Source organism: Alistipes shahii WAL 8301, assembly GCF_025145845.1.
GTDB lineage: Bacteria > Bacteroidota > Bacteroidia > Bacteroidales > Rikenellaceae > Alistipes > Alistipes shahii.
This window is the reverse complement of sequence record NZ_CP102253.1, coordinates 3,568,471-3,683,813: the sequence shown is the minus strand read 5'-3', so window position 1 is coordinate 3,683,813 and position 115,343 is coordinate 3,568,471. Positions and strand designations below refer to the sequence as shown.

92 protein-coding genes, 1 tRNA gene, 4 pseudogenes and 3 riboswitches (2 of these 100 only partly in view) are annotated in these 115,343 nt (G+C 58.4%); of the genes and pseudogenes, 35 read left to right on the top strand and 62 right to left on the bottom strand.

The features are described 5' to 3' along the window. The 3 genes from NQ492_RS15620 to cobO form a co-directional block, all read left to right on the top strand. Window positions 1–514, top strand: partial view of a putative transporter gene (locus tag NQ492_RS15620; protein ID WP_044053995.1) — the end only. The gene continues 1,169 nt to the left of window position 1, outside the view; only the last 514 of its 1,683 coding nucleotides appear in the window; the start codon falls outside the window, past its left edge; it ends in the stop codon at window positions 512–514. Between the two features lie 97 nt (window positions 515–611). After that, the gene (locus NQ492_RS15615) at window positions 612–977 is read left to right on the top strand and encodes a hypothetical protein (RefSeq protein ID WP_014775869.1); all 366 of its coding nucleotides are present in this window, start codon (window positions 612–614) and stop codon (window positions 975–977) included. Between the two features lie 2 nt (window positions 978–979). Continuing rightward, window positions 980–1,519 (top strand): cob(I)yrinic acid a,c-diamide adenosyltransferase, encoded by a 540-nt coding sequence (cobO, locus tag NQ492_RS15610; RefSeq protein WP_014775870.1) that lies wholly within the window; start codon window positions 980–982, stop codon window positions 1,517–1,519. On the opposite strand, the gene NQ492_RS15605 is transcribed toward cobO, so the two are convergent. The 18 genes from NQ492_RS15605 to NQ492_RS15520 form a co-directional block, all read right to left on the bottom strand. Continuing rightward, window positions 1,520–2,665, bottom strand: coding sequence for an ABC transporter substrate-binding protein (locus NQ492_RS15605; RefSeq protein ID WP_015546171.1), 1,146 nt, complete (start codon window positions 2,663–2,665; stop codon window positions 1,520–1,522). It lies immediately after the preceding gene. A gap of 188 nt (window positions 2,666–2,853) precedes the next feature. Further along, window positions 2,854–4,407: a BACON domain-containing protein gene (locus NQ492_RS15600; RefSeq protein ID WP_009597433.1), complete on the bottom strand. Its 1,554-nt coding sequence runs from the start codon at window positions 4,405–4,407 to the stop codon at window positions 2,854–2,856. A 27-nt stretch (window positions 4,408–4,434) separates the two neighbouring features. Further along, a complete protein-coding gene (locus tag NQ492_RS15595; RefSeq protein WP_240047982.1) occupies window positions 4,435–5,649 on the bottom strand; it encodes a fibrobacter succinogenes major paralogous domain-containing protein in 1,215 nt (404 codons plus the stop codon). A gap of 47 nt (window positions 5,650–5,696) precedes the next feature. After that, a complete protein-coding gene (locus NQ492_RS15590; protein ID WP_015546169.1) occupies window positions 5,697–6,992 on the bottom strand; it encodes a fibrobacter succinogenes major paralogous domain-containing protein in 1,296 nt (431 codons plus the stop codon). A 17-nt stretch (window positions 6,993–7,009) separates the two neighbouring features. After that, window positions 7,010–8,251 (bottom strand): hypothetical protein, encoded by a 1,242-nt coding sequence (locus NQ492_RS15585; protein WP_015546168.1) that lies wholly within the window; start codon window positions 8,249–8,251, stop codon window positions 7,010–7,012. Then, complete coding sequence (locus tag NQ492_RS15580; protein WP_015546167.1) at window positions 8,248–9,405, bottom strand: DUF5074 domain-containing protein; 1,158 nt, start codon at window positions 9,403–9,405, stop codon at window positions 8,248–8,250. Before NQ492_RS15580 ends, NQ492_RS15585 begins: the two co-directional genes overlap by 4 nt. A gap of 12 nt (window positions 9,406–9,417) precedes the next feature. Beyond that, window positions 9,418–11,496 (bottom strand): TonB-dependent receptor, encoded by a 2,079-nt coding sequence (locus NQ492_RS15575; RefSeq protein WP_015546166.1) that lies wholly within the window; start codon window positions 11,494–11,496, stop codon window positions 9,418–9,420. Window positions 11,497–11,620: 124 nt separating this feature from the next. After that, window positions 11,621–11,834: riboswitch (cobalamin riboswitch) on the bottom strand. A 26-nt stretch (window positions 11,835–11,860) separates the two neighbouring features. After that, entirely contained in the window at window positions 11,861–12,481 is a 621-nt protein-coding gene (locus NQ492_RS15570) for a hypothetical protein (RefSeq protein ID WP_009597487.1), read from the bottom strand. Between the two features lie 18 nt (window positions 12,482–12,499). Further along, window positions 12,500–13,576 carry a relaxase/mobilization nuclease domain-containing protein gene (locus NQ492_RS15565; protein ID WP_044053993.1) on the bottom strand — a complete coding sequence of 359 codons (1,077 nt, stop codon included), beginning with the start codon at window positions 13,574–13,576 and terminating at the stop codon, window positions 12,500–12,502. Further along, window positions 13,566–13,934: a MobC family plasmid mobilization relaxosome protein gene (locus NQ492_RS15560; protein WP_015546164.1), complete on the bottom strand. Its 369-nt coding sequence runs from the start codon at window positions 13,932–13,934 to the stop codon at window positions 13,566–13,568. The genes NQ492_RS15565 and NQ492_RS15560 overlap by 11 nt, the downstream gene beginning before the upstream one ends. Window positions 13,935–14,034: 100 nt before the next feature. Beyond that, entirely contained in the window at window positions 14,035–15,057 is a 1,023-nt protein-coding gene (locus NQ492_RS15555; RefSeq protein ID WP_044053992.1) for a toprim domain-containing protein, read from the bottom strand. Window positions 15,058–15,283: 226 nt separating this feature from the next. Next, window positions 15,284–16,492 (bottom strand): virulence-associated E family protein, encoded by a 1,209-nt coding sequence (locus tag NQ492_RS15550; RefSeq protein ID WP_259873372.1) that lies wholly within the window; start codon window positions 16,490–16,492, stop codon window positions 15,284–15,286. Continuing rightward, window positions 16,482–16,793, bottom strand: coding sequence for a helix-turn-helix transcriptional regulator (locus NQ492_RS15545; protein ID WP_147620010.1), 312 nt, complete (start codon window positions 16,791–16,793; stop codon window positions 16,482–16,484). The genes NQ492_RS15550 and NQ492_RS15545 overlap by 11 nt, the downstream gene beginning before the upstream one ends. A gap of 155 nt (window positions 16,794–16,948) precedes the next feature. Beyond that, window positions 16,949–17,878, bottom strand: a complete 930-nt coding sequence (locus NQ492_RS15540; RefSeq protein ID WP_015546162.1) for a DUF6043 family protein — start codon at window positions 17,876–17,878, stop codon at window positions 16,949–16,951. 9 nt (window positions 17,879–17,887) lie between these two features. Beyond that, entirely contained in the window at window positions 17,888–19,348 is a 1,461-nt protein-coding gene (locus NQ492_RS15535; protein ID WP_015546161.1) for an ATP-binding protein, read from the bottom strand. A gap of 67 nt (window positions 19,349–19,415) precedes the next feature. Further along, window positions 19,416–20,765, bottom strand: a complete 1,350-nt coding sequence (locus tag NQ492_RS15530) for a site-specific integrase (RefSeq protein WP_044053991.1) — start codon at window positions 20,763–20,765, stop codon at window positions 19,416–19,418. 295 nt (window positions 20,766–21,060) lie between these two features. Next, window positions 21,061–21,864, bottom strand: coding sequence for a DUF5677 domain-containing protein (locus NQ492_RS15525; protein WP_157359446.1), 804 nt, complete (start codon window positions 21,862–21,864; stop codon window positions 21,061–21,063). 35 nt (window positions 21,865–21,899) lie between these two features. Beyond that, window positions 21,900–22,877 carry an IS982 family transposase gene (locus NQ492_RS15520; RefSeq protein WP_044053989.1) on the bottom strand — a complete coding sequence of 326 codons (978 nt, stop codon included), beginning with the start codon at window positions 22,875–22,877 and terminating at the stop codon, window positions 21,900–21,902. Between the two features lie 458 nt (window positions 22,878–23,335). On the opposite strand from NQ492_RS15520, the gene NQ492_RS15515 reads away from it, so the two are divergent. Beyond that, window positions 23,336–24,235 (top strand): hypothetical protein, encoded by a 900-nt coding sequence (locus NQ492_RS15515; RefSeq protein ID WP_015546156.1) that lies wholly within the window; start codon window positions 23,336–23,338, stop codon window positions 24,233–24,235. A gap of 72 nt (window positions 24,236–24,307) precedes the next feature. Here NQ492_RS15515 and NQ492_RS15510 read toward each other — a convergent pair whose 3' ends face one another. The 10 genes from NQ492_RS15510 to NQ492_RS15465 form a co-directional block, all read right to left on the bottom strand. Next, window positions 24,308–24,517 (bottom strand): hypothetical protein, encoded by a 210-nt coding sequence (locus tag NQ492_RS15510; RefSeq protein ID WP_015546155.1) that lies wholly within the window; start codon window positions 24,515–24,517, stop codon window positions 24,308–24,310. A gap of 93 nt (window positions 24,518–24,610) precedes the next feature. Then, window positions 24,611–25,126 carry a hypothetical protein gene (locus NQ492_RS15505; protein WP_015546154.1) on the bottom strand — a complete coding sequence of 172 codons (516 nt, stop codon included), beginning with the start codon at window positions 25,124–25,126 and terminating at the stop codon, window positions 24,611–24,613. A gap of 3 nt (window positions 25,127–25,129) precedes the next feature. Next, a complete protein-coding gene (locus tag NQ492_RS15500; protein WP_015546153.1) occupies window positions 25,130–26,221 on the bottom strand; it encodes a relaxase/mobilization nuclease domain-containing protein in 1,092 nt (363 codons plus the stop codon). Then, entirely contained in the window at window positions 26,211–26,357 is a 147-nt protein-coding gene (mobC, locus tag NQ492_RS15495) for a plasmid mobilization relaxosome protein MobC (protein ID WP_157359445.1), read from the bottom strand. Before mobC ends, NQ492_RS15500 begins: the two co-directional genes overlap by 11 nt. 36 nt (window positions 26,358–26,393) lie before the next feature. Beyond that, the gene (locus NQ492_RS15490; RefSeq protein WP_172633802.1) at window positions 26,394–26,567 is read right to left on the bottom strand and encodes a hypothetical protein; all 174 of its coding nucleotides are present in this window, start codon (window positions 26,565–26,567) and stop codon (window positions 26,394–26,396) included. Between the two features lie 287 nt (window positions 26,568–26,854). After that, window positions 26,855–27,064, bottom strand: coding sequence for a helix-turn-helix domain-containing protein (locus NQ492_RS15485; protein ID WP_083810164.1), 210 nt, complete (start codon window positions 27,062–27,064; stop codon window positions 26,855–26,857). A gap of 134 nt (window positions 27,065–27,198) precedes the next feature. After that, window positions 27,199–27,576 (bottom strand): hypothetical protein, encoded by a 378-nt coding sequence (locus NQ492_RS15480; protein ID WP_015546150.1) that lies wholly within the window; start codon window positions 27,574–27,576, stop codon window positions 27,199–27,201. 23 nt (window positions 27,577–27,599) lie between these two features. Next, window positions 27,600–28,772 (bottom strand): site-specific integrase, encoded by a 1,173-nt coding sequence (locus NQ492_RS15475; protein WP_015546149.1) that lies wholly within the window; start codon window positions 28,770–28,772, stop codon window positions 27,600–27,602. 306 nt (window positions 28,773–29,078) lie between these two features. Further along, window positions 29,079–30,617: a phosphoethanolamine--lipid A transferase EptA gene (gene eptA, locus NQ492_RS15470; RefSeq protein ID WP_015546148.1), complete on the bottom strand. Its 1,539-nt coding sequence runs from the start codon at window positions 30,615–30,617 to the stop codon at window positions 29,079–29,081. Further along, window positions 30,611–31,501: a hypothetical protein gene (locus NQ492_RS15465; RefSeq protein ID WP_157359444.1), complete on the bottom strand. Its 891-nt coding sequence runs from the start codon at window positions 31,499–31,501 to the stop codon at window positions 30,611–30,613. Before NQ492_RS15465 ends, eptA begins: the two co-directional genes overlap by 7 nt. A gap of 578 nt (window positions 31,502–32,079) precedes the next feature. Beyond that, a riboswitch (cobalamin riboswitch) is annotated at window positions 32,080–32,276 on the top strand. A gap of 137 nt (window positions 32,277–32,413) precedes the next feature. Here NQ492_RS15465 and NQ492_RS15460 point away from each other — a divergent pair. Next, window positions 32,414–34,096 (top strand): putative transporter, encoded by a 1,683-nt coding sequence (locus NQ492_RS15460; RefSeq protein ID WP_044053986.1) that lies wholly within the window; start codon window positions 32,414–32,416, stop codon window positions 34,094–34,096. A gap of 99 nt (window positions 34,097–34,195) precedes the next feature. Continuing rightward, window positions 34,196–34,561: a hypothetical protein gene (locus NQ492_RS15455; protein ID WP_015546147.1), complete on the top strand. Its 366-nt coding sequence runs from the start codon at window positions 34,196–34,198 to the stop codon at window positions 34,559–34,561. A 129-nt stretch (window positions 34,562–34,690) separates the two neighbouring features. On the opposite strand, the gene NQ492_RS15450 is transcribed toward NQ492_RS15455, so the two are convergent. From NQ492_RS15450 to NQ492_RS15400, 11 genes and pseudogenes are all read right to left on the bottom strand, one after another. Next, window positions 34,691–35,263: a DUF2284 domain-containing protein gene (locus tag NQ492_RS15450; RefSeq protein WP_022061711.1), complete on the bottom strand. Its 573-nt coding sequence runs from the start codon at window positions 35,261–35,263 to the stop codon at window positions 34,691–34,693. 141 nt (window positions 35,264–35,404) lie between these two features. Next, a complete protein-coding gene (nrdG, locus tag NQ492_RS15445) occupies window positions 35,405–35,875 on the bottom strand; it encodes an anaerobic ribonucleoside-triphosphate reductase activating protein (RefSeq protein ID WP_015546146.1) in 471 nt (156 codons plus the stop codon). Window position 35,876: 1 nt separating this feature from the next. After that, window positions 35,877–37,970 carry an anaerobic ribonucleoside-triphosphate reductase gene (gene nrdD, locus NQ492_RS15440; RefSeq protein WP_015546145.1) on the bottom strand — a complete coding sequence of 698 codons (2,094 nt, stop codon included), beginning with the start codon at window positions 37,968–37,970 and terminating at the stop codon, window positions 35,877–35,879. A 139-nt stretch (window positions 37,971–38,109) separates the two neighbouring features. Beyond that, a riboswitch (cobalamin riboswitch) is annotated at window positions 38,110–38,305 on the bottom strand. A 166-nt stretch (window positions 38,306–38,471) separates the two neighbouring features. Then, window positions 38,472–39,449: a DUF362 domain-containing protein gene (locus tag NQ492_RS15435; protein WP_050794803.1), complete on the bottom strand. Its 978-nt coding sequence runs from the start codon at window positions 39,447–39,449 to the stop codon at window positions 38,472–38,474. 5 nt (window positions 39,450–39,454) lie between these two features. Further along, a complete protein-coding gene (locus NQ492_RS15430; protein ID WP_044053983.1) occupies window positions 39,455–39,967 on the bottom strand; it encodes a hypothetical protein in 513 nt (170 codons plus the stop codon). Window positions 39,968–39,978: 11 nt separating this feature from the next. Next, entirely contained in the window at window positions 39,979–41,859 is a 1,881-nt protein-coding gene (locus NQ492_RS15425; RefSeq protein ID WP_015546143.1) for a TonB-dependent receptor, read from the bottom strand. Between the two features lie 88 nt (window positions 41,860–41,947). Then, window positions 41,948–42,391 carry a DUF1893 domain-containing protein gene (locus NQ492_RS15420; protein WP_015546142.1) on the bottom strand — a complete coding sequence of 148 codons (444 nt, stop codon included), beginning with the start codon at window positions 42,389–42,391 and terminating at the stop codon, window positions 41,948–41,950. An 18-nt stretch (window positions 42,392–42,409) separates the two neighbouring features. After that, window positions 42,410–43,539, bottom strand: a pseudogene (locus NQ492_RS15415) (aldo/keto reductase). 197 nt (window positions 43,540–43,736) lie between these two features. Continuing rightward, window positions 43,737–44,507: a S1/P1 nuclease gene (locus NQ492_RS15410; protein WP_015546140.1), complete on the bottom strand. Its 771-nt coding sequence runs from the start codon at window positions 44,505–44,507 to the stop codon at window positions 43,737–43,739. A 28-nt stretch (window positions 44,508–44,535) separates the two neighbouring features. Then, window positions 44,536–46,218, bottom strand: coding sequence for a transcription termination factor Rho (gene rho / locus NQ492_RS15405; RefSeq protein ID WP_044053982.1), 1,683 nt, complete (start codon window positions 46,216–46,218; stop codon window positions 44,536–44,538). Between the two features lie 304 nt (window positions 46,219–46,522). Continuing rightward, the gene (locus tag NQ492_RS15400; RefSeq protein ID WP_015546139.1) at window positions 46,523–47,428 is read right to left on the bottom strand and encodes a helix-turn-helix domain-containing protein; all 906 of its coding nucleotides are present in this window, start codon (window positions 47,426–47,428) and stop codon (window positions 46,523–46,525) included. 167 nt (window positions 47,429–47,595) lie between these two features. Here NQ492_RS15400 and NQ492_RS15395 point away from each other — a divergent pair, with 167 nt between their 5' ends. After that, on the top strand, window positions 47,596–48,150 hold the full coding sequence (locus NQ492_RS15395; RefSeq protein ID WP_015546138.1) for a flavodoxin: 555 nt from the start codon (window positions 47,596–47,598) through the stop codon (window positions 48,148–48,150). A gap of 79 nt (window positions 48,151–48,229) precedes the next feature. Here the strand turns inward: NQ492_RS15395 and NQ492_RS15390 are convergent, their stop codons facing one another. The 8 genes and pseudogenes from NQ492_RS15390 to NQ492_RS15355 form a co-directional block, all read right to left on the bottom strand. Next, on the bottom strand, window positions 48,230–48,973 hold the full coding sequence (locus NQ492_RS15390) for an MIP/aquaporin family protein (RefSeq protein WP_022061515.1): 744 nt from the start codon (window positions 48,971–48,973) through the stop codon (window positions 48,230–48,232). Window positions 48,974–48,986: 13 nt separating this feature from the next. Continuing rightward, window positions 48,987–50,480, bottom strand: coding sequence for a glycerol kinase GlpK (glpK, locus tag NQ492_RS15385; protein ID WP_044053981.1), 1,494 nt, complete (start codon window positions 50,478–50,480; stop codon window positions 48,987–48,989). 331 nt (window positions 50,481–50,811) lie between these two features. Beyond that, the gene (locus tag NQ492_RS15380; protein WP_044053980.1) at window positions 50,812–51,981 is read right to left on the bottom strand and encodes a glycoside hydrolase family 26 protein; all 1,170 of its coding nucleotides are present in this window, start codon (window positions 51,979–51,981) and stop codon (window positions 50,812–50,814) included. Between the two features lie 16 nt (window positions 51,982–51,997). Then, window positions 51,998–53,462, bottom strand: a pseudogene (locus NQ492_RS15375) (hypothetical protein). A 2-nt stretch (window positions 53,463–53,464) separates the two neighbouring features. Then, complete coding sequence (locus tag NQ492_RS15370; RefSeq protein ID WP_015546136.1) at window positions 53,465–54,946, bottom strand: hypothetical protein; 1,482 nt, start codon at window positions 54,944–54,946, stop codon at window positions 53,465–53,467. Between the two features lie 55 nt (window positions 54,947–55,001). Further along, window positions 55,002–56,609 carry a hypothetical protein gene (locus tag NQ492_RS15365; protein WP_015546135.1) on the bottom strand — a complete coding sequence of 536 codons (1,608 nt, stop codon included), beginning with the start codon at window positions 56,607–56,609 and terminating at the stop codon, window positions 55,002–55,004. A 22-nt stretch (window positions 56,610–56,631) separates the two neighbouring features. Further along, window positions 56,632–58,149 carry a RagB/SusD family nutrient uptake outer membrane protein gene (locus tag NQ492_RS15360; RefSeq protein ID WP_015546134.1) on the bottom strand — a complete coding sequence of 506 codons (1,518 nt, stop codon included), beginning with the start codon at window positions 58,147–58,149 and terminating at the stop codon, window positions 56,632–56,634. Window positions 58,150–58,161: 12 nt separating this feature from the next. Continuing rightward, a pseudogene (locus NQ492_RS15355) lies at window positions 58,162–58,845 on the bottom strand (SusC/RagA family TonB-linked outer membrane protein); the annotation flags it as partial. Between the two features lie 146 nt (window positions 58,846–58,991). On the opposite strand from NQ492_RS15355, the pseudogene NQ492_RS15350 reads away from it, so the two are divergent. Further along, a pseudogene (locus tag NQ492_RS15350) lies at window positions 58,992–59,930 on the top strand (IS256 family transposase, variant Zn-binding type); the annotation flags it as partial. Between the two features lie 234 nt (window positions 59,931–60,164). Here NQ492_RS15350 and NQ492_RS15345 read toward each other — a convergent pair. The 3 genes from NQ492_RS15345 to NQ492_RS15335 all read right to left on the bottom strand — a co-directional run bounded on the left by NQ492_RS15345 (window position 60,165) and on the right by NQ492_RS15335 (window position 65,386). Then, a complete protein-coding gene (locus NQ492_RS15345; RefSeq protein WP_259873306.1) occupies window positions 60,165–62,627 on the bottom strand; it encodes a SusC/RagA family TonB-linked outer membrane protein in 2,463 nt (820 codons plus the stop codon). A gap of 148 nt (window positions 62,628–62,775) precedes the next feature. Next, a complete protein-coding gene (locus NQ492_RS15340) occupies window positions 62,776–63,804 on the bottom strand; it encodes a glycoside hydrolase family 130 protein (protein WP_015546133.1) in 1,029 nt (342 codons plus the stop codon). Window position 63,805: 1 nt separating this feature from the next. Then, window positions 63,806–65,386: a sodium:solute symporter gene (locus tag NQ492_RS15335; RefSeq protein WP_044053978.1), complete on the bottom strand. Its 1,581-nt coding sequence runs from the start codon at window positions 65,384–65,386 to the stop codon at window positions 63,806–63,808. 157 nt (window positions 65,387–65,543) lie between these two features. Between NQ492_RS15335 and NQ492_RS15330 the strand changes: the two genes are divergently transcribed. The 3 genes from NQ492_RS15330 to NQ492_RS15320 are packed head-to-tail and all read left to right on the top strand — an operon-like array spanning window position 65,544 to window position 69,941. Continuing rightward, a complete protein-coding gene (locus tag NQ492_RS15330; protein WP_015546132.1) occupies window positions 65,544–66,407 on the top strand; it encodes an AraC family transcriptional regulator in 864 nt (287 codons plus the stop codon). 15 nt (window positions 66,408–66,422) lie between these two features. Further along, complete coding sequence (locus NQ492_RS15325; RefSeq protein ID WP_044053977.1) at window positions 66,423–68,990, top strand: beta-mannosidase; 2,568 nt, start codon at window positions 66,423–66,425, stop codon at window positions 68,988–68,990. 15 nt (window positions 68,991–69,005) lie between these two features. Next, on the top strand, window positions 69,006–69,941 hold the full coding sequence (locus tag NQ492_RS15320; RefSeq protein ID WP_015546130.1) for a DUF4886 domain-containing protein: 936 nt from the start codon (window positions 69,006–69,008) through the stop codon (window positions 69,939–69,941). Window positions 69,942–70,094: 153 nt separating this feature from the next. Here NQ492_RS15320 and NQ492_RS15315 read toward each other — a convergent pair. The 3 genes from NQ492_RS15315 to lepA all read right to left on the bottom strand — a co-directional run bounded on the left by NQ492_RS15315 (window position 70,095) and on the right by lepA (window position 73,936). Beyond that, window positions 70,095–70,167 (bottom strand) — tRNA-Gly (locus NQ492_RS15315). A 65-nt stretch (window positions 70,168–70,232) separates the two neighbouring features. Continuing rightward, complete coding sequence (locus tag NQ492_RS15310; protein ID WP_015546129.1) at window positions 70,233–72,140, bottom strand: AMP-dependent synthetase/ligase; 1,908 nt, start codon at window positions 72,138–72,140, stop codon at window positions 70,233–70,235. Between the two features lie 5 nt (window positions 72,141–72,145). Then, entirely contained in the window at window positions 72,146–73,936 is a 1,791-nt protein-coding gene (gene lepA, locus NQ492_RS15305) for a translation elongation factor 4 (protein ID WP_015546128.1), read from the bottom strand. 117 nt (window positions 73,937–74,053) lie between these two features. Between lepA and lysA the strand changes: the two genes are divergently transcribed. Both lysA and NQ492_RS15295 read left to right on the top strand, forming a co-directional pair. Continuing rightward, window positions 74,054–75,217: a diaminopimelate decarboxylase gene (lysA, locus tag NQ492_RS15300; protein ID WP_015546127.1), complete on the top strand. Its 1,164-nt coding sequence runs from the start codon at window positions 74,054–74,056 to the stop codon at window positions 75,215–75,217. 34 nt (window positions 75,218–75,251) lie between these two features. Next, on the top strand, window positions 75,252–76,157 hold the full coding sequence (locus tag NQ492_RS15295; RefSeq protein ID WP_015546126.1) for a DMT family transporter: 906 nt from the start codon (window positions 75,252–75,254) through the stop codon (window positions 76,155–76,157). A gap of 186 nt (window positions 76,158–76,343) precedes the next feature. Here NQ492_RS15295 and NQ492_RS15290 read toward each other — a convergent pair whose 3' ends face one another. Continuing rightward, complete coding sequence (locus tag NQ492_RS15290; RefSeq protein WP_015546125.1) at window positions 76,344–77,705, bottom strand: TrpB-like pyridoxal phosphate-dependent enzyme; 1,362 nt, start codon at window positions 77,703–77,705, stop codon at window positions 76,344–76,346. Window positions 77,706–78,042: 337 nt separating this feature from the next. Here NQ492_RS15290 and pheT point away from each other — a divergent pair, with 337 nt between their 5' ends. Together pheT and NQ492_RS15280 are read left to right on the top strand one after the other, a co-directional pair. Then, window positions 78,043–80,508 carry a phenylalanine--tRNA ligase subunit beta gene (gene pheT, locus NQ492_RS15285; RefSeq protein WP_015546124.1) on the top strand — a complete coding sequence of 822 codons (2,466 nt, stop codon included), beginning with the start codon at window positions 78,043–78,045 and terminating at the stop codon, window positions 80,506–80,508. Between the two features lie 68 nt (window positions 80,509–80,576). Next, window positions 80,577–81,206, top strand: a complete 630-nt coding sequence (locus NQ492_RS15280) for a lysoplasmalogenase family protein (RefSeq protein ID WP_044053976.1) — start codon at window positions 80,577–80,579, stop codon at window positions 81,204–81,206. Window positions 81,207–81,209: 3 nt separating this feature from the next. On the opposite strand, the gene NQ492_RS15275 is transcribed toward NQ492_RS15280, so the two are convergent. Continuing rightward, on the bottom strand, window positions 81,210–83,369 hold the full coding sequence (locus NQ492_RS15275; RefSeq protein WP_044053975.1) for a beta-N-acetylhexosaminidase: 2,160 nt from the start codon (window positions 83,367–83,369) through the stop codon (window positions 81,210–81,212). Between the two features lie 152 nt (window positions 83,370–83,521). On the opposite strand from NQ492_RS15275, the gene mazG reads away from it, so the two are divergent. The 8 genes from mazG to NQ492_RS15235 all read left to right on the top strand — a co-directional run bounded on the left by mazG (window position 83,522) and on the right by NQ492_RS15235 (window position 93,344). Further along, entirely contained in the window at window positions 83,522–84,295 is a 774-nt protein-coding gene (gene mazG / locus NQ492_RS15270) for a nucleoside triphosphate pyrophosphohydrolase (protein ID WP_259873273.1), read from the top strand. A 24-nt stretch (window positions 84,296–84,319) separates the two neighbouring features. Next, window positions 84,320–84,856: a gamma carbonic anhydrase family protein gene (locus tag NQ492_RS15265; RefSeq protein ID WP_022061984.1), complete on the top strand. Its 537-nt coding sequence runs from the start codon at window positions 84,320–84,322 to the stop codon at window positions 84,854–84,856. A gap of 161 nt (window positions 84,857–85,017) precedes the next feature. Next, entirely contained in the window at window positions 85,018–86,322 is a 1,305-nt protein-coding gene (locus NQ492_RS15260; protein WP_015546123.1) for a histidine kinase, read from the top strand. Then, entirely contained in the window at window positions 86,322–87,083 is a 762-nt protein-coding gene (locus tag NQ492_RS15255; RefSeq protein WP_044054682.1) for a LytR/AlgR family response regulator transcription factor, read from the top strand. Before NQ492_RS15260 ends, NQ492_RS15255 begins: the two co-directional genes overlap by 1 nt. Window positions 87,084–87,224: 141 nt before the next feature. Beyond that, complete coding sequence (locus NQ492_RS15250) at window positions 87,225–87,668, top strand: hypothetical protein (RefSeq protein ID WP_044053974.1); 444 nt, start codon at window positions 87,225–87,227, stop codon at window positions 87,666–87,668. Between the two features lie 488 nt (window positions 87,669–88,156). Further along, window positions 88,157–91,126: a TonB-dependent receptor gene (locus tag NQ492_RS15245; RefSeq protein WP_015546120.1), complete on the top strand. Its 2,970-nt coding sequence runs from the start codon at window positions 88,157–88,159 to the stop codon at window positions 91,124–91,126. A gap of 260 nt (window positions 91,127–91,386) precedes the next feature. Next, complete coding sequence (locus tag NQ492_RS15240) at window positions 91,387–92,688, top strand: C10 family peptidase (protein WP_015546119.1); 1,302 nt, start codon at window positions 91,387–91,389, stop codon at window positions 92,686–92,688. Next, on the top strand, window positions 92,685–93,344 hold the full coding sequence (locus NQ492_RS15235) for a hypothetical protein (protein WP_015546118.1): 660 nt from the start codon (window positions 92,685–92,687) through the stop codon (window positions 93,342–93,344). Before NQ492_RS15240 ends, NQ492_RS15235 begins: the two co-directional genes overlap by 4 nt. Before the next feature lie 70 nt (window positions 93,345–93,414). Here NQ492_RS15235 and NQ492_RS15230 read toward each other — a convergent pair whose 3' ends face one another. From NQ492_RS15230 to NQ492_RS15205, 6 genes are all read right to left on the bottom strand, one after another. After that, window positions 93,415–94,650: an ABC transporter permease gene (locus NQ492_RS15230; RefSeq protein ID WP_015546117.1), complete on the bottom strand. Its 1,236-nt coding sequence runs from the start codon at window positions 94,648–94,650 to the stop codon at window positions 93,415–93,417. A gap of 1 nt (window position 94,651) precedes the next feature. Beyond that, window positions 94,652–95,830, bottom strand: coding sequence for an ABC transporter permease (locus tag NQ492_RS15225; RefSeq protein WP_015546116.1), 1,179 nt, complete (start codon window positions 95,828–95,830; stop codon window positions 94,652–94,654). 3 nt (window positions 95,831–95,833) lie between these two features. Further along, complete coding sequence (locus NQ492_RS15220; protein WP_015546115.1) at window positions 95,834–96,823, bottom strand: HlyD family secretion protein; 990 nt, start codon at window positions 96,821–96,823, stop codon at window positions 95,834–95,836. A 79-nt stretch (window positions 96,824–96,902) separates the two neighbouring features. Then, a complete protein-coding gene (locus NQ492_RS15215; RefSeq protein ID WP_015546114.1) occupies window positions 96,903–98,378 on the bottom strand; it encodes a TolC family protein in 1,476 nt (491 codons plus the stop codon). Window positions 98,379–98,487: 109 nt separating this feature from the next. After that, window positions 98,488–99,567, bottom strand: coding sequence for a dihydrofolate reductase family protein (locus tag NQ492_RS15210; protein ID WP_015546113.1), 1,080 nt, complete (start codon window positions 99,565–99,567; stop codon window positions 98,488–98,490). Then, window positions 99,558–100,715 (bottom strand): metallophosphoesterase, encoded by a 1,158-nt coding sequence (locus NQ492_RS15205; RefSeq protein ID WP_015546112.1) that lies wholly within the window; start codon window positions 100,713–100,715, stop codon window positions 99,558–99,560. Before NQ492_RS15205 ends, NQ492_RS15210 begins: the two co-directional genes overlap by 10 nt. Before the next feature lie 144 nt (window positions 100,716–100,859). Between NQ492_RS15205 and NQ492_RS15200 the strand changes: the two genes are divergently transcribed. The 12 genes from NQ492_RS15200 to NQ492_RS15145 all read left to right on the top strand — a co-directional run bounded on the left by NQ492_RS15200 (window position 100,860) and on the right by NQ492_RS15145 (window position 115,170). Then, a complete protein-coding gene (locus NQ492_RS15200; RefSeq protein ID WP_044053971.1) occupies window positions 100,860–102,215 on the top strand; it encodes a DcaP family trimeric outer membrane transporter in 1,356 nt (451 codons plus the stop codon). A gap of 1,254 nt (window positions 102,216–103,469) precedes the next feature. Beyond that, complete coding sequence (locus NQ492_RS15195; protein WP_015546111.1) at window positions 103,470–104,657, top strand: mechanosensitive ion channel family protein; 1,188 nt, start codon at window positions 103,470–103,472, stop codon at window positions 104,655–104,657. Window positions 104,658–104,674: 17 nt separating this feature from the next. Then, a complete protein-coding gene (locus tag NQ492_RS15190; RefSeq protein WP_015546110.1) occupies window positions 104,675–104,977 on the top strand; it encodes a DUF4491 family protein in 303 nt (100 codons plus the stop codon). Window position 104,978: 1 nt separating this feature from the next. Further along, entirely contained in the window at window positions 104,979–106,061 is a 1,083-nt protein-coding gene (locus NQ492_RS15185) for a CapA family protein (protein WP_229104321.1), read from the top strand. A 112-nt stretch (window positions 106,062–106,173) separates the two neighbouring features. Further along, window positions 106,174–106,752, top strand: a complete 579-nt coding sequence (rbr, locus tag NQ492_RS15180; RefSeq protein ID WP_015546108.1) for a rubrerythrin — start codon at window positions 106,174–106,176, stop codon at window positions 106,750–106,752. 165 nt (window positions 106,753–106,917) lie between these two features. Further along, window positions 106,918–108,594, top strand: a complete 1,677-nt coding sequence (gene ettA / locus NQ492_RS15175; protein WP_015546107.1) for an energy-dependent translational throttle protein EttA — start codon at window positions 106,918–106,920, stop codon at window positions 108,592–108,594. A gap of 52 nt (window positions 108,595–108,646) precedes the next feature. Beyond that, a complete protein-coding gene (gene hisS, locus NQ492_RS15170; protein ID WP_015546106.1) occupies window positions 108,647–109,993 on the top strand; it encodes a histidine--tRNA ligase in 1,347 nt (448 codons plus the stop codon). A 97-nt stretch (window positions 109,994–110,090) separates the two neighbouring features. Beyond that, entirely contained in the window at window positions 110,091–111,662 is a 1,572-nt protein-coding gene (locus NQ492_RS15165; protein WP_015546105.1) for a S41 family peptidase, read from the top strand. A gap of 100 nt (window positions 111,663–111,762) precedes the next feature. Further along, window positions 111,763–112,059: a DUF3276 family protein gene (locus NQ492_RS15160; RefSeq protein ID WP_015546104.1), complete on the top strand. Its 297-nt coding sequence runs from the start codon at window positions 111,763–111,765 to the stop codon at window positions 112,057–112,059. Window positions 112,060–112,710: 651 nt separating this feature from the next. After that, window positions 112,711–113,652 carry a polyprenyl-phosphate transporter gene (locus NQ492_RS15155; protein ID WP_015546103.1) on the top strand — a complete coding sequence of 314 codons (942 nt, stop codon included), beginning with the start codon at window positions 112,711–112,713 and terminating at the stop codon, window positions 113,650–113,652. Between the two features lie 3 nt (window positions 113,653–113,655). Then, window positions 113,656–114,393, top strand: a complete 738-nt coding sequence (locus NQ492_RS15150; RefSeq protein ID WP_015546102.1) for a shikimate dehydrogenase family protein — start codon at window positions 113,656–113,658, stop codon at window positions 114,391–114,393. A 30-nt stretch (window positions 114,394–114,423) separates the two neighbouring features. Then, window positions 114,424–115,170: an energy transducer TonB gene (locus tag NQ492_RS15145; RefSeq protein WP_015546101.1), complete on the top strand. Its 747-nt coding sequence runs from the start codon at window positions 114,424–114,426 to the stop codon at window positions 115,168–115,170. Between the two features lie 42 nt (window positions 115,171–115,212). Here NQ492_RS15145 and NQ492_RS15140 read toward each other — a convergent pair whose 3' ends face one another. Beyond that, window positions 115,213–115,343, bottom strand: partial view of a putative signal transducing protein gene (locus NQ492_RS15140; RefSeq protein WP_015546100.1) — the 3' portion only. The gene runs 79 nt beyond the window's last position; the window shows 131 of its 210 coding nt (coding positions 80–210); the start codon falls outside the window, past its right edge; its stop codon occupies window positions 115,213–115,215.

Sequence of the window (115,343 nt, the reverse complement as noted above, 5' to 3'; positions counted from 1 at the left end):
CGCGCTGGGTGTCGTGCTGGGCAGTATTTCGTTCTGGATTCCCGGCGTTCCGCAGCCCGTGAAACTGGGCCTTGCCGGCGGTCCGCTGATCGTCGCCATCCTGATCGGCCGCTACGGTCCGCATTACCGGCTCATCACCTATACGACGATGTCGGCCAACCTGATGCTGCGCGAAGTGGGCATTTCGCTTTTCCTTGCGGGCGTGGGGCTGGGTGCCGGCGAGGATTTCGTGCCTACGCTCGTCGCGGGCGGATATGTCTGGATCGCTTACGGAGCTGTAATCACGATCGTTCCGCTGCTGCTGGCGGGGCTTTTCGGACGTTTTTACTACAAACTCAACTATTATACGCTGATCGGCGTGCTTTCGGGCGCGTCGACCAATCCGCCGGCACTGGCCTATTCGACCGAGCAGACCACGTCCGACGCACCTTCGGTGGGATATGCTACGGTCTATCCGCTGTCGATGTTCCTGCGGGTGCTGGCGGCCCAGCTTTTGATTTTGATTTTCGGATAACTCAAAAAGGCGCGGCCAAACAAAGACCCGTTACTGCCATAACAAGTCATTGCATAGAGATTAGTAGCCGGCCGCGCCTTTTTTTAATTGAATAGTTATGAATATCGTATTATACGGAGTTCCGGCGGAAACGGCCGGAAGGATTGCAGACCGATACGGTCTGAAAGTGATAAATTCGCCCGACAAATTCGACGCATCGGGAACGATGGTACTTGTTCCGTCGATAAACGCCCCGCGGTACCTGTTGGCATTTTACAACGCCATGCTGCGGCATGAGGACGATGTCGATGCGGTCATTATCTGCGGTGCCGATTCCTGCGAGGCCGTCAGCACGGTGCAGTACTGCACTCCGCTGGGGAAATTCTTCACCCTGAACGGCGATCTGGACGGAGAGGAACTGGTATCGGAACTTTGTCTGCTTCTCGATTCGCTGTTCGCCGAGGGGAATCAAATCAATTTTTAGGAATGGAGACTAAAGGCTATGTACACGTTTACACCGGTAACGGCAAAGGCAAGACCACGGCGGCATTCGGACTGGCCCTGCGGGCGTTGTGCGCCGGGAAGGGCGTCTATGTCGGGCAGTTCGTCAAATCGATGAAATACAATGAAACGAAGATCGAACGGCTGTTCAACGGCTCGGACCCGGCATTCGGCCGTATCCGTATCGAACAACTGGGGCGCGGATGTTTTATCGGAAAAGACCCCGAGTCGGCCGATGCGGAAGCGGCACGCAAAGGATGGGCCCGTTGTGCGGACCTGCTCCGAAGCGGGGAATACGATGTGGTGATCCTCGACGAACTGACCATCGCTCTGCATTTCGGACTGCTCTCGACCGCTGTCGTGCTGGATGTGCTGCGCAGCCGTCATCCGGCTGTCGAGGTGGTTATCACGGGGCGTTATGCACCGCAGGCACTGATCGATGCGGCCGACCTTGTTACTGAAATGTGCGATGTGAAGCACTACTACACGCAGGGCGTCCTTTCGCGCGACGGTATCGACCGTTGATTATTCGAGGCGTTGGTAGTAGTGTAATTCCCGGTCGTTTTCGTCCAGTGCCTCCGGGTGCATGATTGCGATCAGGTCGTGTAGCACGACATCGGGCCGGACGACGCCCGATTCCCAGTAATCGTTGCCTCCGGCGGCGTTCAGCCGTTTGTTGCAGTTGTAAACGGCACCGTTTCTTACGCATCGGGTGTTTGCGAATTTCGGGAACTGCGATTTCAACTCCCCGAGTGACGCGGCACTGCCCGCATTGAGCCACATATCGGCCTGTGCCGTGAGCATATACGCCTCTTCGAGGTCGATGGGGAGCGAACGGTTCGATGTGTTCTTCTTGTAAATATAATCCCCTCCGGCGTCGGCGATCAGCCGGGCGACGTAGCTTTCGGTCGACGCCATAAACCACGACCCGGCATAGGGCGTGTTAATCATCACTTTCGGATGTTTCGAAGTCGCCGCCGCGACTTTTGCCCGGAGCGCATCGTAACGTTCGGGAACCGGCTCGAAGACTGCTTCGCCTTTTTCGCGGCTGTCGGTGATCTCGGCGATAGCCACCAGCCATTCGGCCTTGCCGAGCGGCGACTCTTCGAGGTACTCGCCGATGTAACAGAACGGAATGCCCATTTCGAGCAGTTTCGACTCCATGCCGCTTGCGCCGCTCACGCCGAACAACAGCACCAGATCGGGCCGTTGTGCGAGCAGCAGTTCGTAGTCGATATTTCCGTCGAAGCCGATGTCCGCCACGGCTTCGGGGTGTGTCGTTACATATTTATTCGAAATATAGTTTCTTCCCGAAACTCCTACCACCCGGTCGACCTGTCCCAACGCATCGAGCATCGCCACATAAGTAGAGGAGAGGCAAACGATGCGCCTCGCTCCCGCTTTCACGACCTGTCCGGTGAAACCTGCCGGAATCTTTTCTCCGTTGCGGACGATGAAGAGCGTTGTTTCGGTGTTCTCGGCGCCTTGCCACGGATTGAATACTTTGAGAAGCGTACTTTGCCGGCCTTCAGCACCGACGATCTCGAAGCCCGAGGCATAGGACGGTTTGTAGAGGGTTTCCGTATAGGCGTCTATTCCTGTCGTGTTCGATGCGCAGGAGATAAGGAAGGTAGCCGCGCTAAGCAGGATGAAATAGACTGTTTTTTTCATAAGAATCCGTTAAAAAGTCTGTTTGCAGAAACCGGATGTATGGTTGTATGGCAGACAACGCATACTACTAACCTCTGTGATTCTCCAGTTTCTGCAAACAGACTATCAAAAAAATGGCGGCAGGATTAATTACAGGAAGGTTTGCAATGGTTCACCGCGATTAAAAGGCCCCGCCGCCGTGTCAAATATTATTGCGCAATTGTTTCGATCTCTTTTCCCGCCAAGTGCAGGTCGATAGCGCAGTTGAACAACACGCAGGCCGGACCATAGCCGTAGCCCAGATCCTGCAAGGTGGCGTTCTGGATCTTCACGAAATCGATGCCCGGCAAATTAACTTTGTTCCCTTCTTTGTCGCGAGCCCAGCCGATGTCGAACGACGATCCAGTCTCATCCGTGGGGTCGCTGTTGCAGACATAGCCGTAGTCGTACCAGCGGGAAGCTTGAGTTGGCCAGCCGTTCGTCAGATCTTCCGGGGCCTTGGCCAGAGGCGGCAGCATCGTGCAACCCGTATATGTCAGTGCGGTGCCCTCGGCCGATTCCATCAACCATGCGGGCCAGACCGAGAATGTCCCCCATGGAGCCTTGGCATAACAATAGGTTCCGGTTTCCGATTCGTTGATTGCATAGGAGACCCATTCTACCATTCCATCGGACGGGGTGACATTGTCGGGACGGGTATAAACCATTTTCAGGTTGCGTCGTTCGCCGGTCTTGCCGTATTCGCTGCCAGCCAGTTCGTACCATTCATCGTCGGCCTTGCCGTTGCCGTTCGCGTCAGACGAAACATAGACAACCCCTTGTGCAGGATAAGCGCCTTTGGTGGCATATGAACCGATGCGGAAGTCGCGCAGACCATTGACATTCATCACTGTATGGTCGAATCTGAATACGATGCTGCCGCCGAACGAACCGAGATTCACTCCCAGATCGTTTTTGTCAAACGGCTTGTCGACGAGTTTTGTGTTGACGCTTGCCAATACCGTGGACGGCGTGTCGATGGTCGAGAATGCCAATCCCTTGCCGTTGGTAATCGCAGGATTATACTCCAAGACTTCCGAGATATAATACGAATAGGCCGTAGCCTCGGTCGTTACGGTGACGGTGGCGCTCTTGGTCTCGGTGATGCCGCTGTCGTCGGAGATTGTCAGCGAAATCGTGTAGTCGCCCGTTTCCAGTTGGATGAACGAAAGCGTCTTGTCGGTTCCGGCTTCGGCAGCTTCCGCGTCGTTAGGGCCCTTCACCGTCCATTTGTAGACGGGGTTTTGGTCGAAGCCTGTGATCGTCGGTTCGATCACGAGCACCTTGCAGCGGTCGGTCGAATAAGTCGCGTCGAGCGACATCGAATTGGAGAATCCTGCCTGATTGATCGTGATTTCGAGCGTTTTGTCGCTTTCGTCCTGTTTGAGAACCACTTTGCCCGGTTCGCGGGCCTCGGTCGAACTGTTCTTGGCGACCGTGATGACCAGCGCAGTCTGTTCGAGTTCGGCCGGAGCCCATTCGGGAGATGAGACCACTTCGTAGGCTACTGCGCTCGTTCCGGCCTGAGCCGTTTTGGTTGAGGTGACCAGGATGGTGTAGGTCTTGCCGTCGGCCGGGGCGCTGATGGGGTTGTCTTCGGCCTTCACCGAGAATTCATAGGTCGTCTTCGACGTGTTGCCGTCGTCGTTCTCGTCTTTACATGCGGTAAAGAGTACGCCTGCGGCCGCAATGGCCAGCAAACTCCGGAAAGTAAATTTCTTCATCGTTTTATAAATTAAAGGTGTGTTGAGTTATTCGTCTTTAGCACAGCGGACGGAATATCCGTCGCTGCGATAGCCCCTGTCTCTTTTTATGCTGGGACGTTGGTCGTAGGGAATGATGTAAATGGAGAGCTGGTAGGTATCCTGAGTCCAGATACCTGTATTGAATCCCGAATTCTTCAGGCATCCGCCACCGACGCGGTAACGGAATCCGGCATAGGGAAAGACCCCTAGTGGCGAATAGTCGGTCGTGGCCTTGTCGAGTCCGTTCCATGCGAACAGTCCGTTCTTGTCCGCCGGGACACACCACCCTTCGGGACAGGGATCGAACGGCGTTTTGCCCCGAGCACCGTACCACAACGTGTCGCACGCTTCGACTTTCAGGGGCTCCTTGCTGGGGAACCAGTCGTCGGCTAACAGGAAATGCATCGGCGAAAATATTGATTTGGCAAAGTTCGTCCGGGTCAGGTCTTCGCTGGTTCTGATCGTGCGGATACCCGTGCCTCCCGATTGCGACCCCTCGGTCAGCAGCGTTCCTGCAGCGTCGTAGATGGGTTTGCTATCGAAACGGTTGTAGTCGGTCTGATTCGTTCCGCGGAGTATGCGGTCGCCGGGGAAGGGATCCTTGCGTCCCCATTGATACAGCAGTCCGCAGGCGGCCAGCGAGTCGGCCGGTGTATTCTCGATGAGCGCTTTGTTGATCACGGCGCCGAGATTACGGTCCATGAAGGTATAATCCGTTACCCCGTCGCCGTTGTTGTCCCATGTGTAGATCTTTCCGAAGGCCACCAGTTCCGCATTGGGATCGTAGCGTGTCACCCAGATATGCCAGCTCCAGCGTATTTCGCCACCGATGCGGAGGCCGATTAGGGCGTTGCCTACCTTGTCGGCCGTCGATACGACGATCGAACCGTCCTCGGCGGTCTGTCCCGGGATCAGTCCGACGTTGGTGATCAGTCCGGGGGCATCCTGCCAGAGCAGAACAGGTTCGGGTGTCATCCCTGTGAAATCGCTCTTGCCCAGCCATTCAGCATAGAGATCCCATATGGCATAGGCTTTCAGCACCGGGATGTCGACCGACTCGCCGGGCTTGACCATAAAGCAGTTGGGAGTGTACGATGCTTCGAGGTATTTTTCGTTAACATCGGGTTGGGGTTCCGGCTCGGGTTCCGGCTCCGGTTGGGGATCGGGATATTCGTTGGGATTGTCGTCGTTGTGGTAAGAGCATGACGAGCTACATATCACGCTAGCAAGAAGTAACAATGTGAAAAATAAAAACGTTTTTTTCATAGTCATGCATCTTTTACACAGCGTATTGATTGTCCGTCGCTGCGGCAACTGACGTCGGATTTGATGATCGGTCGTTTTTCCGAAGGTGAGATGTAGATGGAGAGTTCATAGGCATTGCCAATACCGGTCGGTGGAGTTCCCGACCAGATACTGGCTCCGAATCCTGAGTTTTTCAGACAGCCACCGCCTGCCCGATAGCGGAATCCGGCATAGGGGAATACTCCCAGTGCCGAGTAGTCGGTTGTGGCGTTTTCGAGCCCGTTCCAGATGAACTTGTCATTCTTGTTCGCTGGGACTCGCCACCCCTCGGGGCAGGGATCGAATGGCGTTTTGCCCCGTGTGCCGCACCACAGCGTGTCGCATTTTTTGATTTCTGCGGGTTTACTGCTGCAATACCAATCGCTGTACCCTTCGGCGCCGAGCAGAACGGTCATCGGTTCAAGAATGGATTTGGCGAGCCCCGTCCGCGTGAGATCCGTATCCGTCTTAACGGAGCGGATACCCGTACCTCCAGTGGCACTTCCTTCGGTAAGCAACGTTCCCGAAGTGTCGTAGATCGGTTTGCTTTCGAAATAGTTGTAATCGGTACTGTTGGAACGGCGAAAGTCGTGGTCTCCGGGGAAAGGATCCTTGCGCCCCCATTGGTACATCAGTCCGCAAGCGGCCAATGAGTCAGCGGCAGTATTTTCTATGATCGCCTTGTCGATCGTGGCTCCGAGGTTGCGATCCATAAAAGTATAATCTACAACTCCGTCGCCGTTATTGTCCCATGTGTAGATTTTGCCGTAAGCTACCAATTCCGCATCCGGATCGTAGCGTGTCACCCAAACATGCCAGCTCCAGCGGATTGCACCGCCGATGCGGATGCCGATTACTGCATTGCCCACCTTGTCGGCCGTCGATACGGCGATGGAACCCTCTTCGGCTTGTTGTCCAGGAATCAGTCCGACGTTCGTGATCAAACCCGGCAGATCCTGCCAAAGCAGAACCGGTTCGGGTGTCAGTCCCATGAGATCAGTTTCACCCAGCCATTCGGCGTAGAGGTTCCACATGGCAAAGGCTTTCAGTATCGGGATGTCGACCGACTGTCCCGGCTTGACCATAAAACAGTTAGAGGTATACGCAGCTTCGAGGTATTTTTGGTTAATGTCGGGTCCGGGCTCCGGTTCGGGTTCCGGCTCCGGTTGGGGATCGGGGTATTCGTTGGGGTTGTCGTCGTTGTGGTAGGAGCAGGCGACATTCCCGACGCTCAGCGTCAGCAGCAACGCAGGCAGCAACAGCAGTTTTTTCATTTTCATAGTGTGAAATCTCTATTTTATTGGTGTTGGTCGGGCCGCACGTAGATATGCATGTCGCGGGCCATGAAAATTTCAGTGGAGGTCTCGCCGATCCAGCCGCAGTACTGGTTTAGGGCGGTGTAGACGCGGATAAAGTCGACCCCCGGCAGGTGCACCGGTTCGCGGGTCTCGGGATCCACGGCCCATCCGATGTCGAAGCCGTTGTAATAGTTGCCGTTTTCGTCCTTGGCCTCGTTGGGATAGTTGTCTGCATAGGCGCCGTATTTGAACATGTATTGCAGGTAATAGGAGCCGTTGCCTGAGACATCCACGGCGTTCTTGGGCAGCAGCGTGCCTCGGAACGTCATTTCGTCGGCGTCGATCCACTTAGGATAGTAGTCCTGGTCGTGGAACTTGTTTTTGTAGACATAGTCGGTTTGTCCTCGATTATCCTCCCATTTGATGTAGGTCATATCGGTCAGGGCGCTGTCGTTTCCTTCGCCGGGCGTCGGGACATGGTCGGGGGCGGGACGATGATAGGTGATCTCATAACCGTAGGTAGCCGCCTCATCCGTGTACCACGGATTCTTGTCGATCTCGTACCACTTGTCGTCAGGCTTGCCGTTTTGGTTCTCGTCGAACATGAGCATGATGATACCCGGTTCCGAACTGCCTCCGTCGACGCCCGGATGAGCTGCGCTGTTGAACGAGTTGCCGTCGATGCGGATGTCGTATTCGCCCGGAACGTTTACGACCGTATGGTCGAATCCGAACGTGATGTAACCGCCGTATGCGCCGAGAGAAACACCGCTCTGCATCTTTCCGGCGATGGCCTCCTCGGCCTTCTGCCGCATGGTCTCCGCCGTGTCGCCCTCCCGATATTCGGGCATCGCGTTCACGAACTGTCCCGGAGCCGGGCAGTATTCGTAGACCGTAGATATGTAGGGACTGTACTCTACCTCCTCTTCGACCACGTAAAAGGTCATCCGGTGCACGATCGGATTGACGGGGTCGAAGATTTGGAACGTTACGTCATAGGTGCCCGGGTATTGCATCAGGAAGATGTAGTCCTTCTCTTCCGAGAGCAGCGAATCGGCTCCCGAGGCGGTCTTAACCGTCCAGCGGTAACTTTCGCCCGTGAAGGCGGGTTTGAGATCGACGGTCTGCATGCGGGCGACCTTGTAAAGGTCGTCCAGCCCGAGGCTCACATAGGGGATGCCGTCGTTTTCACAGCCGCCGAGCGCGAGGGCCGACAGCAGGATGGCGAATATCTTTTTCATTGCCGAGTCTGTTTGCGTTCGAGAAAAACCATGTGTGCGGGGATATCGCCCGTGCGGACACTCCATTTGTGGACGCCTTCGCGCGAATAACAGTGCAATACGCCGCTCGAAACGTAGTTCTTGGCGTCGGTGACATAGATGTCGCCGTTTCGGGGGTGGATGGCAATGCCGTAGGGAATCACGATATCGAGCTCTGTGCCGTCGGTGATGAATTTGCGCGATACGACACGCTTTTTCTTGACGTCGATGATGGCGTAGGTTACCGTGTTTTTCGAGGTCTGGTTGCTGTACTCGACACTGTAGACATAAAGGGAATCCCCGGAGATGATCATGTTCGAAGCCGGAATGTTCATCGCCTCGGCCACCTGGTAACGTCCGCCGTTGGGTTCCAGCCGGTAGAGGTTCGACGGAACGTCGTCGTAGTTGCCCCGCGAGGAGACCCACAGGTTGCCGTAGGCGTCGGCTTTGATGCGGCTGAGGTTGATCGCTACGTCGATCTTGTACATTTGGCGCATGGTTTCCAGTTCGATGACCGAGACCGTCGAGTCGTAGTTCGGGGCGCGGTAACCGCCCGAATTGGCGACGTAGGCGCGTCCGCCGATGATGGCCAGTTCATCGGGCTGGTAACCCACGGTCACCTGGCCGACGATCTTATAGGTGTCGAGATCCACCTTGAAGACCGCGCCCTTTTGGGCGTTGGGATCCATCGCCACGGGCCCGACATACGCGCTAACGTAGGCGTATTTGCCCTTGAACCGGATGTAGCGGCAGTTTGGAATGTCGATCTGCGTGATGCGCCGCGCCGTGTAGGCGTCCATCACCTCGACCTTGTGCGAACAATTGATGACGGCGAACAGCCGTCCGTCGTAAACCTGGATGTCGTTGCCCACGTCGCCCAATTCCTTGACGACGTTGGGGTTCTTCTCGGCGTAAATGCCCCGGGCGTAGACTGCCGTGCGGTAGTCGAGGTAGTCGAGGTCAGCTTTGTTGCTGCCCATGTTGCCCTCATTGAGCAGATACATGCCGATCGGATCGGCGTCGGGATCCTCGCCGAATGGCAGCACCTCGTATTCGGTGGGGTTCACCAGTTCAATCTTCCGGCAGCCGGCGGCGAGGCAGCATCCGGCCAAAACGAAGAAGAGATACCTTTTCATGGCTCGCGGGGGTTAGAGATCGACGCTGACGACGAACCGGAAGTTGGTCTTCGGCATCGGATAGTTGAGCACCACGTCGTAGTCCTGTCCGAAAAGGTTGTTAACCTCGGCCGAGGCTTTGAGGGTTCGGGTGCGTATCTTGAACGTTTTTTGTAGCGAGAGGTCGCTCGTATACCACGGCTGGGTGTGGTTGCGCGGGATGTTCTCCTGCTGGTTGTAGCGCTGGCCCGTGTAGATGAAGCTGTAATTGAGCCCCCACCCTTTGTAGAACAGTGCAAGGATGGCCGAGCCGCTGTGCCAAGGGATGTAGGGAATCTGGTCGCGATAGTAGGTGTCGGCCGGGTCGGTGATGTCGATGGCCTTCTGATAGGTGTACTGGAACTTGGTCGTCACCTCCAGCTTGCCGAGCGTGAACAGGGCGTTCAGCACGGCGTCCACGCCCTTGATCTCCACTTCGCCCAGATTGAGCATCGTCCAGCGGAACTGCTGTCCCTTGGGATAGGCGATGATTTTATCTGTGATTTTGTTGTAGTAGGCGTCGACCGAAACGTCGAGCATCCGCATGAAAGGCGATTTCTCAAAATTGCGCGTGTATTTCAGGCCGACGTTGAATTGTTCGGCATATTCGGGCTTGAGGAAGGCGTTGCCCATGTCCGTATAGTAGAGGTCGTTGAAGGTCGGCATACGGAACATCCGTTTGTAGAAGGCGCGTACAGAGAGGTCGTGGTTTTTCAGCACTTTGAACGATCCGAAAAACGCAGGGGTAGCCACAGCCTTGTCGGGCCGGGCTTCGAAACGCTCGACTTTTTCGTGGACAAAATACCCCAGTACGCTGGCCTGCATCTTTAGCCGGCCCCATTCGAAAGCCGTGGCCAATGCCGCCATGTGGGTATAGCGCGTCGGAAAGGGGAAGGTGCCATCGCTTTCTGTGGGCATGTAAAAAGTGGCGTCGAGCGTATTCCATTGGAAGTCATAGGCCAGCGACACCTCCCAGTGTTCGAAGATGTTGTAGAGATTAGCGCACGAGAAATAGAACTCCTTCTGCTTGTAGGTGTTCTTGGTTTGGATCAACTTGGCGTCTTGATTCTCGTAATGGGTGTAGTCGGCGGCGTACTTGGTGTTGAACAGCGTGCGGAATTTCTTCGACCAGCGGTTGGTCAGCGTTCCCTGGATGAACGAGTTGGTGTCCCACAGCCGCTCACCATGGCGAAAGACGTTGTTGACGATGGCTCCCGGGATGCCGCGTTCGGAGTTGTAGGTGTAGGCCCGCACGGTCCATTGTCCGTCGGCCATCTTGCCGTGGAGTCCGGCCTCCATGCGCGTAGCGTTGATGTCGCCGTTCTGTCGGTAGGCCGTCGTGTCGTAGGCGATCTCGCCCAGCGTGTTGCGGCGGCGGTAGCGGAATTTGTACCGGCCGGTGGCGTTGGTCCACTCGCCGCTGAACGACGAGCTGACGGCGTCGGAGATCTTATACTCGTAGCGCATCGAGGGATTGATGAGCCCGAACGAGCCGGTCTTCATCGTGGCCTTGAAATTGGCCCGCTTGCCCTCCTCGAAGCGGGGGCGCCGCGTAGTGATGTAGATGGTTCCCGAGGCCCCGAAATCCTTGGCCGACTGGAAAATGTCACTCTTCTGTCCGTTATAGAGCGATATTTCCTCCACGTCGTCCAGTGAGAAGCGCCCCAGATCGACCTGCCCGTTCTGGGCGTTGCCCAACTGGATTCCGTCGTAGAAGACCGCCATGTGGTTGGTGCCCATTGAGCGGATGTTGACGGTCTTCAGTCCGCCTACACCTCCGTAGTCCTTGAGCTGCACGCCCGCGAAATAGCGGATGGCGTCGGCCACCGAAAGACTGTTCAGCCGTTGCAGGTCGACCTCCTTGAGGACCTGTGCGGGGATGACTTCGCGGTATTTGGGAATGACGGGGGTGCCGACGATGATGACCTCGTTGATTTTCTGGATACTGTCCAGTTTTCCGACGTAACGCCGGTTCGTGGTGGAATCGGCTTTATCGGATGCCTGAACTGCTGTGGAAATTCCCCCCCCCGCAATAAATGCGAGACATAGGATCGAAAGGTAGAATTGCTTCATTATGCGCTTGGTATCAATAGTTTGTTCGGTAACCATTGATTCCACAGCCGCAATGCAACGAAACAAAATGAAAAAGTGCTTTACATGCATTATCGATTCACGCCCATTCTCCGCAGGCTGCGAAACCAATCTGTCATGCAAGGCAGGTCTTCTGACTTATTCCGGTTACGACGCCTTCCCGGTTTTCACCAGTGGCTGAGATTGTCGATCCCTCATGTGTCCGTTTCCGGACAGGAACTTACAGCAGCGGGAACTGTTGCCGACTTTCACGGCATTCCCTTTTAATCGATCGGAGGCCATATGGCCTTCTTTCCGAACCTTTGCGTGGCAAAGATACAAAATTTACCAGTAATAAAAAATGTTTTTATTTTTTATTAGTCTGTGTCGTTTTATATTGGTCGCTCTGTTTATACCAATATGTAGCTTCGCCCCGCCATTCGTTCCGATCTCTATATAAATACCCGGTTGCCAATATTGTCAAAATTGATAATACGGTTAGAAATACGATTGTTCTCAGAACGATAGGTGGTTGTTTGAGATAGCGTATCTGGGTTTTCATTTCCCATAATGTATTGTTGGCGAGCTTTTCGAATTTCGTCGTATCAACTTCGTTCTTGAATTCGGATAAAGACTTTTTGAAACTTAGAACTTCAGTAATTATTGTTCGATTCTCCTTGTCGATCACCTCCAGTCTCCCCGCTAACTGCGCCAGCAACGCGTTGTATCTGTCGGTAAATTCCTGCATCTGCTCGGTTTTTGCTCCGGACAAGGCCGTATTCCGTTGCAGTTGTTCGAGCTGCTGTGCGATCTGCCCTTGCGAGCGTTCCGCGGCCTCTATCAGCCGTTCGATCCGTTCCAGCTGCGTATTCTCCCAACCTGCGTTCCCTACGCCGCCTGCTTTGGCGTTTTTAATGGCTTTGACAAGTGTTTCCTTGAGGTCTTCGTACATCTCGATTGAGAGGTCGATCTTATTTTTGTCGTTCATGGCTTTCCGGTTTTAAGGTTATATTTTCATTTTGGCTCTTCTTTTCTGTTCTTCCATCCTGCGTCGGCGTTCCATTGCGGCTATGGCCATCGCTGCAGCAGCGGCATCGAGCAGTGCCGTGATTCGTGCTATATGCTCTTCGGGACTTTCTCCCGGCTTGCGCTGCAACTGCTCGGCCGACACCCCGCCGGGCGAACCGGCCGGCGGCAACGGAATCCCGCCTGCCTTTCCGAGGTTTACCGATGGCGGCTCTTCACGCGTACTGCTTCCTCCTCTGCCCATGTTGCCGAATAACCCGGCAAATGCCGAACGGTAATTGCCGACCGCCGCCGAGAGGTTCCCGAAGAGCGTGGCCCGGTGCTGGGTTTGTTGCTGCACGAGGGTAAAATGACGGTCGAGTTTCGTAAAGCTGAAAGCCCGGTCGATCTTCGATCCGGAGAACTCGAAACCGTTTTTCGAGAACAACACCCCTTGTTTGCGGTCGGTATTTCCGCAATACTTGTAACGGATGCCGATGCCTTGTTCCTTTAATTTGCCTTCCAGTTCGTTCCAACTTTTGCACTTGGGAAGACTGCCTTTGATAGCATCGTAGATTTCGTATTTAGTCTTGTCGGGTTCGCGCAGCCGCTCCCGCCGCACGTCGTCCTTTCCCGGCGCGAGATATAGCCCGTATTTCTCGGTCAGCTCCCGGCAGACCTTGGCGTTTCGAATCTTGATGTTCTTGTCCGAAATGGTTTGCCCGTTGTTTCCGACCCGGTTGTAGACCAGATGGCAGTGCGGATGGGGCTGGTCGAGATGGCGCACCAATAGATACTGCGTATCGGTGATGCCCATCTTCTGCATGTACTCCTTTGCGATCTGCGTCATCAGGGCGTCAGTCATCCGCGGAGCGTCCTTGGGTGAAAAAGACAGCGAGATATGCCCGACGGTGTTTTTCAGTCGCGGGTTCAATAAGGTCTGGTCTTTGAAGTCCTGCACCATGTCCTTCACTTCCGGAGGCATAATGCCTTCGGCTTCCAGTATCCGGGATTCCTCTTTCATCACATAACCCACCGTTCCCGAAAAAGACGATCCTGATATTACCTTACCGACCATCGCATATCTGTTTCAGGAGTTTTTCGATGGCCGTGACGATTGCCGCATGCCGGACTCTGACAGCCGCCAGACCTTTGGCATTGGCCAGCCGGGTCAGCTGGTTCAGATTCCGGGCGATGCCTTTGAGCTGGGCCATGAAATCCAGCTGTTCGCGTGTGATTCGCGCCCTTACCGTTCCTCGGTCGATCAGCTGGCGCAGGACTTCGGCAGGCGGTTGCCCTGCCTCGCGGCAGAGGGCCGAGAATCGGAGTTTCCGTTCGGGGCTGAGCCGCGTGCTGACGACGTATTTGCGGATGCGGCCGATACTGACTTTCGGGCGTCCGCCTTGTTTGCCGTATGTTTTTTTCGGTGTTTCCATGATAAGTGGTTTGTAAGCATTTTTTTCAGACCAGCGGGATTTTACGCCGACCAGCGGGGAAGGCGCAGTTTTCGTCTACGAAAACACAACCTTGCCTTCCTTAAATCTTTACCCCTTTCCGACACGGTGGTTCAATTTCCGCCGTTTCCGCTTTCAGGGCTTGCAGATTATTCCGAAGAGTCTGAACGGCCTTTGTTTCGGGGGCGTTCTTCTGTGTCGAAGGCTTTTGTGTTCGGTCTTTTATGCGGGCGGTCAGATAGTCATTTACGTCCTTGTGCCCGCTGTAAAAATGCCTTTGGTCGATTACCTCGCTGCGGGGGCAAAGACGGATCAGATCGGAGGTCGTTTTACGCCCGGCTTCGTCGTTGTCAAAGAAGGCGTGAATCACCGGATGCCGGGAGAGAAACGGGATGGCTTTGGGCAGGTTGACGACCGAGTTCAGAACCGCGGCGTCGATGCGCAGTCGTTCGGGGTGTTTCAGCGAGAGATAAGCGAGGAAATCCATAAATCCTTCGAAGGCGATTACCGTATCGGAACGGTTGTCGATGGTGGTGATATGTTTGGGCGAGGAGCCGCCTTTGAACCGTGCGGAGCGGAGCTCCCACCCTCCGGCATCGTTGCGGAAACCGACGGCGAAAAAGGCGCGGCCGTTTATCTCGTAACGGACCTCGCGGCAGAATGCCGCGGCGACCGGCGGGACGATGCCGCGCGAGGCGAGATAACCGACCAATGCCGGATGCCGGAGCGAAGCGTCGGAGAGGATGCGGAACGCGGGAAGGGTGGCCGGACGCAAGACCGGCAAGGGACCTCCGGCAGCTGGACGCTCGCCAACACCCGGTGAAAGAGAAACGGAACCGGCGTCCCTTTTTTCACCGTTTTGCAGCCGTCGGACCGCTTCGCGGCTGTCGCACCGCTCCAACCGCATTACGAGGGTGCGCAATGTGCCGCCTTCGCCCAGTCCGAAGTCGTACCAAAGATTTCGCACGTAGTCCACTTTGAAACTCGGCGTGCGTTCTTCCCGCAAAGGGGAAAGATACATACCGTAGCCGTTGCATTCGTACTTGGGCTGAATGCCCCGCCGTGCGAGGAATTGCCTGATGCCGATATTTTTCAGATCATTCATAATGTTTGTTTTTCGAAGTTTAGCGATATTGCCTTACTACCTACTACATTCGCGTAATCGTTTGATAAACAATTTGCTATGCGTAGTAATGAAGTGCATGGCAGCTTACTACCGTAGTAATTGACGTAGTAGCGTCGTAAGATGCAGTAAGGTGTGTTTTTACATCCTACTACACGCCTGCGTGTTCTTTTTCAATGTTTTGCAGCTGTGTGTAGTAGCGTAGTAACTACAATCCGTAAGAGACGAAAGGATTGGGTGTGATCTTCTCGATGACCCAGCCGTAGACGGGATTTCCGTTGACACGTTTCGAGCGTCGTTCGAACCCAGCCTTGCGCAAGGCTTCGCCCATACGTTTCTCGGAGAGGTTCAGCGACGAATAGCTGCGCAGATAGTCCAGAATCTCCACGGTGGTCATAAAGCAATCCGTGACGGCATGTTCCGGAGGTTTCTCGAACCCTTTCAGCAGCATTTCGTATTCGATGGTCTGGACATGGAATGCGGCGTTTCCCCGGTGCAGTTCTTCGATTTCGGCTTCGTCGAACCAGTAGCGGAATCCGTTATGCAGGAGTGTTCGGGCTTCGGCGTATACCTGATCCATATTGACCCATATCGCCCGGTCGATGTCGATGGATAACACCTCGAAGGGCAGGAAGCGCCGCGAGCCGGTCGGGTCGGTCAGAAAGTCGTTCCCGTTTACCGAGGGCATGAAGCTCGCTAAGTGGGGATACTCTTCGATGTAAACGTCGTAGGGCCGCCGGTATTTGACCGAAGGAGCCGTGATGAGGTTCTTAAGCTCGTTTTCATCCCGTTTGTTGAGCGCCTTCAGCTGGTCGTCGATGTTGATGAAGAGGTATTCGGCGACCAGCGTCAGCATGTCCTTGTTCTGCAGGTCGATCTTTCCCGTGAAAAGATAACTGGCGAGTGAGCGGGGACAGAGGTTGTCGAGCCATGTGGTCTTGAACTTTCCCTGCTCGCCGGTCAATACCAGGCAGACATGGTTCTGACATCCGAGGTCGTTCATCGCATTGGCGACCACGCCGACGAGCCATTTGGTCAGGTACTCCGACCAATGCCGGGCGTTGCGCACAGTGACGGTCGCGGTCAGTTCGTCGATGGCCTGCGTTCCCGTTACTAGCGGCAGTTTATGAAAATACGCCTGCACGGGATTCACACGCTCGGAAAAGTCGCTTTCGAGCATGCTGCGCAGGTTCTCCGCCGAGGTGGAGATGCCGATGGTGCGGTCGAGCTCCCGCCGAAAGGAGTTAAGCCGGTATTTGGTCACGGGGAGGAACTCGCCGTCGCTGCTGCGGAACTCCGCACGGCTTTTGACTGTGTTGTAGCGAAAGGCGTAATGCTCCCGCAGGAACTCCTCGATACGCTCGTTCCGGGACTGCTTGCCGGGGACTGCAACGCTGTCTGACACCTTATTTGCCATCGCGCTCGCCGAGAATCCGTTGAATGTCCGAGGTGCGGTAGCGAACCTTGTTACCGACCTTAACGGCTTTCAGATATCCTTTGCGGTTCCAATGCCAGAGCGTCGCGTCGCAAACATCGCATAGCTCTTTGACCTGCTCTTTGGTCAGGTAACGTTCCTTGCGGGCTTCGGCGACTTGTGCAGCCAGCTCTTCTTTGGCGCGGTCGATAAGGCTTTTGGAGAAAGCCAACAGATCCTCGCCGCTTACCTCCAGCCGGATGCTGCCCGGAGCATCCCGGAGGATGGATAATAAATCTTTCATACATTGCTTTCCGCCCGTTATGAGGCGCAACATTCCGGCGGAGGGAAAAGCAGCGCCGCCGCCCGGAAATCCGAGCGACGGCGCAAATATAATGTTATGATTGAGCGATATTTAAGCGTTTAATTCGCGGTGTGTTAAGGCGAATTTAACGAGCCTTATTGCGATAGAAAATCTTTTATTTCCCGGATGATGAGGGCCTCGCTGCCCCGACTGCTGACGGCCGATCCGATAAGCAGCGGTTCCGTCAGGCGGCTGTATGCTTCCTGTATGCCCCGCTCGTGGACGATGCGGATGTCAGAGCCGTATTCCGCTTGCAGGGCATCGCGGAACGGTTTGATGTTGGTTGGAACTACCAGATAGCGCAATTCATCGAGTGCGATCTTCAACCGTGCGATGTCGGTCTGGGTGTGTCTCTTCGTGATGTATTCGCCGATCTTTTGCCGCAACACGTCGGGATGCGTGACAGCCGGTGAAAACATGTCCACCAATGATTTGGTCGTACTCGGCCGGCCGGGTTTCCTCTTTTCACCCGCATCTTCGGCCGGAAGAGTGCCCGCAGCCCATTCCAGCACCCGGTCGCTTTCGGCCAGCCGCATCGCTTCGCGGTGGGCATCCCAGTCCTGCTTGGTGCGCAGTTCTAATTTGATGGAGCGGGAGATCAGCAGTCTGATCGTGGCGCTCATGGTCATCTTCTGCAAGAATCCCAGATCGGGCGAGCGCCGCAGCTCTTCGCAACGCTCTACCATCCGTTCGAAACTCTTGCCGAAGTAGAGCCAGCAAAGCATCGCCGGGAGCGTGGAATCCTTGCCGGGCTGTTCGCACTCCCGGATGATCTTGCCGGCAAGGTCGTGTTGTCGGGCCGCCTGTTCGATCTCATCGACATGCTCGAACAGTCCTTCATTGGCTTTGTCGGACATTAGGCGCCGGTACCGGGGGATAAGGGACATGGCTTGGAATATGACCGACTGGCACCCTGCATAGTCACGGGCGTTCATCGCCTCTTCGAATGCGGCGTATTCGTCGGGGTGGGTGTTCATCCATTCCCGCAACTTCGCTTTGAAAGCCTCGTATTCCTGCTGGCCCATAGTATTGTACTACTTTTTTAAGACAACCCATCTGCCGCCTTTTGTCGGCCCTTCATGACTGATAATCCCCTCTTTGTTCATTTGCAGTAGATAATGCTTAATGCTATTCGAGGTACGTCCTAATAACGCTTCCAATTCCCTGCCGGAGATTGCCGGATTCTTTTGGATTTCGTAGATGATCCTTTCCCGAATATTTTGGGGTGTTTCTTGTGGGTTTCTTGTGGGTTTCTTGTGGGTTTCTTGTGGGTTTCTCTCAGCACCGAAGCCTGCATCGTAATATCGTTTCGATGCTTTTTCAATTACCCGAAATGCCGTGACAAATGAAAAGTCGAATTCGGCTTTTTCATTGCCGTTTTCCGTCAGCTCTTTTTGAACCCTATAAACACCTCGGCTGAAACGATTGACATAACCGAGAATTTTCATCGCTTCGGCAATGAACGGATTGCGGTAATCGCTTACATTCGGAAAATTCTCCGGACTGACTTTTCCATATAAACCGCCGGGATTTTGTATTTCAATACGATCATCGTATTCATAGAATTGTATCGGGGCATTCGTTTCATAATCCCGGTGCATGATCGCATTCATCAGAAGTTCCCGCGTTGCCCAGTATGGGTAATTCGCAACGGTTTCTTCCCGGAGAACACTAATCGGAATCGGGCGTTTTTGCGACACACTCGTTTCGACGAATGCGTCTATTTTAATGAGGTCATGGCAAAGGTTATTCCCGAACTTGTGTTCATTGATGATTTCCCCTGCACGATCCACACCTTTGAAACGGACATATTGGACATAAGCTCCCGGAAAATAGCGCCCCGGATTTCCCCCGAACAGAATAATGCATCCGTTCGTCGGACAGTTATATCGCAAGTCGAAAAATCCGAGTGATGCCAACTGTTCTTCAAGAGGGCGCTTATCGTCTGCAAGAATTTCACTGGCTACGGCTTTTGGTAAAAATTCTGACCGAACAAGGTTTATATCAATGTCGGCAAACGTCGTTCCGATACACGGCATGGCATCGAACGTTCGAATATTAGAGATTCTTCGCTCCATCAATATTTTTTCTTCGGCTTCCGATGCGATGCTTTTGCGCGGACCTATCCGTACCCAAATACGTCCCCGGTATCTGACCGGAGGAAATTCGGACGGTTTGACCTCGACCACGAGTAAATCGCCACCTTCCAAAACAAAGCGCTCGACAGTCATTACCGGTTGCGGGAGAATATTGCCGTCGGTGCGGATATTGGTCATTTTGAGTAGTAGACCATCATCGACACGCAGGCCGGATAACTTCCCGTTGTCTTCGGCTCCTATAATCAGATAGCCGCTTTTGTCATCGCCGGGTAAATCATTGGAAAAAGCACAAATCGCCTGGCAAAATTTGTCCATATTGGTTGTCGAGGTCGTTATCTCGATGTTGTAGCTTTCCGGATTGCCAAGTATTTGTACCAGTTGTTTCTGTGTTAACATAATGCGGCTCTCAATTTGTTAGGACAAAAATATGGATTCTTTTCAGTAAATTCTAAAAAGCAATATATTATTTCAGCAAATCGACCAACTGTTGCTTCATTTCATCGTCGATGGTGCGATAACGCGCGAAAGCCTTGCTGCCTTCCTTATGTCCGCTCAAAGCTCCGACCAAATTGGGGTCTTTGACCTGCTTATACAGATTTCCGACGAATGTCCGGCGGGCCAGATGCGACGAGGCGATCTCGTAAAGTACCCTCTTTTCTTCTTCGCGGGTGGTGGGGTTTATGACCGTAACCAGCCGTTTCAATCCGGCGGCTTTGAAAATCCGCTTGATCGCCAGATTGTATTTCTGCTCGGAGATGAAGGGCAGCAGCTTGTCGCCATCCAGACTTTTGTAACGGGCTGCGATCTCTTTGGCAGTCTGATTCAGCGGAACCCGCACGGTCAGCGGTCGCCCTTCCTTGGTCTTGCGCGGTATGTACTCGATGGCTCCGTCGATCAGATTCGATTTCGTCATTTTCAGCAGATCACCCACCCGGCAGCCGATCAGGCATTGAAAAACGAAGATGTCGCGCTGAACGGCCAGTTGCGGATGCCGTATCAGGTTCGTGCCGTAAATCTTGTGCAACTCTTCGATCGTGATATAATAAGGCGTTCCGTATGTGCATTCCTCCAACGGGAAATCGTCGAACGGTCGGTTACGGGTCTTTTTGTTGTTGTTGCACCAGTAGAAGAAAGTTCGGATGCGCGAGAAACAATCCAATAACGTATTCTTTCCTCTGGGTTGCGGCGTGCGTGCTTCGGGTATAGCTTCGTAGATTTCCGGGTAAAGAGCGCAGTAGCGGTATTCATTTTCCAAAAATTCCCAAATATCCCGCAAGGTGTCGGCCGTTACTTGATCGATGTCCAATACGAATGCTTTTTGCCCCCTCTTGGTTGTCCGGATATAAAGTTCATACCGCTGTAATCCTCGTTTGATGACCCGGTAATTCTTTTTGCGGACATCGGAAAGACGGTGCTTTTCGAGGAACTCGTCGAACAATGCGATCAACGTCGGCTTGGCGGTTTCTTCCGTGGCTGTTTCGACATTGTACTTTTGCGGATTGTAATATTGTTCCAATGCCTCTTTTAGCCACTCTTTCTGCGGTTCTGTCGTCTGTCGGGACTGATAGGCTTTTTCGAGGTAGGACTTGAGTTTGCGGGCTTCATCGTTGTAATAGGAACGCATTTCGTCGTTGCAAACGATTTTGCTTTTGACCTGTTCGGCCTTGTTATCCCAAAGATTGGGGTTGATGGTGAGCCGGGTCGGTGCGACCATATCTACCTGCCTGCCATCCCGCAGACGCGCGTAAATGGTCGCCTTTGATTCTGTATCATAGCGTTTTACGCTCTTTTTGATGATAAGAGTTATTTTCATAGTATCCAGATTCCGGATTGACAGAGCAAAAATACGAAAAATTCCCCACATTTTCCCCACATCTGCTAAAATATGTTCAATTGGAATTTATCAGGTAAAATGATTGAATATTTATATATTATTGATAATAAATAAAATAAATGCAAAGTCATCTATTTTGACTTCTATTTAGGTTTAATAGAATTTAGTATATTCAAATGCGGCTCCGGGTACGGAAAATCCCTATTAATCAGCTGATTAATAGGGATTTTGCTTTTGTTGGGGTGTAAATAAGGTGTAAAAAATGACAAAATATTTATTTCGATGTGTTGTGAGTATTTTTAAGAGATTCTTCGTGACGAGAGATAAGAGATATTAATTGTTGTTTATATTCATCTATTGTAATTTCAGATGCTCCTTTGATTACATCTAATAAATCAATATTCGCCCAAATAACGCAATCCATAAGTTGTGGCTGTGGGGATGTCCATTCAATATTGATTGAAAATTTATCATTTTCTTTCAAAAATAGATTATATTTAAGAATATCTTGCCATTTACCATGAATAGAGTGACTCGACATACCTATCAGTCCATTGTAAAATGTATCTTTATCATTAACAACAATTTTAACTCGCTCTTTAATGCTTTTCCACTGATAATTGCGGCTAACCTTTTTATCTTGATAACCTGATATTGAGAAAGCCTTGTTAATTGAATCTATCATCCTTTTTTCAATATCCAGAATATTTCCATCTCTATTGGTTATATTTGTTTTTATTGTTTCTGAGAATTTTACTTCGTTGGATAACGAATCCTTTATGTAAGCTTCTTTGACGGTGTTGTCCGTTGATATGAAATATTTAATATTGACATATGTTTCAATATAGCATCTTAATAAGATCATTAATATTTCACCTTTGCATTCGCATACATGTTGCAATATTGAAACATTTAGTTTAATTAATCGGGCAAAATTCCCTGCAATAACAGCGTCATTTTTTGAGAGTAATTGAGGTGCATCATTTGCATCAAAATAATGATATTCCACATATCTATATAGTTTTTCTATGATTTTTTTATGCAATTCGACGTATTCTGACATTAGTGTTGTATCCATTGATAAACTTTATTAAAAGTTACCCGTTGGTTGAATTAAAATAAAGCATCTTTAACAAGACCAATTTTACAATGGTTACAGAAGTTGATGTATTGCAGCACGGTCATAGCAGCGATTTTTGCGGCAGTACGTGTAAACAGTCCGCCTGTCTGCTTTGCATAATTGCGTACCATCATGAATTGGTCGTTAAGTTGAGAGAAAACGGTTTCGATTCGCTTCCTGAAACGCCTGTAAGCCCACGAAGGATTTCTCCAATTCTTTTGGTTCAAGCGATACGGGACTTCAAGCTTGATATGAGCCGTTTCGAAAAGGTCTTGTTGCACCTCAGCACTTAAATACCCCTTATCTCCAAGCATAAGACAGTCGTGATAATCCCACTTTGCATCATCCAGATAATGTATATCATGAACATTTGCAGCCGTTATATCATAAGAGTGAATAACACCACTTATTCCACAGATAGCGTGGAGCTTATACCCATAGTAATACATTTGTTGGGAGGCGCAAAAGCCTTTGGAAGGTGCGCTTTGCGGATTATCATTTCCCATAACGCAACGCTTGGCTCGTGCCAGCTGGCATACTTTGACAGGCTTGGAGTCTATCACAAAGACATTTTCCCCACCGTCTATGCTCTTGGCAATATCCCTGCGGATGTCTTCTGCAAGACAAGCCGTGAGTTTGCGACGGACGTTGAACTGTCTTCTGGATATAAGGTTAGGGATATGTTCGGGAGATTCAGCCAATCTCTTAAAGAGGTTGTTCTCGCTGTCATAACCGAATGCTTCGGCTGTAAGAGAAAGAGCTATAACTTCCAAATCAGAAAAGGTGGGAATAACTCCACGGCGAGATACATTGCCATGTTCATTTACACGATTTCCTGCAAATTTCTTGCAGATGTCGTTGATTTTTGTGAATTTTTCGATGAAGTTGTGCATACGACGGTTTGAACTCAATAGTTTGGATGCTATTAAGTTACTAAAAACCAGAAATATGCACAACCTTTCATTTGTCATTTTACTAACTTTTTAATTCAACCAACGGGTTAAAAGTTATATAGTAATTGCAAAATTACATCGAATTTTTCTTATCTTTGTTCCTGCGAATCATATATTTCTACAACTTTTACTGTCGGTGCTCAATAAAGCAACCGCATTAGAAAAGGTATGCGTAGAGTCGTTGGGGTTTAGCGACCCGCGAACGGCACTTTATTGAGCCTGTAAAAGGGGGATATATGGTTCGCAGCTGCGCATCCTTTTTTTATTTATGCGAACCATGTATCCCGTCCGCGTTCCGACGCAGACACGCCGTAAGGCCAGCCGCAGGCGGTTCCCGCCGTGCAATCTCTTTATTCGTTTCCATTTCCACCCGCCCGATTAGCAAATAATTGCTAACCAAATTGTTATTCTCTTTATTGCCGAAATGCTGCGATGAGGACAGCCCTTACTATGTCAAATTTCTAACAATCAATCAAATGGAAACGAATCAAAATCCCGTGCAGGAAAATCCTGCACAACGCTTAGCCCTCGAACTCGAACAGCCCGCCGAACGACTTTACGATCCTGCCGAGGCCGCCCGGATCGTCCAATGCCTGACAGACGGCTATTTCGATCCCGAATATATCCTATTGTTCGGTAAATTGGTCGGCGGCACGCCGCACAGCGACGCAATGGCTTATGACCTGCTGATGGTCGTTCGTGAAACCCCGGAATACGATTGGATTCAGACCAAACGCATCCTGCGTTACAAAGTGCCCTATAGCTGCCGGAAGATTACCTACATCAATCTTTACATCATGACGTTGAGCTATGTCGAATCGAACTCAACGCCGTTCCTCTTCTTTGCCCATGCCGAAGGCGAGTTGCTGTATTGTAGCGACAGTTACCATTTTCAGCGTCCGAAGCACCCGATCGACTTCGCCAAGGCGTATGCCGACGCTAAATTCCATTTCGACACGTTCCGAACGCAGGGCAATGAACTGCTTGAACAGGCGCAGGACGCTTTCAGCGAGAGCCGTAATATGCGTCTGGCCGCGCAGTTCTCGGCGCAGGCAATGGTCTATTTCTATCACACGCTTTACTACGTCTATCACGGTCTGGAGTTCGACAGCCACGATCCAGTCATCATGCACGACCGGATGCGGACGCTTTCCACGAAGTTGATGCTTGCTTTCGACGACACCCATATCGAAAACATCTTCACGCTGCCGCGTCTGAAGAGTTTTCTGATGAAGGCTCCCTATGGCATTCGGTTCGACATCGCACCGCAAAAGTTGGAGATACATATGGAGCGCGTCCGCAAAGCGGGCGGGATTATCGAAAACCTGTGCGGCCTGCGGCTGGAGCTATATAAAGAATTGAGCGAACGGCAATAAACGGCCAATCATCCGAACGAAAAGGGGACTTGCAGGATCATTGACGATCCCGCAAGCCCCTTTTCTGTCATCCTACTTTTTCTTGGCCTTTGTTTTCTGCGTTTTCTCTTTTTCGGCCTTTGTCCGCTCTTGGTTTACGACTGCCGCGCCGCGTTTCTTGATCTCTTTTTCATACTGCCTGACCTCTCTTTTCACCACGTCGATGTTCTTATCCTCGCCTTGTTCGAACACCCGGTCGAGGTCGGTAATGAGTTGCATTTCTCCGTGCCAGACAGCCTGCATATATCGGTATTTCCAATCATTCTTGCGGTATTGCCGATTGTTCACGGCCTGCCAAATATTTCCCACAACGGATAGCCCGGCAGTCAGAGCCAGTCATACACACGCCCGAACTAACCGTTTGTTGATGTCGTAATTGTAGGGAATCCGATGCAGCAAATGATCTAACGTACTGTTTATACGTGACCAATGACCGTCTAATATCTCTTTGTATTTCTCCACCTCGCGGCTTACGAACAGCTGTACTGCCTTTTTGATCTTCTCGTCGCTTAATGCACCCTTTACCTCGGCATTTATCCGCTTCATCGCTTCGGCGAGTATCTCCGTGCTGACGTTGATCTTTCCGAAAGCCCTGTTTACGTCCGTCATGTCGGGCGGCTGTACCTCGACCACGGGTTTAATGTCGATCTGCCCGATGCGGTTGATAAAATTGGTGATCTGCTCCGCCGAAAGATTCTGCACTCGGGCTATCTCGTCGATCCGCTGCATCAGGGCTGTATTGTCGCCGCCGCTCTGTAGCTTTGCAATCTCGGCCTTGAAAGCCTTGATAAATTCTTCCTTGAAATCTTCGTATTGGTCGCAATCCAATGCGACGGTTTTTTCCTCTGCCATACTTTAACGATGTATTTTAATTTGACGTTTTTTAGTTTGTTGTTCCCGGATTCTGCGGCTTCGCTCGGCCTGTTCGATCAGCATCGCTTCGGTCGCCTGCCGGATCAGGGCCGTAATGCGGGCAATGTGTTCCTCGTGGGATTCCCCGATCCTCCGCTGCATCTGTTCCGGGGCGATTGAGCCGCAATACCCGCCCGGTGGTAAAATTATACCGCCCGCCACGCCGAAGCCGCCCAAATCGAGGGATTCGCCCGAATTACTGCGACTGCCGAACAACCCGGCGAACGCCGAACGGTAATGGCTAACTGCTGCCGATAAATTCCCGACCGCCTGCGCGGAATAACGGGGCTGTGAGATGGGAGTAACGATCCGCTGTGCCTGCGAGAAATGACGGTCTAACTTGGAGAAGCTGAAAGCCCGGTCAATCTTCGAGCCGGAAAAGGTGTAGCCGTTCATACCAAACAATACGCCCTGCCTGCGGTCGGTATTCCCGCAATACTTGAATGTGGTCGTAATACCTCGTTCCTGCAATCGTTTCTCCAGATCGCTCCATGACTTGCATCTGGGCAGACAACTCCGGATAGCGTCGTAAATGGCGTACTTGGTCTTGTCCGGCTCGCGCAACCGTTCACGCCGCACCTGCTCTTTGCCTTTCGGATAGTATAAACCATACTTGGCTGTAAGCTCCTTGCAAACCTTGCCGTTCCGGATTTTGATATTCTTGTCCGATATGGTCTGCCCGTCGTTTCCGACCCGGTTGTAGACGATATGACAATGCGGATGCGCCTGATCCATGTGCCGGACGATTAGAAACAGTGTGTTCCGAATCCCCATGCGCTCCATATACTCCCGTGCAATCTGCGCCATAGCCGGGTCGGTCAGTCGGTCAGCATCTTTCGGAGAGAAGGGTAACGATATATGTCCGACTGCGTTTTTGATCCGGGGATTCAATAGCGTCTGGTCTTTGAAATCGCGTACCATATCCTGCACGCCCGGCGGCTCAATACCCTCAAAACCCAATATCCGCGACTGCTCTTTCATTACATAGCTGACCGTTGCACCGAACGACGATCCGGCGATAATCTTACCGATCATGGCGCAACTGTTTTAGAAAGTCCTCGATCTGGGTAATGATCGCCGCATGGGGCGCAACCTCTGCCGCAAACCCGCCGGCATTGGCCGAGCGAGTGAGTTGATTCAGGTTGCGGGCAATGCCTTTCAACTGCGCCATATAATTCAGATGTTCCGGACGCATCCGCTCACGCACTCACCCACGCCCGATAAGCTGCCGGATAATCTCGGACGGACGGCAGCCCGATGTGCGGGCTAACTTCTTCAGCCGGAAATAGTGTTCGCTGTCGAGCCTTGCGCTGACGATGTAACCTTGTCTGGCCGCAGGTTTCAATAAGGGGCGGCCGCCCTTGTTCAATTCACGTTTCATAGTTTCAATTTTAATGATTAGACCAACGGGATGACGCGCCGACCAGCGGGAGCAAGCCCCGTTTTCGTTTACGAAAACACAAACTTGCCACCCTACTTTATTGTTGCTTGATGGGGAGCGTGGGCCGTTGGAAAGATTCGCCGACCTTCGCCCGAAGAGATCCGCATAATCTCGTAGGGCGAGGTCGGCGATAGTTGCTGATCCCGTCTTTAGGTTTTGGAATTTACTACGTAATTGGCTGCGTCCTGCTTGATCTCTGTGGCAGGCTTGATTCGGTTCTGGAGCAGTCAGCGCTCCAACTCCGCCCGGTCGAAATAGATGTTTTTGCCGTTGGGTTTGTAATGCGGAATACGGCTCCCGCAGGTGAGCTTGTACATGTACGTCCGGGAAATCCCGGTGTAAGTGCAAGCCTCGTCGAAAGTGAGGACATTTTTCTGCCCTGCGAGCAACTGCTCGATGCGGTTTAGCCGCTGCTCCATACTGATTTCATGTTCCATAAGTAGTTTTTTAGTTAGACATGGAATAAATTATCAGCGGCAAATATAAGGGTGATTGAGGCGGATTGTTCTCATATGCTCACTCTCGCTCACTCTTGGCTGGATAAAGAGTCCTTGCGGGGATGCTGTAAGGGCTATTGGGTGTTTTTTAGAATGCCGATGTAGCTTTTGATAAGGTAGGCTCTGTAGGGAGAGTCGGAATTGATTGCGCAATACTTTGCACTTGAGAGCGTGTTGCGGCTTATGGGCTTGCCGTTGAGCGATACGAAGCACTTATGCTTTGCTGCTACGGCTTGCCAAATAGGAGTAATTAACTGCTCTTCGCCCAAGATGTGGAAAATGTAACAGAGGGTACGGGTATTGCAAACGACCAACGGTTCTTTGAGCCTGCACATGAACAAGGCGGCGACCGTATTTGTATCGACTTCTGGCTGGAATACACGTTGGCCGTTGAACAGCTCGGTCAAAGCAGTTAGCTGTTTATGGTTAAGTGATGCCAGAAAGGTTCCCATACCTTAAAAGTAGCACTTTATTTTCAGATCACCAATTCCGGCAAGGCATTAACGGCTTTTTCTTTGAGCGAATCGACGGCGCGGGTGTATTTCTCCGTGTGCTTTAATCCGCTGTGGCCAAGCAGGGACGCGACAGTCTTAATATCGGTGTGACACTCGCCGAGTAGATTCACGGCAAAGCTGTGGCGGGCGCAATGCCATGTGATGTGCTTTTCAATTCCTGCACGGGCAACCCATATCCGCAGGGCTTTCAGGCATCCGGTGTGGCTCGGCAGTGTGAAGATGGGGCCGTCTTTCTCCGGGCGTTCGCCGATCAACTTTAATAGCGTATTGCTTAATGGTATCGTGACAATCGAATGTGTCGAGTGCCCGGTGGTTTTGTTTTGGTCAAACCGGATCGTCTTGTTGGCATAATCGACGTTGCTGTATTTCAGATCGACCACATCGCAATACCTTAATCCCGCGTACAGGCAGAATAGAAATGCCCGGCGTACATCCATATTTTGATAAGGGGTATTTGCGAGTTGTGCAATCTCCTCAAGGCTCAACACGTCCTTTCGCAAAGCAGTATCATCGACAACGCACGGAACGCCTGTACAAGGATTCTTTAGCAGAATGTCTTGGTCTATGGCATATTTGATAACCTTTTTGAACCGTTGGAAAAATCCCCTTGCACCCTCGCCGAAAGAGTGCTGTTGCAGATAGTCCACGAATTTGATCATCATCTCCTTGGTCATCTGATCCGGCTTGATATTGGTCTGCATACTCGGATAGGATTCCGCAAGAAATCCCCGGAACCGTCGCAGACAGCCTTCCATCATCCGAATATCTTTCTTCTTGTAGTTCTTTACATAGGCATCGAAGAACTCCAGAAAGTTGATCTTCTGCTTGACGGGTGCGGCCTTGTCATATCGACGGGCAACCAATACCTTTTCTTTGTCGATGCGGATTTCTGCGGCGAGAGCTAACGTTTCCTTGTTCTTCTGCCGTTCTTCCGGGGTGCGGGGATTCGGCAGCAGGTAAAGCCCCAAGTATTCTTTCGAGCGGATGTGCTTGATATGCTCTTTACCCGTCACCTCGTCGATCACCTTGTTGTAGCCCATGTAATACTCCAGATACAAACTTTGCCGACCGTCGGCCAGCGTTTTTTGCATCAATTTTGGATTTTCTTTGGTTTTTGCTTGCAACTTTGCCATAATCCCGGAAATTAGTAGTTTTGTATCTTCCTGATATTATGGTGTAAATATATACAATTATTTTCTAATTCAGGGTGTAATAAAGGTGTAAAAAATAGCAAAAAATACTCAAAATAAGCACAAATGGCAGAGTTGTAAATATTTATAAAATATTAATAATAAGTATTTTATATTCTTTTGATTGGATGATATTGTATAGGTTGTGTATCGGCTCCGGGTACAGGAAAAATCGCTTAATTTGTTGGTTATGACAAGTTAAGCGATTTTTTGATTGTTCCCGCATGTGAAAATATGCTCTTGGGTGGGTTATCTTTTGTGAGGAGGCTGGAATATATCCAATGATTCGTCATAGATCGGGCTGTCGATCCCGAGGAATGACAGGACGCTGTGAAAGACATGATACTGCCCGACCTTTTTCTCCGGATCTATTTCCAGCGCTTCATCCGATGTCCACACGATGAACGGAATCTCGATCTGTTCCTTCGGCGCGACAAGTATGGGCACGCCGTGCATATACAGATTCCCCTCGCCGAGGGACTCTCCGTGGTCGGATACGAAGATCACGCAACTGCGCCTTTGGGGAATCCCGCGAAGAATTTCTATTACGGAATGAATGAGATAATCCGTGTAGACGATGGTGTTGTCGTAGGCATTCATCAGCTCCTTCGGATCCGCTTTGGACATCTCCACCGTAGTGCATACGGGACTGAACACCTCGAACTCCGGCGGGTATTTCTTATAGTACGTGGGGCCGTGGCTCGTGCTGGTATGGAGTACGAAGAGCATCTTGTCCTTGCTGCCGGAGAGTATCTCTTCGCGGAGGCCTGCGAGCAGAATGCCGTCGTACCTGTCGTCGGCTTCGGGATTCCGCTCCTTGAGCTCTTTCGGCTTGTAGTATTTGTCGATGTGTACGGGAGGCTCTCCCCAATTGTTGCTGCGCCATACCACATCCACGCCGTTGCGGTTGAGATAGTTCGGAAGGATTTCGTAAAGTTTGTTGGAAGGCTTATGGTCGAGAATGGCCTTCACGCCTGCCGTGGTATAGGTCGCGGCCGCATCTGCAATCAGTGCGGTCACGCTGTCTTTCTCCAGAAGCGGATTGGTCGGCTTGCCGTATCCGTATAAAGAGAAATTCTCCCTTCTGGCGGATTCTCCTATTATCAGCACGCATACATCCTTGCCGTCGGAAACGATCTTCGCGTCGGGCAGGGGAATCTCTTTCCGGTTCTGCTTCTTTACGGAATTATAGTAGCGTACGGAATTGACCGTATACGACCACGGCATGACCAGGCTGCCGAGCTTGGGCGCGTTGCGGTCGATCCACGGCCAGTTCTGCATATTGACCAGCGCGATGGCCAAAGAAACCGCCAATGCGATGCCCGTGCGGGCGAAAAAACGCTTCCAGCTTCCGTAGTCGAACCGCCTTGCAAAAATGTAGATGCATGGAACCACGCCCAGGAAGAGGAGATACCATACGGCAGACCATGAAAAGAATCCGGAAGCCTCCGAATACCGGGTGTTGAATACGTTCCCCATCATCTTGTCCGTGATGAGCACCTGGTATGTGTTTATGAAATAGAGGCTTATGGCATTGCCTATGAATGTGAAGGCAAGGATGCACTTTCCGACGAAGCGCCCGAGAAAGAGCACGAGGTAATAGACGAGAAAATTGAGCGCGAACATCAGCACGCCCAGCCCTCCGGTGATCAATACGCCGTTGAAGCCCCCTTCGATGTTGCCGAGCACCAGCCGGAAGAACGGCCAGTGGAACGCCACGAGCGTAAACAGGCTGAGTACCGAAGATATGCGGGTGAGGTCAGTCTTTTCTTTCAGAAATTTTACCATTTGATAACTGTTTTATAAAATGTAAGGATCACTCCCGCGCATAGGACAAGAAGCGTAAAGTTGAAAAGAATCGTCAACGGGATGTTTACCGTATGCGCCGGAGCCATATAGGGAGTTTGTGCCACGGAAGCGTCGTATCGTGCGAACGGATTGGTGTAGATCACCTCTCCGTCGGGAAAGTAGGCCGTAATACGTGCGTAGGGGTCATTGTCCCTCATGGTATAGCTGGCCGCGGACGAGTTCCGGGCCAGCGACAGAGTGGTGTGATCCTGCCCCGTCACCTTGATACTGTCCGCCTGGCGCGACAAGGCGATGTAGATCGTTTCGCCGTCGAGTCCGATCTTCTCGACCGACGGCAGATTCCTGTTTCTGGCGTATTTCACCTCCCAGTCCCCATGTCCGTAGTCGGGAATGCGCATCGCATAATAGCACCCTCCGAGAAGCGTTTCCTTTATGTCTTCATACCTCGCCGACGGACAATGCAGGAAATTGCACCTTACGGCGATACGACTGGACTTATCAGGATAGTGCAGGTCGTCGTTGGCCAGTCCGAAACTGTAATGCCCGGCGCTCAACGCCCAGTCCCAGTACTCGTTTTCGGTGCTCTTTCCGCTGTCGAGTTCCATGATCCTGTAACCGCCGAGTTTCTGCATGAGGCTTTTCGACGTGCCCGTCGTTCTCAAGGGGTGATTCATCTGGATGAAATCGGACTCCTTTCCGAGCAGGTCTAACTGGAATTGTTTTTGGGAAGCGAAAAGCGGGATCAAATGATCGAAGCGGTTGACTTCGTCGCAACCGAATACCAGCTTATGGTATTTGAATAGGTTGATACCGTGTTCGTAGACATTGACCTGCAACAGGGAATCGTATGGATGTAGGGTCAATTCATTGTGATTCGAGAATGTTACGATGTCATATCCGAATTTCCGGTAGGCTTCATCGGTTTCGGCCGGCCAATATTCGCACTCGTTCAGGATGCCCTTTACGCGCGTATGCGTATGAAAATTGGCTCGTTTCCAGCATATGTCGGATTCCCCCCCCGGTATGGGTTAAAAATGTCGGGGCCGCTGAAGGGTTTAGCCTCACTGAAATCATATACGGGGCTTACGCTTGTCACAAAGATTGCCAGCAAGGCGATCAGTATGAGCGAGACGATGGTTTTGCCCAATGCGACCGATATTTTTCGCAGCATGTAAATCAAAGTTCGTTCATTTGGATGCAATGCGTTTCCCATAAATTAATGGCTGAAGATAATTGCTGCAAAGTTAACAAAAATGCGGCAAGAGCAAAAGGGAAAATAGATGTGTAGAAACGACTGAATTCGGATTTGGTACATTAAAGTAATATTGGGGATGTTTTTGCGGGTGGAAGCGCAAGCCGGAATGGGATCCTTTCCGGCGCTTTCTGGCTGCGGTTGGTGAAAATAATCCGCGATTTCGGGCGGTTTCTCGGAAAGAAGCGTTATCTTTGCCGCAGGTTTGGTGCTCTCCTTCCCGGGCGTGGAAGAAGGGTGAAAAGGGAATCGGGTGCAAATCCCGGACAGTCCCGCTGCTGTGAAACTCCGTGAAGGCTCCGAACATCTCGCCACTGGTCCGCAAGGACCGGGAAGGCTTCGGAACAGGAGCAAGTCAGAAGACCTGCCAGGCCGATTCGACGTCAGGAAGCCCCGGGGGATGGGTATTTGACATCGGGTTATGTAATGCTTATTGTTTTATGTCGGACTTTGCCGCCGGGTGCTGCGCCTTTCGGCAGGCGGGATTTTTCCCGGACGGAAGCCGACCGGATGAGGATTGGATATGGAATTAATCGAACGATTGTTATTTGGCTCCGAGTCGCTTTGGGGCGGAGGTGTGGCCCACTCGGTGCTGATTCTGGCGCTGGTCGTGGCGTTGGGTGTCATGCTGGGCAAACTCAAGGTCGCCGGCGTGTCGCTGGGCGTGACGGGCATTCTGTTCGTCGGCATCGCCTTCAGCTATTTCGGCATGAACGTCGACGAACACCTGATGCACTTTCTCAAGGAGTTCGGACTGATTCTTTTCGTCTATTCGATCGGCTTGCAGGTCGGGCCCGGATTTTTCTCCTCGTTCCGCAAGGGCGGCGTCACGCTCAACAAACTGGCGGTGCTGGTGGTGGCGCTGGGTGTCGCCACGACGGTGGCGCTCTATTACATCACGGGCTTGTCCATGACGACGATGGTCGGCGTGATGTCGGGCGCCGTGACCAACACGCCCGGACTGGGCGCCGCACAGCAGGCTTTCAGCGACATGCACGCCGGAGCCGATGCCCCGGACATCGCCACGGGTTACGCCGTGGCCTACCCGCTGGGCGTCGTGGGAGCCATCCTCACGCTGATCGGGCTTCGCTACCTGCTGCGCATCGACGTGAAACGCGAAGAGGCCGCCGCCGGGCAGGATTCGGACGCGCAGAAAGACCTGACGACCCGGCGTCTTTCCGTCGAGATCGTCAATGCCGCCGTCAACGGCAAGACCGTCGCCGAGATCCGGGACCTTGCGCTGCGGGATTTCGTCATTTCGCGCATCAGCCGCGGCGGCGGAAGCCCCGAACTGGCCGACGCTTCGACGGCGCTTCATTGCGGCGACCGCATCCTGCTGATCGCCGCGCCCCGGGACGTCGAGGCGCTGGTGGCCCTGCTCGGGCGGGAGGTCGACGCCGAGCCGATGGTCCATGACAAGGCGATGATTTCGCGGCGCATCCTGATCACCAAGCCCGAGCTGAACGGCAAGACCCTCTCCGAACTGCGGGTCCGTTCCACGTGCGGCGTCACGATCACGCGCATCAACCGTTCGGGCATCGACCTGGTGGCCTCCGGAAACCTGCAATTGCAGATCGGCGACCGGGTGACGGTCGTGGGGCCCGAATTGTCGGTGGCCCATGCCGAGCGGCTTTTCGGCAACTCGCTCAAGCGGCTCAACCACCCCAACCTGATCCCCATTTTCACCGGCATCGCGCTGGGCGTTCTGCTGGGCAGCATTTCGTTCTGGATTCCGGGCATCCCGCAGCCCGTGAAACTGGGTCTTGCCGGAGGTCCGCTGATCGTGGCCATCCTGATCGGCCGCTACGGGCCGCACTACAAACTGGTCACCTATACGACGATGTCGGCCAACCTGATGCTGCGCGAGGTGGGCATCTCGCTCTTCCTGGCGGGCGTGGGATTGGGCGCGGGCGAGGAGTTCGTGCCGACGCTCGCGGCGGGCGGATATGTCTGGATCGCCTACGGAGCCGTGATCACCGTCGTGCCGCTCCTGCTGGCGGGCATTTTCGGACGCTTCTACTACAAACTCAACTATTATACGCTGATCGGCGTTCTTTCGGGGGCCTCGACCAACCCGCCTGCGCTGGCCTATTCGGCCGAACAGACCTCGTCCGACGCTCCGTCGGTCGGTTACGCGACGGTCTACCCGCTGTCGATGTTTCTGCGGGTGCTGGCGGCACAGCTTTTGATACTGATATTCGGTTAAACCGGAAAAGGAGCGGCAAGGAAACGGACACGTTGCCGCCATAACGGGGTCGGACGCGATCAGCAAGCCGGCCGCGCCTTTTTCCAAAGACGAACGCTTATGAATATCGTGCTGTATGGAGTTCCGGCGAAGACCGCCGGCCGGATCGCAGGCCAGTACGGCCTGAAGCTGATCAACTCACCCGACAAGTTCGACGCCTCGGGAACGATGGTGCTCGTTCCGCCGATAAGCACTCCGCGCTACCTGCTGGCGTTCTACAACGCCATGCTGCGCCACGAGGACGACGTCGATGCGGTCATCATCTGCGGCATCGAGTCCTGCGAGGCCGCCTCGACGGTGCAGTACTGCACGCCTCCGGGAAAATTCTTCTCCCTGAACGGCGGGTTGGACGAGGAGGAGCTTCTCTCCGAACTGCGCCTGATCCTCGACTCCCTGTTTGCCGAGGGCAACCAGCTCAACGTCTGACCGCGCGTCAGGCTCCTTGCCGGTGCCGACGGTCGTCAGCAGCGCGACGATCTCGTATGCGCCCGACCGGACGGCCGCAGCGGCGCGTGAGCCGAATCCTTGCCGCCGCGTTCCGGTTGAAAACCGCCCTTATCCGTTCCATACGACCGATTCCGCGTCGTGGAAAAATCCGCATACGAGCGTCAGGTACTCGGGCATGCGGCCTCCGCTGCCCCACTTCATCTCGATTCCGAACAGTTCGGAGGCCGTGCGTGCCACGTCGAATCCGCAGGCTTCGAGCGACGGCCGCACCAGTTCCGGATGGCGGCAGGGCCTGCCTTCGGGGCGCGTGCAACTCCCCTCGGGACAGTGAATGCACGTTCCGACGTAGGCGAACGAGCGTCCGCCGTATTGCCGTTCCATCTCCAGCAGCCGACGTTCGAGCCGCTGCCGTTCGGGCAGGATCAGGCGTCCCGCTTCGGAGACCGGGAGTCCCGGCTCCTCGGGCGTGATTCTGGTCGCGACGAGCAGCGCCGTGCCGTAACGCGTGACGTACTCCTCCATATCGAACCCGAACGGCGGGCATCCCCAGCTGCGGCCGTAGTTGCCGCACTCCCGGCAATAGCCGCCCACCCGTTCGGCGTCGCGGAAGCGGGCGACGTATGCTGCGGCGGGCAGTTCCGCCGTGAAATCCCGGGCGGTGTATCGAAACGAATGATCCATGCGGCAAAGTTATGAAAAAAACCGCCGTTCCGGGCGGTTTTCGCACCATTTGCCGTGGGAGCCGGCCGTAAGTCGTTGCATGGCAGACAACGCTAAACTAATCTCTGAATTTCCGGCTCCCACCGGCAAAACGGCGTCGCGTCACGGCTTGCGCCGGAACAGCTTCGTGATGTCCTCCATCGTCCCGTCCGGTTCGATCCGGTAGAGCCGCTGGTTGGTCGTCGGCGCCGTCAGCGGACCCAGCGCCTCGACCCATCCGCCCAGTTTGACGTAGTCGAATGCCGCGGCCTCGAAACCCTCCGGCAGCTCCTCCCGGCCCGAATACCATGCCGTGCGCAGCTCCGGGCAGGTTTTCCGTACGGTCCCTGCCAGCCGGGCGATCTTGTGCGGCCCGGCGTCGCCGCCCATGAATGCGACGCAGGTCACCGAACGTCCGTAACGGGCCAGCAGCCCCAGCAGTTCCGCCTCGTCGAGCACGCGCCCTTCGTCCGCCTGCAAGTGCGGGCTGTGGCATCCCGGGCAGCGGTTGGGACAGCCCGTGATGTTGAGCGCCAGGGTCGTTTCGCCGGGAATCTCGGCGAACACCACGTCGAAATTGTGATACCGCACCATCCTACTCCGCCTTGGCGTAATAACGCCGTGCGGCCTCCTGCTGGCGAGCCGCCGAGAAGTTCGAAACGCGCTTCATGTAGCCGATCACGCGCGTCAGGTAGTCCACGTCGTCCGAGTGGCATGCGGGGCACTCCTTCAGGTAGCGTTTGTCGATGTGCCCGCACTTGTTGCACACCGTGTTGGGGATGTTGAACGTGAAGTAGTTGCATCCTTCGGCGGCCGCCACGCGCAGCAGGTGGCGGTACTGCTCCTTCGAGAGGTGCTCCTCGAGGTTCATGTGCAGGGCCGAGCCGCCCGTGAGATGCTCGATGTAGCGGCGTCCGTGGAGGCGGAACTTGTCGATGACGTTCAGCGACTCGTCCTCCACGACGTAGAAATAGGAGTTGTAGCAGTCGCGCGGCACGGCATATCCGTCCTCGCGGTCCCACTTGGCGTGCTTCACGCCGACGTTTTCCGCCGGGATCATCTCGCAGTTGAACATCACCTCCTTCGAGCGGTATTTCCGGTTGTAACGCTCGATCAGCCCCAATACCTCCTGCACGAAAGCGGCGTAGTCGTCGTTGTCGTCGATGCGGATGCCCAGGAATTCCGCAGCCTCGACCAGTCCGTTGACGCCGACGGTGAGATACTGCCGTGCGAGGTTGATGTACCCCGCGTCGAAGAGCGGCAGCATGCCCTTGGCCTTCAGTTCCTTGAGGTTCTCGTTGTAGGCTATCTGCACCTTGTGCACCAGGTCCACTATCTCCTCCAGATGGGCGAGGTAGTGCATGCCGTTCTTCACGGCGTACTGGATGCAGCGGTTTAGGTTGATCGTCAGCACGCTCTTCGAACCCGTCGAGACGCCTCCGGCGCCCAGCGTGTAGCTGAACCCGTTGTCCCGGATCTCGTTCCGCAGGCGGCAGCACGACGACAGCGAGTCGGCGTTGTCGCTGATGTAGGTGAAGAACGAGTGCCCCGCGGCGTACATTTCGGCCGTGAAGTCGCCCCACTCGCGGTCCATCACGTCGCCGTCGCGGGTCAGCAGCGCCATCGTCTCGACGGGGAAGGTCAGCACGGTTTTCGTGCGTTCGCGGTTGAACCACGTCATAAACCGTTTCTGCAACCACGACAGCGACTCCCAATGGGGTTTCGAGCCGTCCGGGAAGACGAATTCCCCGAAAAGCGACTCGAAATAGTAGCGGTCGTAGTAGGCGACGTTCCAGAACACGGCCTGGAAATTCCGCGCCCCGGTGGGCTGGTTGATCGAGTAGACGATCTGCTCGAAGCAGTCGGTGATCATCTTGTCGATCGTGCGCCGTTTCTTCGAGAGGTCGACCACTTCGTCGGCGCGCGTGTAGTAATCCTCGCCGTACTCCTGTTCGATGAAATAATTCATGTACATCAGGAATTCGGGCGTCGCGCAGGCTCCCGAGAGCATCGACGAGACGATGAAGACCATGTTGACGAACCCGCCGCAGAACGACTTGAGGTTGGTCGGGCGCGTCGAGTTGCCGCCCACCGACAGCGTGCCGCCCAGCAGCCACGGGTACATCGTGATCGAGGCGCAGTAGTTGGCCATCGACGTTTCGTCGTTCTTGTAGATGAAGTGGCCGTTGAGCAGGCGCAGGTATTTGTCCGACAGCTCCTTGCCGTACATCTCCTTGATGCGGTCGGTCAGCAGACGGCGGTTCAGGCGGATGAAGTTCCGCTTCGGGAGTTCGCCGATCAGCGTGGCGATGTTCTTGTTCTCGACGTTGGCGTTGGCGTCGTATTTCGACCCCGTCGCGGGGTTCTTCGCGTCGCAGTAGTTGATCAGGAATTCGAGTTTCTCGCGGTCTTCGCGGTCCTCGGAGTGCTTCTGGCGGTAGAGCATGTAGCTCTTGGCCACGGCGAAATAACGCTCGGCCATCAGGGCCACCTCCACCTGGTTCTGAATCTCCTCGACCGACATGCCGTCCGAGACGCGGACGCGGCTCAACACCGACGTGAGGTCGTCGTCCGTGGCGTAGCCGCCCACCGAGAGAAACGCCTTGCTGATCGCGCGTTTGATCTTTTCGACCGAGAACGGCGCCCGTTTGCCGTCGCGTTTGACGATGTAAATTTCCGAAATGCCCATATTTATCCCATATTTGTTGTGTGCCTGTGCGGTGCGAAACCCCGTTCTCTTCTGCTGCGGCCGCAGAAAAGGGCGGAATTCCCTCGAAAAACATGTTCGGTATAAAAAGGTCCGGGTATCGCCCTAAATCCCGAAGGCGGCCACCCTTCCCGGCAAGGCAGGTCTTCTGACTCGCCCCTTCCGCACGCCTTCCCGTCCCGGGGGACAGTGGCTAAAGAGTGTGCGGAACGCAACGGGGCTTACAGCTACGGGAATAGTCCCTGATTTTCACAGGAGTTCCCTTTTGATCTCGTGCCGACAGCCGTCGGCGGAGAACCTTGCACGAAAGCAAATATAGGGATAGTTCTCCGGAAAGGAAACATGCTTCGGGGCTTTTAATGAACATTTTGTGAACAAACGCGCGCGCCGGCACGCCCCGGGCGGATGGCTCCGTTCCGCCGCGGGCAAAAAAAAGACATCCCCAAGGAACGGGGATGTCTTCCACGGGACGTGCCGCTTCCGCTATTTGTCCAGATCGACCAACTCGTACTGCCGGCTGCCGATGCCGATGGCCTCGGCGTGTTCGAGCGTGTGGATGCCGTGGCGCGACTCCATGCGTTCGATCAGATGAACCTTGCCCTCGTCGGGCGAGGCGTACACCAGGTCGACGCACGCCTGGTCCAGCGCCACGGGGTCCAGCGAGGCGAGGATGCCGATGTCGCCCATGCGGGGCGGCTCGGGATGCGCGTCGCAGTCGCAGTCCACCGAGAGGTTGTTCATAACGCTGATGTAGAGAATCCGTTCGCCGCAATGGGCGGCGATCGCTTTGGCCGCTTCGGCCATCGACTCCAGAAAATCGTCCTGCGCGGGCAGGCTGCTCCACAGTTTCTCGGTGTCCTCGGTCTTTCCGGCCGAGTGAATCCACGCTTTTCCGGCCGACGAGGCGATGCCGATGGAGATGTTCTTGATCGCGCCGCCGAATCCGCCCATCGCGTGCCCCTTGAAATGCGAAAGAACCACCACGAAATCGTACTCCGGGAAGTGAGAGCCTACGATGTCGTATTTGAGGTGCCTGCCGCCCTCGACGGGCAGGCGCACTTCGCCCTCGGCGTCCATGATGTCCACCGGAGCGATGGCCGTGAACCCGTGGTCGGCGGCGGCTTTCAGGTGGTCTTCGGTTTTGGCGCGTCCGCCGCCGTAGGCCGTGTTGCACTCGACGATCGTGCCCTTCACCGACTTCACCAGATCGCCGATCAGGGCCGGTTGCAGGAAATTGTTGCCTCCCGGCTCTCCGGTCGAGAGTTTCACGGCGACCTTCTTCCCTTCGGCCTTCCGGCCCAGGGCCTCGTAGACGGCTTTCATTCCCGCGGGCGAGATGTCGCGGGTCATGTAGACTTTGGCGGGAGCCGCCTCCGCCGCCTTTTTGTCGTTGCCCGACGCACAGCCGGAGCCTGCGGCCGCGAAATGCAAAACAAAGGAGATCATACAGATTTTTTTCATCATGGCTATTTGCGTATTACGTACTTTATAAAGAGGTATCCGCCGAACACCTGCAATAACATGCCGGGAATCCCGATCCGGAAATCCTGCACGGCGGCCGTGAAGCTGCCCGTCAAGGCCCATTCCCCGGCCGATCCGACGATCTGGTAGAACAGCACGACGGCGGCGAGCAGCGCCATCGACACGCGGTTGAAACGCCGGGCCGCATACCCTGCCGCTCCGGCCAGCAGCGCCGATTTCACGAGGATCGCCGGCAGCGCCGTGACGGCGGGCATCCCGAACAGCGCGGCGTTCACGAGCGGCGAAGCGAGGGCTGTCAGCAGTCCCGTGCGCCAGCCGTATTTGTAGGCGCCGACGAGCGTGAAGAAGTAGATCGGCAGCATCGTGGGACCTCCCAGCTGCACGAGGTGGCACAACTGCGGCAGGACGATGTTACCCGCCGCGAACAGGGCTGCCGCGAGGTATGTACGCGTCTCTCGGTAGCCGGTCGAATAGAGTGTTACAGAGGATGTTTTCATGGTTATTTCAATTAAAGGTTTAACTTCAGTCCGCCGAAGACCGTCGCCCGGGGCATCGGGTATCCGGCATTGATCTCATAACGTTCGGCCAGCAGGTTTTCGCCCCGGACGAAGATCGTCAGCAAACGGTTTACGCGCAGCGACGCGCGCAGGTTCCAGAGCACGAATCCCGCTTCCCGGACTTCCGGATCGGGAGCCGCCGCCGTGTAAAGCCCTGCGATGTACTGCACGCCCGTCGACACCGACCAGCGGCCCTTCCCGAAATCGCCTCCGGCGTAGAGTTTGTGTTCGGGGGACGCCGGCACGGGATACTCCATCCGGAGCCAGCTGTAATTGGCATTGACGCTCCATCCCCCGCCGATGCGCCATGCGGCGTCGGCCTCCGCGCCCCAGTTTTCGATCCGGGCCTGGTTGAGCAGGATGTTGCGGCCGTCTGCCCTGCCGCGCCGGATGATGTCCTCGCCCTTGATATAAAAGAGGTTGACGCCGTACGACACGCTTCCTCCGGCCAGCCGCTGGGTCCACGAAAGTTCGTAGTTCCACAGCCGTTCGGGCTTCAGATCGGGATTCTTCACCCCGAACATGTAGAGTTCGCGGAGCACCGGGTTGCGGAAGCCCTTGCTCACCATCGCCTTCAGCGCTCCGTCGCGTGCGGCCCGCAGCGAGATGCCCGCCTGCGGAACCCACTCCGTGCCGGTGCGGGTGTGGTGGTCGATACGCACCCCGGCGTCGACGGTGAGGCGTCCCAGCGACTGCCGGAAATCGGCGTATCCGGCGATTTCGTCCTCCGTCTGGTCCACGATCGGCTCCTCGCGGCCGTCTGCCGTGAACCGGTTCCACGCCCGGCCCCCGAAGCGCTGCCAGTCGATGCCCGCCGTCAGGCGGCTGCCGCGCCACAGTCCGGCGCTCTGATACCACGAGACGCCCAGCATCCGGTCCTTCGAGTTGAAACGGTAGTCGCGCGGCTCCTCGCCTGCGCCGTAGCCGTCATTGATCCGGTGACGGCCCCAGTTGTAGAAGAACTTCAACGCGCCCGAAGTCCGGTCGTACGAGTTTTCCAGTGAGACGGATGCCATGCCGCGCGTGATGCGGGAGTCGTTGTCGAAGACGGGCGCGGTGATTTCGCCCGGATTCGAGGCGTTGAAGTGTGTCAGGTTCACATCGGCGTAAGCGTTCCAGCGGCGGCTGATCTCGTAGCCGACCTTGGCATATCCGCCGTACTGCTCGAAACCCATGTCGGCGCGGTGGCCGTCCGTGCGGTTGTACGAGCCGGTCACGACGCTCGTGAAGCGGCCTTTGCGGATGCGGTTGGCTGCTTCGGTCTGCAAGGTGTTCCACGAGCCGTAGCCCACGTTCAGGTCGGTTTTCACGCCTTCCTCGCGCTGCCGGCGGGTGACGATGTTGATCACCCCGCCCATGGCGTTCGAGCCGTAGAGCACCGACGCCGGTCCGCGCACCACCTCGACCCGCTCGGCGAGCATCGACTGGTAGGCGTCGGCGATCGGATGGCCGAACAGCCCCATGTACTGCGGATGCCCGTCGATCAGCACGAGCATCTGGGCCGCCGACCCTCCGCCGATGCCGCGCAGGCTGATGCCTCCGGCCGCGCCGTCCGAGACGCCGTAACCCATCACGCCGCGTCCCGTGACGAACAGCCCCGGAACCTGTTCCGTGAGCAGCGGAAGCACCGATGCCTCCTGCCGGCGGACGATTTCGTCGCGGTCCACGACCGCCACCGACATCGGCAGGTGGCGGATGTCCGAGGCGTAGCGCGCCCCCGTCACCACCACCGAGTCGATCGCGACGTTCTTCGCCGCCTGCCCGGTCTCCTGTGCGCCGTATGCGGCGCCGGCAGCCGTGCAGGCCAGTAAAATCGAAAGAATCTTGTTCATTGTTCCGTATTTGATTTGTTTTTCGGTCTCCCCCGCCGCAGGCTTGCGGACGAAGGCTGTGGACGGTTCTTTCCGCCCTTCGCCGGAATCAGGGCGCGCCCTTGCTGGCCGTCAGAAACCCTTCGATCAGCGGCAGGCACTCCGCGGCGGTCCGCGCTCCGGCGCAGAGCCGCTCCACGGGACAGATGCCGTCTCCGGCGCGGTTGATGATGTGGGGCACGGCGACCGTGTAACTTACCGGAATCCCGGCTCCGTTCAGCAGTTCCAGCGCCGCGTGGCTCACCACGTCGGCGAAGAGTTCCCTCACACGGCCCGCGGCCATCAGCGCCGCAGCGCCCTTTCCGACCACCTTGTCGGCCACGAACGCGCCGTCGAGCAGTTCCGGCTCCTCGTGCAGCAGCCTCCAGAGGTCCCGGACGCCCCGTTCGCGGAATATCCGGATCGTGTCGCCGTTGCGCACGACGCACGAGCATCTCTCGGCGAAGAGCAGGTCTATGGCCTGCCGGTCCTTGTTTGCGTTGTCTGTTCCCATTTTTTCCCGAATTTGCGGTCAATAGCCGAATCGTTCCGCCGCGCGGCGCATCGACGCTACGATCTCCACGCCGAACGGGCAGCGCGTTTCGCATGCGCCGCACCCGATGCACTCCGATGCGTGGTGCGTGAGCGCGGCGTAATGTTCACGCACGGTTTCCGGGATTTCGCCCTGCGCCACGGCGAGGTTGTGGAATTTATGGACCGTCGCGATGTCTATTCCCGCCGAACAGGGGGCGCAATGGCCGCAGTACATGCAATGCCCTTCCCAGGTAAACCGCTCCATGCCGGCCATTGCGGAGGCATAGTCCCTTTCGGCGGGCGATGCGCCGCACCAGTCGAGTGCGGCCCGGATCTCGTCCTGCGTCCTGCATCCGACCATCACGGAAGCCACGCCCGGCCGCGTCAGGGCGTATTCGATACACTGCACCGGCGTCATGGCCTTCCCGAACGGGGAATTCTCCGCATTCAGCAGGTCGCCGCCGCCGTAGACCTTCATGGCGTCGATGCCCACGCCCGTCCTTTCGCACAGTTCGTAGAGCCGTTCGCGGTCGGGGTCGATGTTGCGCAGCGCGCCGGCGTAACTCTCCTCGGCCCACAGGGCCTCGACGTCGTCGCCGGCCGGTTGCAGGTCGTAGCAGGGGTTTACCGAGAACATCAGCACGTCCACCAGTCCCGTTTCGACGGCCATCCGGGCCACCGCGGGATTGTGGCTGCTGATGCCGATGTGGCGGATTCGCCCCTCCTCCCGAAGCCTTTGCGCGATGCGGATGATCTCCCCGCCGAAGACGCGGTGAAAATCCGCCTCGGCGTCGACGTAGTGGATCATGCCGATGTCGAGACAGTCCGTCCGCAGCTGTTGCAGCTGAAGGTCGAACGACGCGAGGGTTTTCTCCGGGTCGCGGGTGCGCAGGTACTGCCCGTTCTCCCAGGTCGTGCAGAGGTGTCCCTGAATGATGAAGTCCCCGCGCCGATGTTCGTCCGCAGTTCGGGATTCGGCGAGTAGATGTCGATGAAGTTGACGCCGTGCCCGATAGCGAAGTCGAAATCGGCGCACACCTCTTCCGGCGTTTTGTGGATGAAGCCCTCGCAGCCGAGTGCGACGGCGCTCACGCGCAGGCCCGTTCTGCCCAAAATTCTGTATTCCATGATCGTCCTCGATTTTCCGTTTCGCCGGGTTCCGGATTCCGGAACCTTCCGTTCACGATGCAAAGATAGTCCGAAAACAGGATTTCCGAAGTAGCCGGATTACGGATATTTCTACCTGAATTACTGATTCGGCGCTCCGGAAACGAACCGCCCGCCGGTCTCTCGACGGCGGGCGGCTTTGTCTTGCGCGGATGCGGTTATCGGTATATCTCGTTCAGCAGGCGGGCCAGGCGGTGTCCGCCGCGCAGGAACTGCCGTTCGACGACGGGCGTGTACTTGAAGAGGTAGTCGTACGAAATATCGGTCCCTTCGGGGGTGAAGCCGTAAATCTCCTTGCAGATTTCGTGCGTCTCCTTCACCCAGTCGGCCGGCTCTCCGGCGGCGATCTGCGCAGCCTCTTCGTCCGTCAGCCGGTCGATCTGCTGCTGCCACTCGCTGTAACTCCATTTGTGGACCGCCTCGGGAATGTTCGTATCCCAGACCGAATGCAGGTTCGTGTCGCGTCCGAAGAAACGCACGGGCCGCTTGTTGCCGCCCAGGTCGCTCAACCGTCCGAGGTGCATCGGGCAGTGCATGTCCCCGACCAGGTGAATCAGCATCTTGAGCGAGAGCGTCTCCTCCTCGGGTGTGAGGCGTCCCGACTTGAGTTTCTCCGTGAGTCGGGTCACCGCCGTCAGCACGTCGCCCCCGGGATTCCGGGACATGCTCTCCAGCGTCTCGCCTTCGTCGATATTGAGGTAGTGCCAGGTTTTCGAATAGGCGTATTCGGGCCAGTAGCTGGCGAAGTCGAGCCAGTTGGCGATATACACGGGCGAGTAGCCGTCGAGCGCCTTGCGGACCTTCTCTGCCGCTTCGGGCGTCAGACGGCATTCGGCGATATACGCCGTCACGTCGTGCCCCTTCTGTCCCCATGCGAACGCCCCGCGGGCGAAAAGAAGACATAAACTCGTCAGAATCAGCCTTTTCATCTGTACCCGGTGTTTGCGCTCCGTGTGGTTAGTGATTCATCGTGGCGAGGAACTCCTCGTTGGTGTCGGTGAGTCCCATCTGTTTCTGGAGGAACTCCATGGCTTCGACGGGCGTCATGTCCGAGAGGTACTTGCGCAGCACCCACGTGCGGTTCATCACGTCGCGCGGCAGCAGCAGGTCTTCGCGGCGGGTTCCCGAGGCGATCACGTCTACGGCCGGGTATACGCGCTTGTTGGCCAGCTTGCGGTCCAGCTGCAACTCCATGTTGCCCGTACCCTTGAACTCCTCGAAGATCACTTCGTCCATCTTCGAACCGGTGTCGATCAGCGCCGTGGCGATGATCGTCAGCGAACCTTTCTCCTCCGTGTTGCGGGCTGCGCCGAAGAAACGCTTGGGCTTGTGCAGGGCGTTGGCGTCGACACCTCCCGAAAGCACCTTGCCCGAGGCGGGCTGCACGGAGTTGTAGGCGCGGGCCAGACGGGTGATCGAGTCGAGGAAGATCACCACGTCGTGGCCGCTCTCGACCATGCGTTTGGCCTTGTCGAGCACCATTTCGGCCACTTTCACGTGGCGCGAAGCCTGCTCGTCGAAAGTCGAGGCCACGACCTCGGCCTTCGAGTTGCGGGCCATTTCGGTCACCTCCTCGGGGCGTTCGTCGATCAGCAGTACGATGATGTACACCTCGGGATGGTTGTCGGCGATGGCGTTGATGATCGACTGCATGAGCACCGTCTTACCCGTCTTGGGCTGGGCCACGATCAGTGCGCGCTGGCCCTTGCCGATGGGGGAAAAGAGGTCCACGATGCGCGTGGACATGTTGTTGTGGCCGTTGCCCGTGAGGCAGAATTTCTCGCTGGGGAACAGCGGCGTCATAAATTCGAACTGCACGCGGTCGCGGATGTACTCCGGGGCCAGACCGTTGATTTCGTTCACGCGCACCAGCGGGAAGTATTTCTCACCCTCCTTCGGGGGGCGGATCGCGCCGTTCACCGTGTCGCCGGGCTTCAGTCCGAAGAGTTTGATCTGCGAGGGCGAAACGTAGATGTCGTCGGGGGAATTGAGGTAGTTGTAGTCGGCCGAGCGGAGGAATCCGTAGCCGTCGGGCATGATCTCCAGCACGCCTTCGCCTTCGATCTCCCCTGCGAAGTCGTCCTTGGTGATGACCTCCTCTTCGATGTATCGGGGAGCCTGTTCCGTGTGGGTCTCCTGCGCGGCGGCAGGGACCGCCGTTTCCTGAACCGCCTGCACCTCCGGCGCCGCCTGCGCTTTGGGCTTGCGGCCCCGGCGTTTGGGTTCGGCCTTCGCCGGCTCTGCCGCGGGCGTTTCGGCCTGCGGAGGAGCCGCTGCGGCTTCCGGTTCGGCAGCCGTCGCCGGCTTCGTCTCCATCGGGAGTTCCGGCTCTGCCGCGGCCTCCGGCTGCGGGGCTGCGTTTTCGTTCTTCGCCAGTCGCGGACGGCGTCCGCGCGGGGCCTTGGTCTTCGGCGCGGCGGTCTGCGGGGCTGCGTCCTGTGCCGGCTCTGCGGCGGTTTCCGAAACCTCCCCTTTCGCTCCGGCCTCATTTTCCGCAGGAGCCTCCTCCGGGGTGTCCGTCCCGGCTATTTTCTCTATCAGTTCGCGCTTTTTAATCATAACGTTCTTGATACCCAATGCTTTGGCTATCTCACGCAACTCGGCAAGGCTTTTCCCTTCCAGCGCTTTCAGATCTTGCATAGTTTATTTCCGTTGAATGTGATTTTCAGAAACAGGACGGTCGTCCTGTTCGTTGGAATTCGCATGCAAAGATAGTGCATTATTTCGAATTACAAAATAAAAAAGCGCCTTTACTTCCCTGAACGGCAGGGTGAAGGGCATTGTCCGGGGCCGAAATACCTACTAATGGCGATTGCGGGTCCCGGAATTTTGCGCGACCTTTGTCCCGAAAACAATGAAACGGGGATTTTCGGCCATTGCATTGTTTGTATTGTTAATGTTTGTGTGTGAAAAACCCTTCCGCGGCGCGGAAGGGTTTTTTGTGTCAGTTTGCGGTCCGGTATTCGTTGGGCGAACACCCCGCCACCTTCTTGAACAGACGCGTGAAGTGCTGCGGGTAGCGGAATCCCAGCGAGTAGGCGATTTCGCTGATCGAGCGTCCGGGGTCGAAGATGCGTTCCTTGGCGATGTCGATCACCTTGAGCTGGATGTACTCCTGCGCCGATTTCCCGGTCTCCTTCTTCACCAGGTCGCCGAAATAGTTCGCCGACAGGTGCAGCTGCTCGGCGCACCAGCGCACCGACGGCACGCCGTCCCGCTCGGGGCGGTCTCCTGCGAAATAGTCGCCCAGCAGACGCTCGAATCCGGCCAGCACGTCGCGGTTGACGTTGTTGCGCGTGATGAATTGCCGTTCGTAAAACCGTGTGCTGTAATTCAACAGCAGCTCGATGTTCGAGACGATCAGCGTGCGGCTGTGTTTGTCGATCGCATGTTTCAGCTCCGATTGGATGTTTTGCAGGCAGTCCATCACGACCTGGCGCTCCTGCTCCGAAAGGTGCAGGGCCTCGTTCACCTCGTAGGAGAAGAATGTGTAGCCCGCGATGTTGCGCCCGAGCGAGGTGCCGCGCAGCAGGTCGGGATGGAACAGCAGCGCCCGGCCTTTGGGCGGAACCTGCGGCTTATCCTTCACCTCCACCTCGACCACCTGCCCCGGAGCCATGAATACGAGCGTTCCCTCCTGATAGTCGTAGTAGTTACGTCCGTAGCGCAAATCGCCGCACTTCACGTCCTTGAGGAAAACGGCGTAAAATCCGAAGCAGTGGCGGTAATGGCCGGGAGGAATGGGTTCCGCCTTCGAAAAGTCGATGACGCTCACCAGCGGATGCTGCGTCTCCACGCCGCGCGATTCGTTGTACTGGAAGATGTTGTCGTATTTGACCACCGTGCCCATATGCTGAAATAGTTTTGTTTGTCGCAAAATTAGCGGAATTTTCGATACCTGCTCCGCCTTCCGCCCCGAATCGGTAATTATGGTACGACGAACCGTAATCGGGGTATGCCCGGCGCCCGGCGTCCGCCCTACTTTTGCGGTGTGAAACCGTGTAAATGGATCGAACGATGAAAAAGAGACTTATTTTGGCGACGATGGCGGCATTCGCCGTTTCGGGAGCCGGGGCGCAGCAGCCCTCCGGAAAAGTGCTGGTGGCCTATTTCTCCCACAGCGGCAACACCCGTGAGGTGGCGCGGCAGATCAGCGAGGCCACGGGCGGAGATCTGTTCGAGATCGTTCCCGCGACGCCCTACCCCACGGAATACCGGGCCGTGGTCGACCAGGGCAAAAAGGAGATCGAAGCCGGGGTGCGCCCCGCGCTGAAAAACCCCGTCGGCGACCTTTCGCAGTACGACGTGATTTTCGTCGGCTCGCCCTGCTGGTGGGCGACCATAGCGCCTCCCGTGGCGACGTTCCTCACCTCCTGCGACTTGGCGGGCAAGACCGTCGTGCCGTTTATGACCCACGAGGGCAGCGGCATGGGACACAGCGAGGCCGACATCCGCAGACTCTGCCCGCGGTCGACCGTCCCCGACGGACTCGCCGTCCGCGGCAGTGCGGTGCGCAACTCGAAGGATGAGGTCGGCAGGTGGGTCCGCACCCGCTTGAAAAACGGATTTTAGAAAGCGGCCGGTTGCTTCAGCGCGCCTTCCTTCCGTTTCGCGCCCGGATAACCCGAACGATTCGGGTTTCCGGGCGTCTTTATCCGCAGAAATAGACGCAGCCGTAGATCAGTCCGGCCGCCAGGGCGCCCAGCAGCGGTCCCGCCACGGGAACCCAGCTGTAATCCCATCCGCTGCCTCCTTTGCCCCGGATCGGCAGGAGGGCGTGCGCCAGCCGCGGCGGCAGGTCGCGCGCGGGGTTGATCGCGTAGCCCGTCGTGCCGCCCAGCGACATGCCGATGGCCATGATGAGCATCGTCACCGGAAGGCTTCCCAGACTTCCCATCCCGATTTCGGGGGTGTTCTGCTCGTTGCCGATGGCCAGGATCACGAACACCAGCAGGAACGTGCCGACCACCTCGCAGAAGAGGTTGCGCGGTTTGTCCATGATGGCGGGCATCGTGCAGAAGACGCCCAGCTTCGCCGCGGGGTCGTCCGTCGCGTCGAAATGGTCCTTATAATAAAGGTAGACCACGACGGCGCCGCAGAATCCGCCCAGCAGCTGCGCGGCGACGTATCCCGGGACGTACGCCCACGGGAACGACCCCGCCACGGCCAGTCCCACCGAGACCGCAGGATTGAGGTGCGCGCCCGAATAAGGCCCTGCGATCAGCACGCCGCACATCACGGCCAGTCCCCAGGCGATCGTAATCACGATCCAGCCGCCGTCGAAACCTTTCGATCGTTTGAGGACGGTCGATGCGACCACCCCGTCGCCCAGCAGTACGAGCACCAGCGTTCCGATGAACTCGAACAGGCATTTGGTGAACAAGCTAATTTCCATATCCGCTTTCGTTTTAGTCGTTTTTCTCGCGCAAAACCCGCCGCACGGCGTCTTCCCAGCCGGCGACGGCCTTTGCGATCTGCGTGCGGTCGGCCGCGGGTTCGAAAATATGCTCCGCCTGCCACTGCTTCCTGATCTCTCCGACGCTTTCCCAATACCCCACGGCCAGCCCCGCCAGGTAGGCGGCGCCCAGCGCCGTGGTCTCCGTCACGCGGGGACGGATGACCTTCGTCGCGAGCAGGTCGGCCTGGAACTGCATCAGCAGGTCGTTGCGCGCCGCCCCGCCGTCGACCTTCAGTTCCACCAGCGAGACTCCGGCGTCGCGCTGCATCGCGCCCACGATGTCCAGCGTCTGGTAGGCGATGCCCTCCAGCGCCGCGCGGGCTATGTGCGCAGCCGTCGTTCCGCGGCTGATGCCGCTGATCGCGCCCCGGGCGTACTGGTCCCAGTGCGGGGCCGCCAGTCCCGTCAGCGCGGGCACGAAGTAGACGCCTCCGGTGTCGGGAACCGACGACGCCAGCGCCTCCACCTCCGACGAGGAGCGGATGATCCCCAGCCCGTCGCGCAGCCACTGCACCACCGATCCGCCGACGAAGATGCTCCCTTCGAGGGCGTAGTTGACCTTGTCGCCGATCTTCCAGGCGATGGTCGTCAGCAGGTTGTTTTTCGAGGCGATGGGCTTTTCGCCGCTGTTCATCAGCAGGAAGCAGCCCGTGCCGTAGGTGTTTTTCACCGATCCCGGCTCGACGCACATCTGTCCGAACAGGGCCGCCTGCTGGTCGCCGGCGATACCCGCGATGGGGACTTTGTGGGCGAAGATCGTGGTTTTCGTCGCTCCGTAAACCTCGCTCGACGAGCGCACCTCGGGCATCATCGACGCCGGGATGTCGAACAGCTTCAGCAACTCCTCGTCCCATTGCAGCGTGCGGATGTTGAACAGCATCGTGCGTGAGGCGTTGCTCGGGTCGGTCACGTGCACTTCGCCGCGCGTCAGCCGCCAGATCAGCCATGTGTCGACCGTTCCGAACATCAGCTTGCCCTTCTCGGCCCGCTCCCGCGCGCCCGGCACGTTGTCCAGAATCCATTTGATCTTCGTGGCGCTGAAATAGGCGTCGATGATCAGGCCCGTCTTTTCGCGAATCCACTCGGTTTTTCCTTCGGCCTTCAGCGAGTCGCAGTACTCCGAGGTCCGGCGGTCCTGCCATACGATGGCGTTGTAGACCGGTTCCTCCGTTTCGCGGTCCCACACGATTGTCGTCTCGCGCTGGTTGGTGATGCCTATTCCGGCTATGTTCAGCCCGTTGATGTCGATGGCCGCGATGGCTTCGGCGATCACCGACGCCTGCGACGACCAGATTTCGTGCGGATTGTGCTCCACCCATCCCGGTTTGGGGAAATACTGGGTGAACTCCCGCTGGGCCATCGAGCAAATCTGCCCCTTGCGGTCGAAAACGATCGCGCGGGAACTGCTCGTTCCCTGATCCAATGACAAAATGTACTGCTCCATATTTTTTCGGTTTAATCGTTGCGCCGGAATCCGGCCGGGCGGTCCCCGGGCCGTCCGATTACAAATCTATGAAAAAATTCCGGGATTCGAAACGAAACCGGCGGGTTTTTTATCGAAACTTTTCGGGAGGCTGTTTTCGGGAATATTCCGCCTGACGGGTCCGCCGACCCGCTGCCCCGATCCATCGGTCCGTTCCCCGGCCTGCTCCGCTCCTTCGGGAAAGACGTTCGCCGGGTCCCGGTTGGAGAAGCCTGCCGCTCCCCTCTGCCTTACCGAACAAGGGGTGCCTCCGGAAAGGCAACCCCTTGCAGGCATATTGATATTTCGCAAATTACAGCACCGTCACATTTTCCGCCGGGGTGTACATATCGGGCAGGTCGCTGCAAAAGAAAGAGTTCTCCTGATTGTACATCTTCACGAAATCACGCTCCGAAGGGTGCCCGGGGAACACCGAGAAATAGTGCGTCCCGCTCTCCATCGGGTCGTACTTGTTGCGCCACGTCACCACCATGCTCACACGGCGTCCCGTCAGCGGAGCATGGATGTTCGTGGTCCAGTAGTCGGTCGCCGTGAAGCCTTCGACGCCCGTCTCGGTTACGCCGCACGGCTTGAGTTTGGCCAGCGAAACCTTCGAAATGGCTTTCAGATTCGTCACGAAAACCGCATTGTTGATACCCTGATAGCAGTCCATGCCTACGAAATCGACCCATTCGTCGCCCGGCCAGCGGAAGTAGAAGTCATCGACGGTCTTCGCGCTGTCCATCTGCGGGGAGATGGCGTAGATGAAATTATGCACGCCCTTCGTGTCGCGCAGATACTTCACCGTGAATTTCCACAGGTTGACGAACTCTTCGGTCGTCGTGCACGACGCGCCCCACCAGGACCAGGTCTGCGTATGTTCGTGGAACGGGCGGAAAATCACGGGAATCAGCTTGCCGTCGCTGCCCCGCAGGTTGTGTGCGATGTCGGCCAGGCGGTCGAGCCACTCCTTGAAAGTCCTATTCGTGGCGCTGCCCTCCGTCAGAATCTCTGCGGCCACCCGATTGCTGGAGTTGTCCCACGAATCGCCGCCGGTAAGCGGATTGTTGATGTGAATGCACGACGTGAGCACCATGCCGCGGTCGTAAGCCTCCCGGCAGCAGCGCAGCCGCAGCGCCTGGGCATCCGGGTCCGAAGCGTGGCGATCGTCGATATGCTCCGCAAAATCGAAACTGTATACGGCGGGATAGTCGCCGCAGACGGCCTTCGTGTCGGAACCGCCTTCGGTGCCGTACCACGTGCGGCCGTACATCAGGTCATCGTGGTGACCGAACATGAACCCCTTGCTCTGGATGGCCCAGAGGTTCGAATAGAGCGCTTTGGTCTCTTCGGTGGCATTCGGGTCCGACAGCGTGAGGGTCACGGGATCGCTCTCCCCCTCCTTTTTCGGCCCTTCGCTGTCATCGCTGCACGCCACGCCGGAAAGCAGCAGCGCCAATAACACAAACGGAATTCTTTTCATGGTTTCAGGTATTTGATTATTCGACATTGGTCAACAGAACGAAGCTTTCGGCGGGAACCGTCGTGCGGAAACGCTTCCCCGCAATGCCGCGTTCGCACGGTGCGGGAAATCCGTTTGCGTCGCACGCCCGGTCGCTCTCCGTATAACGGTAAAGAACGCCTCCGGCAAAGTCTCCGGGCAGGACAATCTCAAGGGTGCACGGCTCCTGCGAGAAGTTGACCGCAGCGACGCTGTATGCCGCATCCTTGCGGGCTGCCGCCACGCGCAGCCCCTCGCGCTGCGGGACCTCGCAGGCGAGGATGTCGCACCCGGCGGGAAAATGACGGCACATCAGCGACCAGGTGTAGTACCAGGGCCGCAGTTCCTCCTGCGAAGCGTCGCCGAAGACCTCCTCGCCGAGGATGTTCCACATTCCCCAGATCTTCACGTCCTCCGTGCGGCCCGAATCGCCGTTCGAATGCATGGCGTCGTCGAGCATCCACGCCGCCACCCCCGAAAGGCCGTTGTTCATCACCTCCATCGCCAGCAGCGGCATATCCAGCCCGTAGAAATAGTCGTAGCAGAGCATGTTGCAGTCCGAGCCTTTGGTGAAGGGATGCCCGGCGACCCGACGGTCGTACTCGGCTTTCAGCAGCGAATCCTCCGGCGCCGAGTACTTGTACCCGGCCTCGCCGAGAATCAGTTTTTTCCCGGCCGGAACTTCGGCGCAGCTTTTCGGCGTAAGCCCCGCTGCGCACCTCGTGCTGGCCGGGATAGGCATGCACGTCGTAGATGCCGATCTGCGCGCCGAGGTCCTGCGCGCTCCGGGCCACCCATCCCGCCGTGTCGTACTCCGACGCCGGGTTTTTGTAACTCATCACCACGTCGGGCGCCGCAAGCGACACCTTTCGTTTCAGGTCCGGATACCGGGCCATTTCGGCGTCGAAACGCTGCGCCATCGAGCGCCACAGGTCGTAATCGCCATCGGTCGAGGCCCAGTTGCCGTCGGGTTCGTTGAAGATGATGAAATGGCGGATGCAGTCGAACCCGAGGTCGCAGACCAGAAAATTCAGGTAATCGACCGACATCTCCACCCATTGCTGCGAATCCTTCATCGCCCACGTCGGCGGATTGTATTCACCGTAGGCCACCGTGATGCCGTTGTCCTGACAATATTGCAGCAGGCGGCGGAGCGACGCGAGGTTGCGCATGCGGTCGTAACGGCCCGTCGCGGCATCGTAATAGCGGTAGGGGCTGTTGATCATGCAGCGCACATAACCCGGGCGCATGAAATCGAGGCGTTCGGAGAGCTTCGCCCAATCGGCGTCGCTCACCTCCGCGCCCCACGCTTCGGCTTCGTCGTAAGGGTCCCACTCGACGCCGTTGCCGACGTAATCCGAACTGAAGACCCGGTCGGTCACTTCGACCCGGAGGGCCTGCCCCGCATCGCAGGCGGAGAACAGTACGGCCGCGGCAAGCGCGGGTGTCAGAAATCTTTTCATAATCAATCGTTTTGTTCGGTCAGTAAAATCATCGACTCTCCGGGCATATCGTACTCCGCGCCGGAGCGGAAATCAATCCGCAGGCCGGTGGCGTCGGGCAACAGCGTGTGGTCGCCCTCCGTGCGCATCAGCCCCTCGCCGTAGCGATAGCGGGTTGCCTGCCTGAACCGCTCCCAGCCCGGACACTCGATCCGCACGCGGCGCGGTTCGCGCGACACGTTCACGACGGCGACGGTGCGCCGTCCGTCTTTCACGGCGGCGACGGCCTTGACCCCTGCGGCACCCCGCACGTTGGCTGCGAAGAAGTCGCTTCCCGGCCGCAGCGTGCGGCACAGCAGCGACCAGGCATAATACCACGGGCGCACCCGTTCCTCGCCGGCTCCGAAAATCTCGTCGCCGAAGATGTTCCAGAAACCCCATATCTTGAGTTTGTCGGGCGCCTCCTTGAAGTGCATCGCATCGTCGAGCATCCACGCGATGCAGCCCGAATAGCCCGCATGAATCGTCTGGAACAACGCATCGGCCATGTCCGTGCCGTACATAGGGTCGTATACGAACATCTGCGAATCGTCCGTCGAGGCGTTCGGATGCGCTGCGGCCCGGCGCAGGTTCTCGGCCTGCAAAAGCGAATCGGCCGGCTCGACGAACTTGAAGCCGATCTCCCCCATCACGATCTTCTTCCCGGCGGGAACCTCCCTGCGGTAAGCCTCCAGGATACGGGTGTACTCCCCCGAGTTGACCGTGCATTTCGACGGATAGGTGTGGATGTCGTACAGGCCGATCCTGTCGCCCAGCTCATCGCGGCTGCGGCTCACCCACCACGCCTCTTCGGGTCCCCAGATCGCGGCGTCGGGACCGACCAGCTCCACTTTCCCGGCAAGCCCCTCGGCGTCGAGCCGCCCGCGGAAATAACTCACGGCCTTCGCCCACAGGTCGAAATCGCCGTCGGCCGCCGACCAGAAGCCGTTGGGTTCGTTGACGAGGTTGTAGTAACGGATGCAGTCATAGCCCTTTTCGCCGACCAGCCAGGCGACATAGGCCGCGGCGTGGTCCAGCAGCGTGCGGTTGACCGTCCCGGCCCGGGCGTCCATGAGCGATCCGCCCCAGTCGCCGAACATCACCGTCACGCCGTGCGACTGGCAGTAGCCGAGTATGTGCGAGAGGTGTTCGAATCCGCGCATGCGATCGAGCCGTCCGTTGCGCACGACCGAGGTCGTGTTGGTCATCACGCGGATAAAGGCCGGCCGCATGAAATCGAGCCGGGCATAGAGTTTCGCCCAGTCGGCATCGCTGATTTCGACGCGCCCCTGTCCGTAATCGAGGGCATAAGGGTCCCACTGGACCCCGTTGCCGATATAGCCGCGATTGACGACGCTGTCGGCGTCGATACGCACCACGGCGTCGCATTTCCCGGCGGATTCTCCCGCACAGGCCCCCAGCAGCGCCGCCATGCATGCGAGCAGAAGGTTTCCGAAGTTTTTCATAGGCATCGGTTATAAGTCCGCATGCAGGCCGGACCTGCATGCGGACGTTATCGGATCATTCGCCGGCTTCCGCCTGCTTGTTGAAGAGCATCACGTAGTTGCGCGGCCCGACGGCGAACCGGTCGTAATCGGTCCAGGGATAGGCCCCCTGCGTCGTCTGCCCGGGCAGAGCGAAGTCGAAGGCGATTCCGGGAACGCTGAGCGTCGAGGAGCCGTAGCTGTAATCCCCCTCCCGCAGGAGCTTCGCCGTGATGGAGACGATTCCCGAGGTGAACACCACGGTTCCGGCTTCGGCGTCATATACGTAGGCGCTTTTGCCGTGGGGCAGCAGGCCGTAATATTTGGTCAGGTCGAGAGCGCCCGTTCCCTCCTTGTTATAGTCGGCTTTGAGGATGTAATTCCAGTATCCGCCGTCCTCACCGGGCAGGTATTCGCACTCGCCCGTCTCGCGGCCGGCGTCGTCGGTGCCCGTGGCGGTCATTGCCAGGATGTTGTCGGACTCCTTCCCGATCGAATCGTCCCACACCCAGCTCTTGTCCACCGGGTTGACGAACGCGGGGTCGGCCGAACCGCCGTAGACCGTCAGACGGCCTACGGAGTAGGTTCCGGCGAGCGAGGTCTCCTCCGGATCTGGCTCCGGTTCCGGTTCGGGATCGACCGGCTCCTCGATCGTCTTCGACGCCTCGGGAACCTCGAAACCGGCCGGCTGCTTCACGATCTCGATGTAATACGTCACCGGATTGCGGGCGAAGACCCCGTAATCGTTGTAGGTGTTGTTCCAGTCCTCCGTGCCTTTCAGGTTGAATTTGAAGGCCTCGGATTCGAGCGTCAGCGGAATCGGCGGCACATTGGGCATCTGGTAGGTGCCCTTCGGCACGAGCGTGCAGGAGGTCTTGTTCCCGTCGGCATCGGTGAAGGTGATCGTCCCGTCGGAATAGTTGCGCAGCCAGGTGCTTTCGCCCTTGGGAATCTGACGGTAGAACTGCGTCAGGTCCACCGGCTTTCCGGTGTCGGGGTTCGACGCCCCGGCAAAGACGCAGTCCCAGTTTTTGGCGTCCTCGCCGGCCCAGTTCATGCAGGTTCCGGTCGTATTGCCGTCGGCGAGGATCTCTCCGAGCGTGAACACCAGATAGTTGTCCATCTCGGCGGCGGGTCCCCGGCCTTCGCCGTTCCAGCACCACGACTTGTCGGCGGGTTTGTAGAGCTTCGTACAGTCGTAAGCGGCGCCCGTGCCTCCGTAGACCCAGAGGTTGCTGATCGTATACGTTCCGGTCAGCGTCTCCGTGAACTCGGTCATTTCGAGCGTATAGGTGCGCGATTCGCCGTTGGGAGAGGTCACGACGATCTGCGGATCGCCCTTCGTGAAGTCGATCGTCCCGCCCGAGGCGACATTGGCCGTGGCCTTATAGGAGAGCGTCAGCGTTTCGACCCGGACCTTCGACATGTCCGCGACCATGTCCGACGCCAGTTGCAGCTCGATGACGCCCGTTTCGGAATCGGTCTCCGTGATGGTCGGCGTTCCGGCCTGACCCTCGAACTTGACGTCGATGATCGACCGCTCGTGGTTCCAGCCGCCGTCGGCGACATCTTCCCACGGATCGTCCTTGCAGGATGCGAAGCACAGCAGGACGAAAGCGCTCAGCAAATATTTCAGCTTGTTCATAATTCTGCGTTTTCTTAAAAGGTTAAAGATTCGGGTTCAGGTCGGACTCGACGGACGGGATCGGATAGAACACCATCTGCTCGGCGCTCAACCCCTGTCCCTTGGCTTCGGCGATGTCCGTGTGCAGGCGGTTCCAGCGGCGCAGGTCATAGCAGCGGTTTCCCTCGAAAGCCAGTTCGAAACGGCGCTCGTCCATCACGCGCTCCCGGAACGTCTCCTTGTCCAGCCCCGGCTCCAGATCGCCCAGCCCGGCGCGGTTGCGGATGAAGTTCACCAGTTCATACGCCTTGACCGTAGGTCCGGCAGCTTCGGCATAGGTCAATGCGACGTCCGAATAGCGGAGCAGGTAGGGACGCGTGGAGGTTTTGTCTCCCGAGAAATTCGGGTCGATGAATTTGCGGCAGAACGGATAGTTCAGTTTGCCGTCGGCCGTCGAAGCCACCACATTGCCCGCGGCGTCGTACACCTTGTCGACGATCAGCCAGTCGTGACGGCGGTCGCCCGAGGCGAACGCATCGTAGAACGACAGCGCGGTCCGGTACTCGCCCCAGCCGTCGTGGGTCGGGACCATCTGGTCGGAATCGCCCTGCTTGAGATAGATCGTGGCTCCCGAAACATAGGGCAGGTACATCTTCGAGATCTTCGAATACTGCCCCTCCGATTCTCCCGTGCGGTCCATCGACATGATGAAGATATGCTCGGGTCCGGCCGGCCGCTCGACGTCGTAAATATCGAGCAGGTTGTCGTCGAAACGGAAGACCGTCTGCTCGGGATTGTCGACCACCAGTCCGGCGTATTTCACCGCCTCGGCATAGTATTCGTCCACGTCGTGCGACATGGCGGCGTACTGGGGCACGCCGTGCTCCTTGGCCGACGCGATGTAGAGATAAGCCTTGGCCAGCATTCCGTAGGCCGCGGCGCGGTCCGCACGGCCCGTTTCGGGCGCCGCGAAGAACGGCAGCAGCGTACCGGCGGTCTTGAAGTCCTCGATGACGAGCTTCCACATGGCGTCGAGCGACTCGGCGGCGGGGACGGCCGTATCTTCGAGCGTCTCGACAGGCGTCGTGTGGACGGGCACGCAGCCGAAGTTGCGCGCGAGGTTGAAATACGAATAGGCGCGCATGAAATAGGCCTCGCCGAGGAAGCGGTTCCTGCGGCCCTCGTCGATGTTCATTCCCGGCACCTTCTTGATCACGGCGTTGGCACGGTTGATCGTGATGTAGGAGTACTTGTAGAAATTGCCGAGCGTGGTGTTGGTCTTGAAATTGTTGATCTTCCATCCGTCCAGCTCCTTGTTGGCCGCCGCGGCGTCGCCTTTCGGCTCCATGTCGTCGGTGTTCATGTCGCCCAGGAAGACGATCGAACGCGAATATTCGATGTAATTGATCGCGTCGTAGATATAGTTCACGGCCGACTCGGCGTCCGCCTCCGTCTTGTAGAAGTTGTCCTCGGAGTAGAAGCCGTAGGGATACTCGTCCAGATTGCAGGCCGCCAGGAGAGAGGCTCCCCCGAACGCAAGTATAAGGTGTTTGATTTTCATGGTTGGCAATGTTTAGAAGGTGAAGTCGGCTCCGAACGTCCATTTGCGCAGGCGCGGATAGCCGCCCGAATAGATACCCGTCATCCCCACTTCGGGATCGTAGCCCTCGAAGCCGGTGAAGGTATAGAGATTGTCGGCACTGACGTAGAGGCGTATCTTGCGTGCCGCATCCTTCTTCGAGAAGGGGATCGAATATCCCAACGTCATGGTCTGGATGCGCACGAACGAACCGTCCTCGACCCACCAGTCGGAGAGCTTGGTCTGGCGGTTGGCGTTCAGCCGCGGGTAGGAATTGGTCGGATTGTCGGCCGTCCAGCGCATCGGCATATTGCTCGGCTGGTCGAAACGCTTGGTGTTCAGCACGTCGTTGCCGAAGACGCCGTTGAAGAAGATGCTGAAGTCGAAACGACGCCACGAAACGTCGATGCCCAGCGAGGCCATCCAGTCGGGATTCGGGTCGCCGATGATGCACATGTCGTTCTCGTCGACGGTCTCCAATCCGTCGCCGTCGTAAATATCCACATACTTGAACTCACCCGGCTGGGCGTCGTCGCCCGAAAGGCCGGCGCTCAGGCCCTCGGCCAGCGACTGCACGATGCCGTCGGTCCTGTATCCGTAAAAGACGTACATCGGCTGCCCTACGGCGAGGATATTCGTATAGGCGCGGAACTGTTCGCTCTGGTTGCCGTAATATTCGACTTATTAGTCAAAACGGGTGCTGAAACGCCTCAAAAACAGGAAAACGCCACGCTATAGGTCAAAACGGGTGCCGATAGCGTGGCATTCTATTTGATTTTCAGTATATTTTGGCATTTGAAAATATAGAAATTGCATTATGAACAAAAAAATGCCCGACATGCAATTCCCCCATTGTAAAGAAGGACGGAAAACGCAAAAGCGTCCAACGATACAAGTGCATGGTTTGTGGACGCCGCTTCAGCGGCGGGCGTGATTTTACAAAAGAAGACATCTGGGAGATGTACCTGCACGGCAAGCAGACAATAGCCCAGATCAGTGAAACTACAGGTCTCAGTGCTTCGACCGTGACACGTCGGCTTGCCTCCATTTCGTTCAGCTGGGAACAGCCTAGGATCAAAGGAAGCGGTGTGATACATCTCGACGCCACGTATTTTGGGCGCAATACAGGAGTGCTGCTGGCTCTGGAAAGCGGAAGCGGCAGACTTCTTTACATGAAGCATATCGCCCACGAGCACATCAGTGATTACGAGGACGCTGTGAAACATATAGTAGGATGCGGGTATGCCATTCAGGGGATTGTCATTGATGGTTTTCAAAAGCTGTTTACCGTCCTTTCGGAATACAGAATACAGATGTGCCAGTTCCACATGGTGGCGATAATAAGAAGAAAACTGACCAAGAATCCGCAACTTGAGGCAGGAAAGGAGTTATTGGATCTTGCATACCGTCTAAAAGACATGAATGAAAGTGCATTCGTCAGTGCATTTGAGAAATGGAAGAGGAAATGGCATGACTTCCTGAAAGAAAAGACGGTCAACGAGATTACCGGACGCACGATATATACCCATCAACGGCTCAGATCTGCCATGGTCAGCATATCGACCTACCTTCCTTTTTTGTTTACATACGAGAAAGTCAGAGGTATGCCCAACACAAACAATATGATCGAAGGCACATTCACCGACATGAAGAAAGCCTTGCGGAATCATCCGGGAATGATTGAGGAAAACCGCAAGCGGATGATGAACGGGTTTTTCTTGGCATATGCCAAATTGCATAATGAAAAAGGAGACAACCGCTAAGGCCATCTCCTGAATCGCATTATGCATATTGGACGGCTTTATTCCTGGCGGAGGTGCTCCCCAGCAGAGCTCCGTTACGCTTTAAGCCGCAATGCAAAATAACAAAATACAGATGAATCCACCAAAAACGGGTGCCATTTTCAGCACCCGTTTTGACCTATAGAGCGAAAGCGCTCGCATCAAATATGTGTTCAAAAGTTTTGAATGGTCATATCATACTGACAGACACCAGTATTACAACGATTTTAGCACCCGAAATGACCTATACGCCAAATATTCATACTGCATGCCGGTGCGCAGGTCGGTTCTCAGGCCGGTCTGCACGGCGTTTCCGAGGCTGAGCACCTTGTTGCGGTTGCGCGAGAAGACGAAGGTGCCGCCCATGCGCCAGTCGCGGTTCTGGAACGCCACGCCGTCGATCGTCAGTTCGATGCCGCGGTTGCGGATCTCGCCGTCGTTGACCCACATCTTGTCGTAACCCGACGAAGGCGCGATGTTGCGCTCGCGCAGCAGGTCCGAGGTGCGCTTGTCGTACCAGTCGAAAGTCACGTTCAGACGGTTGCCGAAGAACGACATGTCCAGTCCGAGGTCGACCTGCGCGGTGGTCTCCCATTTCAGCCCCTTGTTCGGGATGCCGCTCCAAAGCGCATAGATGCCGTCCTGCCCCGTGGTGCCCGACTGATAGCCGGGTCCGATGGCCGTCACCCACTTGCCTCCGTTGAAATACTTGTGCTGTCCGTAGCGGCTCAGCGTCTGGTAGGCCGAAATACCCTGGTTGCCCGAAATACCGTAGGAGGCGCGGATCTTCAGCACGTCGAAAACGTTCAGGTTCCGGATGAACCGCTCCTCGTGCATCTTCCAGCTGAACGCCCCCGAGGGGAAGAAGGCCCACTTGTTGTTGGAGCCGAATTTCGAAGAACCGTCGGCGCGGGCCGTGAAGGTGAAGAGGAACCGGTTGTCGAACGTGTAGTTGATACGCGTGAGGGCCGAGACCAGCTCGGTCTTGTAGGAGCCGTTGCCGATCGAATAGGTCTCCGAATCGCCCGCGGCGAGGTTCTCGTTGCCCAGCGATTCGTTGATGAAGCCCTTGGCGGCCAGCGACGAACTGCGCGACTGGTAGTTCTCGTAAGAGTAACCGCCCATCACCGTCAGCCGGTGCTTTTCAGCAAAGGTCCGATCGAACGTGGCGTAAGCCTCGAAAACGATGTTGTCGTCCTTCCAGTTGTCGATCGACCCGTAACCGTCGTTGAACACGCCCGTCTCGGAATACTTCTTCGGGAAATATTTGTCGGTGATCTGTTCGCCGTGCTTGTAGTTGAACTGCGCCATGACGTTCAGGCAGGGAAGCACGTCCCAGTTCACCGAAGCGAACGAGATGATGTCTAACCCCTTCGAATCGTTCTTCTGCAAATTGGTCAGGGCCAGCGGATGCGAATAGTCCTGGGCACCGTACAGCCAGTAATCGCCGTTGTCGTCGTAGACCGGGAAGATCGGGTTGCGCCAGTAGGCCAGTCCGCCGTTGTTGTGACGCTTGTTGCTGGTGATGTTGGCGCTGGCCTTCATGCGCAGGTTGTCCAGCAGCTTGTGCTCGACCGAGAAATTACCGCCGTATTTGCGGTAGGTGTCCTCGATGTACATGCCGTTGTCGAGGTAGTAGTTGGCGCTGGCCTGGAACATCGTGCGGTCGTTGCTGCTCTGCACCTGTACGGTGGTGTTGTTCGACACGGGCGTCGGGCGGAAGACCAGGTCGTCCCAGCGCGTGTTGGTCGTCCAGGTCGTCTGCAACTCCGCAATCGAGGGATAATAGACGCCGTTGGCATTGGTCGCACCGATGTAGGTCGGCGTCAGTCCGGCGTTGATGCTGCTTTCGTTCGAGAGCATCGCCATCAGCACGGGATCGCGCCAGAGGTTCAGCTCGGAGCTGAATCCCGAAACGGTCGTCTGCTGGCGCAGCGTGATGCGCGTCACGTTCTCCTGCGCCTTGCGCGTGGTGATGAGGATCACGCCGTTGGCGCCGCGCGAACCGTAGATGGCCGATGCCGAGGCATCCTTGAGCACCTCCATCGAAACGATGTCCTGCGGGTTGATTTGTTTCAGGTCGCCGGCATCGCCCCAGGGGAATCCGTCGATGACCACCAGCGGAGCGTTCGAACCGTTGAGCGACGAGTTGCCGCGGATGCGGACCGTCGACGAGGCGCCGGGGTCCTGCGAGGAGTTGACCACCTGCACGCCGGCCACGCGGCCCTGCAACAGCCCGTCGATCGAGTTGGCCGGGATGTCGGTGAGTTTCTCGGCCTTGACCGAGGCCACGGAACCCGTCAGGTCGCTCTTCTTGACCTGTCCGTAACCCACGACCACCACTTCGTCCACGGCCGTGGCCTCCTCGACCAGCACGATGTTGAAAGAGGTGCGGCCGCCGACCTCCACCGTCTGCGTTTTATAGCCGATGAAATTGACGGCAAGGCGGGCGTCCGAAGCCACTCCGGTCAATGAAAAGGCTCCGTCGGCCCCGGTTGTGGTTCCTTTCGTCGTGCCGACGACGACAACCGACGCGCCCGTTACGGCGGCGCCGTTCTGATCCACGACCTTGCCCGTCACGGTCATGCTCCGTGATGCGGACTGGGCGCGGACGTCTCCCGTCCCCCACAGGCAGACCGCCAGCAGGGAGAGAACGATCAGGTAAAATTTCATTTTCATAAGTTTTAGATTAGAGTAGTTTATTGATACGGTCCGGGGCGGTTCCGGGAACTGCACCGGACACTGCAAAGTAACATGCTGCTACGGAAGAACTGTTTTAGAAAATCGCTGATTGATTATACTTTTATGAAAACAAACCGCAAAAGGGCTATTCGCAACGGCATTTCTCCGTCAAATAATTTAATAATTCCTCCAGCCGGCAGGTCGCAACGCCTACATATTTGTCCGCTCCGCCGTAATAGACGTACAGCACGCCGTCGACGACCACATTGCCGGTCGGGAAGACGCAATGGCTGTAAAAACCTTCGGTTTCATAGAAAAATTCGGGTTCGAGGATCGGTTCCGGCGTCCGGGCCAGCACCCGCAGCGGATTCTCCCGGTCGAGCAGCAGCGCCCCGACGCGGTATTCGGCCGTGCCTCCGTCGGCTACCCCGTGGTAGAGCGTCAGCCACCCCGCCTCGGTCAGGATCGGCGGCGTGCTTCCGCCGATCTTCTCCTCCCAGGTTCCTTCGCGGCCGGCGATAAGCAGATGGCTGGGCTTGTCCTCCCATGCCAGCAGGTCGTCGGAGAACTTCAGCCAGATCGAAGGGTATTTCACCCCGTAATGTTCGCCCACGAACTGTTTGGGACGGTGCATCATGGCGAACTTCCCGCCGATTTTCTCCGGGAAAAGGATCACGTCCCGATCGTCGAGCACGGGCGACGTAAGCCGCCCCAGCCGGTGGAAATTCCGGAAGTCGGTCGTCACGGCAAGCCCCGTATTTCCCAGATTCTGCGCCATGGCGGCCGGCGCATAAGCTCCGCATCGGGGCAGACGCACCACGTCGTGCGCGAAAGTCCAGTACTGCCCGGGGGCATGGGCGCGGTAGGCGTAGGTAATGTAAAACTCATTGTCGAACTTCACGATGCGCGGATCTTCGACGCACCCTCCGTCGGGACCGTCCGCGCTGGGACCGAATACCGGCGAATCGCCGACACGGCGGAAGTCGAAGCCGTTCTCGCTGACGGCCAGCCCCAAACGGATGACATGTTCCTTGTCGTCGCCGGCGGCGCGGTAGAGCATGTAAAACCGGCCGTCGTCGTAGATGACCCCCGGGTTGCAGGTTACGAGATTCTCCCAGGCATTGGCCGGATTGGGAGCGATGATCGGATTTTTTTCGTATTTCTTCAGTTTCATATCAACGGAATATTATGAGAATAAGCATACACAGAACCAGCAGCACTCCGCCCCATACGCGGTAGTTGCGCCACCAGGAAACCTCCGCGAGCGAGCGGGTTTCAGCCCGGAAATCCGCCGCCGAAAAGGTCGTGTCGATCAGTTTGTCGGGCCGGGGCGCGGGAGCCGTACGGCTTACGGCCCAGATCACCGACAGGCTGAAGACCAGCAGGAACGGCACGATCAGCAGAAAGTGCATCCCGCCGAAGATCTCCGTGCGCCAGAGGAGCATCGCCGCCGCGACGACCAGTCCGGCGATCAGCCCCGCAAAGGCTCCCCGCCCGTTGGCGCGGCGCGAGAAAACGCCCATCAGGAAAGCCGCCACGACGGGAGGCGCAATGTAGGAGAGCATCTCCTGGTAATATTTGAGCAGCGAACCGAAACGTCCGATCTGCGGAGCCCAGAGGGCGGCGATCACGATGATGACCAGCGAAGCCAGCTTGCCGACGCGCACCAGCTTGCGCTCGTCGGCCCGCTTGTCGATCTTGGCGTAGAAATCCATCGTGAAGAGCGTCGACGTGGAGTTCAGAATGGCGCTCAGCGTCGACGTCAGCGCGGCGAGCAGCGCCGAAAGCATGATCCCCAGCAACCCTGTGGGCAACAGGCGCAGCACCATCGTCGGATAGATCATGTCGGGTTTCTCGATGCCCGGGAAGAGATGGCGGGCGATAACGCCCGGAAAGACGATGATGAACAGGGTGGCCAGCGTCAGCGCTCCGGCGAACATCACCCCTTTGCGGCCCTCGTCGACGCTCCGCGCGCTCAACACGCGCTGTACGAGCGTCTGGTTGTTGGCCCAGAAATAGATGCCCAGCACCGGCATGCCGACGATCAGCCCCAGCCAGGGCGTGGCCGTATCGGTCAGCGGGCGAATCAGTCTGACGCTCATGTCGCCGCTTTCGAACAGCGACGCGAGGTAGTCGAACCCGCCGTTGGCGAAGCAGGCTCCCGTCAGGATCACCGACCCGACGATCAGAATCACCGCCTGGATCAGCTCGGCGTTGATCGCCGACGAAAGACCGCCCGGAATGGTGTACGAAGCCGCCAGCACGGCGAAGATGATGATGATGAGCTGCAAGTCCGCCTCCGGGAACAACAACTTGATGATCAGCGCGGCGGCATACAGCGCCCCGGCCGCATCGAGAAAGATGTTGCCCACGATGCAGATTCCGGAAAAGTAGTAGCGCGACCGCTTGTCGAAGCGTCGTTCGAGAAACTCGGGAATCGTGAATATCCCCGAACGGATGTAGAGCGGCAGCAGGAACGTGGCGAAAAACACCATCACCACGACACCTGTGAGGTTGTAGTTGAACACGGCCACTCCGGTGTGGTAGGCGTCGTCCGACTGGCCGATGAGCGTCGTACTGGAGATGCTCGCGGCGAAAAGCGACAGACCCACGATCCACCACGGCATCGTGCGGCCGGCCAGAAAATAGGACCCGGCGTCGGAACTCTTGCCGTTGCGCAATCCCCACCATATTATAAATATAAGGTAAAGGACGATAATCGCGCAGTCGACAAAATTAATCGCAATCGAATTCATGTAAGTCGTTTTAGGATTTTTTTACTAATGCAAAGATATGTACCCGAAAATTTACCGGATTGTATAAGTCGGTTAAACAAGTATACTTTTTTGAATTATTCATGGAGCTTTCTGAATTATTCCTATTTTTGTACCGGACCTGAAACCCTTACCGGACATGAAAGAGATACAGCAGGAGATCACCCCGATCACGAACGAGGACCTTTTCATCATCCTCAACCACCCCAACGCGCATTTCGACTATCCGATCCACTGCCATCCGGAATACGAGATCAATCTGGTGATGAACACCCGGGGATCGCGCATCGTGGGCGATTCCACCGAGGATTTCGGCCCGCTGGACCTGGTGATGACCGGTCCCTATGTGCCGCACGTGTGGAAATCGCCCCTGAAAACCAACCACGTCATCACCATCCAGTTCTCGGGCGACCTGATCGACTTCCCGATCGTCAACAAACGCCTGTTTCTCCCCATCCGGCAACTGCTGCTCGACTCCCGGCAGGGGCTTTCGTTCACAGGTCCCGAACAGTTGAGCGTCCGGGACCGGATTCTTGAACTCACGCGCATGCAGGGATTCCAGTCGGCGACCGCTTTTCTGGACATTCTCAACGCGCTGGCCACGGCCAACCGCAAGGTGCTTATGAGCAATCTCTGCGACTCGAAGAACATTGTCCACACCTCCAAATCGCGCCGCATCGCCAAAGTCTGCGACTACATCGAGAAAAACCTCTGCCAGAACATCCGGCTCACCGACGTGGCCGGGTTGGTCAACATGTCGGAATCGGCCTTTTCGCACTTTTTCAAGAAGCGCACGAACATCTCCTACATCACCTTCGTCAACAACATGCGCATCTCCAAGGCCTGCCAGCTGCTTGCCAACACGACGCTCAGCGCCTCGGAGATCTGCTACGCCTGCGGCTTCAACAACAAGTCGAATTTCATCCGCATCTTCACCAAAAAGAAAAACATGACCCCGATCGAATACCGCGAATACATCTCCCAGATGCTCATCAAATACTGATCTACCCTTCATCTTATGAAAAACTTCAAACCAATCCTTACCGCTATGTCCCTCTGCATGGCCCTCGCCGCAGCCGCAGCCCCCGTCCGTCAACACCTGCACGACGACTGGCAGTTCCGTCAGGCGCGGCTCAACAACTGGTATCCGGCCACGGTCCCCGGCACGGTGCACACCGACCTGATGGCCAACCGGATCATCGAAGACCCCTATTTCCGCCTCAACGAGCGCGGCGTACAGTGGGTCGACAAGGAAGACTGGATCTACGAAACGCATTTCGAGGCCGACGCCGGCCTGCTCGCCCGCGAGCGGATCGAACTGGTCTTCGAAGGGCTCGACACCTATGCCGACGTCTACCTCAACGACGAGAAGGTGCTCGCCGCCGACAACATGTTCCGCCGCTGGCGCACGGAGGTCAAACGGCTGCTCCGTCCGGGCGAAAACACCCTGAAAGTCTATTTCCACTCGCCGATCAAGGTCGACCTGCCCAAATACGACTCGCTGCCCTACCGTTACGAGGCCGTCAACGATCAGTCGGCCAACGGCGGGCTTTTCGACAAACGCGTCAGCGTCTTCGCCCGCAAGGCGGGTTACCACTACGGCTGGGACTGGGGTCCGCGCCTGGTGACCTCGGGCATCTGGCGTCCGGTCTATCTGGAGGGCTGGAGCGGCGCCCGCATCAGCGATGTCTTCTACCGCCAGCAGGAGGTTACGGCCAGGCGCGCCCGGGTCGAGGTCGAGGTGGAAATCGCCTCCGCCCGTGACCTGGCGGAAGCCGTAGTCACCGTTGCATCCCCCGGCGAAGGCATCGAAGCCTCGGTCACGGCGCCGCTGCGCTCCGGAATCAACAAGGTAACCGTCCCGCTCGACATTGCCTCTCCGAAACTCTGGTGGACCCGCGAACTGGGCGAACCCCATCTCTACGAATTCCGGGCTTCGGTCGCGGCGGGCGACGCCTCCGACAGCCGGACCACCCGCATCGGGCTGCGCTCGCTGCGCCTCGTGCGCGACAAGGTCGCCGACGGCACGACCTTCTACTTCGAACTCAACGGCGAGCCGCTCTTCGCCAAGGGAGCCAACTACATCCCCTGCGACGTCTTCCTGCCGCGCGTCACGCGCGCCGTCTACGAGAAGACGATCGACGACGCCGCGGCCGTGAACATGAACATGCTGCGCGTCTGGGGCGGAGGTGTCTATGAAGACGATGTTTTCTACGAACTGTGCGATGAACGGGGTATCCTCGTATGGCAGGATTTCATGTTCGCATGCAGCGTCTATCCCGCCGAGGGGGCATGGCTCGAAAACGTCCGGCTCGAAGCCGAAGACAACATCCGCCGTCTGCGCAACCACCCCTCGATCGCCGTATGGTGCGGCAACAACGAGTGCAACGAAGCGTGGTTCGGCTGGGGATGGAACACCCGGTACGCCGAACAGGGGCATCCCGAATGGGACCGGATCATCGGCGACCGGCTCCGCCGCCAATACTACGAAGTGCTGCCCGAAGCCGTCGCCGCCTGCTCGCCCGGCACGCCTTACCACCCCTCGTCGCCCTGGTCGCGTCACGAAGGCACGAGCGAAAACAGCGAAGGCGATACGCATTTCTGGAAAGTGTGGCACAGCCGCGCACCGATCGCCGACTACAACGCCACGCGCAGCCGCTTCTTCAGCGAATACGGCTTCCAGTCGTTCCCCGAATACGCCTCCGTCCTGCGTTTCGCCCCCGAAGAGCGCGACTGGGACATCGAATCGGAGGTGATGATGGCCCATCAGCGCGGCGGCGATTTCGCCAACATGCGCATCCGCCAATACCTCGAAGACGAATACTGGCCCGCACGCGATTTCCGCACGTTCCTTTACATGAGCCACGTTTTGCAGGGCGACGCCATCAAGACCGCCATCGAGGCGCACCGGCGCGACAAACCCTACTGCTGGGGATCGCTCTTCTGGCAGCATAACGACTGCTGGCCCGTGGCTTCGTGGGCCAGCCGCGACTGGTACGGCCGCTGGAAGGCGCAACATTATTTCGCCCGCCCGGCCTTCGACGACATCCTCGTATCGCCCCTTGCCGAGGGAAACACACTGAACGTCCGCCTTGTGTCGGACCGCCGCAAAACGGTCCGGGGCAAACTCCGGATAACGGTCATGGACATGGACGGCGCCCTCCTCTCGGAAAACACCCGCAGCCTAACCGTCGCACCCAATGCCAGTCGGAACGTCTATTCGGCCGACATTTCCGGACTCTTGCACGGTTGCGCCCGCAATCGGGCGATCGTCGTCGCGGAATTCACGACCGACGGACGCCGCTACGCCAACATCGGATATTTCGTCTCTCAAAAAGAGCTTGAGCTGCCCGAAGCCGACATCCGATGGAGCGTCGGACCTGCGGCGGACGGTTATGAAATTACGCTCTCGAGCGACCGTTTCGTCCGCGCCGTCTGGCTCGCTCTCGACGGCAACGAACATTTCGAGGACAACTATTTCGACCTCGTACCGGGCGTCAGCAAAACGGTGCGGGTCGCAACGACGCTGTCCCGGTCCGAATTCGACCGGCTGCTGCGCATCACCCATCTGCAACAAACCCGATAAACCGACCATACGATTATGAAACGCACATTGCGCCTTTTGCTGACCGTAGGACTGTCGCTCGTCTGCGTCAGCCTGTTCGCCCAAAAGTTCCCCAACTACCCCATCCCGCAGCAGCCCGACACGCTGCGCATCCTCGGCATCGGCAACAGCTTCACCGACGACGGCATGATGTATCTGCCCGAGCTGCTGGAGGCTGCCGGCATCCGGAACGTCGTGCTGGGGCGTCTCTACATAGCCGGGTGTTCGCTCGAACGCCATTGCCGGGAATATGCCGGCAACGCCCCTGCGTATATCTATTACAAGTCGACGTCCAACCGCTGGGAGACCGTTTCGAAGAAAGCGACCCTGTTGGACGGAATCGCCGACGAACGGTGGGACGTCGTGGTACTGCAACAGGCGTCGGGCAAATCGGGCATCTATCCGACCTATCAGCCCTGGTTCGGCCGGCTGGTCGAGATCGTGCGATGGTGTTGCCCCAATGCCGGAGCCTGCATCGCCTGGCAACAGACATGGGCCTATGCCCGCAATTCGCAGCACCGGGATTTCGGACGATACGAGAAGAACCAGCAACTGATGTACCGGGGAATCGTCTCTTCGGTCGAACAACTCATGCGGGAGACCTCCGTCGAAGTGGTCGTCCCGTCGGGCACGGCGATTCAGGACCTGCGCAACACGGCGCTGTGCGACTCGCTGGACCTGACGCGCGACGGATACCACCTGAATCCCGGGACCGGACGTTACACTGCGGCCTGCGCATGGTTCCAGACGCTCGTGGCCCCGGCCTTCGGGACGAACGTCGCCGGGAACGGCTGCCGTCTGGCGGGAACCCCTCACGAGCTGACGCCCCAGGAGGCCGAAGCCTGTCAGGAGGCGGCCCGCAGAGCCTGCGTCCGGCGGTTCTCCGTTTGGACGGAACCTGTCGCCGGCGAGGGCGGGACGGCAGTCCGGTAGCGGTCGGGGTTGGTCGGGCATTCCGCCATGCAGATATAGGTATCCTGCCATTCGCCGGAGCATTCCCGTTATCTGCCGGATGTGGGTTCGAAGCCCGCCCTGCCCCCTCCCTACCGCCACCAACGAAAAAAGAGGTCTGCAAGGACCTCTTCGAGCGGAAAACGGGATTCGAACCCGCGACCCTCAGCTTGGGAAGCTGATGCTCTACCGACTGAGCTATTTCCGCATTACGGAGTACAAAGTTACTCCGTTTTTTTTATTTGTCAAGTTTTCGGCGGCTGAAAAATGCGCCTACCCCACGATTTTTTTCAGCGACGCAAGGTTTTCGGGGTTTTTCAGGCTGCGGCCCTCGGCCGAATAGAGGTAGTCGAGCCGGTTTCGGAAATGCTCCTCGACCTTCCCGCGCACGACCTTCATCGTGCTGTTCACCAATCCGTTCTGCTCCGTGAAAGCCTCGTCGACAATGGCCAGTCCCGCAGGCAGCCACCGTTCCGGAAACTCCCCGGCATAGGTTCCTCCGGCGCGGTAACGGTCGATCTCGGCGCCGAGAATCTCCGCTGCGACGTTTGCGCGCTCCGCTTCGGGCGTCCTGCGGGCCTCCAGCTCGCGGCGCAGCGCCTCGCGGTTGGGGACCACGATCGCCCCCGTAAACGGGCTTTGGTTGTTGTGCACGATGATCTGGTCGATGTAGGGCGACTTGTCCACGATCGCCTCCTCCATTCCTTCGGGGCTGTATTTTTCGCCGTCCGAAGCGATCAGCAGGCTCTTGAAACGTCCCAGCACATAGAGGAAATCATCCTCCGAGACGTAACCCATGTCGCCCGTGTGGAGCCACCCGTCGCGCACGGTTTCGGCCGTGGCCCCGGGATTCTTCCAGTAGCCGGCCATGACGTTCTCGCCGCGGACGACGATTTCGCCCTTCTGCCCGCGGGGAACCTCGCGGCCCTCCTCGTCGAGGATCTTCAGGTCCAGCGGAATGAGTATCTTGCCCGACGATCCGAACCGGTGCCAGTGATGTTTGGGCGAGTTGGTCGAAATCACGGGCGTCGCCTCCGAAAGTCCGTATCCCTGGAACATCGGGATTCCGATGGCGTAGAAAAACCGCTGCAACTCCGCGTCGAGCAGCGCACCGCCCCCGACGAAGAACTCGAGGTGGCCACCGAACGCCTGCCGCACCTTGCGGAACAGCAGCGCGTCGAAAATCCCGACGACGGGGGCCAGCACGATGCGCCATCCGCTGCCCCTGCCGTACCCGTCGCTGTTGTATGCGTATGCCGTGCGGAGCGCGAGGTTGAAAAGCGCCTCGGTGAATCTCCCCTTGGCCCGTATGGAGCTTTCGATGTTTTTCCGGAAGTTCTTGGCCAGCGCCGGGACCGACAGCAGGAAGTGCGGCTGCACTTCGCGGATGTTCTGCGGGATGTTCTTGAGCGTTTCCATCGGCGTCGCTCCGATCTGCACCGTGGCCACCGAGGCTCCGCAGGCGATCATGATGTAGAAACCCACGACGTGGGCGAAACAGTGGTCGAGCGGCAGGATGATCAGCGTGCGGAAATGCGGCGGAATGTCGACCCGCGACAACGCCTGCTCGACGTTGGCCGTGTAGTTGCGGTGGGTCAGAATCACGCCTTTGGGGTCCGACGTCGTGCCCGAGGTGTAGGTGATCGTGGCGTAATCGTCATTCCGGATCGCCTGCCCGATCTCCATGAACTCCTCCTTGTTCTTGGCGAGGTATTCGCGGCCCAGACGCTTGAGCGTCCCGTAGGCCGTCTCCCCGGATTCCAGCGGAATGTGTCCGAGGACGATCACCTGCTCCAGCTGCGGCAGTCCGGCGCGGATGCGGCGGATCTTGGGCAGCTGGTGTTTCGACACGAAAACGGCCTTGACCTCGGCGTGCCGCATGCGGAAGAGGAGGTCGTTCGACTCTTCGAGTTTCACCGACAGGGGCACGCTGACCGCCCCGGCGTAGAACAGCCCCAGTTCGGAAATGATCCATGCGTTGCTGCCTTCGGCCAGTATCGCCACCTTGTCTCCGGGGCGGATGCCGAGCGCGGCGAGTCCGGCTCCGGCTTCGAGCGCCTGCTCGCGGGTCTCGGCATAGGTCGTAGGCTCGAATTTGTGATGGCGTTTTTCGAGCAGGAAGGTCTTGGCCCCGTATTTCCGCACGGAGGCCTCGAAGAGGTCGATGATGGTCTTTTTCATGGTTCTTAATCCATTTTCAGCACGGCGAGGAATGCCGACTGGGGAACTTCGACGTTACCGATCTGGCGCATGCGCTTCTTGCCCTTCTTCTGTTTTTCGAGCAGCTTGCGCTTACGCGAAATATCTCCGCCGTAGCACTTCGCCGTCACGTCCTTGCGCACGGCCTTGACCGTTTCGCGTGCGATGATCTTGGCGCCGACGGCGGCCTGTATGGCGATGTCGAACTGCTGGCGGGGGATCAGCTCCTTGAGCTTTTCGCACATCTTGCGTCCGAAATCGTAGGCGTGGTCCGTGTAGGTGAGCGACGAGAGGGCGTCGACCGGCTCCCCGTTGAGCAGGATGTCGAGCTTGACGAGTTTCGAGGGCTGGAATCCCGTGCGGTGGTAGTCGAACGAGGCGTATCCTTTCGAGATGCTCTTGAGCTTGTCGTAGAAGTCGAAGACGATCTCCGAGAGGGGCATGTCGAAATTGACCTCCACGCGGTCCTGCGTGATGAATGTCTGGTTCTTCATCACCCCGCGCTTGTCGATGCAGAGTTTGATGACGTTGCCCAGAAACTCCGACTTGGTGATGATCTGCGCGAGGATGTAGGGTTCCTCGATCTTGTCGATCTTCGTCACCTCGGGCAGTCCCGAGGGGTTGTGCACCTCGACCACGTCGCCCTGCGTCGTGGTGATGCGGTACGACACGTTGGGCACGGTCGTGATGACGTCCATGTCGAATTCGCGGTACAGCCGCTCCTGAATGATCTCCATGTGCAGCAGCCCGAGGAATCCGCAGCGGAACCCGAATCCGAGCGCCAGCGAGCTTTCCGGCTCGAACGTGAGCGAAGCGTCGTTGAGCTGCAATTTTTCGAGCGACGCGCGCAGGTCCTCGTACTGGTCGGCCTCCACCGGGTAGACGCCCGCGAAGACCATCGGCTTCACGTCCTCGAATCCGGCGATGGCCTCTTTGGCGGGGTTGGTCACCGAGGTGATCGTGTCGCCGACCTTCACGTCCGACGAGGTCTTGATCCCCGAGCAGATATACCCCACGTCCCCGGCCCTGATCTCCTGCCGGGGCTGCATCTTGAGTTTCAGCACGCCTATTTCGTCGGCGTCGTACTCGCTGCCCGTGTTGAAGAACTTCACGTGGTCGCCCTTGCGCAGCGTGCCGTTGAAGACGCGGAAATAGGCGATGATCCCGCGGAAGGGGTTGAACACCGAGTCGAAGATCAGCGCCTGCAACGGCGCGCTCTCGTCGCCCGTGGGAGCGGGAATGCGGTTTACGATCGCTTCCAACACCTCTTCGACGCCCAGTCCCGTCTTGCCCGATGCCAGCAGAATATCCTCCTCCCTGCATCCTATGAGGTCGATCACCTGATCCTTCACCTCGTCGATCATCGCCGAATCCATGTCGATCTTGTTCAGCACGGGGATGATCTCCAGGTCGTGCCCCACGGCGAGGTAGAGGTTCGAAATCGTCTGCGCCTGAATGCCCTGCGTGGCGTCGACCACCAGCAGCGCCCCTTCGCACGAGGCGATTGCGCGCGACACTTCGTACGAGAAGTCGACGTGTCCCGGGGTGTCGATCAGGTTGAGCGTGTACCGCTGTCCGTCGCGGGCCGTGTACTCCATCTGGATGGCGTGGCTCTTGATGGTGATTCCCTTTTCGCGTTCGAGGTCCATGTCGTCGAGCACCTGCGACTGCATTTCGCGCTGGTTGAGCGTGTTGGTCTTCTCCAGCAGACGGTCTGCGAGTGTCGATTTGCCGTGGTCGATGTGGGCTATGATGCAGAAATTTCGGATGTTTTTCATATATAAGGGTAAAATCTTCGGCAAATATACATAAATTTTTGAATATATCGGAGGGCTTCCGTTTGCCGGAATGGCACAAATTGCTTATATTTGTGACTTCAACAAGTTAGGTTAAAGATGTTAAGCAGACAAATCGCATCCAAACTCCGGGGCTACGAGACCCCGTTCTACCTCTATGACATGGCGCTGTTGCGCCAGACCCTCGAAAGCGTCGTCTACGAGTCGAAGAAATACGGCTACAAGGTCCACTACGCCATCAAGGCCAACTACGACGACCATCTGCTGGCGGTCATCCGCGAATACGGGCTGGGCATCGACTGCGCCTCGGGCAACGAGCTGCGCAAGGCCGTCGAGGCCGGATTCGACCCCAAGGGCATCGTCTATGCGGGCGTGGGCAAACGCGACAAGGAGCTGAAATACGCCATCGAGCAGAACATTCTGGCCATCAACTGCGAGTCGATTCAGGAACTGGAGCTGGTCGATGCCCTTTCGGCCGAGGCGGGCAAGGTGACCGACATCGCGCTGCGCATCAACCCCGACATCGACCCCAAGACCAACCACTGCATCGACACGGGCCAGGCGGACAGCAAGTTCGGCATCTCCTACGAGGAAGTGCTTGAGCACGCCGCGGAGATCCGGTCGCTCAAAAACGTCAACATCATCGGACTGCACCTGCACATCGGATCGCAGATCCGCGAGCTGCATGTCTTCGAGAACATGTGCAACAAGGTCAACGTCATCGTCGAGAACCTCGAAAAACTGGGCTGCAAGTTCCGTTTCGTCGACGTGGGCGGCGGTCTGGGCGTCAACTACGACGTTCCCGAGAACGAGCCGATCCCCAACTTCGCGTCGCTGTTCTCGATCGTCCACAACCACCTGCGCATCGGCGACCGCGAGGTGCACTTCGAGTTCGGGCGTTCGATCGTCGCCGAATGCGGCGAGCTGATCACGACGGTGCTGTTCAACAAGACCACCGCCACGGGCCGCAAGCTGGTGATCGTCGACGCTTCGATGACCGAGCTGGTCCGCCCGGCGATGTACGGTTCGTACCACAACATCGAGAACATCACGGCCAAGGACGACGAGGTGCGCGAGAAATACACGGTTGTCGGCACGGCCTGCGAATCGACGGACGTTTTCGACGAGAACGTCACCCTGCGCCGCACGCACCGGGGCGACCTGCTGACCATCAAGTCGGCCGGGGCCTACGGCATGTCGATGGCTTCGCGCTACAACCTCCACGATCTTCCCGGCGCCGTTTACAGCGACGAAATCAAATAGATAAAGGCGGCTCCGGCCGCCTTTCCTCATCGCTATGTGGCTCACTTTGGCATTCACCTCGGCGGCGCTGCTCGGCTTCTACGATGCGGCCAAGAAAAAGGCCCTCACCGGCAACGCCGTGCTGCCCGTGCTGTTGCTCAACACGCTCTTTTCGACGCTGTTCTTCCTGCCCGCGATCCTCTCGGCGGAGTTCGGCCTCGGATGGTTCGACCATACCCTGCTGGCGACGGCTCCCGGCACATGGGAGGCCCACGCCCTGGTCGTTCTGAAATCGGCCATCGTGCTCACTTCGTGGATTTTCGGTTACTTCGGCATGAAGCACCTTCCGATCACCATCGTCGGGCCGATCAACGCCACGCGCCCCGTTATGGTGCTCGTCGGGGCGTTCGTGATCTTCGGCGAGCGTCTCAACGCCTACCAGTGGACCGGCGTTGCGCTGGCCCTCGTGTCGCTCTTCTTGCTGAGCCGTTCGAGCCGCCGCGAAGGGGTCGTCTTCACCCATAACCTCTGGATTCTGTTCATCGCCCTGGCGGCCGTGACGGGCGCCGTCAGCGGGCTGTACGACAAATATATCATGGCGCGCCTCGATCCGGTTTTCGTGCAGAGCTGGTATAACCTCTACCAGCTCGGGATGATGTCCGTCGTGGTCGGCATCCTCTGGTGGCCCCGGCGGCACGCCACCACCCCGTTCCATTGGAGCTGGGCCATTCCGCTGATCTCGGTGTTCCTTTCGCTGGCCGACTTCGCCTACCTGTTCGCCCTGCGCGATCCGGACGCCATGATCTCCGTGGTCTCGATGGTCCGCCGCGGCTCGGTCGTGGTGTCGTTTCTCTGCGGCGCGGTGCTGTTCCGCGAGCGCAACCTGCGCTCGAAGGCCGTCGACCTGGCCTTTATCCTCGTCGGCATGTTCTTCCTCTGGCTCGGTTCCCGCCCCGCTTAAGAAGCGGGTTTTAGGGGGCGATGGAATGTCTCTCTGGTCTCCCGCCCCGTTCTGCGCCGCCCGCTTAAGAAGCGGGTTTTAGGGGGCGATGGAATGTCTCTCTGGTCTCCCGCCCCGTTCTGCACCTCCGGCGCAAAACAAAAAGCGAGACCCGAAAGTCTCGCTTCTCCTATTTTGAGCGCAGCTTCAGATAAGATGCTCCAACTGGTTGATCGTCTTGCGGATTTCCTCATCGCTCGGCGAGAAGTCCTTCAATGCTCCGGCCAGATACTGCTCGTAGGCGTAGAGGTCGATCACGCCGTTGCCCGAGAGGTTGAACAGGATGGTTTTCGACACGCCTTCCTCCTTGGCTTTCAGCGCTTCGCGGATCGTCGCGGCGATGGCGTGCGTCGACTCCGGAGCCGGGATGATGCCCTCGGTCTGGGCGAACAGAACGCCTGCGGCGAGGGTCTCGACCTGCGGCATCGACTGCGCCTCGATCAGCCCGTCCTTCATCAGCTGGCTGACGATCGAGCCGGCTCCGTGGTAGCGCAATCCCCCGGCGTGAATGTCCGAAGGCTGGAAATCGTGGCCCAGCGTGTACATCGGGATCAGGGGCGTGAATCCCGCCACGTCGCCGAAGTCGTACTGGAATTCGCCGCGGGTGAGTTTCGGGCATCCTTCAGGCTCCACGGCGATCACGCGTATCTTCTTCCCCTCGGCGAAATTCTTCCGCAGGAACGGGAAGCCGATGCCCGCGAAGTTGCTGCCGCCTCCGAAACATCCGATCACCATGTCCGGCTCGGCGTCGGCCATCTCCATCTGCGTCGCGGCCTCCTGGCCGATGACCGTCTGGTGCAGAACCACGTGATTCAGCACGCTTCCCAGGCAGTAGCGCGTGTCTTCCGGACGGCGCAAAGCCATCTCCACGGCCTCGGAAATGGCCAGCCCGAGGCTTCCCGAACAGTGCGGATCGCGCTCCAGCGCCGCACGGCCCGATTCGGTCAGCGTCGAGGGCGACGCCACGCACTCCGCGCCCCACGTGTTCATCATCAGGCGGCGGTAGGGCTTCTGGTCGTAGCTGACCTTGACCATGAATACCTGGAGGTCGATGCCGAAGTGCTTGGCCGCGAAGGCGATCGACGCGCCCCACTGTCCGGCGCCGGTCTCGGTGGTCAGGTGCTTGATGCCCTGTTTGTAGTTGTAGTAGGCCTGCGGCACGGCGGTGTTGGGCTTGTGCGAACCCGCGGGCGACACGCTTTCGTTCTTGAAAAAGATCTTCGCGGGCGTTCCGAGGGCCTTTTCCAGCCCCGTTGCGCGCACGAGCGGCGTCGGGCGCCATATCCTGTAAATCTCCTGCACCTCCTCGGGAATGTCGATGTAACGCTCGGTCGACATCTCCTGGTCGATCAGTTCCTCGGCGAAGATCGCCGACATCTGCTCCTTCGTGACGGGCTTTTTCGTTCCGGGGTGCAGCGGCGGGAGCGGTTTGTTGGGCATGTCGGCCACGATGTTGTACCATTGCGTGGGCATCTGTTTTTCGGTGAGGCAGAATTTTTTCGTTTCCATAATGGGTATCGGTTTTTGAATTTGAAATGTACAAACGAAAAAGCCCGCTGCTTACTTTTCGTAAACAACGGGCTTGTGTATTTTTCGGGGTTCAACTATACACGCGCGGTTCCGCACTCATTGTTCACGAGAGTCAACGAGCGCCACCACCATGCCTGTATGTTGAAATTGCGGATCATCTTTCAGCTTTGTTTCTGCAAATATATGCGGTCGGTTCGTAAAATGCAAATTTTTTACGAATTATTTTCGACACCTATATATGTAAGGAATTTTTACCGTACTTTGCGGAAAAATTTATATTTTTGCATGATTATCCGCAAATTCAAAACTTAACGATATGAATATTTCGTATAACTGGCTCAAACGTTATATCGCGACCGATCTTCCGGCCGAAAAGATCGCTGAAATCCTGACGGACATCGGCCTCGAAGTCGAAGGCTTCGAGAAGATCGAAACCGTGAAAGGCGGCCTTCGGGGCGTTGTCGTCGGCGAGGTTGTGACCTGTGCCGATCACCCCGATTCGGACCACCTGCACGTCACCGCGGTGGACGTGGGAGCCGCCGAGCCGTTGCAGATCGTCTGCGGCGCCGCGAACTGCCGGGCCGGATTGAAAGTCCTCTGCGCCACGGTCGGCGCGGTGCTCTACCCCGACGGCGGCGACGAGGAGTTCAAGATCAAACGTTCGAAGATCCGCGGCGTGGAGTCGCTCGGAATGCTCTGCGCCGAGGAAGAGCTGGGCATCGGGTCTTCGCACGACGGCATCATGGAGCTTCCGGCCGACGCCCCCGTGGGCATGGAGGCCAGGGAATACCTGCATGTCGAGGACGACTACCTGATCGAGATCGGACTCACGCCCAACCGTGTGGACGCCGCTTCGCACATCGGCGTGGCGCGCGATCTGGCCGCTTACCTGAAGAGCCGCGGCGAAAATGCCGAAGTGAAACTGCCCGATGTTTCGGCCTTCGCTCCCGACAATCACGACCTGGAGGTGGCGGTCCGCGTCGAGAATCCCGAGGCCGCGCCCCGCTATGCCGGCGTTACGGTCACGGGCTGCAAGATCGGTCCGTCGCCCGAGTGGATGCAGAACTGCCTGCGCGCCGCGGGCATCAATCCCAAGAACAATCTGGTCGACATCACCAATTTCGTGCTGTTCGAGCTGGGCCAGCCCCTGCACGCCTTCGACGCCGCGAAGATCGAGGGCCGCGAAGTCGTGGTCCGCACCTGCGCCGAGGGCACGCCCTTCGTGACGCTGGACGGCGTGGAGCGCAAACTCACGGACAAGGACCTGATGATCTGCTCGGCCGAGCGTCCCATGTGCATCGCCGGCGTCTTCGGCGGACTGGACTCGGGCGTGAGCGACACCACGACCGACGTATTTATCGAGAGCGCCTATTTCAACCCCGTGTGGGTACGCAAGACGGCCAAGCGTTTCGGCCTGAATACCGACTCTTCGTTCCGCTTCGAGCGCGGCATCGACCCCAACATGCAGGTCTACGCCGCCAAGCGCGCCGCCCTGCTGATGAAGGAGCTGGCCGGGGGTACGATCTCCAGCGGCATCACGGACATCTATCCGGAGCCGATCGGGGATTTCGTCTTCGACATCTCGTTGGCAAGGGTCAACGCGCTGATCGGCAAGGAGATTCCCGAAACGGTCGTCCGCACGATCATCGCGGCGCTGGAGGTGAAGATCCTCGCCGAGAAAGACGGCGTGCTGACGGTCGCCGTGCCGCCCTACCGTGTCGACGTGCAGCGCGAAGCCGACCTCGTGGAGGACATCCTGCGCATCTACGGCTACAACAACGTCGAAATCCCCACGCAGGTCCGTTCGACGCTTTCCTATGCGCCGAAACCCGACCGCAACCGTCTGATGAACCTCGCGGCCGATTTCCTCACGGCCAACGGGTTTACCGAGATCATGTCCAACTCGCTGACGAAAGCCGCCTATTACGAGGGCCTGACCTCCTGCCCCGCCGAGCGTTGCGTGCGCATTCTCAACCCGTTGAGCGCCGACCTGAACGTGATGCGCCAGACGCTGCTGTTCAACATGCTGGAGGCCGTCGGTCTGAACGCCAACCGCCGCAACGGCGATCTCTGCCTCTACGAGTTCGGCAACTGCTATTTCTACGACGAGTCGAAGCGCACGGACGAAAACCGCCTGGCGGCCTACTCCGAGGAGTACCGCCTCGCCATCGCCGTCACGGGCGTCTCGACGCCGCAGTCGTGGAATGCGAAGCCCGTGAAGGCGTCGTTCTTCACCCTGCGCGCAGTCGCCGAGAAACTGCTCCGCCGCTTCGGCGTCGACATCTACGCGCTGAAGGCCGAGACGCTCGAAAGCGATCTTTTCAGCGAGGGCCTCACGCTGTCGCTCAATGGCAAACAGTTGTTGCAGATCGGCTCCGTGGCCGCCGCAATCCGCCGCCGTACCGATGTCAAGCAGGATGTGTACTATCTGGAGATGAATTTCGAGGCCCTTGCGAAATCCACGAAGAAGCTGAAGATTGCCGCCGGGGAACTGTCGAAATTCCCCGAGGTCAGACGCGATCTGGCGCTGCTGGTGGACAAGTCCGTGACCTTCTCCTCGCTGCGCGACGCAGCCTTCGCCGCCGAGCGCAAGCTGCTGAAAAGCGTCTCGCTGTTCGATGTCTACGAGGGCGACAAGCTTCCCGAGGGCAAGAAATCCTACGCTTTGAGCTTCATTCTGGAGGACAAGACCCGCACGCTGGACGAGCGGACCATTGAGCGTGTGATGGCGAACCTCACCCGGCAGTTCGAGCAGAAATGCGGCGCGCAGGTCCGGGCCTGACGAAATTTCAGCAACCGAAAGACCGCCCGGCCCCATCGGAGCCGGGCGGTCTTCCTTAAAATACGCCGATGCGACGATTTTCCAGAATATTTGCGTGGACGACCCTGTTCTTCGTTGCGGGAGCCGTGCTGTTCTTTACCAAAGCCGCCGCGCTTCCCTATAAGGTCGCTTGGCCCGTCCTGCTGCTGTCCCTGGCGACCTTCCTGTCGCGGCGCCGGGAACTGCTCCCGTTCGGGTTCGCCTTCCTGTTTTCCGCCGCCGGGGATGCCGTGGGCGCCAGGGGGTTGTTCATTCCCCAGATGGCCTTCTTTGCGCTGGCGCACGCCGCCTATGTGTGCTGGTTCCTGCCCCGGGCGCGGCGCAGGCTCCGTGCGGTTTCGCTGGCCGTCACTGTCCCGCTGCTCGTCTTCCTTTTCGCCGCCATCGTCCCCGAGGCCCCGTTTCCGGCCGAACGCATCGGCGTCGCCGTCTACGGGCTGGTCATCGCCGCAATGCTTTATAGCGCACTCCAGTACGACGGGGCATGCGCCGCCGGATTCAGGTGTGCGGCCCTGCTGTTCGTCTTTTCCGACGCGGTGATCGCCTGGAACCGCTTCATCGGACCGGTTCCGGCCCGGACCTGGATCGTTATGATCACCTACTACCTCGCGCAATACCTCTTTTTCCGCTTCGCCTTCAAAACCGCAGCCCGGAACTGACGCTTACAGCGCCGGTTTCACCTGCGGCGGCTGGATTGTGACGTAGGGCGTGCCGTTGTCGTCGCACGTCGAGACGATCCGCACGGCCTTCACCGGACGCCCGGGGCGCAGCGTGATGCTTCCCATCTCCAACTCTCCCGCCCGCTCGAACGTCGCGCCGTCGTACGACACTTCGGCGTAACCCGTCGTCACGATCGTCTTCGGCAGCTGGCGGTTTCCCGTCTGCAAATACATTTCGCGGCACCTCACCGGCTCGCCGAACGTGTAGCGTATCCAATCCTGCTGCCGGCAGGCGCGGCGCGTGCGCGAAAGGCCCTTGTAGGTCTCGGCGTTGGCATAGGGGAACTTCGCGCTCTCGCCCATCGAGGTCGTGATCGCCACGGCGGGCGTAATGGTCCGCCAGCGGGACTTGTCGGCCACGTAGGGGCTGCGGGCGGTGCCGTAGCGCGAATAGAAGCGGTAGAGATGCGGTTTTCCGGTGCGGACCGGAGCCGTGTAAGGGTGTTCTTCCGGAGAGCCGTCCATAAGGTAGTAAATCGCGGAGCCGTCGTCCGCCGAAGCGGTGAACGCGCCGTCGCCGTAGCCGACCTTCGGCGGGAAGAGCCGGAACCGGATGCCCATGGCCGCCATCCGGTCGTAATGTTTTCCTTTCAACTCCTCGTAATAGGCGTCCCACCCTTCGGCGTTGCCGCTCCAGGCGATGCGTGCGAGGGCGCAGACGCGCGGAAAGAGCATATAGTCGAGGTAGTCGGGCTTTTCCGGCTCGTGCGAGACGTAGGCTTCGCTGAAAAACGCCCCCTGCAACCCCTCGACGTTGCGCATCTGTTCGGGGCTGAACTCCGTGAAGCCGAAGCCGTAGACCTTTTTGGCGTCAAAGATCGCCGCCCAGTCGTGCCCGTCCTCGCGGGGCGACTGGCGCATGTCGAAATAGAAGTACTGGCCCGGCATCACGACGGTGCGGTAACCCTTCGCCGTGGCGTCGAGGCAGGCCTTGACGCTCTCCCAGCCGTGCACGCGGCACTCCCGGGCGAAGGCTCCCGTGCGCACGGCCTCGTTCCACACGGCGGGCCGTTTGCCGTGCGAACGGAGGATTGCGGCCATGCGCTCCATGAAGAGGTCCTCCAGCCGGTGCGGGTCGGTCATCCCCTCCCGTTTCATCAGCGCCCGGCAGTCGGGACACCGCTCCCACTGCGACATGTCGACCTCGTCGCCGCCCACGTGGATGTACTCCGAGGGGAACAGCTCGCACAGTTCGCCCAGAATGTCGCCCAGCAGCGCGTAATTCTCCTCCCGGGCCACGCACCATGCCGAACGGTAGTCGTAACCGTTGGTTGACACGGTGTCGGGCGGATAGTTGCAGCGGATTTCGGGATGCACCGACGCGATGTTGCGGCTGTGGCCCGGCAGGTCGATTTCGGGAATGATCTCGATATTCCGCAGGGCGGCGTAACGGATCAGCTCGCGCATCTCGCTTTGCTTGAAGTAACCTCCGTATTTCTCTGACCACTTGCCGTATACGGGCCTCACGGGCGAGTCGCCGCCGCGGAAGCCGCCGATCTCGGTCAGCTCGGGGTGCGAAAGGATCTCGATGCGCCACCCCTCGTCGTCCGAAAGATGAAGATGCAATTTGTTGATATTGTGGTAGGAAAACAGGTCTATATAACGTTTCACTTCATCCATTCCGATCCACGTCCGCGCCACGTCGAGCATCATCCCCCGATAGCCGAACCGCGGCTTGTCCTCGATCCTGACGCAGGCGATGCCGGTTCCCGGGGCGATCCCCCTGCGGGCGTAGACTTCGGGCGGCAGCAGCCGGAACAGTTGTTGCAGTCCGTTGAAAACCCCGCCGCAGGTGGAACTTCCGATCTGGATGTGGTCGGGCGCGATGTCGAGGGTGTAAGCCTCCGACGGCTCCCCGTCCGGGGCGTCGAGCGTCAGCACGACGGAGCCTTCCCCCGCCATGCCGTTGCGGACCCCGCACCCGAGGTATTCGGCGGCGTATTCGGCCAGGGGGGCCAGTTCGCGGTCGGCGGAGATTGTCGTTCCGGGACCGAACGTGAAGATCGCTTCGCGGGGCGTCGTCTTTTCCGGGGCGGGTTGCGCCGCGGCGGTGCACAGGCCGCAAAGGGCTGTCGTCAAGAGGATCAGAAGTCGTAATTTCATGCGACGTGAGGATTTTGTTTCCCGCAAAGTTACTTTTTTTCCGCCGAATGTGCTACCTTTGCCGGAGTAAAACCACGGTTTTAGCGGGCGGACGGCGGCGAATCACGGACAGATTCCGCTTCTGCGCCCGGTGTGAAAAAATAATTTGCGACATGGAAGATAAACGTCTGAAGGCCACGGCCCGTCTTTTGGAGGTGATGAACACCCTGCGCCGCGAGTGCCCCTGGGACCGCGAGCAGACATTCGACTCGCTGCGCAGCAACACCATCGAGGAGACTTACGAACTGGCCGATGCCATCACCGACCACAATATGGAGGGCATCAAGGAGGAGTTGGGCGACCTGCTGCTGCACGTGGTGTTCTATTCGAAACTGGGCGAGGAAGAGGGCGCGTTCGATTTCGGCGACGTGGCCGACGCGCTGTGCGACAAGCTGATCTACCGCCACCCTCACGTCTACGGCGACATTCACGCCAACACGCCCGACCAGGTCAAGGAGAACTGGGAGGCGCTGAAACTCCGCAAGAAGAACCGCCGGAGCGGCACGCTGGGCGGTGTTCCGCGCTCGCTCCCGGCGATGGTCAAGGCCTACCGCATGGGCGAAAAGGCCGCCGGGGCGGGTTTCGACTGGGAGCAGAAGGAGGATGTCTGGGACAAGGTCCGCGAGGAGCTGGGCGAAGTGGAAGCCGAGATGAAATCGGGCAGCAAGACCGACCTCGAAGGCGAATTCGGCGACCTGCTGTTCGCGCTCGTCAACGCCTGCCGCCTCTATGGCGTGGACCCCGAATCGGCGCTGGAACGCACGAACAAGAAGTTCATCCAACGCTTCAATTACATGGAGGAACGCGCTGCGGCAAAAGGACATACGCTTCACGATATGTCGCTCGGCGCGATGGAGGAGCTGTGGCAGGAAGCCAAGAGAAATTAAGAATTAAAAATCAGAAATTCAGATATGGCGCTTATACGAAAAGTCCGCGGGCATGAGCCTGTGATCGGAGAGAACACCTTTCTGGCCGAAACGGCCGTCATTCTGGGCGACGTGACCATCGGCCGCGACTGCTCGATCTGGTACAACGCCGTGCTGCGGGGCGACGTGAACCGGATCGTCATCGGCGACCGCACGAACATCCAGGACGGCGTGGTGCTCCACACCATCTACGACAAGGCGAAGCACCCTTCGCAGACGATCATCGGCAACGACGTCTCGGTGGGCCACAACGCCATCATCCACGGCGCGGTGATCGGCGACAACTGCCTGATCGGCATGGGCGCCACCCTTCTGGACAACGCCCGCATCCCCTCGGGGTGCATCATCGCGGCCAACGCGCTGGTGCTCTCGAACGCGCAGCTGGAACCCAACTCGGTCTATGCGGGCGTCCCGGCCAAAAAGGTCAAGGAGGTGACTGCGGAGCAGCGCGAGGAGATCATCCGCCGCACGGCCCACGACTATATGCTGTACGCCTCCTGGTACGGCGAGCCGGAAGAGTGACCGGGTTCCGTGCGGCACGGCAGGACGCGGCCGGAAACCGCGTTCGCAGGCCCGTCCCGCTCCGGATCCTCCCCGGAAGAGACCCGAGCCGCCGTAGGCGGCGGCTACGACCGCCCGAAGCGAAATCCGGTAATTTTTAGTTAGAGCGATAACTACCCTATATGAAACTGCAATCGAAATACGCCGATCTGGTGCTCAACCTGTTGGTTGCCGTGGCGATCAGCCTGGTGGTCAATTTCTCCTACGTGCTGCTGATGCTCGTGGACCTGAACAGCGACAGCCAGCCCCGCCCTTCCGACCAGAGAGCCGTCGAACGGCCCGACGAGGGCGTGCTTTCGGTCCACCCCGACGGCTACGGGTATCTGGTTTACGAGAACGGCGACAGCGTCTACGTGCCCACGCGGCGCATGCGGTGGCTGGAGATCGCGCCCGGCGACCGGATCGTCGCGGACCTGATGCCGCCGCGCTCCGAGAAGGCGCATCCGATGCTGGCGGAAATCCGCACGCGCAACGGCGCGGAGTTCGATTACAGCAAACTTTACAACGGGCCTTCGAAGATGACGGAACTGCTCCTGCAACTGTTCTACTACCTCGTCGTGTCGTTCGTCATGCTCTCGATCCTCACCTCCGTCAGGCGCAACTACTCCATGTCGCGCTTCGTGCGCCGCTGCCTGTGGTGCTGCGTCGCGGCGGCTGCGCTCTACTGCGTGGCTCCCGTCACGGAGTGGCACACGGGGCGCATCGGGCTGAACTTTATGAGCGGGCGGATGTTCGACTACATGCTGCTGCTCAAATGCTCGTTCGCCGTGGTGGCGTCGATGCTCTACGGGCGCATCTACGTGCTGATTTCCCAGCGGCAGGCCGTCGTCGTCGAGAACGAGCGGCTCAAGAACGAAAACCTCACCACGCGTTACAACATGCTCGTCGGGCAGATCAACCCCCATTTCTTCTTCAACTCGCTCAACTCGCTGGCGATGCTCGTGCGCGAGAAGCACGACCAGAAGGCCCTGACCTACATCGACCAGCTTTCGTACACGTTCCGCTACATCATCCAGAACGGCCAGAGCATGCTGATGACCCTCGACGAGGAGCTGAAATTCCTGGAGGCTTACAGCTACCTTTTCAAGATACGCTACGCCGACAAGCTCTTTTTCGACATCGACGTCGACGAGAAATACCTCGGGTGGAAACTCCCGGCCTTCTCGCTGCAACCGCTGATCGACAACGCCGTCAAGCACAATTCGATCACCCGCACCAAGCCGTTCCACATCTCGGTCCGCACCGAAGAGGGCCTGCTCGTGGTGTCGAACCCCAAGGTTCCCAAACTCGAACCCGAACCTTCGACCGGCATCGGGCTGGAGAACCTGCGCAACCGCTGGAATCTGATCACGGGCAGCGACATCGAAATCGTCGACGACGGCGCCACCTTCTCCGTGCGCATGCCGCTGCAAAATCCCTCCGTATGATGAAAGCCCTGATTATTGAAGACGAAACCGCCGCCGCGCGCAACCTCGCGGCGATTCTGCGGCAGACGGCTCCCGACGTGGAGATCGTGGCGACGCTCGAGAGCGTCGAGGAGAGCGTCGAATGGCTCCGTTCGAATCCCCACCCCGACCTGCTGTTCATGGACATCCACCTGGCCGACGGCGATTCGTTCCGCATCTTCGACGCCGTGGAGATCGCAGCCCCGGTGATCTTCACGACGGCCTACGACCAGTATGCACTCGAAGCTTTCAAGGTCAACAGCATCGACTACCTGCTCAAGCCGCTCAACGCTTCGGATGTCGGCCGTGCGCTGGCCAAGCTGCACCGCCTCACGTCGGTCGAGCGCAGCGATTACGGTTCGCGGGTCCGCACGCTGGCCGCCAGCCGCCGCGAGGAGGTTTTCCTGGTGCACGTGCGCGACAAAATCATCCCGCTGCACCGCAGCAGGATCGCCTACTGCTACACGTCGAACGAGAAGGTCACGGCCTACGGTTTCGACGGCGCGGCCTACCCGCTGGACAAAACCCTCGAAGCGTTGCAGGGACTGCTTCCCGAGTCCGAATTCTTCCGGGCCAACCGCCAGTTCATCGTCGCGCGGCAGGCCGTGAAGGAGATCGCCGTGTGGTTCGGGAGCCGTCTCACGCTGCACCTCACCGTCGAAACGCCCGAGCGGATCGTCATTTCCAAAGCCCGCGTTCCCGAATTCAAGGCGTGGCTGCGGTCGCTTCACCCTGTCGAATAGGCGGTTGACCCCGCCGTTCTGCCGTTTTACCCGGGGCCTGGCTCCGGGTTTTCGTATTGGCGTTACCTTTGCATCAGGAACTCCGGGAAACCGGATTGCCGGAAAACAAAAAAAGTGATGCACAACCAAATTCGAAAAATTATGAAAAAGAGGATTTTTGCAGTTGCCGCAGCCCTCTGCCTGATGGCGGGAACGGGCGCTTTCGCACAGGAGGCCAAGCCGGCCGCCGCTCCCAAGGAGCGTCCGACCGTGGAACAGATGGCGCAGCGCATGACCGAACGCATGCAGAAGGAGCTGAAGCTCACCGATGCGCAGGCCAAGGAGGTTTACAACCTGAATTTACAGCAGATCAAGGAGATGCAGGCCATGCGCGAGAAGATGCGGGAGGCGCGCAAGGCCGAGGCCGAAAAGATGAAGTCGATCCTGACGACCGAGCAGTTCGTGCAGTGGTCGCAGATGCAGGCTCCGCGGCCCGGCCAGCGCGGTCATGGTCCCCAGATGATGAAAAAAGGCGACCGTCGCGGAGGCGGCAAGGAGTGCTGTGACAAGCCCTGTCCGAAGAAGGACAAGAAGGGAAAGGAGTGAGGTTAGGTCTCTTGAGGCTTGTTACGGCCGGGGCGTCGGTTTGGTCGACTGACGCCCTTTTTTTGCCGATTCGCCCCGTGCGGGGCGCAAAACAAGCATAAAAAGAATTAACTTTACGCCCGTTTTCAACGCCGCCCGGGCTTAAGAAGCCCGATTTACGGGCGGATGAAACGGGAAACGCTATCGGGCCGGTTCTGCGCCCGGGCTTGAGAAGCCCGACTTACGGGCGGATGAAACGGGAAACGCTATCGGGCCGGTTCTGCGCCGGGCTTAAAAAGCCCGACTTACGGGCGGATGAAACGGGAAACGCTATCGGGCCGGTTCTGCGCCGGGCTTAAGAAGCCCGACTTACGGGCGGATGAAACGGAAAACGCTATCGGGCCGGTTCTGCGCCCGGGCTTGAGAAGCCCGCTTCATGGGGCGGGCGGAACGGACGCGCGTTTTCAGCCGGTTCGCCGCCGAAAAAGAGATACACACAAACAGAAGATATGAAACGAACACTACTGACTACCCTGCTGACGCTTTTCGCCGCCGCGGCATTCGCCCAGAGGGGCGGCGTCACAGCCACGGTCGTCGACGCCGACACCGGGGAGAGCGTCGTCGGAGCGGTGCTGACGCTCACGCCTGTGAAAACCCCGGAGAAGAAACAGTATTTCACCTCGGCCTTCAAGGGCGCGGTGTCTATTCCGTCGCTCGCCTACGGCGAATATTCGCTTTCGGTGGCTTTTCTGGGCTACAACAACCTCGACACGACCTTCCGGGTCTCGGCTTCGAAGGTCAGCCTCGGACTGCTGAAACTCAAGCCGGGCGTGCAGATCGAAACGGTCGTCAAGGAGGCCAAGGCGCTGCGCACCTCGCAGAAGGGCGACACGGTGAGCTACAATGCCGGAGCGTTCAAGGTCGTGGCCGACGCCGATGTCGAAGGGCTGCTGAAGAAGATGCCCGGCATCACCGTCACCGACGGCACGGTCGAGGCGCAGGGCGAGACGGTCAAGAAGGTCTTCGTCGACGGCAAGGAGTTCTTCGGCGAGGATGTCACCACGGCCATCAAGTCGCTTCCGGCCGAGGCCGTCGACCGCGTGGAGGTCTACAACAAACTCTCCGACGCGGCCGAATTTTCGGGCATGGACGACGGCGAGGGCTACAAGGCGCTCAATATCGTCACCCGTCCGGGCATGCGGCAGGGCCAGTTCGGCAAGCTCTACGCCGGATTCGGCTACGACGCCGACACCGAGACCGAAGACAAGTTCAAATACATCGCCGGCGGCAATGCCAACGTGTTCAGCGGCGACAGCCGTATTTCATTCATCGGCCTGTTCAACAACGTCAACCAGCAGAATTTCTCGTTCGAGGACATTCTGGGCGTCTCGGGCGGCGGTGGCGGACGTCGCGGCGGCATGGGCAATTACATGGTGCGCCCGCAGAGCGGCGTGGCGTCGGTCAACGCCATCGGCGTCAACTACTCCGATACGTGGGGCAAGCGCAATCAGGTGACGTTCCAGGGCAGCTATTTCTTCAACAACACCAATACCGAGAACCGTTCGACGGTGGAGAAATGGTACGAGGCCCCGATGATCCCCGATACGCTGTCGACCAACGGCTATTCCGACACGAAGGGCTACAACCACCGGTTCAACGCCCGTCTGGAGTGGAAGATCTCCGAGAACCAGAACCTGATGATCCGCCCGCGTTTCAGCTACCAGTCCAACGATCCGTGGAGCCGCACGACCGGATGGCAGTACGGCGCACCCGCCGACGGCGGCAGCGGTTACAGCCGCACGGACAACTTCAGCGACGCCCTGCGCCACGGCTACAACGTCGGGACGAGCGCCGTCTACCGGGCCAAGCTGGGCAAGAACGGCCGCACGATCACCCTCGACGGATCGTTCAGCTACTCGGACAACACGAACAATTCGAACTCGTGGTCGAACGTCAAGCCCATTTCGGACGTTCGTCCCGGCGCAGGCGACGATCCCCTCGCATGGGATCCCGCTGACTACACCGACCTGCGCTACCTGCGCTCCGAGGCCCCCTCGTCGTCGTACAGCCTGCGCGGCAGTTTCACCTACACCGAGCCGGTGGCCAAATACGCGCAGGTGAGCCTCCAGTACCGGATTTCCTACAATTCGCAGGAGCGCGACAAGCGATCGTTCGTTACCGACGACGACACCTTCACGGGCGGCGTGCTTAATCCCCTGCTGTCGAACTCCTACGAGAGCGGCTACCTGACGCAGAGCGTGGGGCCCGGATTCCGTTTTTCGAAAGAGCGCAACACGTTCATCGCCAACGTCTACTACCAGCGTTCGGCCCTCGACGGACAGATCGTGCGCGACGATGCCGAGAAGATCAAGCACGCCTACAACAACGTGACCTATTTTATGATGGGCCAGCTGAACATCAACCGCGAGAACTCGCTGCGGCTCTTCGTCTCGTCCTACACCGACAGCCCGTCGATCACCGACCTGCAAAGCGTTTACGACGTATCGGACGCCCAGAACATCAGCCACGGTAATCCGAACCTGAAGCCGACCTACTCGCACCGGGTGAATTTCCACTACACCAACTCCAACGTCGAAAAGGGCCGGACCTTCATGTGGATGTTCTCGATGAACACGACGCTGGATTACACGGCCCAGCATCTGGTGCAAAGACCCGGTGACATCACCATCGACGGACAGGCCTATTCGCCCAATTTCTACTCGACGACCGAGAATCTCGACGGTTACTGGCAGTTGCGGACGCACTTGAGCTACGGCCTGCCGATCGGGTTCCTCAAATCGAATTTCAACGTCATGGCGGGCGTCATCTACACCAAGACCCCCAGCATGCTGGGCGGCACGGTGGACGCGGCGACAGGTATGATTTCGGGCGGCGAGCGCAACGACACCAAGAATATGGGATACGACTTCCGGGCCGTGCTGGGCAGCAACATTTCGGAGAACGTCGACTTCACCCTCTCGTGGAACGGCACCTACAACGAGGCCACCAACTCGCTGAACGCGGACAAGTCGAAGAACCGCTATTTCAACCACACGGCGCAGGGCAACCTGAAGGTGGTCTTCCCGCTGGGCTTCACCTTCACGGCGAGCGCGGCCTACTCGCAGTATATCGGCTTCACGAACGATTACTCGGAGGATTACCTCCTGTGCAACGTCTGGCTGGGCAAGAAGGTCTTCAGGAACAAGCGCGGCGAAGTGATGGTCGGCGTCAACGACCTCTTCAACCAGAACCAGGCCTTCTCGCGCTCGACGGGTTCGGGCTACACGCAGAACTCGACCAACAGCGTCATCGGCCGCTACTATATGGTGCAGTTCAACTACAACCTGCGCCGTTTCGGCAAGAAGGGTTCGCGCAATATAAAGGATTACGACGGTGTCGAGTCCTCCTCCGGTTCCCGCCGCATGGGACCCGGCGGGCCGGGCGGACCTCCTCCGGGGATGTTCCACGGACCGCGGTAAACCGGTCCCGGGCCGGATTGAGCAGGTTGACGAGAGCGATCTTCGTCAACCTGCTTTTTTTCAGCTTCCGCCAGCGGAAATGATTTTTTTATAAATAACATGTTTGATTTTAAAATTTCAAGTAAGATATTTGTATATACTGAAAATTTTGGCGATATTTGTATGTGACTGTATCTCCGCATGATGGCCTTTTGCGGTTGTTTTCCGCCAAATCGCTCTGGGCGAACAACATATGTGCTAACTGATTAAATGATGATGCCATGGAGAAAACAAGTACAATGAAACAGGCAAGGACCTCCGTATTGGTTGCCCTTGCTTTGATCTGTGTCGTTTCGTGTGCGAAAATCGACGACGAATCATCCGCCGTCGCACCGGAACAGCCCGCTCGGCCTACCGTGCTCTTGCCGACGCGCAGTTATGAGGAGGCCCTTTCCCTTGCCTGGAAGAGCATCGCCCTTGTCGACCGGGGCCAGACCCGCTCGGCCACAGCCCGTTCGATCCGCAGCGAACGCGGCCAATGCGTCACTACCCCGTCCACGCGCAGCGGCGCCGGGAGCGACACTTTGATGTATGTTTTCAATTTTGAGAACAACGACGGATTTTCGGTCATTGCCGCCAACCGCGCCGTCGATCCTGTGCTGGCTGTCGCCGAAAAGGGAAACTACACCTACGGCGAACCGACCGGCGTGGAGAATTTCGATTTCTATATGGACGCCATGGCGCAAAGTCTGGCCGTGATAAAGCCGCCGAAGTTCGACACGATACGCACTACGCCTAAATTCAAGACGGTGGAGGTCAATGAATCCCGCTCCTGCGACCCGCTTATTCCGGTCAGGTGGGGGCAAAGATCTCCCTACGGAGACTATTGCAGCAATGGGTATTCCGGCTGCGTGGCGACAGCCATTGCACAGATTATGGCCTATTACCGTTTCCCGTCTTCTTTCACGACGACCTACACCGATGCTCCGCATGCGGGAGAGACGATCGCTTTGAACTGGACTTCGATAATAAGTTATCCATACGTATACCAAGTACCCGCACTGATGCGGGAAATCGGACAACGGGTAGAAATGACATACCATCCAATAGATGAGAATGATATGGAGACAGGAAGTAGCGCTTTTTCGTATATGGCACCCGATTGTTTGATATCTTTTGGCTATAGTTGCGCTTCGGGCCTTGCAAGCTATGAGATAGCTTCAATTAGAACCAATTTGGACGAAACACACCCCGTTTATGTAAGGGCGAATGATATTTCAGAAGGAGGCCACGCTTGGATTGCCGATGGATATATCTATTCGCGTATCGGTACGGAATATTACGAAGAAATATTGATCGACAACGGATTAACCCTATATTACGACTATATACTGACAAATTCTACCGTTCAGACAACCAATCTGGTCCATTATAATTGGGGCTGGAATGGCAGTTGTGATGGCTATTTTGCTCCTGGAGATGGGGTCGCTTCTGGCAATGGATATATCTTCAATGGATTGCAGATGATAACATCGATCCGTTTACCCCGTATTGATAGTAATTTAAATCAAGATTTCTTATGAAAAAGTTGATAACAATTTTAGTCCTGTCATCGGCGATGCTGTCGGCATGCGAAGGTGATCCCGAGATTGTTCCGCGAACACCGACGGAGGCAAAAATCCGGGAACTGATGATCGGTTACGACGGCAAGGTCGATATGAACGCATTTGTAACGGATGCACAGCGTGGAGTTTGGGTGGTTGATGCTTGTGATATGACCTATACAGATGGGAAGGTGTCTGACGGAAGCGGTTACGATGGAGGAACTTTGATCAACCATATGATGCTTCTTCCCACTGGTATATGCCGTACATTCTTTACGCTTATGCATATTCCCGGCCCGACGGTATATTCGGAAGGCGATCAATGGAGTGTCAGCGGTGAAATGAAGAATACATTGGCCCTTTATAATCCCGGGATCGAAGAGAGTGCGAAGACCGCCAACTATGATCAGTATGCCGCCCGGACGACGCTCGAACTGCTCTATTATAAGGACGGCGTATTCGTGATGAAAGGCCGGCAACCCTTTGCATACATGGGTGGACAGACTTCGAAGGGCGTTTACGAGGATTACTGCCGGGTTGTCGGGCATATCGCCACCGACAAGGCGACGGTGGATAGATACCTGTCGTATATCTCCTACGAGCAGTATAAGGAGGAAAATCCCGATAAATTTTAGACTGCCGTTTACTCACAAAAGAGACGCCGGACCAAAATCCGGCGTCTCTTTTTGCGTGTGTACGGAGCCGTTAGCGCCCTTCGTCCCCGTTTTCCTTCCGGGCGGGATGTTCCCGTTGTTCGCGGCCGATCACCTGGTGAATGCCGATGCAGGCCAGTCCGCCGTAAACGACCGTGAGGATGATGAGCCACTTGATTTCGGCGAAAACCTCGGGGATCGAGGCCCCCATGGTCTGGATACGGATGAAGCCGTTGACGCCGTGGCTGCTCGGGAACAGCTGTCCGAGGTTGAACAGCCAGTCGGGAATGCCCTGGCGCGGGTACGACACGCCGCTGAGCATCAGCACCGGGATCGAGGTCCACAGCAACAGCAGCAGCGAGTTTTCGCGGTAGCGGAACAGCGTCGATACGGCGATGCCCATGGCGATGCAGGCCGCCAGATATGCCGCCATGAAGAGCATGACGACTCCCGTCGCGCCGTTCATCGGGAAGTGGAACAGCCGGTAGTGCAGGCCGAGGATATAGGTGCAGGTCACGGCGTAGATCAGCGCGTAGACCAGTCCGCGTCCCAGGACGATGGGCAGCGTCGACATCCGCCGCCGCCCTGCGGGGCAGAGTTTGCGGTAAAGTCCGAATTCGCGCCACGTGCCGCCGATCATGCCGATGCCGATCAGCATCGTCTGCTGGATGATGACCATGATGATCGCCGGCATGACGAACGTGCCGTAGCCCAGATAGGGGTTGAACAGGTTGTGCGACTGGTAGATCACGGGCTGGGTGGTGGCCTGCGCCTGCGGGATGTTGGCCCCCTTGGCGATCAGGCGCTGGAATTCGACCATCGCCCCCGTCTTGCCGATCGAGGTCACGACCTCCTGGAAAACCTGGCGGTACATCAGGAAGTAGCTGGCGTCGGCGTAGATCGCCACGTTGGCCTGCTCGCCGCCGTAGAGTTTCTCCCCGTAGTCCGACGGAATGTAGACCACGCCGTAGATTTTGCGGCCGTAGAACAGCTCTTTGGCCTCTTCCATCGAGGTCGGATTGTAGGCCACATAGGTGTTCGGCCCGGCGTTGAAGGTGTCGATCAGACTGCGGCTGGTCGGCGTGCGGCATTCGTCCACCACGCCGATCGGCACGTTGCGGAGCACCTGCGATCCGTAGGCCAGCGAGTAGGCCGTGGCGTAGATGATCAGGGCGAAAATCAGAATCAGCATCACGCCACCGTCCTTGAAGATCGTCCGGAACTCGTTGCGGACGACCGATCCGAGCTGTTTCCAGTAAGAGGCTATTTGTTTCGTAAATCGGCTCATATCACAATCTCCCCCAGAATTTTTCCTCCGTGCAGACCCTTTTCAGGCGCGGCAGGCACAGGAGCGGTAAAACGATGAACAGCGACATGTAGCAGAGGTCGGGCAGCGAGTAGACCCACGGCGTGCCGCGGAGCATCTGGTCGACGAAAATATCGGTGTAGAAGGTGAACGGGAAGATCTTGCTCACCCACTGCATCGGCTCCCACATGGCCATGATCGGGAACGTCAGTCCCGAGAAGGTGAAGGCCAGCACCGAATATCCGCCGCCGATCGAGAGCGACAGGCGCAGGTTGGCCAGCAGCGAGACGATCAGCACCGAGATCGACTGGTAGCTCAAAATGAAGAGCAGCGTGCCGACGAGAATCACCGCGAGACTGCCGTTCAGCGGCGTTCCCACGATTTTGAAGTTGATCACCAGCATCACCAGCGAGATCAGGAACATCACCGCCGTGATGGGCAGCACCTTGCCCGCGAGCGCCGCCGCGACCGAACCGTTTCCCGTGCCGAGCCATTCGCGGGCCGTGGCGTGCTTGAGTTCGGTGCCGATGGCGAAAACGGTCACCATCACCACGAAGATCATCAGCATCATGGGCATGAAACTCGGCGAGAGGTAGTATCCGTAATTGATGTGCGGATTGAAGAGCACGTGCTTGTCGAAACGCACGGGCATCAGCTGCGCCATGGCCTGCCGCTGCGTAAGCCCCTGCTTCATAAGCACCTGGAGCTGAATGCCGGCCGTGAAGGTCGTCACGGCGGTCTGGATGTCCTTCGACAGCAGTCCGTTGACCGTGATGTTCGTTCCCGAGACGTAGTTTTCGAGGTGGGTCTGGCTGTTGCTCAAAATGTTCTTCTCGAAGAAGGCCGGAATCTGCACGATGGCCATGATCCGCCCTTCGCGCATCAGCCGCTCGCCCTCGTCCATGCCCTGAATGCCGTAGGCCACCATCGCCGTCGGGGTGTCGTCGATCATCTGCACGGCCTTGCGCGAAAGCGTCGTGTTGTCCTGGTCCAGGACGGCGATCGGGATGTTGCGGATTGCGCCCTGGTTGAACAGCAGGGCGAAAAACGCGAACGACACCACGGGCAGGACGATCATCAGCACGAAATACATCGGCTGACGGGTTATCCGGCCCGTCTCGCGGCGCATCACGGCGCAGGTGTTGTGCAGGAATCCGGGCATCGCTTACTTTCCGATTTGGTCCCAGTCGACGAGCACGCTCATGCCCGGGCGCATGTTCGCGGCCTCGGTGACGGCCTTGGCCTTGATGGCGAAGGTGCGGATGTCGAACCCGCCCTGCGTGCGGGTCGCCGACCACGTTGCGAAATCGGCCTGCGGGGAGATGTAGGTCACCTCGAACTCCACGTCGCTGTCCAGCGCCGGGACGTAGCCGTTCATGCGGGTCCCGATCCGAAGGCCCGGAAGCAGCGTCTCCTTCACGTTGAAGGTCACCCACAGGTCGCTCATGTCGAGGATGGCCACCACCGGATAGCCGCTGCCGACCAGTTCGCCCTCCTCGGCGATGATCGTCGAGATCTCGCCCGTGACGGGCGAATAGACCATCGCGTCGCTGATGTACGACTCCACCTCGCTGACAGCCCCTTCGGCCTGGCGGACGCGGGCCGCGGCGGCCTCCTTGTCCTCCTTGCGGGCGCCGTCCGTCGCCATGTCGTACTGCGCCTTGGCGGCCAGCGCCGTGGCCTCCATGGCCTTGTAGTTGGCCGTGGCCTCGTCGAGCTTCTGCGCCGGAACCACTCCGTCGTTGTAGAGGTTCTGCACGCGCTCGTAGGTCTTGCGGGCCAGTTCCAGCCCGGCCTGCGCCTTCTGCCACATGTTCATCGCGGCCTCGATCTGCTGCACGCGGGCGCCGGCCAGCGCCATGGCGTCCAGCGCGGCGGCGGCGCTCTTCACGGCCTCGGCCTGCCGGAGCTTGGCCTCCAGTTCGGGCGTCGAGAGCGTGTAAAGGAGCTGTCCCTTCTCCACGCGGTCGCCCTGGGCCACTTTCATGTCGTCGATGCGGCCCGGAACCTTCGACGAGGCTTTGTAGGTGGTGCACTCCACCGTGCCCTGAATCAGCGTCGGGGTCCGTTTGGTGAGGTACCAGCTGATCAGTACGACCGAGAGGACGATGACCGCTGCGGCCGCCAGAATTCCGATTACGTTGCTTCGTTTCATATCGTTTGCTTGTTATCTATTTCGTATTGTTTGCGGGGGCCGGCGACGGGCCGTAACGTGAAGCCCGCCCTTTCCCGATCTAATTTCCGCTTCTTGAGCCGTCGAAGAGAACCGCCTGCGCGTCGTTGCGGCGCGCGTAGGACGGATATTCGTCGCTGATGCCCGCGGCCTCGAGCAGCCGGGCCAGCAGCAGGTCGTAGTTGTAGGCCGCTTGCAGCCGCTCGGTGCGCACTCCCGCGAGGTTCAGCTCGGCGTCGATCAGGTCCGACGAGGAACTCATCCCTTCGAGGAACGCGGCGTTCTTCATCCGGAGATACTCCTCGGCGAATTTCAGCGACGCGTCGATCGAGGTCATCTGGTTGCGGTAGTTCATCATCTGGTTGTAGAGTTTCTCCACCAGCACTGCGATGTCCTTTCCGGCCTTGTTCTGCAACTCGCCCACGCGGCGCACGGTCTGTTTGGCGGCCGAGTACTTGTATTCGCGGTTGAGACCGTCGAAAATCTTGATGTTGACCCCCACGCCCACGGCCCAGCGCGGCACGAGTCCCGCCACCTGGTAGTTGTAGAACGAACCGCCGCCGATGGCCGCCACCTGCGGCAGGAAATCGGCACGCTGGGCGCGCACGCCCTCCTGGGCCAGTTCGCGCTTGAGCGACACCTGGCTGAGCAGCGGGTTGCGCGCCTGCGCGAGGTCCTGATAATAGGCCAGATCCTCGACCTTCGCGAGCAGGAACATCGCCGTCACCGGACGCCAGTCGCTCTCGCGCCCCAGGGTGTTCGACAGCGCGCTGGCGATGGTCTCGGCCTGCAATTTGGCGTTTGCCAGCTCCCGTTCGGCCTCGGCCATCTTGAACTCCACGTAGAGGCGTTCGGTCTGGGCGATCATGCCGTTGCGTTCGAGCGCCCGGGCGTCTTCGAGATGCCTGCGCACGCCGTCCACCACCTGCTGACGCACGGCGACGACCTGCGTGGCGAGGGCCAGTCCGAAATAACGCTCCACGAGTTCCGAGATCAGCGCGTTGCGGGTCTGGTTGCCTTGCGCGACGGCCGTCTTCTCGTTGATCCGCGCGGCGCGGTTCGCGGCGTTGATCTTGCCGCCCATCCAGATCGGGACGGTCACCTCGCCTCCCACGAATCCGAGGCTCTGATCCTGCACCTTGAGGAACCAGTCGGCATCCATCATCGGGTTCAGAAGCCCCTGGAGCGTCGGAATCTTGTCGGCGGGGATCAGTCCGTTCTGCACGAGCGCCGTCAGTCCGCCCGCCACGCCCTCTTTGACCGGGCCTTTCAGGTCGTTGAAGTCGAATCCGATGTCCTTGGCCATGTAGGCGTATGCGCCCGTGACGTTGATCTGGGGCATGCGGAGACCGATGGCCGCGCGGCGCTGCTGCTGTGCGGCGCGCTCCTCGTAGGCCGCGGCTTTCAGCGCAGGGTTCTCCGTGAGGGTGACGGCGACCGCCTCGTCGAGCGAGAGCATCCGCCCGGCCTCCTGCGCGGACGCCGCCGCCGGGATCGTCGCCGCCGCCATGAAGGCGATCTTGACAGCTATTTTCATAGTATTCATGCGTTTATTCGACAAAGATAGATTTTCTTGCAATATCTTCTTCAGCCCGGAGGGCGTTTAGGACATTTTTAGGCCCTTATGGACACAAATCACGCCCGTTTCACCTTCCGAGGTGGGCGTTGGCCCGGCGCACGCCTTCGGCCAGTTCGGGATAAACCCGCACGTCGACACCCGCTTCGCGCAGCGTCTGCGCCCCGCGGCAGCGGACGAACCGGTCGGGTTCGTACAGCGCAAAGACCACGCGCGCGAATCCGTGGCGCAGGATCAGCTGCGTGCAGCTCTCCGGCTCGCTCTTCCGCTGCGAGCACGGCTCCATCGAGGAGTAGATCGCCGCCCCGCGCAATTCGGCGCCCGCGTCGAGCGCCTTGCGGATCGCCTCCTGCTCGGCATGGTGCGTGGGCGAAGTCTCGTGGGTGTAGCCCGTGAAGCTCCTCCCGTCGGGAAGCGCCACCACGGCCCCGACGCAATAGGAGGTCCGGCTGGGCACGCACCGCAGCCCTTCGGCCACGGCCTGCGTCAGGTAGCGGAGGTCTTCGTCCCGGGTGTCGGGACGAAGCGTGCAGGTCGCAACCTCCATGCCGCCCAGATTCTCCCGCCGGCATGCGGCCCCCTCCGGGACCTCGAACCGGAACTGCGCGCCGCCCCGCTCCGGTCCCAGCGTCAGCTGCGGATTGACCGCCCGGCGCACCGTGTCGGCCATCCCTTCGGCGAGGAACATGCGCAGGACGGAGGCTCCCCCCTCGACCAGCAGACGCTCCACGCCGCGCTTTTCGAGTTCGGTGACGATCGCTGAAGCCGTAATTGAACCGTCGCTTGAAATAACCTCTGCAACGCCTTTCAATTCCGGAAGTTCCTTTTCTGAAAACACGTAGCGGTCTGCGTCGCCCTCCGTGAAGAAGCGCATCGACGGCGAGAGCCGTCCCGAGTGTGTGAGGGTGACTTTCGTCAGGTCGGGCCGCATGCCCCGGGCACGGCGCAGTTCCCGCGCCGCGGCATCGCGCAGGAGCAGGGCGGGATCGTCGCGCCGCAGCGTTTCGGCTCCCGCGAGGATCGCGTCGTGCGAGGCCCGAAGGCGCAGGACCGCCTCCCAGTCTTCGGGCGTCGAGATCATCAGCCGCCGGGGACTGTTGTCGTCCAGGTAGCCGTCGGCCGTCGTGGCGAAAGATAGTGTTATCTGCATCGTTTCAAGGTAAACAGGGTGACTTCGGGCCATGCGCCCAGCCGCATGGGATATGCAACATATCCCGTGCCGTCGTTGACATAAAGTGTGTGGCGGCCCGTGTCGTAGCGTCCGCTCCAGTGTTTGTAGATCCATTTCGCGGGCGACCATCCGCGACCCCAGGGCCTGATTTTCAGCTGCATCGAATGCACGTGCCCCGAGAGCGTCAGATCGCCGTAGCCGGCCTCGACGATCTGTTCCCAGAGCTGCGGGATATGTACGAGGGCGATGTTGTAGAGCGAATCCGGAACTCCGGCGTAAGCCTTGGGAATGGCCGTTCCCGGCAGGTCGCGGTCGTGGCGGCGTTCGCGCAGCGCGGGGTCGAACGACAACCCCGTGAGCGAGATGCTGTCCGCACCGCGTCGCAGGTAGACGGTCGTGTCCTCCAGGACGGTCCACCCCATCGCCCGCTGGCGCGCGACCACTTCGCGGGCCTCCCCGGCCGCCGGGAAACGCAGCGAATCCTTGATGTAGGTTCCCACGTCGTGGTTGCCCGTGACCGACCAGACCGGGCCTGCGATCCGCCGCAGGAGCGCCGTGGTGCGTTCGTCCAGCTCTCCGGCGCGGATGTTCACCAGATCGCCCGTGAAGAACACCGCCTCGGGGCGCTGCGCGTTCACGCTGTCGGCCAGCCGCGTCAGTTCGCGTTCGGGACGGACGAGGGTCCCGACGTGCATGTCGGTGATCTGCACGAACCGGAAGCCGTCGAAGGCCTCGGGAATGCGGTCGGAGCAGATCTCCACCCGGTTGACGCGGATGGAGGTGCGTCCCCGGGTCGTGCCCCAGAGGGCGAACAGCACGAACGCGCAGGCCGCGACGTAGCCCGTGCGGCGCAGGTTCACGAAGTTGAACGCATAGAACGCCAGACGCGGCGGAACAGTGACGATCCACGCCCAGAACAGCCACATATAGAGGTACATCAGCTCCGGACCGTTGTCGCGGCTCAAGGCGCCTATGAGCGACGAGAGAATCGGCAGAGCGTCGGTCGCGGCGACCCACGCCACGAGTGCGCGGCGCACGGGCTGCTTCCGGCGGCGGCGACGGCGGAAATGGATGAAATCGGCGGCGATGGCCGTCAGGGAGAGTATCGACGTCAGAAAAAAGAGCATATACCTTTTATTTATATTCGGCAAAGATACGAAAAATTGCTTTTCCCGCGGTTTTCTTTGGCATACAACTTGCTGATTTGTCCGATGAGTTACAACTCTTTGAGAACGAGCAAGAACATTAATAAAACCAAATTCATTCGGCTTATGAAAACATTTCGACTTTTAATCGTGGCTCTGCTGCTTGCAGGTTCCGCGTCGGCGCAACGTTACGAACGCAAGGCCATGCGCGGCGAATATTCGCCTACGGTCTACCTGATCTCGGTGCAGGAGGTGGACACCATCTACAACTACGGGCCTTATGCGATGCAGCAGGCGGCGGCGCTCAACCGCATGGCCATGGACAACGCCACGCAGGACTACATCGAGACCCACCGTCCGGGCTTCCAGCAGGTCGAGAAACCGCAGTTCGTCTTCGCCACGAAGAACAACCGTTTCTCCTTCTCGCTGGGCGGTTTCGTCAGCCTCCGCGCCGGGTATGACTTCGACGGCATCGTCGACAACATCGACTTCGTGACCTACGACATTCCCGTTCACGGCAGTTACGATACCAGGCAGAAGCTGATGATGGACGCTTCGACCTCGCGTCTGTTTATGAAGGCCATCACCAACACCCGTGCGCTGGGCCGCGTGGTCGTGTTCATGGACGCCGACTTCCGCGGAGGCGCCGAGGGCAGCTACACGCCCCGCCTGCGTTCAGCCTACGTGTCGTTCCTGGGCTTTACGCTGGGTCGCGACGTGACGACCTTCTGCGACCTTTCGGCAGCCCCGACGACCATCGACTTCCAGGGTCCCAACGCCTATAACTTCAACTTCGCCACGATGATCCGCTACGAATACGCCTTCGCCGACAACCACCTCAAGTTCGGCGTTGCGGCCGAGATGCCCTCGGTCAGCGGCACCTACAACGACAATTTCGCGACGCTGAAACAGCGCGTTCCCGATTTCCCGGCCTACTTCCAGTATGCCTGGGGCGCCAACCGCGACAGTCACATCCGGGCTTCGGGCGTCGTGCGCAACATGTACCTCCACAACCTCCGCACGGGCAACAACACCTCGCTGCTGGGATGGGGCGTGCAGTTCAGCGGCACGATCAAGGTGGCGCAGCCCCTGCGGCTCTTTATGAACGGCGTCTACGGCAAGGGCGTCACCCCGTATATCCAGGACCTGACCGGCTCGGGGCTCGACTTCACGCCCAATCCGGAGAACGCCGACCAGATTCAGACCATGCCCATGTGGGGATGGCAGGCCGCGGCCCAGATCAACCTGACCCCGCGTCTGTTCATCTCGGGAGGCTATTCGACCGTCCGCGTGCAGCGCAGCCACGGTTTCTACTCCGACGACCAGTACAAGCAGGGCCAGTATATCTTCGGCAACATTTTCTATTCGATCACCCCGCGCTGCAAGGTGGCCGGCGAGTACCTCTACGGTTCGCGCAAGGACATGTCGAACGACAAGGGACACGCCAACCGCGTGAACGTGATGCTGCAATACAGTTTCTGACGACACCGTATATTAAATAGTATTGAGTATTTTCGGGCGGCTTCTTCGGGAGCCGCCTTTTTTGCGGACCCTGACGTGCGGTTTCGTTCGCCCGGTCCCATTCCGACGATCCGGGATTATGCCGCTTTTCGGTCGGCGGTTAACCGCGGCCTTCGCCCGCGGGGTGTAGACCTTTTGATGGCAAAAGGTAGCACCAAAACCATCCGCATGTCGCTTTCGCGGGAACGGCGCTCGGCTACGCTAAAACGGGCGCCTTCGCGGGTTTGCGAGCAAACCGGCCCCGTTTTTTAACGCTCCGCCTTCGTGCCGTTCTTTTTCCGCTGCAAGCGATAATGCGGACTACTTCGCGCCGCGTTCCGCGGCGATGGCAGGATTCTGCGTTTCCGATCCAGCCGTTGCGCCTCTTCTCACGCCGCCACAGGCGGCGAAAGATCCCGGCTCGATGCCGGAGCCGTCAAACGAAGGCCCGGCTAAAAGTGATAAGAAACGGGGCAGGGGCGCGTGCGTCCCCGCGAATAGGCGCCCGTTTCGAACGTTAGACGGGACGAAGTAGGCGAAGGCATCCGCCGGGGAGTTTTTGGTACTTTTTGCGGCCAAAAAGTACAAAGTACCCCGCGTGGGAAAACCGCAATTCTGCCTTTTGCCGTCGGCATCCGCAAACGAAGCCGTTCCGCCAAAATAAACGGCCCGACTGTTGCACGGAACGTTTTTTTTTGCTACCTTTGTCTTGACGATTCGCCTGCGTGCGGATTGTTTGCTTTGCTTCACGTGAAAACTGCAACTTTCAAATGTCGAGGCGAAGGTGCAAGGATGCTCCGCGAGTTGTCGGCCCACGGCCCGCAACGAGAGGTTCTGACTTGCTTGTTATCGAAACTGCGCGTTACGGGCGTGGGTTCCTCGTATCTGTATTCGGCATGGGTTGTTGCAGACCTTCACGTGAGTATGGGTATCTTGGGGCCTGCGCCTTTCTTTTTCGAAAGCGCCGGCCCGGCCATACGGACCGGCGGCTGAACGTTGCGTCACTGCTTTTTGATTCTTCATGGAGTATGTAACCGCCGGTCCTTTTTTACCTTCCGGGGTTTTGCCGAATCGCATGCGGTTCGGATTTGCAACGGTCCGACTTTTTCGTACCTTTGGTGTCGTAACGACACTTTCAGGAGGTCGGGAGGTTTTGCCGAATCGCATGCGGTTCGGTTTTGCAACGCTCCGACTTTTTCGTATCTTTGTCATCGGACCAATCGACATCGTAAACATATGGAAGAGACGAACCACGCGATAGCCCGCTGGCTGACCGAAGCCGGATGGAGCGAAACGTATGTCAATCTGGCTGTCAAGGCAGTCATTATCCTGGGCATACTCGTCGTCGCCTATGCGGCGGCGGTTCTGTTCCGCCGCCTGGTCGTTCCGCTTCTGCAAAAAATCAGCGCCCGGACGAAAGCCGTGTGGGACGACCACCTTTTCAGCGACAAGGTGATGCACCGCGCGGCGCGCCTGATTCCGCCTCTGATCTGGTACGTCCTGCTCCGGGTGGCTTTCTACGACACGCCCGTTTTGCTGAACGTGCTGCACAAGGCCTGCCTGATCTACCTGATCGTCGCCGTCCTGCAACTCGTCGCGGCGTTCCTCGATACGCTCTACGAGATCTCCAGCCGCCACGAGACGCTGCGCAACCGTCCGCTGAAAGGCGTTTACCAGATGATCAAGCTGCTGGCGGTATGCGTCGGGGCGATTCTCATTGTCAGCATCCTCATCGGGCAGGACGCCACGGCCGTACTCGCGGGACTGGGCGCTTCGGCGGCCATCATCATGCTGATTTTCCGGGACAGCATCCTGGGGCTGGTCGCCGGCGTGCAGCTCTCGGCCAACGACATGCTGCGCCCCGGGGACTGGATCACGATGGCCAAATACGGCGCCGACGGCTATGTGACGGAGGTGACGCTGACGACGGTCAAGGTGCAGAATTTCGACAAGACCATCACCACCATCCCGCCTTATGCGCTGGTCAGCGATTCGTTCCAGAACTGGCGCGGCATGTGGGACAGCGGCGGACGGCGCATCAAGCGGTCGCTGCTGATCGACGCCAGTTCGGTGCACAACTGCACGGCCGCGGAGCTGGCAGCACTCCGCGAAAAAGGGCTGGCCGGGACGACGCCCGACGCGGAACCCGTCGTCAACCTCTACGCCCTGCGGGAGTACGCCGCGCGTTACCTGAAGGGTCACCCGGGCATCCACCCCGACCTGATGCAGATGGTCCGGATGCTCCAGCCCACCCCGGAAGGCATCCCGGTCGAGGTCTACTGCTTCACCCGGGAGACCGACTGGGTGGCCTACGAGGCCGTGCAGGGGGCTGTTTTCGACCACCTGTTCGCCGTCCTTCCCGACTTCGGCCTGCGGGCCTACCAACGCTCCTCCGACCGCGATCCTCAATCCTCCGAATCTTGATTTAACGGATAAAAACCATGGAATTTTTAGCGCAATACAACCTCACCGGAATCGTCATCGGCATCGCCACCTTTCTGATCATCGGCATCTTTCACCCGATGGTCACCAAGGGCGAATACTATTTCGGGGTGAAAATCTGGTGGCTGTTCCTCGTGATGGGAATTGCCGCCGTCGCCGGTTCGATCGCCGTGCGGCACATCCTCTGGTCGACGCTGCTGGCCGTGTGGGGCGCCTCGTCGCTGTGGTCGATCGGCGAACTGTTCGAACAGCGCGAGCGCGTGGCCAAAGGCTGGTTTCCGAAGAACCCCAAGCGGAAATAGCATGCGCGCACGCCGGATATGCCTGCTGACGGCGCTGACCTTTGCCGCCGTGTGCTGCACGCCCGCGGGAGGCCCTGCGCCCGTCGCGCCTCCGCCTCCGGCCGGCTGGTCGGGACCGGGGCCCGTGCCGCCGCCCCGGCGGATGCGGTTGTTTTTCGGCGGCGACGTGATGCAGCACATGCCGCAGGTCGATGCCGTGCGCCGCGGCGACGGCTTCGACTACGAACCCGTTTTCCGGACGCTCGCGCCCCGCATCAGGGCCGCCGACCTGGCCGTGGTGAACCTCGAAACCACCCTCACGCGCCGCAGCCGCTATACGGGCTATCCGCTTTTCCGGTCGCCCGCGGCGCTGGCCGACGCCCTGCGCGACGCAGGCGTGGATGTCGCCGTGCTGGCCAACAACCACTGCTGCGACAACGGCGCCGAAGGCATCCGCACGAGCGTCGAGGAACTGGACCGCTGCGGAATACGCCACACGGGTGCGTTCGCGGACAGCGCTGATTACAAGAAAAATAACCCGCTTTACCTCACGTATTGCGGCATACGGCTGGCGATCGTCAATTACACCTACGGAACCAACGGCATGCCCGTTCCCGAGGGTACGGTGGTGAACCTGATCGACACGGTGCGCATGGCCGCGGACCTGGCGGCGGCACGCGCCTCGGGGGTCGATTTCATCGTCGCGTGCGTCCATTGGGGCGACGAATACCAGCGGCGCGAGAACGCCGCGCAGCGGAGTTTGGCCGCGTTTTTGCGCCGTCACGGAACCGATGTGGTGGTCGGGAGCCATCCGCACGTGATTCAGCCTTGGGTGGCCGATTCGTCGCACGTGGTGCTCTACTCGCTGGGCAACCTCGTCTCGGGCCAGCGCCGCCGCTACACCGACGGCGGTCTGGTGGCCACGGTGGAGGCCGTCCGGCATCCCGAGGGGCGGATGACATACCGGCTCGAAACGACGCCCGTGTGGGTCAGTGTGCCGGGCTACCGCATCCTGACGCCCGAGGCCGCCGACACGATGACGCTGCCCGCGGCCTACGGGATTTTCCGCGCCGACCTCGACGCGCTGCCGGGAAACGGCTTATAGGTAAACCGAATGGCTCCATAGGAAGAAACGATGGCGTTTTTTTGGAGATTGTTTCCGGAAATCGTTATCTTTGTAACAGTAAGAATGCACACACATTAAACAATACGACATTATGGAAAAGAGCATCAAAGGTACGCGTACCGAACAGAATCTGCTGAAGGCATTTGCCGGCGAGAGCCAGGCCCGCAGCCGCTACGTATTCTTCGCCAGCAAGGCCAAGAAGGAGGGTTACGAACAGATCGCAGGCGTTTTCGCCGAGACCGCGGAGCAGGAGAAGGAGCACGCCGAGCGTTTCTTCAAGTTCCTCGAGGGCGGCGACGTGGAGATCACGGCCAGCTACCCCACCGGACCCATCGGCACGACGGCCGAGAACCTGCTGGCTGCCGCCAAGGGCGAGAACGAGGAGTGGGACGTGCTGTACCGCGAATTCGGCAAGGTCGCCGAGGAGGAGGGATTCACGGAGATCGCCACGGCGTTCAAGATGATCGCGACGGTGGAGGCCGAGCACGAACGCCGCTACCTGAAGCTGTTGAGCCGCCTCACGGACGGCAACTTCTTCAAGCGCGACGGCAAGATCTGGTGGCAGTGCCGCAACTGCGGCTTCGTCATCGAGGCCGAGCAGGCTCCGCTGCTGTGCCCCGCCTGCAAGCATCCCCAGGCCTATTTCGAGCCGAAGAAGGAGAACTATTAGTCCGCCTTGCGGCCCGCATACGAGTCCCGTCTCTTCGGAGACGGGGCTTTTTTATTTCCGCTGCATGTGCGGACGTGCAAATATTCGGCCCCCGGAGACTTAAAATTCCGGATTTTCTCCGTATCTTTGCAAGAATCCTTATTTCGGACAATTCAAACACAAGATATGGCAGACGAAAAAATCATCTTTTCGATGGTCGGCGTAAGCAAGACCTTCACCAACCAGAAACGGGTGCTCAACAACATCTACCTCTCCTTTTTCTACGGCGCGAAAATCGGCATCATCGGCCTGAACGGCTCGGGAAAGTCGACCCTGATGAAGATCATCGCCGGAATCGACAAGAACTTCGACGGCGAAGTGGTCTTCTCGCCGGGCTATACGGTGGGTTATCTCGAACAGGAACCCAGGCTCGACGACTCGAAGACGGTCCGCGAGGTCGTCGAGGAGGGCTGCGCGACGACCGTGGCGTTGCTGAAGGAGTACGAGGAGATCAACCAAAAGCTGTGCGAGCCGATGGACGACGACACGATGGCCAGGCTGATCGAACGTCAGGGCGAGCTGTACGAGAAGATCGACCAGTGCAACGGCTGGGAGCTGGACAGCGTGCTGGAGCGCGCGATGGACGCCCTGCGGTGTCCCGATCCCGACGAGCCGGTGAAACACCTTTCGGGCGGTGAGCGCCGCCGCGTGGCCCTGTGCCGCCTGCTGTTGCAGCAGCCCGACGTGCTGCTGCTCGACGAGCCTACGAACCACCTCGACGCCGAGTCGATCGACTGGCTCGAACAGCATCTCCAGCAATACAAGGGTACGGTGATCGCCGTGACCCACGACCGTTATTTTCTGGACAACGTCGCCGGGTGGATTCTCGAACTCGACCGCGGCGAGGGCATTCCGTGGAAGGGCAACTACTCGGGCTGGCTCGACCAGAAGACCACGCGCATGGCCATGGAGGAGAAGCAGGAGTCGAAGCGCCGCAAGACCCTCGAACGCGAGCTGGAGTGGGTGCGCATGTCGCCCTCGGGCCGCCACGCCAAGTCGAAGGCCCGTCTGTCGGCCTACGACAAGATGATGAACGAGGATACGAAACAGAAAGAGGAGAAGCTCGAAATCTTCATCCCCAACGGTCCGCGTCTGGGCGACGTGGTGATCGAGGCGCACGACGTTTCGAAAGCCTTCGGCGACCGCGTGCTGTACGAGGGGCTGGATTTCTCGCTGCCCCCTGCGGGCATCGTGGGCGTGATCGGCGCGAACGGCACGGGCAAGACCACCCTCTTCCGCATGATCATGGGCCTCGAAACTCCGACGAGCGGCTCGTTCCGCGTGGGTCCCACGGTGAAACTGGCCTATGTGGACCAGCAGCACAAGTCGATCGACCCCGAAAAGACGGTCTTCGAGGTGATCTCGGGCGGTCTGGACCTGATGACGCTGGGCAACCGGCAGGTCAACGCCCGCGCCTATGTCGCCCGTTTCAACTTCTCGGGCGCCGATCAGGAGAAGAAATGCGGCATGCTCTCGGGCGGCGAGCGCAACCGCCTGCACCTGGCCCTCGCCCTGAAGGAGGAGGGCAACGTGCTGCTGCTGGACGAACCGACCAACGACATCGACGTCAACACGCTGCGGGCGCTGGAGGAAGGTCTCGAAAATTTCGCCGGATGCGCCGTGGTCATTTCGCACGACCGCTGGTTCCTCGACCGTATCGCCACGCACATCCTCTCGTTCGAGGGCGACTCGAAGGTGGTCTTCTACGAAGGCTCCTACTCGGAGTACGAGGCGTGGAAGAAGGCCCAGGGCGGCGACACGCAGCCCCACCGGGTGAGGTACAAAAAACTGATCGCGGATTAGTTTTTTGTATCAATTGAAAATTAGGAATGAAAAATTAAAATTTGTTTTTGCCATGCAGAAACCTTCGATTCCCAAGGGCACGCGCGACTTCTCCCCCGCGGAGATGATGCGCCGCCAGTATATTTTCGACACGATCCGCCGGGTGTTCCGCGCCTACGGGTTCGCGCCGCTCGAAACTCCCTCGATGGAGAACCTCTCGACCTTGCTGGGCAAGTACGGCGACGAGGGCGACAAGCTCCTGTTCAAGATTCTCAATTCGGGCGACTACGCCGCCGGACTGTCGGACGAGGAGGTGCGCAGCGCGTCGAAAATCTGTGAAAAAGGACTTCGTTACGACCTTACGGTGCCTTTCGCGCGTTACGTCGTGCAGCACCAGGGCGAACTGACGTTTCCCTTCAAACGCTACCAGATTCAGCCCGTGTGGCGCGCCGACCGGCCGCAGAAAGGCCGCTATCGCGAATTCTACCAGTGCGATGTCGACGTGATCGGCACGCGCTCGCTGCTGTGCGAGGTCGAATTGGTCGAGATCGTCGAACGGGTGTTCAAGGCCCTCGGCATCCGCGTGGCGCTGAAGATGAACAACCGCAAGATCCTGTTCGGCATCGCCGAAGCCATCGGCCATGCCGACAAGATGATGGACATCACCATCGCCATCGACAAGCTGGAAAAGATCGGACTGGACAACGTGAAGGCCGAACTGATGGAGCGCGGCCTGGATCGGGAGGCGGTCGACAAACTTCAACCGATACTTGAGTTGAGCGGCGACAATGCACAGAAGCTCAACCAGCTGAAAGAAGTGCTCGCTGTTTCGGAGACGGGCATGAAGGGCATCGAAGAGATGGAGACCGTCTTCGGCTATGTCGGGCGGCTGGGCATCGGCCTCACGGTGGAGCTGGACCTCTCGCTGGCACGCGGTTTGAACTACTACACCGGAGCGATCTTCGAGGTCAAGGCCCTCGATTTCGCCATCGGCTCGATCTGCGGCGGCGGCCGTTACGACGACCTGACGGGAATTTTCGGTATGCCCAATATGTCGGGCGTGGGCATTTCGTTCGGTGCGGACCGCATTTACGACGTGATGACGGGACTTTCGCTCTTCCCCGAGGAGGTCAACAGTTCGACCCGCGTGCTGTTCGTGAACCTCGGCGCGGAGGAGGAGGCCGCCGTGCTGCCGCTGCTGCGTCAGCTGCGCGGGCGTGAAATCGCCGCCGAAATCTACCCCGAGGCGGGCAAGATGAAGAAGCAGATGGAGTACGCCAACCGCCGCGGCATCCCCTATGTGGTGATCGTGGGGTCGCAGGAGCTGGAGGCCGGGGCCGCAACCGTAAAGGATATGCGCACGGGTGAACAGCGGCAGGTTTCGTTAGACAAGCTGGCAACCGAAATCTGCAATTCATAATCGAGAATTCGGGATTGCAGGGTTGCGGAAGCCGACCTGCGGGCTTTTGCCGCAAAGTCGGATTGTGAATTATGAATTGTGAATTTTGAATCGAATCATGCGCCGATTATTCGTCATACTCGCTACCCTCTCCGTCCTGCCCCTCGCGGCGCAGAACGAGGACGATGCGCGCCAGTTCCAGAAACTCGCGCAGGTTTTCCGTTATCTTTCGGGTCTTTACGTCGACGAGGTGGAGATGAAACCCGTCGTCGAGGGCGCCATCACGGGCATGCTCGAAGAGCTGGACCCCCACTCGGCCTACATCGGCGCCGAGGAGATGAAGGGCGTGCAGGAGAGTTTCGACGGGGAATTCAGCGGCATCGGCGTGGAGTTCAACGTCCTGCGCGACACGGTGATCGTGGTGAACACCATCGCCGGGGGACCAGCCGAACGGGTCGGCGTCAGGGCCAACGACCGCATCGTGCGCATTGATACGCTCGACGCCGTGGGGATGAGCCGCACGGACGTGCCCAAACACCTGCGGGGCAAGACCGGCACGAAGGTCGGAATCGACGTCGTGCGCCACGGCACGCCCGGACGGCTTCATTTCGTGATCGTCCGCGACAAAATCCCCCTGAACACCGTCGACGCCTCCTATCTGGCCGGCGAGGGCATCGGCTATATCAAGGTCAACCGCTTCGGCCGCACCACGATGGACGAATTCACCGAGGCCTACCGCAAGCTGGGACGGCCCGAAGGGCTGATCCTCGACCTGCGGGGCAACGGCGGCGGCCTGCTGGAGCAGGCGATCGGGATGGCGGGATTCTTCCTGCCGCGCGGCGCGGTGATCGTCTCGACCGAGGGGCGCGCCGTTCCGGCGTCGTCGTTCCGCACCCAGACCAACGGCGAGGACCTCAAGGGACGTCTCGTGGTGCTGATCGACGAATCGTCGGCTTCGGCTTCGGAGATCGTCGCAGGGGCCGTGCAGGACTGGGACCGCGGCGTGGTCGTAGGCCGCCCGAGCTTCGGCAAGGGTCTCGTGCAGCGGCAGATCGGGCTTTCGGACGGTTCGGCCGTGCGCATCACCGTGGCCCGTTATCACACCCCTTCGGGCCGCGTCATCCAGCGTCCCTACGAGAAGGGGAAGCGCCGCGAGTACTACCTCGACCACCTGCGCCGTTATGACGATGCCGCACGTGATTCGCTCGACGCGGCGGCCCCGGCCTACCGCACGCTCCGCACCGGACGCACGGTCTACGGCGGCGGAGGCATCCGTCCCGACATCCTCGTCGAGGCCGACACGGCGGGTTTCTCGAACTACTACGGCGAACTGATCCGCCGCGGCATCGTGGCCGATTTCGTGGGCGACTGGCTCGACGGTTCGCGCGACAGCCTCTCGCGCCGCTACGCCTCGTTCGAGGCCTTCGACGCCGGGTATACCCCCTCGGACGAGGTTCTCGAAAGGCTCACGGCGCTCGGTGAAAGCCGCGGCGTGAAGTTCGACGCCGAAGGGTTCGCCGTCTCCGAACCCCTCGTGCGCATGCAGCTCAAAGCCCTCGCGGCGCAGCGGCTGTTCGGCACGGGAGCCTATTTTCGGATCATCAACCCCGCCGCAAGCCCCGCCTACGCCCGGGCCGTGGCGATTCTCGAAGATTGGGACAAATCGGGCCAGCCGGTTCTGGAACCGTGAAAATAGCCCTTCAAGTTTTTGGAAATTCGCTTTTTTTTGCGTATATTCGTAGATACGAGCGTGTGCTGAAAAAGCTGAAACCAACCCAAAAACGAAACCCATGCTATCCCCAACCCATCTCCGTCGCGAAGGCGAGGATTACGAAGCCCAGATTCTTTCCAAAGCCGTAAAGGCGGGCCGCCGGACCTATTTTTTCGATGTCCGGGCCACGCGCGGCGACGACTATTTCCTGACCATCACCGAGAGCCGCAAAATCACGGCCCCCGACGGCACGTCGAGCTACGACCGCCACAAGATATTCCTCTACAAGGAGGATTTTTCGAAATTCGCCGACGGTCTGCACGAGGTCGTCGAGTTCATCCGCCGCAGCAAGGCGTGCCCCGAGCCGGAGGAATAGCCCGTTCCGATCCGTTTCGGAGCGCGCGGGAATCGGCCGCCGGCCCGGTTCCGCCGTAAGATGCGCCGGAGTCCGGCGACAGCTCCCGGGAGGCGGCGGACGCTTTTCCGCCCGGGATGTCCCCGGACCTGCCGGGGAGAGGGAAAACGTCCGGCAGCGGTTGTTTGGGACGAATGTGCGCCCTGCACAGCGCGGCATTCCGAAAGGAGCGGCGCCGACTGCGGGAAATCCCTCCGCGGCGGAGGCCTATCCGCACGGGATGTCCCCGGACCCTGCCGCAGGGAGCGGGAGAACGTCCGGCAGCGGTTGTTTGGGACGAATGTGCGCCCTGCGCAGCGCGGCATTCCGAAAGGAGCGGTGCCGACTGCGGGAAATCCCTCCGCGGCGGAGGCTTATCCGCACGGGATGTCCCCGGAACCTGCCGGAGAGCGGGAGAAGGTCCGGCAGCGGCGGACGCAGGTGGGTGCGAAAAACGGCAGGCTCCCGAAAAATTGATGAAAACTTAATTTTCGGAACGCGGGCGTTCGTCTTTTATCCCCTATCTTTGGCTGCGCCGAAGATACTCCGCCTGAACAAAATCGCAAACAAGTTTGCTTTTGTATCCGGCTTATTCGTATCTTTGCGTTTAAAACCAAAATACGCAAACAGACCATGAATTTTTCCCGGTACATCGTACTTGCGCTCAAAGGGTGCGCCATGGGTATGGCCGACGTAGTTCCCGGCGTCTCGGGCGGTACGATCGCTTTCATTTCGGGTATCTACGAAGAACTGCTCGACTCGATCCGCAGCGTCAACGCCACGGCGCTCAAGCTGCTGCTGAAACTCCGCCTCGGCGAGTTCTGGCGTCATATCAACGGAAGTTTCCTGCTGCCCGTGCTGCTGGGCATCGCCATTGCGATCTTTTCGCTGGCTCGCCTGATGACCTATCTGCTGACCTACCACCCCATCGCCATCTGGTCGTTCTTCTTCGGGTTGATCATCGCCTCGGCGCTGCTCGTCGCCCGGCAAATCGGACGCTGGGACTGGCGGAGCCTCCTCGCGTTCGTCGCAGGGGCCGCCGCGGCCTGGTGGATCACCGTCGCCACGCCCGCAGAAACCCCCAACGACTGGTGGTTCGTGATGCTTTCGGGCGCCATCGCCATCTGCGCCATGATCCTGCCCGGCATCTCCGGGGCCTTCATCCTGCTGCTGCTGGGCAAATACCAATATATCATGCAGGCCGTGGGCGATCTGAACATTCCCGTCATCGTGATCTTCGTCGTCGGAGCCGCGGCGGGCATCATCTCCTTCTCGCACCTGCTGTCGTGGCTGCTCAAACACTGGCACGACGTCACGGTGGCCGTGCTGATGGGCTTCATGGTCGGCTCGCTCAACAAGGTCTGGCCGTGGAAGGAGACCGCCGAGACCTACCTCGACAGCCACGGCGTCGCACAGCCGCTCGTCCAGCACAACGTCGCTCCCGGGACCTTCGAACAGCTCACCGGCCAGCCATCGCAGCTTGTGCAGGCGGTTCTGCTCTGCGTCGTCGGATTTCTGGCCATCTACGGCATCGAACTGCTGGCGCGCATCATCGTCAAAAAAGAGGAGAAGTAACCCATGCGACGCTTCGGACTGATCGGACGCCCGCTGGGGCATTCGGCTTCGGCCGCCTACTTCACGGAAAAGTTCAACAGAGAGGGGGTAACCGACTGTGAATACTCGCTTTACGAACTCGGGTCGATCGGAGACCTGCCCGGTCTGCTGGAGCGTCTCCCGGAGCTTTGCGGGCTGAACGTCACGATTCCCTACAAGCGCGACGTAATGGCCTTTCTGGATTCGGTGTCGCCCGAGGCCGAGGCCATCGGGGCCGTCAACTGCATCCGCCGCACGGCGGACGGGCGTCTCGCGGGCCACAACACCGATGTCATCGGCCTCCGGGCCGCGCTGAACGAACTGCTGGGCGCGGCCCAGCCCGTGCAGGCTCTCGTGCTCGGCACGGGAGGCGCTTCGCAGGCCGTGCAGTATGCCCTTGCCGAACGCGACATCCCCTTTGCGCTGGTCTCGCGCGAAGCGGCGAAAGGCAACTACACCTACGATGATCTGCCGTGTGAGGCAGTGGAAGCCAGCCGGTTGATTGTCAACGCATCGCCCGTGGGGACCTACCCCAACGTCGATGCCGCGCCGCGTATCCCCTATGCCTATGTCACGCCGGAGCACTACCTGCTCGACCTGGTCTACAATCCGCCGCTGACGCAATTCCTCGACTACGGCCGTCAGCGCGGGGCGCATATTCTGAACGGGCGGACGATGTTCGTCGGGCAGGCCGAAGCCTCGTGGCGCATCTGGAATGCTTAAAGCGGGGCTTTAAATAAATCTTATAATGTTATGAAAAACCGCTTGTTGTCGATATTATTCGTTCTGCTTGCCGGAACGGGAGCGGTCTTCGCGCAGTCGGAGGTGACGCCTCCCGCATTCAACGGCGCGGTGATCAGGGTCTTTATGACGCGCATGGCCGCCACGGTCGAGAGGATTGCCATTGAGCAGCAGATTCCGGCGGACTCGATCTCTCCGGTCGTGGGCATCGCCCTGCAAATCGACAAGGCGGGAAACGTCGCGGAGTGGCGCTACATGGACAATACGCAGGAGGGCCGCGACCATGCGGAGTTCGCTCCGGCGACGGCGGCCACCCGCCGGGCGATGGAGAAGGCGTACGACCGTCTGGGCGGAACGTGGAGTCCCGCGACGCTGGCCGACGGAAGTCCGGTCTCCTACACCTCGCGGATGACGATCCGCATTCCGGTCGAGAAGATCCGGAGGGCGCAGGACGCCGATCCGCTGCTCTTCATGGGGGAAAATCCGGACGAGAATTTCCACGCGTGGGCCAAGATGCGTGTCCGCTACGACGGGCGTTTCACGGAGAAGGGCGTGGAGGGAGTGGTGCACGTGCGGTTCTACATCGAGCCGGACGGGCGCATCGCCATCGGCGAGGTCGTGCAGTCGCCCGACGAGCGGCTGACCAAAGAGGTGCTCCGCGTCATCCGCAGCAGCAAGGGCAAATGGACGCCCCGCAAGGTGCGCGGCGTGCCCCAGCGGACGGCCTACGAATACCGGGTCAACTACCACAACAACTGAACGAAAAGCTCCGCCGTGCAGCGGAGCTTTTTCATGGGGTTCTTATCGGTGGTGGAGCATCGCCTTCGCCTTCTCGTAGTCCTCTTCGCGGACGACAATCTGGGCGGGCATGGTCCCTATCGGGTAGATGGCCGACATGTATTCGTTGCGGATCGTCGACCAGATACCGGCGC

Excerpts from the sequence above, each read along its gene's own strand:
- NQ492_RS15615 (WP_014775869.1), top strand. The coding sequence starts at position 612 with ATGAATATCGTATTATACGGAGTTCCGGCGGAAACGGCCGGAAGGATT.
- cobO (WP_014775870.1), top strand. The coding sequence starts at position 980 with ATGGAGACTAAAGGCTATGTACACGTTTACACCGGTAACGGCAAAGGC.
- NQ492_RS15605 (WP_015546171.1), bottom strand. The coding sequence starts at position 2,665 with ATGAAAAAAACAGTCTATTTCATCCTGCTTAGCGCGGCTACCTTCCTT.
- NQ492_RS15600 (WP_009597433.1), bottom strand. The coding sequence starts at position 4,407 with ATGAAGAAATTTACTTTCCGGAGTTTGCTGGCCATTGCGGCCGCAGGC.
- NQ492_RS15590 (WP_015546169.1), bottom strand. The coding sequence starts at position 6,992 with ATGAAAATGAAAAAACTGCTGTTGCTGCCTGCGTTGCTGCTGACGCTG.
- NQ492_RS15585 (WP_015546168.1), bottom strand. The coding sequence starts at position 8,251 with ATGAAAAAGATATTCGCCATCCTGCTGTCGGCCCTCGCGCTCGGCGGC.
- NQ492_RS15580 (WP_015546167.1), bottom strand. The coding sequence starts at position 9,405 with ATGAAAAGGTATCTCTTCTTCGTTTTGGCCGGATGCTGCCTCGCCGCC.
- NQ492_RS15575 (WP_015546166.1), bottom strand. The coding sequence starts at position 11,496 with ATGAAGCAATTCTACCTTTCGATCCTATGTCTCGCATTTATTGCGGGG.
- NQ492_RS15570 (WP_009597487.1), bottom strand. The coding sequence starts at position 12,481 with ATGAACGACAAAAATAAGATCGACCTCTCAATCGAGATGTACGAAGAC.
- NQ492_RS15565 (WP_044053993.1), bottom strand. The coding sequence starts at position 13,576 with ATGGTCGGTAAGGTAATATCAGGATCGTCTTTTTCGGGAACGGTGGGT.
- NQ492_RS15560 (WP_015546164.1), bottom strand. The coding sequence starts at position 13,934 with ATGGAAACACCGAAAAAAACATACGGCAAACAAGGCGGACGCCCGAAA.
- NQ492_RS15555 (WP_044053992.1), bottom strand. The coding sequence starts at position 15,057 with ATGAATGATCTGAAAAATATCGGCATCAGGCAATTCCTCGCACGGCGG.
- NQ492_RS15550 (WP_259873372.1), bottom strand. The coding sequence starts at position 16,492 with ATGGCAAATAAGGTGTCAGACAGCGTTGCAGTCCCCGGCAAGCAGTCC.
- NQ492_RS15545 (WP_147620010.1), bottom strand. The coding sequence starts at position 16,793 with ATGAAAGATTTATTATCCATCCTCCGGGATGCTCCGGGCAGCATCCGG.
- NQ492_RS15540 (WP_015546162.1), bottom strand. The coding sequence starts at position 17,878 with ATGGGCCAGCAGGAATACGAGGCTTTCAAAGCGAAGTTGCGGGAATGG.
- NQ492_RS15535 (WP_015546161.1), bottom strand. The coding sequence starts at position 19,348 with ATGTTAACACAGAAACAACTGGTACAAATACTTGGCAATCCGGAAAGC.
- NQ492_RS15530 (WP_044053991.1), bottom strand. The coding sequence starts at position 20,765 with ATGAAAATAACTCTTATCATCAAAAAGAGCGTAAAACGCTATGATACA.
- NQ492_RS15525 (WP_157359446.1), bottom strand. The coding sequence starts at position 21,864 with ATGGATACAACACTAATGTCAGAATACGTCGAATTGCATAAAAAAATC.
- NQ492_RS15520 (WP_044053989.1), bottom strand. The coding sequence starts at position 22,877 with ATGACAAATGAAAGGTTGTGCATATTTCTGGTTTTTAGTAACTTAATA.
- NQ492_RS15515 (WP_015546156.1), top strand. The coding sequence starts at position 23,336 with ATGGAAACGAATCAAAATCCCGTGCAGGAAAATCCTGCACAACGCTTA.
- NQ492_RS15510 (WP_015546155.1), bottom strand. The coding sequence starts at position 24,517 with ATGCAGGCTGTCTGGCACGGAGAAATGCAACTCATTACCGACCTCGAC.
- NQ492_RS15505 (WP_015546154.1), bottom strand. The coding sequence starts at position 25,126 with ATGGCAGAGGAAAAAACCGTCGCATTGGATTGCGACCAATACGAAGAT.
- NQ492_RS15500 (WP_015546153.1), bottom strand. The coding sequence starts at position 26,221 with ATGATCGGTAAGATTATCGCCGGATCGTCGTTCGGTGCAACGGTCAGC.
- mobC (WP_157359445.1), bottom strand. The coding sequence starts at position 26,357 with ATGGCGCAGTTGAAAGGCATTGCCCGCAACCTGAATCAACTCACTCGC.
- NQ492_RS15490 (WP_172633802.1), bottom strand. The coding sequence starts at position 26,567 with ATGAAACGTGAATTGAACAAGGGCGGCCGCCCCTTATTGAAACCTGCG.
- NQ492_RS15485 (WP_083810164.1), bottom strand. The coding sequence starts at position 27,064 with ATGGAACATGAAATCAGTATGGAGCAGCGGCTAAACCGCATCGAGCAG.
- NQ492_RS15480 (WP_015546150.1), bottom strand. The coding sequence starts at position 27,576 with ATGGGAACCTTTCTGGCATCACTTAACCATAAACAGCTAACTGCTTTG.
- NQ492_RS15475 (WP_015546149.1), bottom strand. The coding sequence starts at position 28,772 with ATGGCAAAGTTGCAAGCAAAAACCAAAGAAAATCCAAAATTGATGCAA.
- eptA (WP_015546148.1), bottom strand. The coding sequence starts at position 30,617 with ATGGTAAAATTTCTGAAAGAAAAGACTGACCTCACCCGCATATCTTCG.
- NQ492_RS15460 (WP_044053986.1), top strand. The coding sequence starts at position 32,414 with ATGGAATTAATCGAACGATTGTTATTTGGCTCCGAGTCGCTTTGGGGC.
- NQ492_RS15455 (WP_015546147.1), top strand. The coding sequence starts at position 34,196 with ATGAATATCGTGCTGTATGGAGTTCCGGCGAAGACCGCCGGCCGGATC.
- NQ492_RS15450 (WP_022061711.1), bottom strand. The coding sequence starts at position 35,263 with ATGGATCATTCGTTTCGATACACCGCCCGGGATTTCACGGCGGAACTG.
- nrdG (WP_015546146.1), bottom strand. The coding sequence starts at position 35,875 with ATGGTGCGGTATCACAATTTCGACGTGGTGTTCGCCGAGATTCCCGGC.
- nrdD (WP_015546145.1), bottom strand. The coding sequence starts at position 37,970 with ATGGGCATTTCGGAAATTTACATCGTCAAACGCGACGGCAAACGGGCG.
- NQ492_RS15435 (WP_050794803.1), bottom strand. The coding sequence starts at position 39,449 with ATGAAAAAAATCTGTATGATCTCCTTTGTTTTGCATTTCGCGGCCGCA.
- NQ492_RS15430 (WP_044053983.1), bottom strand. The coding sequence starts at position 39,967 with ATGAAAACATCCTCTGTAACACTCTATTCGACCGGCTACCGAGAGACG.
- NQ492_RS15425 (WP_015546143.1), bottom strand. The coding sequence starts at position 41,859 with ATGAACAAGATTCTTTCGATTTTACTGGCCTGCACGGCTGCCGGCGCC.
- NQ492_RS15420 (WP_015546142.1), bottom strand. The coding sequence starts at position 42,391 with ATGGGAACAGACAACGCAAACAAGGACCGGCAGGCCATAGACCTGCTC.
- NQ492_RS15410 (WP_015546140.1), bottom strand. The coding sequence starts at position 44,507 with ATGAAAAGGCTGATTCTGACGAGTTTATGTCTTCTTTTCGCCCGCGGG.
- rho (WP_044053982.1), bottom strand. The coding sequence starts at position 46,218 with ATGCAAGATCTGAAAGCGCTGGAAGGGAAAAGCCTTGCCGAGTTGCGT.
- NQ492_RS15400 (WP_015546139.1), bottom strand. The coding sequence starts at position 47,428 with ATGGGCACGGTGGTCAAATACGACAACATCTTCCAGTACAACGAATCG.
- NQ492_RS15395 (WP_015546138.1), top strand. The coding sequence starts at position 47,596 with ATGAAAAAGAGACTTATTTTGGCGACGATGGCGGCATTCGCCGTTTCG.
- NQ492_RS15390 (WP_022061515.1), bottom strand. The coding sequence starts at position 48,973 with ATGGAAATTAGCTTGTTCACCAAATGCCTGTTCGAGTTCATCGGAACG.
- glpK (WP_044053981.1), bottom strand. The coding sequence starts at position 50,480 with ATGGAGCAGTACATTTTGTCATTGGATCAGGGAACGAGCAGTTCCCGC.
- NQ492_RS15380 (WP_044053980.1), bottom strand. The coding sequence starts at position 51,981 with ATGAAAAGAATTCCGTTTGTGTTATTGGCGCTGCTGCTTTCCGGCGTG.
- NQ492_RS15370 (WP_015546136.1), bottom strand. The coding sequence starts at position 54,946 with ATGAAAAACTTCGGAAACCTTCTGCTCGCATGCATGGCGGCGCTGCTG.
- NQ492_RS15365 (WP_015546135.1), bottom strand. The coding sequence starts at position 56,609 with ATGAACAAGCTGAAATATTTGCTGAGCGCTTTCGTCCTGCTGTGCTTC.
- NQ492_RS15360 (WP_015546134.1), bottom strand. The coding sequence starts at position 58,149 with ATGAAAATCAAACACCTTATACTTGCGTTCGGGGGAGCCTCTCTCCTG.
- NQ492_RS15345 (WP_259873306.1), bottom strand. The coding sequence starts at position 62,627 with ATGAAAATGAAATTTTACCTGATCGTTCTCTCCCTGCTGGCGGTCTGC.
- NQ492_RS15340 (WP_015546133.1), bottom strand. The coding sequence starts at position 63,804 with ATGAAACTGAAGAAATACGAAAAAAATCCGATCATCGCTCCCAATCCG.
- NQ492_RS15335 (WP_044053978.1), bottom strand. The coding sequence starts at position 65,386 with ATGAATTCGATTGCGATTAATTTTGTCGACTGCGCGATTATCGTCCTT.
- NQ492_RS15330 (WP_015546132.1), top strand. The coding sequence starts at position 65,544 with ATGAAAGAGATACAGCAGGAGATCACCCCGATCACGAACGAGGACCTT.
- NQ492_RS15325 (WP_044053977.1), top strand. The coding sequence starts at position 66,423 with ATGAAAAACTTCAAACCAATCCTTACCGCTATGTCCCTCTGCATGGCC.
- NQ492_RS15320 (WP_015546130.1), top strand. The coding sequence starts at position 69,006 with ATGAAACGCACATTGCGCCTTTTGCTGACCGTAGGACTGTCGCTCGTC.
- NQ492_RS15310 (WP_015546129.1), bottom strand. The coding sequence starts at position 72,140 with ATGAAAAAGACCATCATCGACCTCTTCGAGGCCTCCGTGCGGAAATAC.
- lepA (WP_015546128.1), bottom strand. The coding sequence starts at position 73,936 with ATGAAAAACATCCGAAATTTCTGCATCATAGCCCACATCGACCACGGC.
- lysA (WP_015546127.1), top strand. The coding sequence starts at position 74,054 with ATGTTAAGCAGACAAATCGCATCCAAACTCCGGGGCTACGAGACCCCG.
- NQ492_RS15295 (WP_015546126.1), top strand. The coding sequence starts at position 75,252 with ATGTGGCTCACTTTGGCATTCACCTCGGCGGCGCTGCTCGGCTTCTAC.
- NQ492_RS15290 (WP_015546125.1), bottom strand. The coding sequence starts at position 77,705 with ATGGAAACGAAAAAATTCTGCCTCACCGAAAAACAGATGCCCACGCAA.
- pheT (WP_015546124.1), top strand. The coding sequence starts at position 78,043 with ATGAATATTTCGTATAACTGGCTCAAACGTTATATCGCGACCGATCTT.
- NQ492_RS15280 (WP_044053976.1), top strand. The coding sequence starts at position 80,577 with ATGCGACGATTTTCCAGAATATTTGCGTGGACGACCCTGTTCTTCGTT.
- NQ492_RS15275 (WP_044053975.1), bottom strand. The coding sequence starts at position 83,369 with ATGAAATTACGACTTCTGATCCTCTTGACGACAGCCCTTTGCGGCCTG.
- mazG (WP_259873273.1), top strand. The coding sequence starts at position 83,522 with ATGGAAGATAAACGTCTGAAGGCCACGGCCCGTCTTTTGGAGGTGATG.
- NQ492_RS15265 (WP_022061984.1), top strand. The coding sequence starts at position 84,320 with ATGGCGCTTATACGAAAAGTCCGCGGGCATGAGCCTGTGATCGGAGAG.
- NQ492_RS15260 (WP_015546123.1), top strand. The coding sequence starts at position 85,018 with ATGAAACTGCAATCGAAATACGCCGATCTGGTGCTCAACCTGTTGGTT.
- NQ492_RS15255 (WP_044054682.1), top strand. The coding sequence starts at position 86,322 with ATGAAAGCCCTGATTATTGAAGACGAAACCGCCGCCGCGCGCAACCTC.
- NQ492_RS15250 (WP_044053974.1), top strand. The coding sequence starts at position 87,225 with ATGAAAAAGAGGATTTTTGCAGTTGCCGCAGCCCTCTGCCTGATGGCG.
- NQ492_RS15245 (WP_015546120.1), top strand. The coding sequence starts at position 88,157 with ATGAAACGAACACTACTGACTACCCTGCTGACGCTTTTCGCCGCCGCG.
- NQ492_RS15240 (WP_015546119.1), top strand. The coding sequence starts at position 91,387 with ATGGAGAAAACAAGTACAATGAAACAGGCAAGGACCTCCGTATTGGTT.
- NQ492_RS15235 (WP_015546118.1), top strand. The coding sequence starts at position 92,685 with ATGAAAAAGTTGATAACAATTTTAGTCCTGTCATCGGCGATGCTGTCG.
- NQ492_RS15230 (WP_015546117.1), bottom strand. The coding sequence starts at position 94,650 with ATGAGCCGATTTACGAAACAAATAGCCTCTTACTGGAAACAGCTCGGA.
- NQ492_RS15225 (WP_015546116.1), bottom strand. The coding sequence starts at position 95,830 with ATGCCCGGATTCCTGCACAACACCTGCGCCGTGATGCGCCGCGAGACG.
- NQ492_RS15220 (WP_015546115.1), bottom strand. The coding sequence starts at position 96,823 with ATGAAACGAAGCAACGTAATCGGAATTCTGGCGGCCGCAGCGGTCATC.
- NQ492_RS15215 (WP_015546114.1), bottom strand. The coding sequence starts at position 98,378 with ATGAAAATAGCTGTCAAGATCGCCTTCATGGCGGCGGCGACGATCCCG.
- NQ492_RS15210 (WP_015546113.1), bottom strand. The coding sequence starts at position 99,567 with ATGCAGATAACACTATCTTTCGCCACGACGGCCGACGGCTACCTGGAC.
- NQ492_RS15205 (WP_015546112.1), bottom strand. The coding sequence starts at position 100,715 with ATGCTCTTTTTTCTGACGTCGATACTCTCCCTGACGGCCATCGCCGCC.
- NQ492_RS15200 (WP_044053971.1), top strand. The coding sequence starts at position 100,860 with ATGAAAACATTTCGACTTTTAATCGTGGCTCTGCTGCTTGCAGGTTCC.
- NQ492_RS15195 (WP_015546111.1), top strand. The coding sequence starts at position 103,470 with ATGGAAGAGACGAACCACGCGATAGCCCGCTGGCTGACCGAAGCCGGA.
- NQ492_RS15190 (WP_015546110.1), top strand. The coding sequence starts at position 104,675 with ATGGAATTTTTAGCGCAATACAACCTCACCGGAATCGTCATCGGCATC.
- NQ492_RS15185 (WP_229104321.1), top strand. The coding sequence starts at position 104,979 with ATGCGCGCACGCCGGATATGCCTGCTGACGGCGCTGACCTTTGCCGCC.
- rbr (WP_015546108.1), top strand. The coding sequence starts at position 106,174 with ATGGAAAAGAGCATCAAAGGTACGCGTACCGAACAGAATCTGCTGAAG.
- ettA (WP_015546107.1), top strand. The coding sequence starts at position 106,918 with ATGGCAGACGAAAAAATCATCTTTTCGATGGTCGGCGTAAGCAAGACC.
- hisS (WP_015546106.1), top strand. The coding sequence starts at position 108,647 with ATGCAGAAACCTTCGATTCCCAAGGGCACGCGCGACTTCTCCCCCGCG.
- NQ492_RS15165 (WP_015546105.1), top strand. The coding sequence starts at position 110,091 with ATGCGCCGATTATTCGTCATACTCGCTACCCTCTCCGTCCTGCCCCTC.
- NQ492_RS15160 (WP_015546104.1), top strand. The coding sequence starts at position 111,763 with ATGCTATCCCCAACCCATCTCCGTCGCGAAGGCGAGGATTACGAAGCC.
- NQ492_RS15155 (WP_015546103.1), top strand. The coding sequence starts at position 112,711 with ATGAATTTTTCCCGGTACATCGTACTTGCGCTCAAAGGGTGCGCCATG.
- NQ492_RS15150 (WP_015546102.1), top strand. The coding sequence starts at position 113,656 with ATGCGACGCTTCGGACTGATCGGACGCCCGCTGGGGCATTCGGCTTCG.
- NQ492_RS15145 (WP_015546101.1), top strand. The coding sequence starts at position 114,424 with ATGAAAAACCGCTTGTTGTCGATATTATTCGTTCTGCTTGCCGGAACG.